A 115,343-nucleotide genomic window follows, 5' to 3' on the forward strand; every position below is an offset into this window, starting at 1 on the left:
CATCAACCTGCTTGGAGCTGAAGCTCTAAATGGTGCGATTATCGCCTACGAACCTATCTGGGCTATCGGTACAGGTAAAGCAGCAACAGCTGACGATGCACAACGTACCCACGCATTTATCCGTGCGCACATTGCAGAGAAAAACCAAGAAGTCGCCAACAATATTGTGATTCAATACGGTGGCTCTGTTAAGCCTGAAAATGCAGCCGCATACTTTGCTCAACCAGACATCGATGGTGCTCTCGTTGGCGGTGCCGCTCTTGATGCGAAAAGCTTTGCCGCTATCGCTAAAGCCGCTGCTGAAGCGAAAAAAGCGTAACAAATTACGCATTTCAGTTTACTAAAGTCAGCTCTAAGCTGGCTTTTTTGTTTTTATGACACTCTATAAAAACAAAAAACCGCAAACATTAGTCTGCGGTTTTCATTATTCGTATCTCTAGACGGGTTTAAAATAACTCGTCGGCAACCTCATAGAGATCATTACGAACAGGTCGGCGCATATTTTCAATGGCATCGATAATATCGTGATGAACTAACTCTTCTTTTTGGATACCCACACAGCGACCACCATGACCTTCCAATAGAAGATGGACGGCGTAGTTGCCCATACGAGAAGCCAATACTCGGTCAAATGCCGTTGGACGACCACCACGTTGAATGTGCCCCAGAACCGTTGCGCGTGTTTCGCGTCCCGTTGCCGATTCAATGTCTTTTGCCAATTCGTTAGCGTCAAACATCAACTCCGTCAGAGCTATAATGGCGTGCTTCTTACCTTTAGCAATACCTTCTTCAATGCTTGTAATTAACTCTTCTTTGCTCCATTGGCGTTCAGGCGTAATGATGTACTCACATCCCCCAGCAATCGCTGACATTAAGGTTAAATCACCACAATGACGCCCCATGATCTCTACAATTGAGATACGTTGGTGAGAAGAAGACGTGTCACGCAAACGGTCAATGGCATCAATAACGGTATTCAGCGCCGTTAAATAACCAATCGTATAGTCCGTGCCCGCAATGTCGTTATCAATGGTTCCAGGTAGACCGATACATGGGTAACCCATTTCTGTGAGTTTCTTCGCCCCCATATACGAACCATCACCGCCGACAACCACAAGAGCATCAATACCGTGCTGTTGAAGATTTTCAATGGCTTTAGCTCGTACCGCTTCCTCTTTAAACTCAGGAAAACGCGCTGAGCCTAAAAATGTGCCACCCTTATTGATAACATCTGAAACACTTGAACGGCCTAATTTTTCAATTCGGTTTTCATACAGTCCTTGATAGCCATCATAAATACCATAGACTTCAATACCTTTCGACAATGCCGTACGCACCACCCCACGTACTGCTGCATTCATACCCGGTGCGTCACCACCACTTGTTAGTACACCAATTTTTTTAACCATGTTGCCCCTCAACTATTGGGATAATTCTAATTTATTTTTGTATTGCCTTATCACTGGCAAGAACTCCAATCACCCTGCTAAAGCCCCCTTCTAGACTTGTACAAGCAAAGCGAATAGATATTCATTGAGTAGAGTATTGCAGTTTCCTACACAATTAAGATTGACTCAAATCAGAATCTGAAAACTTAACCACTCTACTTAAGATAACTAACTTTAACTTAATTTCACTCACAACTCAGCGTTTATCATCAGTTTGTGAGCGCAGTGAATCATTGCTATCAACAACTGAAAGCGGGTCTTGATGTATCAATACATCACTGCCCTCAAAACGTTGTTCAATTCGGTTTTCTACCTCTTCGGCGATATTGTGCGCTTCAATCAAGGGCAGTTGATCATCGAGCTCCAAATGTAATTGAATAAATCGAGTCGGCCCTGACATGCGCGTTCTTAAATCATGGATGCCATGTACTTTATCCACCGAACTTGCAATATCGATAATCTCTACCAACTCCGTCTCTGGTAACTGTCGATCCAGTAAAGATTGAACCGCCAACATAATCATTTGGTAGGCACTATACAAAATGAACACACCAATACCGATGGCAAACACCGAATCCGCTTGTCCAAAACCAAACATGCTCAGTACCAAGGCCAATAAGATCGCGCCATTCATATACAAGTCTGTTTGATAGTGTAGCGAGTCTGCAGCAATAGCTTGGCTTCCCGTTTGTCTAACCACACGTTTTTGAAAAACCACTAACGCAAAAGTCAGCACAATGGAGAATAAACTCACATAAATACCCACTTCGGGCTGATTTAACTCTTGCGGTCGAAAAAAGCGCTCTACACCATTCAGAATCAAAAATAATGCTGAACCGGAAATAAACATAGACTGCGCTAAGGCGGCTAAAGACTCAGCTTTACCATGGCCAAATGTATGCTCTTCATCGGCCGGTTGCAGTGAGTACTTCAATACCACTAAATTAATTGAAGACGCGGCTATATCTAAAAGAGAATCAACAACAGAAGCCAAAAGGCTCACCGAACCGGTTAACCACCAAGCGACAATTTTCACTATCAACAACAAGGTTGCAATCAATGTGGCAGACCATGCTGCTATGGTCACTAATTTTTTATACTCTGGTTTCATAATTTTCTAATAGCACTAGTTTAAGAAAATTATACTACATCGAATTGTAAATAGGTGCATTGCTAGACAGTAACCTAAACTCGCTATATTGGATTAAAAAAAGAGTTACAGAATTTAATCACAACGGCAACTTTGGTCTTTTTTCTTAAATAGCTAACAAACAAAAAAAGCGCAACTTCAACAAGTTGCGCTTTTTTCAATCTAGCTCACTCCGAACTATGACATTCTATAAAGGCGTTATTCATTGCCTTTTTTCGACATTTTCTTTTGCATTTTTTGCTCACACTTAGTTGCTTTCTCTGCTTGTTTGTCCACAAGCTTTTGCTTTTGATCATCGGTTAATACACTCATCATGCGATGCATAGTGCGCATTTTTTCGACTTTCATCGCTGTACGTTCCGCAACCATTGAAGAGGCGAGTTGTTGTGCTTTGGCTTCATCAAAATCAGCGGCTAAAACCAGTTGCTGCTCCTGATCTTTCATGGATTTCATTTGTTGACGCTTGCTATCACCCTCGGCTTTTTTTGATGCACGTACTTCATCACGAATTTTTTTCATTTCCGTTTTTTGTGCGTCCGTTAAATCTAAACCGCGAAAGGCTTTCTTACCGTCCATTCTCATTTCACAGGCATGGCCACCTTTATGACCTTTGTCGCCATCTTTTTTGCCATTAGCAAGCACTGAGGCACTACCTAGTGTCAGTGGAACCATCATTGCTACTGCTAACCATTTTTTATTCATTGCCATGATATTAACCTCAATTATTTAGACATAGGCTGCTGTTTTCAGCAGGTGTTTTTATAATAATAGTTCTCTTGTAAAGTGCGGTATGTTGAACGTAAAGATAAGTAAATCGCCCCCATCCTTTTCCTAATCCCCTTACAATCTAAGTATTGAAGATAGCAGTAAAGTGAGAATTTTTTATGCACCATATACTATTGGTCGATGATGACATCGAGTTAACGGCTCTATTAGAAGACATTCTTACTTACGAAGGTTTTGCTGTATCGCAAGCCCATAATGGGCAAGAGGGGTTAAATGCCGTCGATGAAAGTGTTGACCTGATTTTACTCGACATCATGATGCCGAAAATGAACGGCATGCAAATGCTAAAACAGCTGCGTGAAAACTGGCAAACTCCGGTGTTATTTCTGACCGCTAAAGGAGAGGAGGTTGATAGAGTGATCGGTCTAGAGCTTGGCGCTGATGATTTTCTGCCAAAACCGTTCAGTGATAGAGAGTTACTGGCTCGTATTCGCGCTATTTTGCGTCGCACATGCACTCCAGTTACTACAACCGCGGGTACTGTTTTTCAAGACATCACACTCAACCCAGGGGCTCAAGAAGCCTATTGTAACGACACTCTGCTCGATCTAACGGGCACAGAATTCAGCCTTTTAGAGTACTTTTTACGCCACCCCGGTGAAGTGCTCACCAAAGAGAGCATTAGCCTTGATGTACTCGGTAAACGCTTAGCCGCTTTTGATAGAGCGGTCGATATGCACGTTTCCAACTTACGTAAAAAGCTACCGGAACGAGCAGATGGAAAACCTCGCATCAAAACATTACGTGGTAAAGGCTATCTATTTATTGAGAGCACACAATGAGACTGCCTAAATCCAACAGCCTCTACGGTCGTATCTTCGCCATCTTTTGGCTCACTATTTTAGTCGTTTTGCTAGCGGTCATTGGTTTACAAAAACTCGATCCGAGAAAATCTCATGCGATAAAGCACGACTCTCTAAATAAAATCAATCGCCTGGTATCCTCCATAGAGCAAAAGGTCACCGATAGCCCTACCCCACACCTCGCGCTAAAAAACTTAGAAGAGCGACGCTTTGGCAGTAAAGATTTTCGACTCTATTTAGTCAGTGAGCAAGGTCGCCTTCTCAGTCGCGCAAGTGGCCCAAAACGTCAAGCTCTGCAATCGATGGCGGCGCAATATGTCAATGCTAAAGAACCCAACCAGCAATTGTTTGGACGTTATATGGTTGCAGGTCCCTTCCCCATTATTATTAATGGCGAAAACTACACTGTCTATGCAGGGTTCTCTACCAAACGTCCACCGCCGATCCTCTACCAGTTCTTAGATGCGCCCTTTAAATTACTGTTATTTATTATGCTAATAAGCACCCCCTTATTGTTGTTATGTGCTTGGCGATTAAGTTTACCCGCTCACAAACTTGAGCGAGCAGCAAAACGCGTGACTCGCGGCGAATTTATCGTTGATCCTAGCCTTGAGAAAGGGACGAGTGAGTTTAAGCAAACCGGTGCGAGCTTTAATCAAATGGTGCTCTCTATTAATCAAATGGTATCGGGACAACAAAAACTATTATCTGACATTTCCCATGAGCTTCGCTCTCCCTTAACACGTTTAACAATGGCCAATGCACTGGCTATCCGTAAGCAAGGCACGTCTAAAGAGCTACAACGTATAGAAACAGAAGCCGAAAGATTAGAGCAGATGATTAAAGATCTGTTGGATTTGTCACGTATACAAATAGACAGCCACCACAATCGAGCCCTACTGGACGCTCACTCATTATGGGGCGAGATATTACAAGATGCGCAATTTGAAGCGGAACATAACCATATAGATCTGCATTTCCAAGCGGTACCTAAGGTCAAATTAACCGGTAATAAAAAACTGCTAACCAGCGCCTTTGAAAATATCGTGCGTAACGCCATTCGTTATGGACATTCAAAGATCGATATACAGTTTTCTATCCACAATAATCAGCTCACCTTTATTGTCGAGGATGATGGTGATGGCGTTGCTGAAGATGAGTTAGAAAGTATTTTCCGCCCCTTCTACCGCGTTTCAGAAGCAAGAGACAGAGAAAGTGGCGGTACTGGGCTGGGCTTAGCCATCACTGAAAGTGCTATTTTACAGCACAACGGTACCATTAAAGCGCAAGCGGGAAGCTTGCTCGGCGGGTTAAAAATGACCGTATGTTTGCCAATACAAATTTAGTGGTATCCATTAAATAGTATCTCTAACGGGCAGTGCACCTAAGATAGGTTTGGGTATATACTGCCCCCATTCATTTTAATTACAGTACAGCTTATGTTTGACATTGCCTTATACGAACCCGAAATTGCGCCTAATACAGGCAACATCATTAGACTTTGCGCAAACTGCGGCGCAAACTTACATCTTATCGAGCCATTAGGGTTTGATTTAGAAGAGAAAAAAGTAAGACGTGCCGGGCTTGATTATCACGACTTAGCCCGTGTTAAGCGCCATAAAAACTACCAAGCTTTTATCGAGTATTTAAATGAGCGAGAAGGCGAATATCGCATTTTTGCTTGCACCACTAAAACGACGGGACACCACGTAGATGCCCAATACCAACACGGCGATGTGTTGTTGTTTGGCCCAGAGACTCGTGGATTACCCGCAGACTTAATCGATGCTCTGCCTATGTCACAAAGAGTACGCATTCCAATGGTTCCGGATAGTCGCTCACTCAACCTATCGAATGCCGTAGCCATTATTGCTTTCGAAGCATGGCGTCAGATGGGCTTCCCTGACGCGATCTAAATCACTCTATAATATGGATGATTAATTAAGACGGTCTTTATCTTGATCGTCTTTTTTCTCGTACTCACCTTCAAACACATCCCCGTCCTCTTTTTGCTGAAAAGGACCGTTCTGCCCAAAGTGCGTATGCCCCTGAAAACCCGAGTGCATGCCATTAACTTTGACTTTCTTCATTAACTGACGAGCAATAATCGCTCTCGGTTTAGGTAGTAAAACCACCATACCCAATGTATCGGTCATAAAGCCAGGAGTCAGCAATAGTACCCCTGCCACAGCTAGCATGACACCCTCAACAATTTGCTGAGCCGGCATTTCACCTTGTTGGAGACGAGACTGCACGGAAAGAAGCGTTGCAATCCCCTGACTGCGCACCAATGATGCGCCAATTAACGCAGTCGAAATAACGATTGCTATCGTAGTCCAAACCCCGAGGAATCCACCTACTTGAATAAATAGACCTATTTCAACTATGGGTACACATATGAATAACAACAATAAAATAGGAAACATGCATCCTCCTCACATTAAGGTGCTCAGTTTAAGCTCAAAAAGGGTATAAGCTCAATTGTTATATACCTTTAGCCGCCTTTCATCTCACACAAATACCAAGCAATGGTCATTGTGTGCAAAATTCTGTGTTTTTCCCTCGTAAAAGTGATCAATTTATAATTTTTATTTTCTTATTCCATGTATGGTGTTGCATATGAAATCTAGTCTGATTTTATCGCTAAATAATCTACGAATGGACTCATTAAACTGAATTGATAAATGAATAGTTACTTCTAAACTATTCATTGTTATATCAAATAAGATGAATAAAGGTCCATGCTATGACAACATCTGCTGCACTGTTAGCCACCCGTATAGAAGAAGATCTCCTTGGGCAACGCCATGTTCCTGCCGACGCCTATTATGGTATCCACACCCTGCGCGCTATTGAAAACTTTACCATTTCAAGTATGACGATTTCCGATGTGCCGGAATTTGTTCGCGGCATGGTTATGACGAAAAAAGCGGCGACCATCGCCAATAAAGAACTTGGTGTTATTCAACCCGATGTTGCTCAGCACATCATTGAGGCATGTGACGTCATACTGGAAACAGGACGTTGTATGGACCAATTCCCTTCCGATGTCTTTCAGGGGGGGGCAGGCACCTCAGTCAACATGAATACCAACGAAGTGATTGCCAACCTAGCCCTTGAACTCATGGGCAAAGAGAAAGGCCAATACGACATTGTTAACCCCAATGATGACGTTAACAAAAGTCAATCAACCAACTGTGCATACCCCACTGGCTTCCGCATCGCGGTATACAACAGCGTCAGTAAACTTATTGAAGCCATTGAGTATTTAAAATGTGCCTTTGCCGATAAAAGCACTGAATTTGACGGCATCCTCAAAATGGGACGTACCCAGTTACAAGATGCGGTACCTATGACCGTGGGCCAAGAGTTTCATGCGTGGTCGGTCACCCTGTCCGAGGAGATTCGCAACCTACAATACACCGCCAAACTGCTGCTTGAGGTTAATTTAGGGGCAACGGCGATTGGAACGGGATTAAACGCTGCCGAAGGCTATCAAGAGTTGGCTGTCAAAGCCTTAGCCGAAGTCACTGGGCTTGAGTGTGTGCCATCAGAAGATCTCATCGAAGCCACTTCAGACTGTGGTGCTTATGTCATGATGCACGGCGCACTTAAACGTCTTGCCGTTAAGCTTTCTAAAATTTGTAATGACCTGCGCCTATTATCCTCAGGGCCACGCGCAGGCCTTAATGAACTCAACTTACCGGAGCTTCAAGCCGGTTCATCTATCATGCCCGCTAAAGTAAACCCTGTGGTTCCCGAGGTGGTTAACCAAGTGTGCTTTAAGGTGTTGGGAAATGACAACACCATCTCATTTGCAGCAGAAGGGGGGCAACTTCAGTTAAACGTAATGGAACCCGTCATTGCGCAAAGCATGTTTGAATCCCTAACCATTTTAACCAATGCCTGTGTCAATCTGCGTGATAAATGCATTGCCGGCATTACCGTAAACAAAGAGGTTTGTGAAAGTCACGTTTTCAACTCCATCGGTATCGTCACCTATTTAAACCCATATATAGGACATCACGAAGGCGATATCGTCGGTAAAATTTGTGCTCAAACAGGCAAAAATGTCCGTGAAGTGGTTTTAGAGCGTGGACTGCTTACAGAGGCGGAACTGGAAGATATCTTCTCAGCTGAAAACTTAATGAAGCCACAATATCGAGCTAAGCGCTTCGAACAAACTCACAGCAAATAGGTACCGTCTCTTTTCATTCGATAAGCTCAAATTTTATGCCTGAAATTTGAGCTTAATGTTACTAACACAATTTAATTAAACGAAAGGAAACAACAATGATAATGATACAACTACTGGTTGTTCTGGTGTTCATCTATATAGGTGCCAGAATTGGCGGTATAGGCATTGGTCTCGCGGGCGGACTAGGCGTTATTGCGCTCTCTTTGGGGCTTGGTGTCCCAACTAGCCAAGCGTTTATACCGGTCGACGTTATACTAATTATTATGTCGGTCATTACCGCTATTGCCGCAATGCAAGTGGCAGGTGGTATGGATTGGCTGGTACAACTGGCCGAAAACTTCTTACGCAAACACCCAGAAAGAATCACCTTCTACGCGCCGATCGTAACCTTTTTCATGACCCTTATGGCGGGTACTGGGCATACTGCATTCTCAACTCTACCGGTTATTGCCGAAGTAGCAAAAGGCCAAGGCATTCGCCCTTCAAGACCTCTTTCTATTGCCGTTGTGGCCTCACAAATTGCAATTACCGCTTCACCAATTTCTGCTGCCGTAGTCGCTTTTGCAGCCATGCTTGATCCTCTCGGTGTCGATTACCTCACTCTACTTGCTGTGTGCATTCCAACCACTTTTATCGCATGTATGATAGGGGCGTTTGTTGCCAACTTTATTGGCTGTTCACTTAAAGATGACCCTGTTTATCAGGAGCGTCTAGAGCAAGGACTCATCAAACTAAATAGCAGTACCCAACGTGAAATACTGCCAACAGCAAAACGTGCGACCTTTATTTTCTTAGGTGCCATTTTATTTGTGGTCCTATATGCGGCAGCCATCTCTGGTTCTGTTGGCTTGATTGAAAACCCGCACTTAGGTCGAAACGAAGCCATCATGACGGTGATGCTCGGTGCTGCTGCCATTATTGTTCTCACCACTAAGATTGATGCGTCTCTAATTCCATCAGCGGCGACGTTCCGTTCCGGTATGACCGCTTGTGTGTGTGTATTAGGTGTGGCTTGGCTTGGCTCTACCTTTGTGAACGCGCATGTTAATGACATTAAAGAAGTGGCGGGAGCACTGCTAGAAACCTACCCATGGATGCTGGCTATCGTGTTATTCCTAGCGTCTATGTTGCTTTACTCTCAAGGAGCGACCACTGTGGCACTGATGCCTGCAGCTCTTGCCATTGGCGTAGCTCCTCTTACTGCGGTAGCTTCATTTGCGGCGGTGAGCGCTTTGTTTGTATTGCCAACCTATCCAACACTTTTGGCGGCGGTAGAAATGGATGACACGGGTTCAACTCGAATCGGTAAATATGTGTTTAACCACCCTTTCATCATCCCTGGAGTGGTTACCATTGCCACATCAGTAACACTTGGCTTCTTAATTGGTAGTTTCTTTATTTAAGTCACCGCTTATTTAAGTTCACTACTTAACATAAAAAGGGGCGCACTATGCGCCTCTTTCTGTTTTAATCTAAATTAATACGATAGACGACGAAACTTAACACCCCTCTATCAGGTCTCTTTATTAACTGAATTCGATTTGTACGGACACTATGCGCTCAACCCTAATCTCATTATTGTTATTATGCTTTTCTCACGCCACTTTGGCCGCGTTTAGCAGTCAAACGACGCCTACGCCTCAACCGAACTTTGAGCAAGCAAGCTTTGGTCAACCGGCCTTTAAAACCGTAGAGCAAGCCTTCCCTTTTACGACTATCCAACAGGATAACCAAGTTCAATTAACGTGGCAGGTTTCTAAAGGCTACTACCTTTATCAGTCTCGATTTGATGTGCAAGCTCAAAATGCCACCTTAGGTAAGTTACAATTAAGAGATGGCACACCGTACAAAGATGAATTTTTTGGCTTAGTGAATATTTACACTGAGCCTGTGACGATAACGGTGCCCATTACAGAATCACACAATAACGCACAACTTACCGTGCAATACCAAGGCTGTGCTAAAGCAGGGTTTTGCTACCCCCCAGAAACTAAGGTCATTTCCTTAGCACCGAGCAGTGCCACAACCACCAGCACCGCACTTACCATACCCCCTACCGAAACATCCAAGAGCGCCTCCATTGACGCTCTACCTAAAAACGACAGTGATATGGCGGCGCTACTTAGTGACTCTATTTGGACGCCATTAATCTTTTTATTACTCGGTATCGGCCTAGCCTTTACACCCTGTGTATTGCCTATGTACCCCATTTTAACCAGCATAGTTTTAGGTAATGGCAAACAGTCTTCGGCTCGCGCCCTATCATTGTCTTTTATTTATGTGCAAGGTATGGCGTTAACATACACCCTACTAGGACTAGTGGTGGCCTCTGCTGGAATGCAATTTCAGGCGGCACTGCAGCATCCTGCGGTGCTCATCACCATTAGTGTCCTGTTTGTCTTACTGTCGCTATCCATGTTTGGCCTATATAACTTACAACTTCCTAGTAGCGTGCAAACTAAGCTCAGCGAAATAAGCAATCAGCAAAAAGGTGGGCGCTGGTTGGGGGCTTTTGTTATGGGCATTATATCTGGATTAGTGTGCTCTCCTTGTACTACTGCCCCTCTATCTGGAGCCTTGCTGTATGTGGCTCAAACCGGCGATATCTTAACGGGCGCCATCACTCTATATGCATTAGCTCTAGGGATGGGCATACCACTCATCATACTGGCTGTTTTTGGTAATCGCTTCTTACCCAAAGCTGGATTATGGATGGATAAAGTCAAAATCGTATTCGGTTTTGTATTACTGGCAGCTCCGCTATTTTTCTTGGAAAGAATCATCAATGAGCAATGGGTGTTAGCTCTGTGGTCTCTTTTAGGGATCTCGTTTTTTGCTTGGCTCTATCATGCAAAAAATCAATTACCTTTTGGCAGTTGGAAACAAAGCCTTATTGGCGTCATTGCGGTATTAGGTTTAATTGGTTCAGCACAACCTATATGGAATAAATTACTCGGCTTAGATAGCCATATTGCGCCAGTTACATCTGAAATTTCCTTTACCCGAGTCAGCACAGTTGCTGAATTGCAACAGCAACTAGATAAAGCCAAGCTCGCAGGAAAACCTGTGATGCTCGACTTTTATGCTGACTGGTGTGTGGCCTGCAAGGAGTTTGAGAAATACACCTTCCATGAGGCGCAAGTAGAGAAAAAACTGACTCAGTTTGTACTACTGCAAGCGGATGTCACTAAAAATCAAATGCAGGACATCAAACTCCTTGAACACATGCATGTGCTAGGGTTACCTACCATCGAGTTTTGGGATGCTAACGGGGAACACCAGCCCGCATCTCGACTCACCGGTTTTGTCAAAGCGGAGCCTTTCTTAAATCACCTGCAGCGCATTAACCCATAAAACACCCACATGCCCATTCCTCATTGAATGGGCATTTTTCAATCTGCTCAATAAATATCGATATAGCCCAGAGTTTTCACTCCTCAATGTTGTTCATTGCATGAAAAGTATTAATAATCTATTAAATAAACTCTAACAACATGGATACAAGTGACATGGACGCCACCTATACTATTGTTATCGCTGATGATCACCCGTTATTTAGGAATGCTCTATTTCAATCAGTGCATATGGCCATTAGTGGGGCGAACTTACTTGAAGCCGATTCACTTAACACCTTGCTTGAACTGCTACGCAAACAACAAGACGTTGACCTTATTCTGCTGGATCTGAAAATGCCAGGTGCGAATGGCATGTCAGGGCTAATGCAGTTACGCAGTGAGTTTCCAGATATTGCCGTTGTTGTCATATCCGCAAGTGAAGATCCTTCGGTAGTCAGCCAAGTAAAAAGCCATGGCGCTTTTGGTTTTATTCCTAAATCCAGTGATATGCGCAGCCTAATTAATGCCCTAAATCAAGTTCTCAATGGCGATCAATTCTTTCCCGAACATTTAGTGAAACACGCCCAACAATACAGTGATATCACAGATAAGCTCGCCTCTCTAACCCCACAACAATATAAAGTATTGGCTATGTTGGCTGATGGTTTGCTCAACAAACAAATTGCCTATGAACTGGATGTCTCTGTGGCTACCATAAAAGCGCATATGACCGCTATTTTCCGCAAACTTGGCGTCACCAATCGCACGCAAGCGGTTATCTTACTGCAGCAATCCGAAGTGGGATCTTAACCGCTGCTTAGGGCAATAATGAGCAAATAATCTCTTTTGCCAATCCAATCCTTATTAGACCTTTGGCTAATACCATACAAACCCAAGCTCACACTTTCTCCCACACATATCGTAACCTTCTGATTTAAAAACATTTACAACAAACGTTCATCACGACCAAAGTTGAAAAGCGTTATTGGAAGCACACTGCTATCGTATGTTTGAAACATTTCATTAACATACTAAGCGTAAGGAGACGGTAATGGCATTTGAAAATGAAGAACGAGCCAAAGCCTACTGGAGCAAAAATGTGCGACTGATGATCAGCCTATTGGTGATCTGGTTTGTCGCATCATTCGGTTGCGGTATTTTATTTGTAGACGAACTTAATCAATTCCAAATTGGTGGATATAAACTCGGCTTCTGGTTTGCACAACAAGGCTCTATCTACTGTTTCTTAGGCATTATTTTCTACTATTCGTGGAAGATGCGTCAGATTGACCGCGAATTTAACGTAGAAGAATAAGGAGCAACAAAGATGGATCTTAAGACGATTACCTACCTTGTTGTAGGGGCCACATTTGTCCTCTATATCGGGATTGCGATATGGGCAAGAGCCGGTACAACTAAGGAATTTTATGTTGCAGGTGGAGGGGTTCACCCCATTGCAAATGGCATGGCAACCGCAGCAGACTGGATGTCGGCGGCTTCGTTTATCTCTATGGCTGGCTTAATTGCCTTCATGGGATACGGTGGCTCTGTTTTCCTTATGGGTTGGACTGGCGGTTATGTACTGCTCGCCCTACTGCTTGCTCCATACTTGCGTAAATTTGGCAAGTTCACCGTTCCTGAGTTTGTTGGCGAACGCTTCTACTCTAAAGCTGCCCGAGTGGTGGCGGTAGCCTGTCTTATCATCGCCTCTGTGACCTATGTTATTGGTCAAATGAAAGGCGTGGGTGTAGCCTTTGGTCGCTTCCTTGAAGTGGACTATGCCACAGGACTTGGCGTAGGTATGTGTATTGTCTTCATCTATGCCGTTATGGGTGGCATGAAAGGCATTACCTACACTCAAATAGCTCAATACTGCGTACTCATTCTTGCTTACACTATTCCAGCAGTATTTATCTCTTTGCAGCTTACTGGCCACGCTCTGCCACAAATTGGTCTCGGCAGTACCATGACAGGAACCGATGTTTATCTACTCGACCGGCTTGACCAAGTGGTGACCGAACTCGGCTTCACCGAATACACAACACATGTACGGGGAGATACCCTCAATATGTTTGTGTATACCATGTCCTTGATGATAGGTACTGCAGGTCTACCCCATGTCATTATTCGTTTCTTTACTGTGCCTAAGGTGCGTGATGCGCGAACGTCTGCCGGTTGGGCGCTAGTGTTCATTGCCATTCTTTACACAACAGCACCTGCTGTAGCGGCAATGGCTCGCTTAAATCTAATGGAAACCGTTAACCTACCGTCCGGTCAAAACCTTGTTTACGACGAGCGCCCAGCTTGGTTTAAGAACTGGGAAAAAACGGGCTTGCTAGGGTTTGAAGATAAAAATGCGGATGGAGAAATTCAATACACCTCAAGTGCTGAAACCAATGAGCTCAGAGTAGATAGAGATATCATGGTATTAGCCAACCCTGAAATTGCAAAATTGCCTAACTGGGTCATTGCTCTAGTAGCTGCAGGTGGATTGGCGGCCGCGTTATCCACCGCAGCAGGCCTACTGCTTGCGATATCCTCGGCCATATCGCACGATCTGATAAAAGGGGTGATAAACCCCAACATATCCGAGAAAAACGAACTGCTCTCCAGTCGGATAGCTATGGCCGTCGCCATTGGGGTTGCGGGGTATCTGGGGCTCAACCCACCAGGCTTTGCCGCCGGTACAGTGGCTCTGGCATTTGGGCTCGCCGCCTCCTCCATCTTCCCTGCCTTGATGATGGGTATATTTAGCAAAGGCATCAATAAAGAAGGGGCGATTGCAGGTATGATCGCAGGTATCAGTATTACTCTGTTCTATGTATTCCAACACAAAGGCATCCTATTTGTTGCCGATTGGAAGTTCCTACAGAGTTGGGGGAGTAACTGGTTCCTAGGTATTGAACCAAACGCCTTTGGTGCCATTGGAGCTGTGTTCAATTTTGTTGTGGCATTTGCGGTATCAAAAGTAACGGCTGAAACGCCACAAGAGGTAAAAGACCTTGTTGAGCACGTTCGTGTTCCTGCTGGTGCAGGCTCAGCTCAAGACCATTAAGATTAGTTTAATCTAGTCCACAAAAGCCCCTGCGGGGGCTTTTTTAATCGCCTCACTCAAGTATGGTAACAAGGTGGTGTTTAGGAAAATGACACCTTTAATCAATCACCTCCACTATTTACATTGTCGCTAGGATGCAAAAATGTTCAAAAACAAACACTTTATCGTTGCTCTATTAGTTGCACCTATTTTGGCTGTCATTACCTATTTTGGGGTTGATATGGCGGTAAGTGAAAAACCGCACGCCGCGAAACAAGGTAAAAGCTATAAACTGATCAGTAAATCAAATTGTCGCTATACCAGTGGCTTATGTGATTTTGAAAATGGCGAGTTTAAAGTACAGTTCCGCTCAGAAAAGCTCACCTCTGATAGCTTGCAGTTAACCCTGAAATCAAAATTCCCACTGCAAGGGATTAAAGTGGCCTTAGCTGATGAAGCCGATGCCAACCCAATAGCCATGACCTCCACCAATCAAGATATGCGAAACTGGGCAGTGTCATTACCTGTTACGGATATTAAAAACAAAAAACTTCGCATCGCAGTTCAAGCTAATGACACTCTGTATTATGGTGAAACAGAGACCACTTTTGTCACCTATGAGACGCTATTCACCGAAGAAAACTAATCCGATAATGTATTCAGTAGGGTTCGAAGGCGCAACGGTTTCACCGGCTTGGGTAAAAATTCGAACCCTGCATCGCTCACTTGCTCAATGATATCTGGCGTTCGATCGGCACTAATAATAACGCCACTAAACTCTCCCCCTATCACTTGACGAAAACGTTGCAATACTTGCAACCCCGTTTTGCCATCGTCTAATCGATAATCTGACAAAATAATGTCCGGTTGCCAACCACCTTCCAGTCTCAGCAAGCTCTGCTCTAAATCGGTAGCGAGCTTTACATTGCACCCCCACCGTTGCAGTAAGTTCTCCATTCCTTGCAAAATAGAGACGTCATCATCAACACATAACACGCATAAATGACTCAAAGGGGCTGGGGCTAATTCACTGGTAATGGCAGGGGTTATATTTAGTGGGGTTTTATCCGCAAGAGGAACAGTAACAGAAAAGACACTGCCCATACCCGGCCAAGAACGTAAAGAGATATGATGTCCCAGCAACTGAGCAATACCCTTTGATATCGCCAGGCCCAAGCCTAACCCTTTATCTGAACGTATTTGATTGGTGCGAGTAAACTCTTCAAAGATAAGTTGCTGTTTATCTTCTTCAACGCCAATGCCATTATCCCAAACTTGTATGGATAACATGCCCCCCTCACGGCGAACCCCGAGCAAGACTTTACCTTGCGGGCTGTATCGAAAGGCGTTGGTGAGAAAGTTTTGAATAACTCTGCGCAATAACTTGCCATCAGAGCGTACAAAGAGCGATGTGGATACCGTTCTAAAATTAATGCCTTGCTGCTCAGCAATAACGGCAAATTCGGCATCCAAATTTGACAACATGTCACTCAAAGCAAAGACCTGAACTTGTGTTTCTAGCTTCCCTGATTCTAGGCGTGAGATATCGAGCAAATCACTAATGAGCTCTTCGGCCGCTTCCATAGCACTTTCAATATGACCTGCCACGCGCTGCGTTTCTTTATCTGTCGCCATTTCCGATAAGGAAGAGGTAAATAAACGGGCGGCATTTAAAGGTTGCATCAAATCATGGCTGACCGCCGCCAAGAAACGCGATTTGGATTGAGACTCTTGCTCTGAGCGCTGCGTGGCAATAGTTAACTGACGGTTCAACTGCTCAAGCTCGTGCGTGCGTTCTTGTACGCGCTCTTCTAGCGTTACATTCGCATCTTTTAATGCCTGTTCGGCTTGCCGATACACAGTAATGTCACTAAAACTCATAGCAAAACCACCACTGGGCATAGGGTTACCCTGCACCTCGATCACTCGCCCGTCAGCACGCTGACGAGAAGAAGTATGCGTGGTCCCGCGCCTTAAGTGCTCAAGGCGTCGCTGCACATGTATTTCAGGATCGCCCGGCCCGCAAAGCCCTTGCTCAGCATTATGCCGAATAATATCAGCAATGGGTCTCCCCACCTGAATAAGCCCTTGAGGAAACTTAAACAGCTCTAAATATCGTTGGTTCCATGCCACCAAACGCAACTGTTTATCCACTACCGCAATACCTTGCTCAATATGCTCTATAGCACCTTGCAATAGGCTGCGACTAAAGTCATATAATTCAGAGGCTTCATCAACAATCGTCGCCACCTCATCCAGCTGCATATTTTTGCCTTGCAACGCAGAAGTAAGCACTAACTTTGCCGAAGATGCGCCAAACACACCGGCTAACACTCTCTCTGTATGTCGAATCAAGGTTGATGGGGCGTACTGATTTGGCAACAACACTTCATCTTGCTGACTCCAAAATTGATTAAACGCACTGCGCACTCGATGCCTTCCAACAAACTTGGATGCAACCAACTCAAGCTCCGCCACCGTCACCCGGCTTTGGTAAAGACTGATATTATCCGACTCAGGAAGGGGGGAACCAATAAAAGCGGCGGACTGTAAGCGCTCACTAATATTTGGCCGAGTGACCATAGACACCAATACATAACAAACACTATTAGCGGTAATGCTAAGCAGCATTCCCCAGTCTGAACTTTTAATCTCTAAGTGTGCCAAAAATTCTGGTGGCGAGATGACCCACAACAACACATTGCTTCCCGCATCCCCTGCCAAAATGCCGGTTTGGCTCATTAAGGTCACTAACCATAAAATAAAGCCAACCACTAACCCCACATATACGCCATTGCGGTTACCATGACGCCAGTACATTCCGCCAAGCAAGGCTGGGGCAAATTGAGTCACAGCAGCAAAAGAGAGAAAGCCAATAGCAGATAAGCTGCCAATACTGTCGAGCACTTGATAGAAAAACCACGCCCCAACAATCAACAGAACAATGAGGACCCGACGAATGACTAACAAGCGCCCAGAAAAGTGGCGAAAGTTATGCTGTGATAACTTCATACGGCGCAAAAGCAAAGGCATAACTAAGTCATTTGACACCATGATAGCCAGAGCTATGGTTGACACTATCACCATGCCACTGGCCGCCGATACCCCACCGATAAAGGCCAGTAGGGCGACGCTTTCCGCCCCTAGAGCCAGAGGAATACTGATGACATAACTGTCAGCAGGTGTGTTTGGTAATAAACTGGATCCCACCCAGGCTATGGGTAACACAAATAGCCCCATCAAGGCTAAGTAGCTGGGAAATACACGGCGCGCGGCGTGCAAGTCATGAGCCCGTTCGTTTTCGACCACCATAGTATGAAACTGTCGAGGCAAGCAGAATATGGCCATCATAGTTAACACGGTATGAATCAATAGGGTGGGAATATTTGGCGGAGAATAGGTTTGCTGAGCAATGTCCCACAGCGCAATATCACCCTTTTTCCACACTAGTGTCACCACAAACAGGCCAACAAATAAGAACGCCACCAGCTTCACAATAGATTCAAAAGCGATGGCCATCATCATCCCGCGATGGTGCTCGGTATTATCAATATGACGGGTGCCAAATAAGACGGTAAAGGTCGCAAGAGCGACGACCATTAACCAAGATACTTGGTATTTTTGGCGACTAGACTCCCCTAATACTTCGGGAGCAACAAACTCTATTCCCGTCATTATGCCGCGCATCTGCAAGGCAATGTAAGGCAAGATCCCCACCACTGAAATGACAGTAACAAAAACCGCTAAACCTTGAGATTTGCCATAGCGTGCGGCAATAAAATCGGCAATAGAATTGATGTGCTCTCGTTTTGCCACTAAGATCATCCGCGCCAAAACACGCCAGAAAAAGACAAAAACGATAATCGGTGCCAGATAAACAGGCAGAAATGACCAAGGGTTATTAGCGGCTTGGCCTACCGTACCAAAAAAGGTCCAAGAGGTGCAGTACACGGCAATAGACAAACTGTAGATCCACGGTCGCCAACTCGCTAACCATTGCGGACGTTTATCGCCATACCATGCAATTAAAAACAGTAGAACCAAATAAAGTAGCGATGCGGGGACGACCACCCATCCTTGCATAAATAACCCTTAACCCATTTTAACAATGTCACAGTGACTGAAATTAGTATAAGACTAGTCAAAATTCGCTTTATAGCTCAATAAGTTAGATTATTTTTGTGGTTCAATCCCCACTTCTGGACTGTTCTCTGGTTGCGGGTCTAATTTAACCAACATCGCCACCACACCCATACAGGCCATTACCCAAAATACATTCACACCCCAACGCTCATAACCCCAGCCACTCACAGCGGTCATGACGGCCATGACAATACCGAGTGGAATCGCATTGTATAACGCTTGTAACGCCACCATTTTATTTTGTTCCGAACCTTGGATATAACGAATTGCCGCAATGTGCGCCAAAGCAAAAGTGACACCATGCAATAGCTGTATCATAACCAGAGCAGGTAACATTGTGGTTGAAGCCGTTAGCCCCCAACGCACCACGACACCAACCGACGACACCAAAAACAACGAACGTAAACTCCAATTACCGAACCAGCGACGACTAAAGGCAAAGATACACACTTCAGCTGCAACACCTAAACTCCACAAGTAACCAATAATATCTGCGGTGTACCCTGCTTCTTTCCAGTAAATAGTACTAAAGCCATAATAGGCGGCATGGCTACCTTGAATTAAGGCGATCAAACCCAAGAACTTAATCACGGATTTATCCCCCATTAATTGACTTAACTTGGGCCTAACCGAAATAGTGTCACCTTGTGTGACAGGCATTAAACTCGGGTTGCGCATGGATAACAAAACCGAGAAAGCAATCCCCACTAGCGCCGTATATACAATCCAGTCAAGGCCAAAGTGCGCCACCAAAAAGCCCACAACCGTTGAACCCATAATAAAAGCAATCGATCCCCACAGGCGTGTTCGACCATAGTCGAGCGCTTTTAAGCGAGCATAATGATTAGCCATAGCATCAGATAAAGGAATCGCAGGGCCACAACAGAGGTTAAACAACACCGTTGCCAGCGCCATCAACCAAAAACTGCCTCCGGTAAAAAGGTGAAAAGCGATGAAGACCAAAGAGGCAATGCTTAATATTCTCAGGGCAGGAAGTAAATGTTCCACTCGGTGAATACGAGGGGTGATCAGTAAATTCGCCACACACCGAGTCGCTAATGCTACGCCCAACAAATACCCAATATCTGTAGGAGAGATCCCCTGCCCTTTAAACCATAGAGCCCAAAAAGGAAGATAGACTCCATAGGCAAAAAAGAAGCCCAGAAAATACTGAGAAAGCCATGCGTATGGCGACGGTTTCAACATTGGGCAGCCCTAACATTAAGATAATTTGGCTAAGGATTATGAATTGAATTGCAAAGAATAAAAAGGGATAACTGCTATTTCTCCTTTTCCGTATTAGACCAAAGTCGTCTGGAGCTTATGCGAGGATTTGTCACACTAGTAATGTGTCAAAATATTAGCGAAAAGGAGCTATCTTCATGCCTGAAAAATTCAATACTCAGCACCCTCCTTTTGATCGTCTAACTCCGGCTGAGGTAAAAACATTAACCGCCTCCCTCGATATCGCGTACTTTCGCACTGGCGACACACTCTTAGAGAGTGGCCAAGTCAGTAGCCACCTATTTGTGTTAATCAAAGGTGCTGTAGAAGAAACTTCTCAAGGCGAAGTGTTTGCTCACTACGGACATGATGATCTGTTTGATGTTCGTTCATTATTTGACGGAAAAGTGCGCCACCAATACATCGCCCTAGAAGATGTATTGTGTTATCAACTTCCTAAAGAGGTGTTTCTTTCGTTATTTAATAACCCTGCTTTTGCCGACTACTTTGACCACCGTTTAGCCAAACGACAACAACTGATGAAGCAGGCGAAGAAACAACAAAATCTGGCCGAGTTTATCCTCACTAAAGTAGACGACTCCATTTATCATCCACCGCTTATTCTCACCCCCGACACCAGCATAAAAGAAGCCACCATACAACTTAACAATGACGATATTGATGCCGCTTTAGTGGCACTGTCAGCCACAGATTCACGCTTACAAGAGCATCCCGACTCGTCTCCATACGCCATCGTCACCAGAACCAATTTATTGCATTCACTGGTACTGCAAGAGATGAATGTGCAAACACCTGTCAGCCAAATTTCCACCTTCCCTGTCTTTGAGGTACAAGAGGGAGACTTTGTATTTAACGCTATGCTAACTATGACTCGCAACAAGATGAAAAGAGTGATGGTAGTGAACGATCAGCAAGCGGTTGGTATGCTGGATTTAACACAAATCCTCAGTGCCTTCTCTTCTCACTCTCATGTGCTTAGCCTTAGTATCGCTCGCGCAAAAAACATCGACGAGCTCGCTCAAGCCTCGCAACGTCAACAAGATTTTGTCAAAAGTTTATTAGTCAACGGCATCAAAACTCGCTTTATGATGCAACTTATCTCTGTACTCAATGAACAAATCATAGAAAAAGCATTTCAACTCATCATTCCCCCACAAGCACAAACACATTGCTGTTTGCTGGTTTTGGGCTCTGAAGGGCGAGCCGAACAGGTATTAAAAACCGATCAAGATAACGCGCTGATTATTGAAGAGGGGTTTGACTGGCCAGAATGTCACTCTTATATGCAGACGTTTAGCGAAACCTTACTGCAGCTAGGCTACCCTCTTTGTCCAGGTCAAGTCATGGTGAACAACCCAGCGTGGGTCGCCACTCAAAGTGACTGGCAAAAAAAGGTCGCACAATGGATAGCGGTCAGTAGCGCGGAATCGGTAATGCATTTAGCCATATTTTCCGACGCCCTCCCTGTGGCGGGCAATAAGCGTTTACTCGAACCTATTTCTAACACTCTACATAGTACACTCGCAGGTCGAATGTTGACGCTATCTGACTTTGTTAGACCAGCACTGCAATTCTCAGTGCCACTGACTCTATTTGGTAATGTGAAAGCACACAAAGAAGGGTTAGACATTAAACAAGGCGGTATTTTCTCCATCGTCCATGGCATTCGGGCTTTGGCTTTAGAACATAATATAGTGCAACGTAACACCTTCGATCGCATATCAGGTCTGCATCGCTTAGGTTGCCTAGAAGAAGATACCGCAGACAACTTAACAGAATCATTAAAGCTGTTCTTCAAATTGCGCTTGGCGCAACAGTTAACTCAACAAAACGCTTCCAATAATTTAGATATTAATCGGTTAGATAGAACCGAGCGCGACCTGCTAAGACACAGCTTACATGTCGTGAAGAAATTTAAGCAGTTCCTTAGTTATCACTACCAAATAAGGGACTGACTATGAATTGCTTATTGAAATATTACTGGCACCGGAAATTAAAAGGCTCCCCTTTCCAAGCGCTCTTTCGGCACAGTGACAGTACTGAATTTGTTTCCATTGATTGCGAAACAACCAGTCTACAACCGCAACGAGCCGAGTTAGTCACTATTGCGGCGACGAAAATCATTAATAATAGGGTGTTAACTAGCGACCCTTTTCATGTCAAATTGAAAGCGCCACAATCTTTAGATGCCCATTCCATCAAAGTACACCAGATCCGTCACCAAGATTTAGGGGATGGTCTCGATGAAAAGCAAGCGTTACAGCAATTGCTGGATTTTATAGGCAATCGCACCATAGTGGGTTACCACATCCGCTACGATAAAAAAATTCTCGACCGCGCCTTCAAAAAACATTTTGGTTTTCCGCTCCCCAATACCATCATTGAAGTCAGTCATATTTATCAGCAAAAACTTGAGCAACATCTGCAAAATGCCTACTTCGACCTTAGTCTCGAAGCAATTTGTCGCCATTTAGACTTACCCATACGCGACCACCACAACGCACTGCAAGATGCGATTACTGCGGCTTTGGTTTTTGTCAGGCTCACCAAAGGCGACATACCCAATCTCAACATGCCACACATTAAGTAACCAATATGTGCGCTAATTCATATTTATTTTGCGGTGCCATTCCCCATCTCATCCTAAAGTCTAATTGTGAAAATGTATTAGGTAATAGAAAGTGATAAGCATTACTACAAAATATTAAATAGCACGTCAGTTAGCGAGCGACCGTCACATCGCACAGCGGCAAAGTTCACAAGGAGAGAAGCAATGAGTGAAGCCCACATTTATCCAGTTAAAAATAATATTACATCTGTCACCCATGCCGACAACGATACCTATTTGAATATGTATCAACAGTCTGTAGAAAACCCAGAGGGATTTTGGTCTGAGCATGGAAAAATCGTCGACTGGATTAAACCCTTCACTAAGGTCAAAGAAACCTCCTTTGATACCGGGCATGTCGACATAAAATGGTTTGAAGATGGCACATTGAACGTTTCAGCCAACTGTATCGATCGCCACCTAGCAGAACGCGGAGATGAGGTCGCCATTATTTGGGAAGGCGATGACCCCGCCGATGACAAAACGCTCACCTTTAACGAACTGTACAAAGAAGTCTGTTTATTTTCCAATGCCTTAAAAGCACAAGGAGTACAAAAAGGGGACGTGGTGTGTCTGTACATGCCAATGGTGCCAGAAGCGGCGATTGCCATGCTCGCTTGTACTCGAGTGGGTGCCGTGCACACTGTGGTATTTGGTGGTTTTTCTCCTGAAGCACTGGCTGGGCGAATTGAAGATTCTGATGCAAAAATAGTGATCACCGCCGATGAAGGTGTGCGTGGCGGTCGCAGTGTGCCGTTAAAGAAAAACGTAGATCAAGCATTACAAAACCCTAATGTCACTACCATCAACACTGTAATGGTATTCCAACGCACGGGAGCAAACATTGACTGGAATGCGGATGTGGATGTGTGGTGGCACGATGCCATTGCTAATGTGGACGCCCATTGCCCACCAGAAGAAATGAACGCAGAAGATCCGCTATTCATTTTGTATACATCGGGCTCAACCGGTAAGCCAAAAGGGGTATTGCATACTACGGGTGGCTACCTCGTTTATGCCACTATGACCTTTAAGTATATTTTCGACTATCAACCTAGTGACGTGTTCTGGTGTACTGCCGATGTAGGTTGGATAACCGGACACTCTTATCTTGTGTATGGCCCATTAGCCAATGGGGCGACGACGATTTTATTTGAAGGTGTACCTAACTACCCCAACACCAGTCGCATGAGCGAAGTGGTCGATAAACACCAAGTCACTCTGCTGTATACCGCTCCCACCGCTATTCGCGCACTAATGGCAAAAGGTAACGAAGCGATTGAAGGCACCAAACGAGACAGCCTGCGCATTATGGGGTCGGTCGGTGAGCCCATTAACCCAGAAGCATGGGAGTGGTATTACAACACCATAGGCAACGGGCAATCTCCTATTGTAGATACTTGGTGGCAAACAGAAACCGGTGGCATTCTTATTAGCCCATTACCTGGTGCCACCGCTCTAAAACCCGGTTCAGCTACGCGTCCCTTTTTTGGCGTGCAACCCGCTCTAGTGGATAACATGGGGAACATCATTGAAGGCGAGGCATCTGGAAACTTAGTGATTCTCGACTCTTGGCCGGGACAAATGCGCACAATTTATGGTGATCATGACCGTTTCGAGCAAACCTATTTTTCCACCTTTCAGGGTATGTACTTTACCAGTGACGGGGCACGACGTGATAACGATGGCTACTATTGGATTACCGGCCGAGTGGATGATGTACTCAATGTATCAGGGCATCGAATGGGCACGGCCGAGCTAGAGTCGGCATTGGTGGCTCATGAGAAAATTGCCGAAGCGGCTATTGTGGGCGTTCCTCACGATATTAAAGGTCAGGCCATTTATGCCTACATTACCCTCAACGCTGATGAATACCCGAGTGCCGAACTGCATAAAGAGGTCAAAGATTGGGTGCGCAAAGAAATAGGCCCAATCGCAGTACCTGATACCTTGCACTGGACGGACTCACTACCGAAAACTCGTTCAGGTAAGATAATGCGTCGAATATTGCGCAAAATCGCCACTGGAGACACCAATAATCTTGGCGATACCTCAACATTAGCCGACCCAAGTGTGGTTGAAAAACTCATATCCGAAAAAGGTGAACTGGTTTAACCACTCCCCTCAAAGTCATTAGCCGTCACATCGTGACGGCTTTTTCATTTAAAGACAGTTACAAATTAAACATAATAAAATGAAATGTTTAACCTATTATTACTGAATCAGCATTATTCACATTTATCTAACAGCTTTTCCATAGCAAACCTGTCGCGCCTCTCGGTGATTAGACCAGTAAAATGCTGTTAATTTCGTTGAATTAGCTATAATCATGCGCTACTTTGCTTTTTTACATAATTCTGACTGGATTTAATTCAGAATTCGTAAAATAATTAAAGACTATAATGAACAACTCACATTAACGGAAGATAGCGACAAGATGACAACAAAATCACGTGTTCTACTCCTAAATGGCCCTAATTTAAACTTACTCGGAAAACGAGAGCCTGAAGTTTACGGTCACGCTACATTAAATGACATAGTCAATAACCTGCATACACAAGCAGAGCAGGCAGGAATAGAACTCACTCATGTTCAGTCAAACCGAGAATATGAGCTTATTGATGCTATCCATAATGCGATGGGAGAGATTGATTTTATTATCATTAACCCCGCAGCATTCACCCACACCAGTGTGGCACTAAGAGATGCTTTGCTGGGGGTCAACATTCCGTTTATTGAAGTTCATCTATCAAACGTACATGCCCGAGAACCATTTCGTCATCACTCTTATCTATCAGATAAGGCGGTGGGAGTGATCTGCGGACTAGGTGCTCAAGGCTACAATTTCGCATTGTCTGCAGCAGAGAAGCAGCTACAGGCAAAATAAAATCTAAGCCGTCTCGACACTATCGAGAGGCCCAACACAAGACAAGAGAAGAATCATGGACATTCGCAAAATAAAGAAGCTAATTGAACTAGTAGAAGAGTCGGGAATTGCAGAGCTTGAAATTTCTGAAGGTGAAGAGTCTGTACGCATTAGTCGTCATGGTAATGCTCCAGTAGCACCAATCCAATACGCTGCTGCACCCGCTCCTATTGCAGCTCCTGCCCCTGTTGCAGCGCCAGTGGCTGCAGCTCCTGTTGCCGCAGAAGTTGCTGCGCCAGTTGAAGCAGGTCATAAAGTTCTTTCTCCAATGGTAGGTACTTTCTACCGTGCTCCTGGTCCAGACACTAAGTCTTTCGTAGAAGTTGGCCAAACCATCTCTGAAGGCGACACTATTTGTATCGTTGAAGCGATGAAAATGATGAACCAAATCGAAGCTGATAAATCAGGCGTTGTGACAGCAATTCTTGTTGATGATGGTGCTCCGGTAGAATTCGACCAAGCTCTGATCGTTATCGAATAATTGAGGTCCACACTATGCTAGACAAATTAGTCATCGCGAACCGAGGCGAAATTGCGCTTCGTATTCTTCGCGCATGTAAAGAGCTAGGTATTAAAACCGTAGCCGTTCACTCAACCGCTGACCGTGATCTAAAACACGTACTGCTTGCTGACGAGTCCATCTGTATCGGTCCTGCTCGCGGCATCGACAGCTACCTAAACATCCCTCGCATTATTTCTGCGGCGGAAGTATCAGGCGCTGTGGCCATACACCCAGGTTACGGCTTCTTATCTGAGAATGCTGACTTTGCTGAACAAGTAGAGAAATCTGGCTTCATCTTTGTGGGTCCAAAAGCGGAAACCATCCGCATTATGGGTGACAAAGTTGCCGCTATCAATGCAATGAAAAAAGCGGGTGTTCCTTGTGTACCTGGTTCTGACGGCCCTCTTGATGACAATGCAACAGTAAACAAAGCTCACGCTAAACGCATTGGCTACCCTGTTATCATCAAAGCCTCTGGTGGTGGCGGTGGTCGTGGTATGCGCGTTGTACGTGCAGAAGCGGATCTTATTGAAGCCATTGCTATGACTCGTGCAGAAGCAAAAGCGGCCTTCAACAACGATATCGTTTACATGGAAAAATACCTTGAAAACCCTCGTCACGTTGAAGTTCAAATCATTGCTGATGGCCAAGGCGGCGCAATTCACCTAGGTGAACGTGACTGTTCTATGCAACGTCGTCACCAAAAAGTTGTAGAAGAAGCTCCAGCACCAGGTATTACTGATGATATGCGTAAGTATATCGGTGAGCGTTGTACGCGCGCTTGTCTTGAAATCAATTACCGCGGCGCAGGTACTTTTGAGTTCCTATACGAAAACGGCGAGTTCTACTTCATTGAAATGAACACCCGTATTCAGGTAGAGCACCCAGTAACAGAAATGGTGACCGGTGTTGACCTAATCAAAGAGCAACTTCGTGTTGCTGCAGGTCAACCACTATCCTACACCCAAGATGATATTAAACTGCGTGGCCACGCTATCGAATGTCGTATCAACGCAGAAGATCCTGAACGCTTCCTACCATGCCCAGGTAAAATTGAGCGCTTCCACGCTCCAGGTGGCATGGGCGTTCGTTGGGAATCTCACATCTACTCAGGTTACACAGTACCACCTCATTACGATTCAATGATTGGTAAACTAATCACCTTTGGTGAGAACCGTGATGTTGCCATTGCACGCATGAAAAATGCATTAAGTGAAATGATTATCGAAGGCATTAAAACAAACGTGCCACTACAACTTGAAATCATGAATGACGAAAACTTCCAACACGGTGGTGCTAATATCCACTACCTAGAGAAGAAGCTTGGTCTTCAGTAGTCGCTAATTATCGCTATACGCTTTAAATAGGTAAATTTAAGGGTTACAGCCACGCAGATGGCTGTAACCCTTTTTCTTTTCATAGATGAAGTTGGTTAAAATTACTGCTAAAATCCACGCCAATTATCAAAACTCAGAGTGAACTCCATGCCTTGGATTCAAATCAAACTTAACGCCACTGACAAAAACGCTGAACAAATCGGCGATATGTTGATGGAACAAACGGGTGCCCTTTCCGTTACTTTCTTAGACGCTAAAGATACCCCTGTTTTCGAACCACTACCGGGTGAAACTCGCCTATGGGGTGAAACTGATATTCTTGCGTTATACGATGCCGAAGCCGATACGCAATGGATAATAAGCCAAATAGCGGCCAGCAACCTTCTAGAACAAGGCTTTGCCCACAAAGTTGAACAGCTTGAAGATAAAGATTGGGAACGTGAGTGGATGGATAACTTCCACCCAATGAAATTTGGTGAGCGCCTATGGGTTTGCCCAAGTTGGCGTGAAATTCCAGAGCCTGATGCGGTCAACGTCATGCTCGACCCTGGCCTCGCTTTTGGTACAGGCACACACCCAACAACATCACTGTGTTTAGAGTGGTTAGAAGGTCTGGATCTTAAAGATAAAACTGTTGTCGATTTTGGCTGTGGTTCAGGTATTTTGGCGATCGCCGCGATCAAATTGGGTGCGAAAAAAGTTATTGGGATCGACATTGATCCACAAGCGATCATCGCTTCCACCGCCAATGCCGAACGTAATGGCGTAAAAGATCAGTTAGCGTTATTCCTTCCTCAAGACCAACCTGAGGGCCTAATTGCCGATGTTGTAGTCGCTAATATTTTAGCTGGCCCATTGCGTGACCTTTCTCCTGTTATCAAATCTCTAGTAAAAGACAACGGCGTACTTGCCATGTCTGGGGTGCTAGATACACAAGCAGAAGATGTCGCCAACTATTATCGCGACCAGTTTGATATACAACCAATTGCAGAACTGCAAGAGTGGTGTCGTATCTCAGGAAAAAAGCACTCTAGTTGAGTCACATCAAAAATTGTGTAAAAAGTGCGCAAGTTAGCAAATATTTTTTGAAATGCTCAAATATTAGGCTTTTCACGCGCCCAAAAAATGCGTAAAATGCGCGCCCTTGCTGTTAATAATGTGACCATGATTTGAAAATCGGTAAATATCAACTTAAGAACAATTTAATTGTAGCACCTATGGCCGGTGTTACAGATAGACCGTTTCGAGAGTTGTGTCTACGCTATGGTGCGGGTATGGCAGTCAGTGAAATGATGTCATCTAACCCTAAAACATGGAATACAACAAAATCACTGCAACGAAGAGTACACGAAGCTGAATCGGGCATTCGCTCGGTACAGATTGCAGGATCAGATCCACAATTAATGGCAGAAGCAGCACAATTTAATGTTGAGGGCGGTGCGCAAATCATCGATATCAACATGGGTTGTCCCGCTAAAAAAGTGAACAAAAAACTAGCCGGTTCAGCACTACTTAAGCACCCAGAACTTGTGCAACAAATTCTGAAGGCGGTGGTAGATGCGGTAGATGTCCCCGTGACATTAAAAACTCGAACCGGTTGGGATACAGAGCATAAAAACTGTGTCGACATCGCTAAAATGGCCGAAGACTGCGGCATTCAAGCACTCGCCTTACATGGTAGGACGCGTACTTGTATGTACAAAGGAGAGGCAGAATATGAAAGCATCAGAGCGGTCAAGCAAGCTATTTCAATACCTGTTATCGCCAATGGTGATATAGATAGCCCAGAAAAAGCAAAGCATGTACTGGAATTTACCGGTGCAGACGCATTGATGATTGGTCGTCCCGCCCAGGGTCGTCCATGGATTTTTCAAGAAATCCAACACTATTTAGAACACGGCACCACGATGTCTCCACTTCCTATGCAGGAAGTAAAAGACATTATGCTTGGTCACGTTCATGAACTTCATCAATTTTATGGTGAGTTCTTAGGTCCGCGCATTGCAAGAAAGCATGTGGGTTGGTACTTAAAAGAGCATGAACAAGCGAGTGAGTTTCGCCGTATCTTTAATGCTATCGACGTTGCTCCAGAGCAATTAGACGCATTACAAGAGTATTTCAATTCCTATCAATGATAGGGATATGGTTGCATCATAATTACGAGAAGAGCTAGACTGAATATGTTCGAACAAAACCTGACTTCTGAAGCACTAACAGTTACAACAGTAACTGCCCAAGACCAAATCGCGCAAAAACCACTTCGCGACTCAGTAAAAGTTTCAGTAAAAAACTATCTTGCACAATTAAACGGTCAGGATGTAGACGACCTTTATGAGTTGGTACTAGCTGAAGTTGAACAACCACTACTAGACATGATCATGCAATACACTCGCGGCAACCAAACTCGCGCTGCGTCTATGATGGGTATCAACCGTGGTACACTTCGTAAGAAACTTAAAAAATATGGCATGAACTAATACATATTAGTTTAAGCATTTGAATTTAAAGGGTTTATCATTTTTTGATAAACCCTTTTTCTTTTTATAACGATCATAAATGATCATTCACTTTTCCACTTATATAGTTATTGGCTTTATGTAGGATAAAAGGTAGTTAGGCTACTCACGCGACGTTATACATGTAGCTTGCTGTTCCTTTCATATCAGAACCTCCTCTAAGCGCTGCCTTACTTAGAGTGGGTATAACTAACAAATATGATCAGACGACGTTTCATTTATATAGTTATCGGGTTATACAAGTCTAAAAGGCGACTTCCCTATCAAAATTAATATTGCCTCATTATTTAGTCACTCGCCAACAAATCACCGACCCCAATACCACCATAGACACCCCCTGCCAGAAGCTACTAGAGAGAGCGATGCCCAAAATAACCGATGAGAATAAGGTAGAAAAAATAGGGGTAAAATAAGACAAGGTCGCAAGCAGCAGCATATTTCCTTTCATGATGCCACTGTTCCACAAACCATAACCGCTGGCCATAATCAGAGCTGCGAGCACTAAATAGCAAATAGACTCACCATCAAATACAAGAGCGGGCTCATCACTAAATCCATAGTGAACCCATAATACCGATGCGGTCATCGCAAAAAACAAGGTAATGGCGTTTTTACCGTTAGACAAACGTTTAGTGATATTGCAATAAATTGCCCATAAAAATGCACCTATTAGCGCCATTGCATAAGTAGCCGGATTACTTTGCACATTGTGCGCTAGCTGAGTGATTGATAGCGCTTGATCCCCTGTTATAGCCCAAGCTACGCCAATAAACGCCAAAGCCACACTAGGATAGAGCCAAACGCTGGTTTTTTTGCCACTGCTAATCACCGCAATCAATACAGTTAAAGCTGGCCACAGGTAGTTAATAACGGCCATATCAAGGGCTTGGTGTCTATCGTGAGCCATCCCTATAGCTAACGACAAACAGACCTCATAAGCGGCAAACAAGCCCCCAGCAATCAGCACATAGCGCTTTGATAATGTGTTGAGTTTAGGGCTGCCCACCACTAGCATCAAAAACAGTGTAGCTAGAGTATAAATACTGGCAGCCCCACCTATTGGTCCCAAATGCTCGGCAACCTTGCGCGCCACGCCTATAACGCAGCTCCAAAGTAAAATGGCCATTACGCCGTATAGAGTGTACTTATGTGTTTGCAAAATTCGTCCTTATCTTCAACACTCTCCATGTTACTGAATAAGACGCCTTTGACTATCCCCCATTAAGTGCATATAAAAAAGGCCCGCGACTTGGCGGGCCCTTCATTTAAACTCTCTTTTAGTGCACTAAACCGCGTTGCAACAGCAAGCTGTGGATTTTTTGCCAATAGTAGCGGGCCATGAGTAAAGCCAAAACAATAGCTGATGTGATACTTAACCAGTGCGGGAGTACTTCGTGCTCACCTGCGCTCAATGGTTGTACTACAAAACCATAGGTCGAAACTAAATAATCTGTAGCTAAACCAAACACAATCGCTGTCCCTACCACTCCGGTTAAATAAGCAAATAACGAACGTTTACCTAACTCTTTACCCACTACTCCTAGAGTTGCAATATTAGTAGCAGGGCCTGCAAGCATAAATACCAATACCGCTCCTGGGCTAATACCAGACATTAATAAACCTGCGGCAATCGGCGTAGAGGCTGTGGCACAGATATACATAGGCACACTAATAGCGACCATGATGAGCATGCTCCAAATCGTCCCGCCCCAGTGAGCTAGAAAATCAGTTTCTACATACGTTTGCACTAAAGAGGCAAAAAATAAGCCAATGATTAGCCATGTGCTTATATCTTTGATCAAATCCGTTGTCGCAAAACTCACACCTGACTTTAGTTTGCCAAATGCAGATTTGCTATCGCCCCCTTTAGAAGAACAACATTTTGCTGTAGTTGACGTAGATTCTGCGGTTTTAGAAGAGCAGCACTTTGCTACAGTTGGCGTAGGTTCTACTGTTTTAGATGAACAGCATTTTGCTGCAGTTGGCGCAGGTTTAATGGCATTGACGGCAAAACCTGCACTGGGCTGATCCAAAGGTTGTGAATGGCGCTTTGACGATTTGACTTTAGAGGGCAGATCCTCTCGACCCACTAATAACCCAGCAACAATCGCACTGCAAATAGCGGCAATAGGTCTAATAATGGCCATAAAAGGCCCAAGTAACGCATAGGATACCGAAACAGAGTCTAAGCCAGTCTCGGGGGTTGCCACAAGAAATGAAGTTGTCGCACTTTTTGATGCTCCGCTGCGACGCAAACCTAGAGCGGCAGGAATCACCCCACAAGAACATAATGGTAAAGGCGCACCAATAAATGCCGCCTTTATTGTTGTCTTGGCTCCTTTGCCACCTAAGTGCTTAGCTAATAAATCGGTGGGAACCCACTCCTTTAAAAGACCTGCGACCACTAAGCCAAGGAGCATCCAAAAGCCCGACTCTATAAATAGCCCCACAAAGTTATGTAATAAATTCACTTTGTTTCCTCCTGTACATCACAATCAGCACTATCAAGAGCCTCTAAAATCGAACAATGCGTAGCGGGTTCATCACCACCACAACAAGAAGCACTTAACTTAGCCAATGAACTTTGGAAAACCTGTAACTCGCGCATTTTCTCTTCAATTTGAGCCAGTTTAAGATCAACAATGCCTTTCGCCTCATGGCAACGGTAATTGTCGCGATCAAGCTGAATGGATAACAAGTCTTCTATCTCGGTTAAAGTAAACCCCACCTTTTTGGCGCGGATAATAAATCCCAGTCTATCGGCATCATTATCATTATAAACTCGGTAACCACTAGCACTTCGAGAGCTTGCTTTTAACAGGCCATGCTTTTCATAAAAACGTAATGTATCTGGCTTGATGTAAAATCGTTTTGCCAGCTCTCCAATTTTATACATTCTCATACTCATTAAATTAGTTATTACATCATAAGTATAAACCTTAGATACAACTCCAAGGTCAAGTTTGTAAGCCAATTAAAAGTGAAATAGTGCTTACTTTAATTTTTGCTCATTCTGAACATCAATAAGCTCCAAATAAGGATTTTTTACAATAAAATGCAAATGCCAAACGATTGCGCGAGCTTTTTAGTAAATTATTCGCTAGAATACGCGCCATTCGAATTGATGTTTTTTTGCACGCTGAAGATTTTTGTCAAAGTTGTCTAATAGTCATAATACAGACTCAACTTTGACAAACATCTTTTCATCCAACTTGATTCCAAAATCAGCAGATGTTGTGAGGATGCACCAGACGATCAAGCTAATGATTCGGGGCTTCTCATTTATTCTGTCGATAACGGATAATCTTAAGTACTTGAGGAATATGGAAGCATGAGTATCGCTCGCCCAATTCGCCGCGCTCTTATCAGCGTATCTGATAAAACTGGCATCGTAGAGTTTGCTAAAGCACTTGCTGAACGCAACGTTGAACTTCTTTCTACAGGTGGCACAGCTCGCCTACTTGCAGAGCAAGGTCTAGCTGTCACTGAAGTGTCTGACTACACTGGCTTCCCAGAAATGATGGACGGCCGTGTTAAGACACTTCACCCTAAAGTACACGGTGGTGTACTGGGTCGTCGTGGTCAAGATGACGACATCATGGCAAAACATGACATCAAACCTATCGATATGGTTGTTGTTAACCTATATCCATTTGCTGAAACAGTCGCAAAAGAAGGTTGTACTCTTGCTGACGCAGTTGAGAACATCGACATCGGTGGTCCAACAATGGTTCGTTCTGCGGCTAAAAACCACAAAGACGTTGCTATCGTAGTGAATGCACACGACTACAACCGTGTTATCACTGAAATGGACAGCAACGAGAAATCTCTAACTCTAGACACTCGTTTCGACCTAGCCATTGCAGCATTTGAACACACTGCAGCTTATGACGGCATGATTGCTAACTACTTCGGTACTATGGTTCCTTCTTACGGCGACAACAAAGAAGGCGACCAAGAGTCTAAATTCCCTCGCACTTTCAACCAACAGTTCGAGAAAAAACAAGACATGCGCTACGGTGAAAACAGCCACCAAGCAGCGGCATTCTATGTGGAAGCAAACCCTGAAGAAGCGTCTGTTTCAACAGCACGTCAAATCCAAGGTAAAGCGCTTTCTTATAACAACATCGCTGATACGGATTCAGCCCTTGAGTGTGTTAAAGAATTTGCAGAACCCGCCTGTGTTATCGTTAAGCACGCCAATCCATGTGGTGTTGCACTAGGTAAAGATATCCTAGAAGCGTATAACCGTGCATTCCAAACCGATCCAACTTCAGCCTTTGGTGGCATCATCGCTTTCAACCGCGAGCTTGATGCAGCAACCGCTACAGCCATTACTGAACGTCAGTTTGTTGAAGTAATTATTGCCCCTTCTGTATCAAAAGAAGCTGCAGAAATCGTAGCCGCTAAGAAAAACCTTCGCCTGCTTGAGTGTGGCGAATGGACAAGCAAAACAACGGGCTTTGACGTGAAACGCGTTAACGGTGGTTTGCTAGTTCAAGACCGCGACCAAGGCATGGTATCTCAAGATGACCTTACCGTTGTTTCTGAGCGTCAACCAACAGCAGAAGAGCTAAAAGATGCATTGTTCTGCTGGAAAGTAGCGAAGTACGTTAAATCTAACGCTATCGTTTACTCTAAAGGCGACATGACTATCGGTGTAGGTGCAGGCCAAATGAGCCGCGTGTACTCTGCGAAAATTGCCGGTATTAAAGCTGCTGACGAAGGTCTACAAGTTGAAGGTTGTGTCATGGCGTCGGATGCGTTCTTCCCATTCCGCGATGGCATTGATGCGGCAGCAGATGCTGGCATTAAATGTGTTATCCAACCTGGCGGCTCTATGCGTGACCAAGAAGTTATCGATGCGGCTAACGAGCACGGCATGGCGATGATCTTCACTGGTATGCGTCACTTCCGTCACTAATATTTCTACATCTTTAGCACTACCGCGATAATCCAATTGTCACGGTAGTGCTTATTGTTTGAGATACCGCTTTAATTGCTTTCAAGAGTGTCTTTCGAACAACAAAAACAGCGATTTTTGAATTAAGGATAATATATGAACGTTCTTATTATTGGTGCTGGCGGTCGTGAGCACGCACTAGGCTGGAAAGCCGCGCAAAACCCAAATGTTGAAACAGTATTCATTGCACCTGGTAATGCAGGTACTGCTATCGAGCCAAAACTGCAAAACGTAAACATTGGCGTTGAAGATATCGAAGCATTGGTTGCTTTCGCTAAAGAAAAAAGCATCGAACTGACTATCGTAGGCCCTGAAGCGCCTCTAGTTATCGGTGTGGTTGATGCCTTCCGTGAAGCGGGCTTGCCTATCTTTGGTCCAACACAAGCAGCCGCGCAACTTGAAGGTTCTAAAGCTTTCACTAAAGATTTCCTAGCGCGTCATGATATTCCAACGGGTTACTACGCAAACTTCACTGAAATTGAGCCTGCACTGGCTTATGTTCGTGAACAAGGTGCACCGATTGTTGTTAAAGCTGACGGCCTAGCCGCGGGTAAAGGCGTTATCGTTGCCATGACCCTTGAAGAAGCCGAAGACGCAATTAAAGACATGCTAGCGGGCAATGCCTTTGGTGATGCAGGTAGCCGCGTGGTTATCGAAGAGTTCCTAGAAGGCGAAGAAGCCAGCTTCATCGTTATGGTAGACGGCTCTAGCGTACTGCCTATGGCAACTAGCCAAGATCACAAACGTGTTGGCGACAAAGATACTGGCCCTAACACTGGCGGCATGGGTGCATACTCTCCAGCTCCTGTTGTGACGCCAGAAATTCATAACCGTATTCTTGAGGAAGTTATCTACCCAACTGTACGTGGTATGGATGCAGAAGGCGCACCTTATACAGGTTTCCTATATGCAGGTCTTATGATTGCAGCAGACGGAACACCTAAAGTTATCGAATATAACTGCCGCTTTGGTGACCCAGAAACGCAACCTATTATGATGCGTATGGAGTCTGACCTTGTTGAACTTTGCCTAATGGCAATCGACGAGAAACTAGACCAAGCAGAATCTAAATGGGACCCACGCGCTTCTATCGGTGTGGTTCTTGCAGCCGGTGGTTACCCAGCAGACTACGCCAAAGGCGATGTAATTTCTTTGCCTACAAGCGAAGCGGAAGGTCAAAAAATCTTCCACGCAGGTACTGCAAACAACGACTCTGGCGATGTTGTGACTAACGGTGGCCGCGTACTTTGTGCAACGGCACTAGGTAACACAGTGTCTGAAGCTCAAGAGCAAGCATACGCCCTAGCAAAACAAGTGAGTTGGAACGGCATGTTCCACCGCAACGACATTGGCTACCGCGCCATTGCTCGTGAACTGCAAAAGTAAATTAACTATTTGCTCGCTGTATTAAAACAAAAAACCCAAATGTATTTAGTATGTTTGGGTTTTCTTATTCTAAGTCATTAATTTCAATAATCATCTACTATTTCCTTAATCTAAAAGAAATTAGACCTCATTAAATGCCCACTGCGAAATCTAGGTTTCTCCCGAATTCAACTCCGAAGTGCGACATTCTTAATATTCAAGTAGCCTCCATCATTTCTCTAAAAATGACAGCAGGTTGCTTGAACCCTAAACACTTTTTTGGACGATAATTAATTCGTTGTTGCGCCCTTTCAATATCATCATCACTGACCGTTCGTAGATCTGTTCCTTTCTTTACGTACTGTCTCAACAGGCCGTTAGCATTTTCATTCGCTCCTCGTTCACAAGAGCTGTAAGGGTGTGCGAAGTACACATCGGTTTCTAATGCCTGTGCTATTTCTTCATGACCTGCAAACTCACGACCATTATCTGCGGTAATAGTATGAACTAACGCTTTATAAGGCATCAGCATTGCTATGGTTGCGTTAGTCACGTCTTTTGCTGACTTAGAGGGCACTTTCTGTGTCAGATAAAAACGCGTTTGACGCTCTAAGAGAGTGACAATTGCCCCCGTTCCATGCTTGCCTAAGACCGTATCAATTTCCCAGTCACCAAAGCGTTCACGACTATCAACAATGTCAGGCCTTTCATCTATTGAAACTGCGTTTTTGATTGCAGGTGCTTTCTCTGTCTTGCCCCGTCGATACCGCTTATGGCCTTGGCGCAAGTGCTTAAATAGCTTTCCACCTTGTCGCTTATTACGAGCGACGAATCGGTAAATCCACTCATGGCTCACTTTAGCCCCTGCGCGGGTTAAGACATTAGATATTTGCTCTGGACTCCAATCGATAGACAACAGAACCTCAATAAAATCTATACGCGATTGAGGTACTTGATACTTACGGGCTTGCCGTCGTTTTTCTATTGATTGATGATGTGCTTTGTCTGGCCGATATTGTTCTTTCTTGCTACATCGTTTCAGCTCTCGATAAACGGTTGAGCGATGGCATTTAACTGTCTTAGCAATTTCAGATATTGAAATTCCCCGTTCCAAAAGGGCAGAAATTTGATATCTTCTTCCCTCGGTCAACTGCTGATAATTCATAGTAGTACTGCTTGTTTCTTTGGCGAGAAGAGCGTACCACTTTCGGCAGTTGGCTTCCTCTTCTATGCCTTTCCATGAATGTCGCAGTTATTATCTGAAATCGGGCCAATAAAGATACTCAATCAATCTCTTAATCGATTAAATCTAAACTGTATAAAATACCACCTAATAAAATATATTAAATTCTTAAAGGTATAACAGTGGTGATTTTTTCAAAAAAACTAACAGTCGGTGTACTACTAGTTTCATCAACAACTCTCTTTGGCTGTGGTGGTGGTGGCGATAAAGATCTAACGACAATAAAAGATGCAGATCTTACCCTCAGCCTTAATACTCATGAGCAAATTAATACTGTTGTATCGGAAGTCATAATGCCGTCATTTATTATACTAGATGATTATTCCACGGCTCTTAATGCCCACGATAGCGATAAGTACTCATCACATGGTGAATTTATTGCTGATTCAGGATCTCAAACATGGGATTGGGATGATCAAACAAGTACTATATCAATCAACTATAAAAATTCAACATATGATCATGCTGGCCTAACGATTAATGGCAACATTAATGATACCAGCAATGACAATTATATCCTCACTGCAAATATAAATATAAAATCAACTAATCATGATAAGAACTTAAACATTTCATTTAAAAGTATAAATCAACATGATTGGTCTATGACTACTAAATCATCATCTATGGGAATATACAAAGTTGACGCTAGTGATTTAGATTCAGATTTAGAACATCATCAAGGGCATTTGACAATTGTAGGTAAAGATAATAAAAAATGGCTAATTGACTTCTTTGATGGTGGATATTCAGTTAGTACACCCAATAGCGAAAGCTATAATTATTATAACGATGGCAGGACTGCTGAAAACCGACAGTCTTTGACATTAGAAAAAGGCACTATAAGTCAGTTTAGCAATGATAGTGACTCAGATATAATAGCTAGTTTAGTTAGCAATGGTCTAAAGAGTATCATTCATACTATGATCATCACTGAAAACAAAAGTGGATATCAAGCATGCGAAGACAGTGGCTCTTATCAAGAATATGATGATAATTTTAGCTTCAGCAATTGTAATAAAAATAATTTCGTTATTAATGGTAGTCTTAGTAAAAAGAATAATAAAACTAAAGCTGATTTAGATATTAATGACCTCGTTAAAAGTATTACAGGGCATTTATCAGCTAATTCAATGAAACTAACTTCAACCTCTGCTGAGACGTTTATTATTAGTAAAAATTATTATTATGATAAATTGACATTTGTTACTCAATATTCTAATTCCGACAGCAATAACCAATACGTTGTATTAAAATCGACACCCCCTCATGGCATCTCTTTTGATGCTGATGGTTTAGGTCAAGAATACCCGAATGATGGCTTTCTGGTTATATATAGTGGCAATTCAACTTGGTATGCAAATATCAAGGGTTCTTCTTTTGATCTTACATCTCCAAATGGAACAGTTACATCCCACTACCTAGATATTTTAAACTAATATTTAGTACTACTATAAATATAGCCCCAATAAATAAAAACTCATTGGGGCTGTACAAATATATAATAAAAAGAACATTTATCTACGATAAACACATCACTACCAACTAAATAGATAAAATCACAATAAACTAAACGATCGCTTACTCAACGGGCCTTTCAATACACTCAGCACCACAGTGCTGTAGAATCAGTAATTTATCGACCATCACGCTTTTGGCTTTGTACTCTCCAACAAAAGCGGCAAAGTTTTCCTCGTATCTTAAACGCTCATAATCACTGATAGTAATAGAGCATTTAAATTTAATGTCTTTAAACACTTTACCTTCGCAGGTCATGAAGACACCTTCTTTACTATAGCCTAAATTAATCTAGGCTAGGCTTTTCGTAATCTAGGTTCGTAGTCAAAAGAACATTGGCTACCGCGCCATTGCTCGTGAACTGCAAAAGTAATAGCCACTCTTTAGCGGATTATTGAACGCAAACAAAAAAGCCATTTCAATGAATGAAATGGCTTTTTTTATACTTATCATTTTCAATCTTAGCTATGCAAAACAGGTCGCTCAATGCAATCTTCGCTGCCGTTTTTCAGTATCAGTAACTGATTCACGACGACTTTCTTAGATTTATAGCCGCCAACAAAAACAGCAAAGTTATCCTCATCCACTAGGCGATCTATAATCACTGACGGCAGTTGATTTTTAAATTCCATGTCCGAGAAAGACTTTCCTTCACAGGTGGTAAACACCCCCTGTCTCCAGTGACCTTGGATTAACTCTAAACCTTGTTCTTGTTGAGACTTAGCTTTAACGACCAACTCACTGGCCTGCTGTTTGATCTCATTAATTTGCTCATCGCGCATAGGGATAACCTTGCCATTCTGGCGCAAGCGCTGATACACAGCTTCTCCTGCACGACTAAAGCGCAACGTCATCTGAAAAGGGACTAACTCGCCAGAACGAGACACTCTTTCCCCTTTACGAGTCACTTCCCTAATTTGTTGGTCGCTCCAAGTATAATAACTTTGATACCAACTCTTATCTTTGAATGTCACATTATCAGAACTTGATTCAGGGGAATCTACACGTTCAGTTAACCAGTAGATAGAGGTACTTTGGTTGTCAGTATCGCCACCAGAATACTCCGTAGGAGAGGCGGATTGACGTAGAGGAGCAGTAGCAGATGAACAACCTGCTAGGCTGAGTATAACTAAAGCAGAAGTAATGAGGTGTTTCATAAAAAATACGCCGAGCGATAACACTCGGCGTATTTTACATTAATTAACTGAATCTTTCAGTGCTTTACCAGCAGTAAATGCCGGAACATTAGCAGCTGCAATTTGAATCTCTTCACCAGTCTTAGGGTTGCGACCAGTGCGTGCGTTACGATGAGATACTTTAAATGTACCAAAACCAATTAGTTGTACTTGGTCGCCCTCTTTTAGAGCCTCAGTTACGCCTTCAAGAGTGGCTTCAAGAGCTGCTTTTGCTTGAGCTTTTGATAAATCGGCTTTTTCTGCAATTGCATCGATTAATTGGGTCTTGTTCATTGGGGTTTCCCTTCTAAAGTTTTTGAGAACAAAGCCACTCTAAATCAAAAACCCTCCATCTGGCAAAGGGTTGCAAGCGATCTTTCTGTTCAAACGAACATTTTTTAGCTCATTCTGTAGTTCAACTCACAAATTCACCACCACTGGTGGGCTCGACGCTTGTATTTTCAACCTCTAACACCTACTTACAAAGTATCAATTGCATATAATGGCTGTCATACTCAGCCTGATTTCTAAACGATCTACAAAGGTACTATGTTACTTCTTACTATCTATGTCTCCATCGCCATTGGAGTGTCATTTATTTGCTCTGTACTAGAAGCCGTTCTGCTAAGTATTTCGCCTAGCTATATTGCTCAGTTAAGACAACAAGGGCACCCCGCTGCTAGCAAGTTAAGTCAGTTAAAATCCGATATTGACCGACCGTTAGCGTCCATTCTGACCCTAAATACCATAGCCCATACCATAGGAGCGGCCAGTGCTGGTGCACAAGCCTCTATTGTCTTTGGCAGTGAGTGGTTAGGCGTATTTTCGGCGGTGCTAACATTGGGCATTTTAGTGCTCTCAGAAATTGTCCCTAAGACAATTGGCGCGACCTATTGGCGTCAACTGGCACCAACCTCAGCGAGAATACTGAACTGGATGGTATGGGGACTGCGACCCTTTGTTTGGTTCTCAGAACAAATCACTAAACGCCTCTCTCGCGGTAACGTAGAACCTAAGTTACGCGAAGAAATGTCAGCGATGGCGATTTTAGCGGAAGAGTCCGATGAATTTGGTGAAGACGAAACGCGCATTCTTAATAATTTGCTTAACTTACCTAACGTGCCTGTTACGAAAACAATGACACCTCGTCCTGTTGTGTTTCGGGTAAATGCCAAGCTGACCATTAATGAATTTTTAGCCACACACAATGACACGCCCTTCTCTCGACCTTTGGTGTATTCTGAGCAAAAAGACAATATCTGTGGGTTTGTGCATCGCTTAGAGTTATTCAAGCTACAACAACAAGGCCAAGGCACTGAGCTGCTTGGTAATGTAATGCGCCCTATTCATGTGTTTCTAAATAACAGTGTGTTACCTAAGGTATTTGCTCATATGCTGGCACAGAAACTGCACATTACTTTAGTTGTGGATGAATACGGCACAGTACAAGGTATTGTGACCCTTGAAGATATCTTTGAATTTTTATTAGGACAGGAAATTGTTGATGAAGCGGATAAAAACCGCGACATGCAGCAAGTGGCTCACGAGCGTTGGGACAATTGGACAAAACGCCATGGGGTGATCATTAGTACCGATGACGATCCTAACAAAGAGCAACAGAAAGATGCTCCGGCGCCTGAAGCGGATAAAAAATAATACAACGGGAGCCTAAAGCTCCCGTTTTCAATGGACCGCTTTATATCAAAGCTGCACCCCAATATTGCTGATGCCCTCTTCACGCAACTCAGCACGTAAATCTTTAATCAGCTCTACATCACGTTCAGTGCACTCACGTAATGGACGTGCAATGGCCCACTGTACATCCCACTCTTCACATACAGCTTCATTTTGTTTTTGATTTTCATTGGTGATTTCTTCACTGCCTTGAGCCACTTCAAGATCCGCTACCGTCATCACCGACTGTTGGCTGATATTTTGTACCGCATCACCCAGTAAATCACGATCTAGCAAAGCGTGTAATAATTCGGCTAGCCCCATGCACGCATCAATGGCAGGGTAAACACCGTAAAACTCAAAGTCTTCAGAACTAGGGACTAGCTCTTCAAGCTTTTCCAATTGGCGCTCAAAGTTAACTTTGGCATTTTTAATGGTCAGCAACTCCCAAATGCTATCGAGAATATCTCGGTAGATTCGTGCCTCGGCAAATTCCGTTGTTTGACAAAACATGGCATAGTTTGGGTACATTCGTTCACACAAACTGGCCATAAAAGTGATTTGTTGCCAAGGTTCTAATTTTTCAATACGAACCTGAAGAGGATTCTGTAACATAACGACTCACAATTGTGGAAAACAGCAAAAGTGTACACAATTCTTGAATGCTATTCATAGTTTTACTTAACTTTAAGGACCCATCCCGATGAAAACAGACATCCAGCACTTATATGTCGAGTCAAAAAACAAAGATGAGTACCTTAAACTACTCAAAAAAGAAAATTTGCCCCACCTTAAAGTTACCGAAGACAAAAGCATCGCTAACATCGTTCTTGCTAGCCCAACCATGATTGCAAGCCAGCTCGATGAGTTTGCCAATTTACAATGGCTACAATCCATCTATGCTGGAGTGGATAGTTTAATTGAACCTGCGCTGCGCAAGGATTACCTACTAACCAATGTCAAAGAGATATTTGGTCAACCGATAGCGGAATATGTACTAGGATACGCCATCAGTCATTTCCGTCATTTTGCCACCTATCAGCAACAACAAAGTGCCCAACAATGGCAACCCCACCCGTACAGTTGCTTAAATGAAAAAACCATCGTTATCCTTGGTACAGGCTCCATTGGTGCGCATCTCTCTATTGTGGCCAAAGCGTTTGGCTTAACCACTATCGGCGTCAACGCCTCTGGACGCATCCCAGAAAATAGTCAATTTGACGCCATATATACTACGCAAGCGATCAAACAGGCCCTAACGCGCGCGGATATCCTTGTCTCTGTATTACCTCGCACCGCTCAAACAAAAGGCCTATTAAACGCAGACACTTTCTCTAGTTGTAAAGATACGCTGTTATTTAACGTTGGCCGCGGGGATGCAATAGAGACTCAAGCGCTATTAAATGCCCTTCAGCAGAGAAAAGTAACGCACGCTTACTTAGATGTTTTTATTAATGAGCCAATTTCCCAGCAATGCCCGTACTGGCAACACCCAAATGTCACCGTCACACCTCATACCGCAGCACATTCTTTCCCTAATCAAGTTATAGGGCTCTTTAAAGATAACTACTTAAAGTGGCTTAATGAAAAACCATTAACGGCCATTGTAGACTTTAATAAGGGCTATTAATTTCCTATGAAATAAACTATCAAGATGACCAACAACCCGCCGTCATAACATCTAATTTTGAAACGCATTAAGCACTATGGTCTCAAGTTATGCCCGTTATGGTACTCATTATAAATCAGGGGGGATGGCAGATAGATGCTACTGGGAGTTTTGTAGGTCGTTTAGGTAACGAGTCTAGTTTGCCTAAATTATGGATACTGACGACGGCGCAAAATGGAATCTGGTATTAATGTTTGAACACAGGTCAAACAGTGAGTGGCGATTTTCTGGTGGGGTACACTTTAAAAAGTGTACGCTGGTGTAACCAATATATTTGAAAGCCAGCCTGAACTTTATCTCTGGGCAAAGTGCAGTTAATAACTTGAAACTAGGTGGCATCAAATTCGACCAAGGCTTTGTAGGTCAAATTACCGATCATGACGCTATGCTCAGAGAACCGAGCCTACTACGCAATAAAAAGCTCTACAGCAATAACAAAGTTACCATAGAGCTTTTTAATATAAATCTGGCTTACACGCCGTATTGTGCGCGATAGGCTTTTACAGATTCTAATTGCTCTGCGTTGCCACCTTTCTCTTCTAAGAAAGTAATCAGGTCTGTTAGGCTAACAATCGAGATGATTGAACAGTTAAAGTCGCGCTCTACTTCTTGAATAGCAGAAAGCTCACCCTTGCCTTTTTCTTGACGATCAATGGCCACTAATACGCCCGCAAGATCCGCGCCATTCGCTTGGATAATTTGCATAGATTCACGAATCGCAGTACCCGCTGTGATGACATCATCCACCAGCATAATACGGCCTTCCAATGCACTACCAACTAGGTTGCCACCTTCGCCGTGATCTTTGGCTTCTTTACGGTTAAAACAGTATGGCTTGTCAGTATCGTGATGATCCGCCAGCGCCACTGCTGTGGTCGTTGCAATTGGGATGCCTTTGTAAGCTGGGCCAAATAGCACATCATAATCAATAGCAGAATCTGCTAATGCTGCAGCATAAAAGCGACCTAGACGCGCCAAATCACGACCAGTATTAAACAGGCCAGCGTTAAAGAAGTATGGGCTAGTACGGCCTGACTTTAGAGTAAACTCACCAAACTTAAGAACTTGTTTCTCAAGTGCAAACTCAATAAATTCACGCTGGTATGCTTTCATTATTTTCTCTCTTATAAGATTCTAGATTATTAAACGTTGTATTTGTGCATCTCCAGTGGAGACAAAAAAATAGCCCCACAAGGAGCTACTTAAAAACTATTCAGCCAGTGCCGCTTTTTGCACTTCGATGATGTCTGCAATGCCCTTTTGCGCCAGAGCCAACAGTTTCATCAGCTCCTCATGTGAGAACGGTTCACCCTCGGCAGTACCTTGAACTTCAATCATTTTACCTTCTTCGGTCATCACGACGTTCATATCGGTATCAGCAGCTGAATCTTCAACATACTCAAGATCACACAGACCTTCACCGCCAACAATACCAACAGAAACAGCAGATACGTGCCCTTTCATTGGGTTTGCTTTTAGTTTGCCTTGTGCAACCAATTTTTGGAATGCATCAGCCATTGCCACACTTGCGCCAGAGATAGAAGCGGTACGTGTACCACCGTCAGCCTGAATCACATCACAATCAACGGTTATCATGATTTCGCCCATCGCTTCCAGATCAACCACAGCACGTAGGCTACGAGCGATCAGACGCTGAATTTCCATCGTACGGCCACCTTGCTTGCCACTTGCCGCTTCACGACGGTTACGAGTGTGCGTTGCTCGAGGAAGCATGCCGTATTCAGCGGTTACCCAACCTTTACCTTTGCCTTTCAACCAACGAGGTACATTCTCTTCTACAGAAGCGTTACACAATACCTTGGTATTGCCAAACTCGACTAATACAGAACCTTCTGCATAAGCGGTGTAGTTGCGAGTCATTTTAATTGGACGAACCTGATCTACTGCACGATCGTTTGGACGCATTGAAAGTCACCTAAATAATTGGCTATGGGATTGGCTCGAGATTATATAGGATCATGAATCAGGATGCGACCTTATGGGGTCGCTCGCTTTTGTGCTAAGATTGCCCGCAATATAGACGCACCAATGTAATGAATAAAGGTAATTTGATGATTTACAGCATGACCGCTTACGCGCGTAAAGAAGTAAAAGGCGACTGGGGCAGCGCAGTATGGGAAATTCGCTCTGTTAACCAGCGTTATTTAGAAACCTACTTCCGCCTACCAGAACAATTTCGTGGCCTAGAACCTATCCTTCGTGAACGTTTTCGTAAGCGCCTAGCACGCGGTAAGGTTGAGTGTCATCTACGCTTTGAAGCAAACCCAAGCGCTAAAGGCGAGCTAAGCATCAATACTGAACTTGCTAAACAAGTGATTAACGCGGCTAACCAAGTGATGGACATGACAGGCGAAACCACTCGCATCAACCCATTCCAAGTAATGCAATGGCAAGGTGTGATGGAAACGCCAGAGCAAGACATGGACAACGTAAACAAAGACCTTCTTGCAGGCTTTGAAGGTGCGATTGCTGACTTCCTTGAAGCTCGCGCCAGCGAAGGCGACAACATGAAAGCGCTAATCGACCAACGCCTAGAAGCCATCACTGCAGAAGTGGTGAAAGTGCGTGCTCGCATGCCAGAAATTCTACAATGGCAACGTGACCGCCTACTGAATAAATTTGAAGAGGCGTCTATCGAGCTAGATTCATCTCGCGTTGAACAAGAACTTATCGTTCTAGCTCAAAAATCAGACGTAGCAGAAGAACTAGACCGCCTAGACTCTCACGTAAAAGAAACCAACAGCATCCTGAAAAAAGGTGGCGCTTGTGGCCGTCGTCTAGATTTCATGATGCAAGAATTCAACCGTGAATCAAACACGCTAGCATCAAAATCTATCAGCACTGACATCACCGCTTCAGGCGTTGAACTAAAAGTTCTGATTGAGCAAATGCGCGAGCAAATCCAGAATATTGAATAGATTAATCTACAACATTAAATGATATCCAGCCCGTATTTTAATACGGGCTTTTTTAGGTCAGGATATTTAGGTTTGAAGCTAGGTCGCAGCTACCCTACCGACAGTTTTGCGGCTTGTTGCCACAGCGCGTTCACCAACATAATAACGTTCACGATCTAATCTATTTTCTATCAATTGAGTAATGAGTTGTTCATAAATGCCAATCTGTTGCATGCGTTACTTCTATCTCGATATTTTGATTTATTACACCTGGTTGCAATTAAAGAAGCGAACCAAATTTATTCAAAACACCTCTGCACAAACAAAAACCCCTTAGCTCATCACAAGCCAAGGGATTCTTAATTAAACGATATATTTAAGCTTCTTTTTCTGACAACACTTCTTTTGTAGATGAAGCATCTTCTTGTTGCGTTGAGGTTTCTGGAAGCAGGATGCTCATAATGATGGCGGTAATACCACCAGCTGCAACACCTGTTGATAGAAGGTTTTTAATTAGGTCCGGCATGAACTGAAGGATTTCTGGTTTTTGCGCAACGCCGAGTCCCATAGAGAAAGACAGTGCCATGATTAAAACAGCGCGGCGGTCTAGGTCAACGCGGGAGATGATTCTCACTCCGGCCGCGGCGATAGTACCGAACATAACGATAGTTGCACCGCCGAGTACTGGCTCTGGGATTAACTGCACAAAGCTTGCTACGCCTGGGAACAAGCCAAGCAAAATCAACATTGCAGAAATAAAGTATCCTACATAACGGCTAGCCACGCCGGTTAGCATAATAATGCCGTTGTTTTGGCTGAAGGTTGAGTTTGGAAAGCTGTTAAATACGGCGGCTAATGCGGAGTTAAAGCCATCAGCAAGTACGCCACCTTTAATGCGCTTCATATAGATAGGGCCTTTTACCGGCTCACCTGACACCTCAGAGGTAGCAGTAATATCACCAATAGCCTCTAGTGCAGTGATCAAAAAGATAAGCACTAACGGGATAAACAGTGACCAATCAAAGCTTAGACCAAACTGCATTGGGATTGGTAATGCGAAGATAGCGGTATTGCTTGGTTGAGAGGTGTCGATCATGCCCATTGCGTACGCAGCAACATAGCCAACAAACATGGCAATAGCAATTGAAGCCACTCGAATATAAGGGTTTTTAGAGCGGTTTAGTAACACGATAAACCCTAGCACAATACCCGCTAAGGTCAGTTTATCTAGGCTACCAAAGGTACCGTCACTCATAGCGGCATAGCCACCACCCATCGAAACCAAACCAACCTGAATTAGGGTTAAGCCAATCAGTGTCACTACTATCCCTGAAACCAATGGGGTAATAATGCGCTGTGCATGTTCCAATACCCGAGAAAGTAATATTTCAGCAAATGAAGCGACTAATATGGTGCCGAAAATAGCAGACATCATGGTTGCTATATCTGCACCGCCTGCCTTTAATGACATTCCCGCGCCAATAATAGGCCCCAAGAAATTAAAGCTAGTACCTTGTATAGAGAGAAGACCTGAACCAATAGGTCCAAAGGTACGAATTTGAATAAATGACGATATTCCCGAAGCAAATAATGACATGCTAATAATGGTATTGGTTTGCTCTGCTGGCACACCTAAAGATTGGCATATTAATAACGATGGGGTGATAACGGCCACGAACATAGCAAGAAGGTGCTGTATGGCGGCAAATAATGTTTGTGGAACTGGCGGGCGATCATTTAGTTGATAGACCAACTCTGATGGGCGTAGATCGTTCATGTTTTTCTCTCTAAATTTCCCTCCCCTGTGATTGCTGTTAATCAGGAGAGTATACGTTTAGGGCGGGATTATAAGAGCATAAACACAAAAAGCAATCGTTTGCGTTGTAAATAATGAAGCTAATTTCGTTGAAGGTTAATTAATGCTGTTTGTTCACTTTACTCTGTTCCTTAGTACCCTAGGGCGTGTTGAACTTTCGTGAGTGTTTTTTGAAGAAGCCTCAACGAATAGAAGCGTTACTTATGGTGATGACTCTGAGTCTTCTCATTAACGCAAGTTTAGAGCATAAAATCAGAGCGCAACTCTCACAAACTGAAGAGTTTTTCCCGAGTATGGTCAAAAACAAGACGACATCCAAGCCGACGGCACGTTGGGTATTTCTAAAATTTGAAGGTATAGACACTCTCGAATTTGATGGTCAGAGCTTCATAACAGGCATGCAAGAACATCAAAATAGGCTACTCAAGCTTCTTGGCAGGCTATATGATATTCCAAAATTGGCAGCGGAATCTTGGTTCTAATTCACGCTAAACATCAAATTGAAAAACATGCTTCATCAGTGGTTGCATTTCTACTTTATTTGGCGTCCGAAAATCATCAATATTCCTCATCGGCGCAACCGTAACAAAGCCCCAAAACTCCAGGAAACGTTTAATAAATCTCGATTCAATCATTATGACTAGTAACTGACTCGGAGATGAATACCCACCTTCAGGGCACCTCAACAGTAAATCAGGGAATGCGGTAATTACCTCTTCAATCAACTGTTCCGTATTGCCATGGCTTTGCAAACGCCACAGCATAAACAACCAGAAGGTTCTTAAATCAACATCGTGCTCCCATCCATCTAAGTAGCCCCAATTGTACCGAGAGGTTGCTGCTTCGAGCATAGGAATAAAGAACGCTTGAATACCGTGGGCTAGATACTGCTTTTGAGCCGCTTTTTTAACATGATAACGGCCACTACGGCGATAAATGATACCCGCTATCTCAGCTAGCACTCGGCTGTAATGCAATGCATTAAACTTATCTTCGTTACTACCTGCATATTCACTAATGCTGATAGGTCGTTCAAATTGAGAAACGGCAAACTCTGGCAATAACTCACTGGCCTGTTTAACGATTTTTGTCGGCAAGTTACCTTTGCTGGTGGCTTTAAATGAACCATCGTTTTGCATCGCTTCACCTAATACTAATTCTAAATAACGCATCACTGGGCTGGTTCTTAGGTTATCTGGCGTGTGTATTAGTACTCCTTCCAACTCACTGAAAGGCGCATATAACCAATTACTCATTTGTGTTGACGAAAGGCCACAGAAATCAGGATGAGGCCGATCATTAGCCGCCTTTATTTTTTGCTCTGCAACAATATTGAGCTCTTCTAAAGTCAAGTTAGGGTTCATTGCAGCAACTTGCTCAATATCATCCAACATTGATGCGTGTTGCTTAGAAACAGTGTTCATGCAGCAACGTTTGTACTTTTTACCGCTGCCACAAGGGCAAGGTTCATTTCGACCTGGTTTCATGCTTTACTTACTCGTCTTATTTATCTTAATGCTGCGTCACGTTAAAAAACGTCATCTCAAACCAACATCATCTCAAGCTAAAAGTGCCGAATTTTCTTGCTTACGATCTGCAAGTGTTTTTTCTATCGATGACACAGTGGTATTACTCACCCCGTATTGCTTAGCAAGTTGCCTAAACTGACTAATAGCATCTACTACCTCTTGAATGCATTGCTGTGCTTCCTTCCAATTAGCAAAGCCTGCACTAGCAGCCAACTTCTGCATCACTTTGAGTGGTGGTGCTTTGCCGTATCCGGCGAAGGCAGTCGCATGCTCGTTAAAAGGGTGAGGGCTAAAGGTTACATCATAAAATGGTGCGAGTTGCCAACTGCCATCATCGGCTTGTAAAAAGCCCCAGTTTTTACTGTGATCGTCTTGGTTCGCGGCAAACAAGTTAAACATTGCGCGACGAAATTGAAGTTGCCCAGCAGCGGGTGACTTACACAATTGACGACTGGCTTTAATCAAGTCGCTGTAATCTAAGCTAGGGCTTCGGAAGTCTGCATCCAATAAGCCGCAGGCACTGTGCATATGTAAACGCCCAGCCTTCTCCTGCGCGGGTAAATAATCGAAACGCTTTAATGCAAGCCATGCTTTAGCGCCGCTACTTGCAGGTGCTTCAATTAGCTGCCAAATCGGTGGCTGACATTTTGCCAATTCAGCCATTTCTAAATAGACCGCTTCACACAAACCTTCTTCGTGGCCCAACGCTAAGTTCTTCGAAGTAAACTTAACTAACCATGCTTCATCGCCAGATTGCGCATAAGTACGGCATTGCGTCGCGTCGCCAGCAGGCATATAAATTTGCGCTTTAGGTCGAGCACCGCCGGAGCTACCAACGGCTACCAAGGTTACTAACACTTGCTGAGTACTACCGTCTAACTCATCAGAGAGGGACAGGTCAAACAAGGTTTGGGCTTCAAGGCCAAGTGTTTTTAAATCAATATCTGAACGATTTTCTAATGAGAGATCTGATACAGGTGTAAAAGACAATGCCCCCATTCCTTGCAGGCCAACAAAAGCTAGCCTGTCCATTGCTGTTACTTGTGCTGGCAAAATACCTTGTTGGCGGAATACTCGATCTTGCAACAATAAACCCCAACCATCGGGAAGACTATCGCCAAAAACACCGTGAATGCCTTGGTGTGGTCCTTTCGGTGCTTGCTGTAACCGCACATCCCCTTGAAGAGTAAAAGGAGATAAATTGCCAAACGTGCTTAGATAACTTTGATCATACTGAAAGAAAACGCCTTGGTGGTTTTGCGCTAGTACACCCACCGATACAGTTTCACCCGTTGTGAGAGTGCGCTCCACATTCAATTTTTGAATGGACTTAAAACTCATCTTTAAGCACCTCTTCTATACTGGTCGGTAAAGCACTGCGGTCAGTCGTTGTTTGTGTCAGTTGATAAAGCCTGTCCAGTGAATCCAACGACTGCCACACAAGCAGCAGCTGACGAAATGAAATTTGCCCAGTGAGTTCAAACTTTTTTATGGTCGAAGCAGGTACACAACTGCGCAGGGCTAGTGCCTCTCGCGATAACTTCGCTTGTTTGCGTAAGCTCCGCAGGTGACTAGCAAAAGCTTGGCTTACATCGGTATCATCTAAAAGTGAAAAGTTCACACTCAGCCCCAATGGATACAATAACGTCCATTATAGCGTTATTTTGTTAATTATGGATACTATAACGCCTATATAGATAACTATCACGTAACTGGAGAAGGATAGTCAAAGCTGATGCTTTGCGTCAGGCATGGGGTTGAGTTAAGGTAACTAATAGCCTACTAGGCTCGTACCTAGGAAGTGAACTACTGGTGGTTAACCTGATTATCATCCAGATAGATGTATATTATTGAGAGATACAGTCTCATACAGCACCGTTTAAACTTTTTATCACACCCACAAACAAGCATCATCGCAAGCTAATTAAAGATAGTGAAAGTAAAAATAATCACTTCCTAACCAACCGCCAATTTTGCCGCCTGTTGCCACATAAATGATGGCATTGGAGAGAGCAATCGCCAGGTAATACTCATAGGTTTTGAGCCAGTATGCGATACATACTCAACCTCACCGTAATTGACAAACCCCATTGTCCTACCATATTCATCTTTAGTTTGTTCACGCACAAATAGGAACAGCCTTTTCCCCATTTTTTGGTGTTGAATATACTCCAGTCCTCGCCCTCTTTCTGGTCTTGCACTGTTTTGCGATTGCCAATGAAACAACTCTTCATTGATAGCGTAATCATGGTACATGGTCGTTGGTGAGAATTGTTTTTCGTTCTTATTTAACGTCACAAACAGCAGTTCAATGTTCTGCTCTTTGATGGCTAAAACGCCTTCTCTTGCGGTTGATTTACGAGCAAATGTCGAAGCATTAAATGCACATAGAATTTGCTCTCTTGCGTACCGAGCATGAAGCGCTAACGGAACATTGTGCAAGTTTGGCATGTTGCGTTGTTGATGCCTAGTCTGGTTTATTTTCCACTGCAAAGCATCGATGAGTTCGTCACATAATCCTGAATCCGTCAGTGCTAATAAGCTGTCTTGTAAGGAATGAAATCCGCATGCTGAACCAACACCTTTCCAAAAATCATAATGGCACATCAGTGCTCTACGTTGATCGGCATCTTCTAAGCGATAATTACCGGAACAAAGATCTAAAAGATAACTAAGGTACGCATGATCGTCGCAGGTAAGAATGCGACTATAGATTGCCTTCTCATTCATTTTTTCTGGGTAGGAAACATTACTTGATTCTTCTACGCCTAATGCATCAGATACTAAAGCTTGCCACGTTCCTTTCTTATAGATTTCATGGATATTTAAATCAGGATAAATGGTCAAAAAATTACTCAGCGTCAACGGTAAGTTTGAATGTTGTGGGAACTGTCGAATCTTAGCTCTGAGTCGCTGAAGATTTAACGTAGCTTGTCGTATCTGGGTTAACACTAATTCCTGTGTTCGTTTAGAAAGCTCAATTCGACAGCCTAATGGAGCATGAGGGAAGCCTTGCTTAATTTCATCAGCAATGGCTCTCTCTGTTTTACCAATTAGTGAGCGAAATTTATTTGAAAAGTCATATTCAGGACGAGAATTACCAACAAAATCAAGAACCGTACAACACTCTTTCTCTTCAGCTAAACGTAACCCTCGACCCAATTGTTGAAGAAAGATGGTTAAACTTTCCGTTGGGCGCAAAAACAGTAAAGTATCAACTTCGGGTATATCTATCCCTTCATTAAATATATCCACAACACATAGCACATTGATCTGACCAGCTCGAAGGGCTGCCTGCTTAGGTTGACGTTCGTGACTATTGTCACTGGTTAAAACATCAGCCTTAATGCCTTTTAATAAGAACTGCTGTGCCATGTATTGTGCGTGATCTTTACTCACACAAAATGCCAATGCTTTCATGTCATCAACATTAGTCACTATCTCATCAAGGCTTTGAACTATTTTATTTACCCTGACTTGATTATGAGTATAAAGATTCGTTAACTGAGCAATATCATAACGTCCACTACGCCAACTTATGTTTCGAAGGTCGGTATCATCATCAATACCAAAGTACTGAAATGGGGATAACAATCTGTTGTTTATAGCTTCAGGAAGGCGTATTTCAGCGGCTATCACGCCATCAAAATCCGCTAAGATATCACTACCATCATGACGCTCAGGTGTCGCGGTTAGACCTAATAATATAGAAGGTTGGAAATAAGAAATGAGCTTGCGGTAACTACTAGCAGATACATGGTGTACTTCATCTATAACGATATAGTCAAAGTACTCTGCCGATACTCGCATATTCTCAACTTGATTATTAAGCGTTTGAACCGATGCAAACAACTGCTCATAGTGATCGGGACTATAGCCGCTCACCCATAATTCACCAAAATCACTGTCTTTTAATACGCCTCTATAAGCCTCCCTTGCTTGCTTTAAAATTTCTTCTCTATGGGCGACAAATAAGAATTTTGCGCTTGGTCTTTGCTTTCTGAAATTGGCAAAGTCAAAAGCAGAAATGAGCGTTTTGCCTGTACCTGTGGCTGCTACGACTAAGTTACGTTTGCGCTGGTGCATTTCTCTTTCTACTTGCAGCTGCTCTAGAATATCTTTCTGATGAGCAAATGGCGTTATATCAAAGTAGTGCCTTGAACTTGTGCTATTACCGCCTAACTTAGCTTGCTTTAGAGCCTGACTGAGCTTTTTCCTACTTTCAACTTTTCCATCAAACACCTCAAACTCACTGGATGCCCAATACGTCTCGAAAGTACTTAAGGATTTTTGAATAATATGAGGGATTTCTTGAGAGGTGATTTTTAGGTTCCACTCTAAGCCACTAGTTAATGCTGAACGAGAGAGATTGGAAGAGCCGATATACCCCGTGTGGTAACCTGTATTTCGACAAAACAGATAACTTTTAGCGTGTAAACGTTCTCGTTGCGTATTGTAGCTTAACTTAACCTCTGTATTAGGCAGGCTAGCAAGATACTCAACCGCTTTAGCATCAGTAGCCCCCATATACGAAGTAGTGATGATTTTAAGCTGTCGGCCACTGCGAACAAACTGCTCCAGCTCTTTACGAAAAATGCGAATACCCGCCCACTTGATAAATGATACGAGCCAATAGATGCTATCGGAGGATAAAATCTCTCGCTTTATTTCAGACTCAAGAGAAATACCGGCATTGCTTCCACAAAACAACTCACTTTGAGTCAACCCCGTTAAAGGAAATATCTCTTCTACGTATTTTTGCAGATCAGCGGCTACCGGGTTTTCAAATTCATATAACGCCGTGAGGATACGACCTTGGCTATTGAGAAGGTTTTCTTCAATGACATCCTCATCTCTGATTTTGTCTTTTAACCAAATTAATAACTCATTAGATAACTCTATCTGCTGTTTAAGTTGGTCTTCACCTGATGGGACTAGAGATATTGCATACTCAAGGATGTTCGATAAAAACCGAGAGAGCCAGATAGAGGCTTCAGAGCTAGTGAGTAATCGCTCACCCACATAAAACTGATCTTTATTTAAGTGTTGATCTACCACTGAAGTAATCAGTTGCTCATAAATCCCTACTTGCTGCATATATTCCTCTTACTTCCCTAGTGATATGAAATGCTACCTAAACTCAAACATCACTCTGATTGCGGCCAACTGTTTTCATAAAGAAAGGTTTCAACCGTTTCTGGAGTCGCCCATTGTTGTTCAACTAGCATTGGTTTTTCATAAAATTTTTCTACGTGGCCAATACATAGAATTGCGATTGGGCGACTGTCTGACGGCATATTCAATAAATCCGCAAGGGCTAGTGGGTCAAACAGCGATACCCAGCCAAGGCCAATGCCTTCAGCACGAGCGGCTAACCACATATTTTGAATGGCGCAAGAAACGGAGGCTAAGTCCATATCTGGCATAGTGCGGCGGCCAAATATGTGTTTTTCACGTCCTTCAGGCAGTGCAACGACTATGAGCTCTGCACATTCTGAGATTCCTTCTACTTTCAGCTTTAAAAACTCTTTTTTACGCTCATCCAGCAGAGCGGCGGTTTTGTTTCTTTCTGATTCCACCAGCGATTTTAAGGATTGTTTTAACTGTGGCTGAGTAATACGGATGAATCGCCAAGGTTGCATTAAACCAACGCTAGGAGCTTGATTAGCAACGGTCAGTAAACGCGCCAACAAACCCTCTTCCAATTGACCATCAACAAAATGGCGCATATCACGGCGCTCTGCAATAGTTCGGTAAACGGCATCTTTTTCCACTTGGCTGTAACTGTGTTTGCTTTTCATTTATTGGATCTCTTGTGATTCACTTAGCCAACCTGTGACCGACTATATCGTAATATCAGTTGTTATATCATAGGTAATGCTAAGTGATTCTATCACTCATTCCAAAGCGCTTGTAAAACCTGCCCCCTAGTGACTAAATCTCTTACTAAAAGTAATCACATTTGGGATTAACCCAAACGGTTCTGGATTTAGACTGACAAACATCAAAGACCACCTATTATTGCTATCTAAATACACTTGCAGTCGAAGAAAAGTCACTCCTTTCTCATAATTAACCGCCACAAAGGCAATAGAAACTCTAGGAGTTACCTCCTCTATTGCTATCGTATCGTAAGAGGTTGGCTTTCCGTATCGTAATTCATAGCGTTTCAGAGCATCAATAACAGATGCAGGTGCATCGCTGAATGGAGACCAATACTTAGCTGTCTTTTCAGTTGAATGAGTGAAGTAATAACTCACTTTATCATTCACTAATTCTTTTACAGAATAAGAAGCAAGGGTGAAAGGCGAAAAACTTATGATTAATAATAATGTAATTACTCTTAATAACATATTGATCCTATATTTAACCTATCAAAGTAAACTTTTTATACCAAAGGGGGAAACCAAGCAAAAAGTAAAATAACTATACCAGTTTCAATAATCAGTCGATTATACAAATAATAACCACTAATATACTTGCTACTTCCCCACTCCAATATACACATTAATAAATTTTACACATGCAATACGATAAAATAAATTATCCCTTACGCTTATAACCAAAAAACAAGAAGTAAAAGCTTACGATAATAAACACAATATATTCAAAAAAAGATGCTATATATGACATTCCCCAAGCTTTATATTTACCTCGATCCAAGGTCTCACCAGTAACAATTAATTCATATAACTGAGAAGCAGCGATGAGCATTACTAAAACCAATAATATTCTAATTAAAATCAATTTATTAACCGATACATAAATTACAGTAAGTTTCATACCTTAAAATAACCTTTTGTTAATAATAGGAAAGTCATTCACAAGTCAATAAATAAAGATTATATATTACATTTTCAGGAACTTTATCAACTGTTGCTAAGTTAATCCTCCACTGAGCCTTTTTATATTTATACTTAATAAATACTAAAAATAGTACATGTTATTTTATTGTAATATACAAAGGACAGACTACAAAAATAGTAATACACTCTCTCTACATGAAAAGATCTTCAGGCGTTAAATGCTCTTTTAAAAGTACAAGTTATCTATTTACTTCTAAAGCCAAAGATCAAGAAGTAACAAGCAACAAAAACCGACGAAGAGTATTTTAATACAAACCCTATATAACCTAAGTCCCATGCTTCATACTTATCCCTATTGGGAGTAACCTCCATAACTATTGCATTATACAATTGATAACTAAAGAGTGTAATAAATAACAACAGGATAATCCTTACCAATATCAACTTATTATAACTCAAATAAACTACAGTGAACTTCATTTTTATAAACCATGCTTATCTAAAATTATTATATGAACAATTAGAGATCTTATTAATAAATAAGATGCTGTATTCTTCATCCATTTTTATTTATTAAACACAAAAGGTGTACTTTTAACAAATTCATTGCTTTCATGATATATCCATTATGAGATCTCACAAAATATGACTACTTTCTCTTAAAACCAAAAAATAAAAAATAACAATTCATCACAATGTACGTTATATATTGAATGAAAGATGCTGTATAAGACATCTCCCAAGCCTTATATTTATACCTGCCTAGCGTTTCACCCGTAATAATTAACTCATATAGCATATAACTAATAAGAAACATGATTAAAACTAACAATATTCTAATTAATATCAATTTGTTAGCCGACACATAAATAACAGTAAATCTCATACCATCAAATACCTTTATTAGTGATAGCAAAGCCAGTCTAAATTCAATAAAGCGCTATGTTCTTAATACCTACCAAAAGTATCCTCAGCCTTTTATATATTAATTTAATTCAGGGAGTGCCATTCCAAAAACGGTTCAATTGCTTGAGGTATCGGTGAAAAAATAAAGTTACAATTGACATCACAATGTAGTTACTCCCGTTACTTTAATTAATACCACACATTCAATATCTTATATTCACTTTCTGGATTTTATCACAAAAAAAAGAAGATACACCCCAATTAAATCGACCACTATATATCTAACTAAGTAACTATAAAAATTAATTTCAATACCCCACTTCACTATCTGAGGTTGCTCAAACTCATTAATAATAAGATCTACAACAACATACGAAGACCACATAATAAGAAATGACAAAAGTATCCTAAGTAGTATTACAACAATAGGACTTAAATAAACCCTCTCAATTTTCAACAATCAGGCTCCTTTTTCATAGTTAAAGATAATCCTTCACTAAATATATACTTAGCTAACTCAACACTACCATTAAATAAGCTCCTAATAGATTTTGACATAGATATAACCCCCTTAAAAATAGCTACTGGTCGCTCAATAATTCGAGTAGGTACAACAGCAGGGATCCCATTGATAAACATATCATTACGTTTAAACCAGTCATGATGTCCAAGAATATATTCACGAATATCAAACCAACCTTTAGCCCCACCAATTACGGGACACAGAGAACCAAACAGTACCTCAAATAGGCAATACGTAACCTTTGCACTTTGGCGTTTGTCGGTGACAGCGTGAAAGTGTTCTTTGAATTCGTCAATATGCATGGTGATTGGGTCTCTCGTTAAAAAGAGAGTATAAGATCACTGCTAAATGTGATCGTCAATTTGATCGCTTCAAGTGATTAAAAAACGTTCGCGATCTTACCCTGTGCCCCCTAGTGACCAAATCTCTTACTAAAAGTAATCACATTTGGGATTAACCCAAACGGTTCTGGGTTTAGACTGACAAACATCAAAGACCACCTATTATTGCTATCTAAATACACTTGCAGTCGAAGAAAAGTCACTCCTTTCTCATAATTAACCGCCACAAAGGCAATAGAAACTCTAGGAGTTACCTCCTCTATTGCTATCGTATCGTAAGAGGTTGGCTTTCCGTATCGTGATTCATAGCGTTTCAGAGCATCAATAACAGATGCAGGTGCATCGCTGAATGGAGACCAATACTTAGCTGTCTTTTCAGCTGAATGAGTGAAGTAATAACTAACTTTATCACTCACTACCTCTTTTACTGAATTAGAGGCAAATACAAATGGTGAAAATAATAAACAAAACAAAATAACACTTCTTGTTAATAACATAGTTTACTCCTAATAAATGTCTTTTCGAATTCTTTATTAAATGACGCTACTGCTCTATCAAAAAAGTCAACTTCGGTTAAGTCTGTACCGATTATAGTTTTCGAATAGGAGGTAGATACATTTGTTGGTCCAGATAAACCAGGACCCAATTTAATCCCAATACCAAACGTTAAGTCTCCAAATGCATCTATATCCACACTACCTCCAACGCTACCAATAACTGTTTTTACACCCACATTAATGCTCCCATCAATTGATTCCCCCGATAAATCGTTAGGTTCATTCGTACCAGTAACGAACTCAATAGAAAGACCTGTTGTTGCTTCTAGCGATGAGGCTACTTCAATATTAACTTTATGATAAGAAGTGACCTTTAAATCACCATCAACTATTCCTATAGCTAACCCAGTACTATTTGAAATCAATGTACCAGCTCCAAGCGTAGATTCTCCTGATAGAACTAATACCGCCAACCCAAACGGATCCACCCAGAAAAACGGATTACCACTCACATAACCATAGGACATTTGTTGGTTAGGATCACGTAGCAACATATCGGTATTAAGACTGGTTGCTTTTATTAGCTCATGTTGAATTTCAGTTGGGAGGTATGTGTTCCTTAAACTCCAGTAGTCTGGTTGGATGAAACGACTGCTGTGCGGGTTGTACCAACGGGCGTCTAGATTGATCTGCCCTGTACTGCTTTCGGTGTACCTGCCTGTGTATTGGTATGGCATTAGTTGACCTAATTGCTTGTTCGCATTGACACCCGCGTTGGCTTTCCAAAAAGTTTTATCATTGTGCTTACGATAGGTTTGGCCAAATGGGCTGTAGCCTAGTCGCATAGCAGAAGTACCTGTGCTGTCTAACACGTGAATAGTGCTACCTAAGCGGTCATGATGATTATAAAGATGACTGGTGTCTGCACCCTTAGTGCCACTGGCTTGCACTAGGCTTGATGTCGAATCATATAAGGATTGATGTAGTACTTTGCCATAGGGAAGCTCTGAATCAGGTAACAATGTCAGAGATCTAAATGGACTAAACCCTGAACCGTTATCTTGCCACTGGCCTTGCTCTTGGCGGCCATCGTAATGACTATATAAAGTGGTTTGATTGAGTTGTTCGGACTGATTAGAGTTACCGTTTTGTTTGATGGCAGTTTGGGCCGTGCGCACCGTCTTCACTCGGCGGGATCTCGCATCATATTCATACTGAACGCTTGAACCATCGGGGTTTATCACTTCAGTCATTCGGTTTAACGGATCGTGCTGATAGCTCTGCACTTCATTGCCATTGCTAACACTTGCCAGATTGCCGTTGGCATCGTACTGATAAACAAAGTTATGAGCGTCGCTTGATTCATCATTGTCACAGCTACTATCGTCACAAGAAAAACCTGGCAGTCTATGTCCTTGCATCTCTACTAGCTGGTTAGCTTGATTATAACTGTATGTATACGCGGTTGTTTTAGTCTGTTTTTGCGTAAGGTTTCCTACATCATCCCAGCTAAATTCAATGTCGTCTTGGTTGGGATAATCAGCGCTGACGATTCGATTAACTTGGTCGTATTCAAAATAAGCCCATTGATCGCTATCACCCTGTTCCGTCTTCCTGTTTTGTGCGGTGACATTACCCGCACTATCGTATTGATAATTAAGTACCTCGATGGTATTCCAAGTGTCTCGCCAGCGATTCCCTTTATATTCCTGTTGTTCGATAACAATGCTAACAATTCGGCCGACTGCATCATAGTCTAAGCTTCGACGGCTGCGGTTGGGGTAATCGATCTGTCGAAGTTGACCGATTGCATCGTAGCTAAGCTCAAAAGCAAGATTGCCGTCAGCTGTATTGCGTTCAAGCCTTACTATTTTCCCCTCGGCATCGCGATGATAATAAACACCTTCATCGCCTGTAACTTGGCTATAGGTTCTTTCACCAAGCGCATTGTATTCATAGTTAAAACTTTGCCCTAGCTTACTGTTATCCACCTGAATTAATCGACCTGCGGGATCATAGTGATAATTTTCCGCTAATTCAGGGCCGTCAATATTGGCAAGACGTCCTAGCCCATCGTAGTTCAATACCTCGCTATGCCACTGCCCTTGATGGGCGTATTGACGCTCAGTGACATGACCTCGTTGATCATATTGAAAATGAATATCAGTATTTTGTTCAGGTTGGTAAGCATGAGTTATCTGCCCTGCTAAATCATAGTCATAATGCCATTGCTCACCTAATTCGTTGGTAAAGGTGGTGAGCCTTGCCATATCGTCATAGGTAAATGACTGCTGAGTACCTACTGCCGAGGTGATGCTTGTTAACTTGTTTGCGGCATTGAACGCATATCGAGTGACGCTATTATTTGCCTGTTTGATCTCAGCGATATTGCCGAATCCATCATATTGATAACGGGTTGTCTGATTGAGTGGGTTGGAATAATCCGTCACCTGATTGCGGAAATTGTATTCCCAACGCTCACTGGCATTCAGCGCGTTTGTTTGATGGGATGTCCGCCCTAGTGCATCGTATTCAAAGTGAGTTGTGTGACCTAAAGGATTGGTTTGAGAGAGCAATTGATCAAAAGCATCATATTGTTGCTGAGTTTCTTCACCTAAACGGTTGGAGATAACCGTTGGTCTACCGGCATTATCTAAGCGAATATGAGTCACATTACCAGTCGCATCTTTAGCGCCAATCAAACGACCTAATGAATCTAATAACCTATGCTGGGTATGGCCGAGTGGGTTACTGCTCGAAGTGAGTCGCCCCATTTCATCATAGGCATATTGAGTCGGTGCGTGATGCCCGTTTTCTGGATCAATAACCTGAACAATTTGGTTATCGGCATTATAAATATAATGCCAACGATAACCGTCACCGTCGGTATAACTTACTGCATTATCATTGCTGTCATACTCCCAAGACTGTTGATGCCCAAGGGGATTGACTTCGGATACTTTCCTGCCAGCCGTATCATAATAAAACTGATAAGAAGCGCCGTCAGGCATCGTCATGGAGCTTAATAACCCTAAGTCGTTATAACGGTAAGTATTCACGCTACCAAGGCGATAATACGGCCGTTGTTCAGTTAACAACCGGCCTTCACCGTCGTAGGTAAAGTAACTCTCTCTAGATTGCTGTCCTTGGGTTGTGACTATTTCAGCTGTCATCAATCCTGCAAGATTGTAATGTCTCAATACCTGACTGTTATCTGGGTGGATAATGGATGCCAGCAAGCCCTGCTGATTGTATGCAAACTGCCAGCTTTGCTCTGCCGCATCTTTGTATTCAATTAAGCGTCCAAGCAAATCATAGACTTTGTTACTTTGACGATGGTTGCCAAGCAACACAATACTTTTGTCTGTATCGGATTGAGTTTGTGTGACCACCAGCCGAGTCGCTTGCTGATCGTATTGCCACTGAGTTTGCAAGCCTGATTTATTGATGTGTAAGGTTTTACGCCCTAACCCATCATATTGAAATTGCTCAACACCTCCCTCTGAGTCTGTAATTGAAACAACCTGACCGAACACGTTGTATTCAAACAGATATTCGCCACCACTGGCGTCGCTATAAAGAGTTGGGAGACCTTGCCAATTATAATCATGGCGAATGCGATCTTGAGTGCTGTTAGGCATTGATACAGACATAGCAAGCCCCAACGCATTTGGCGTAAAATGTGTCGCGTTTCCATTGCCATCGTTACTTTGAATAATGTGCCCAAGCTCGTTATATCCATATTGCTCTACATACGCCGCCCGCTCATGATCATAAGTGGCATATGGTCTTCCCGCATCATCATAATAATGCTCCACCATGCTGCCAATTGAGTTAGTTGTGGATTGCAGTTGGCTGTCAGGGTAATACTGAAAGTGGGTGGTACTTCCTAAACTATCGGTTTCCGCAATGCGATTACCTGACGCATCATAGGTATACGATTTACTGACCTCTGTACCCTCTATAGAAGAGTGAATTAACCTATTCCGTGAATCATATTGGTATTGCCACACTGCGCCATGTGGAAGTATCACCGACACTAAGTTATTTTCTGAATCATAACTGTACTGAGTAAGGTATTCGATCTCTCCCGTTAAGGACGGCATGAGCACTTTCTTGGTGGCAACTTTATTTCTTGGCGTGTAAGTCAGGTAGGTTTTAACACCGGAGAAGTCTTGTTGGTAAATGAGTAAACCATTGGCATCGTACTGGAGGATCAACTCACGACCTAGCGGGTCAATGATACGTGTTGGTGAATCTAAATCTCGACCGTCGTCACTGTGGTATTCATAATGTGTCACGCGCCACTGCAGCTTAGGAAGAACCCGAGAGCCTTCTGCAACTTTTAATATTCGACCTATTTTGTCAAATTCTGTTTCTCGAATGTACCTTTGCTCTACGGGCGTGTGAGGATCAAATTGTTCAATACGAATGGGGTACCCTAAATCGTCATACTGATATTCAGTGTAATTACCCACTTCATCGATGCGTCGAATCAGCACATTATCAAGCCAATGCTCTTCCACCACCGAGCCATCTGCTAATTCGATACTCTCTATTCGGCCTGCACTGTCATAAACAAACTGCGTTTCATTGCCGACATTATTAATCGTTGAACGTATTCTGCCTGCTTCATCCCTTTCTATATCTGTGCTGCGCCCCACTGGATCGGTTGTCGATATCATTCGACCGTACAAGTCATAACGGTAAAGTGTGGTGTGTCCTAATTCATCATATTCCGCTATCAAGTTACCTTTATCATCGTAAACCTTGTTAATTTCCGTCCCGTCAGATTCATACACCTTAGATACCATCTGATTGTGTGCGTTGTACTGATAACGGGTGCGAGTTTGATTTCGGTTTATCACTGTGGTGGCTCGATTTGAGAAATCATACTCATAGCTAAACGGATTACCGGAGGGATCTATCTGGGTATCAACCACCGTTTTGTTGTCTTGCTGGCGATAAAGATAAAATGCGCTATTACCTTCACCATCAGATTTCACAGTTAAGGCTAAGGGGTTGTCTTGATAAGTATATTGGTAATGATGTTTGGCGCCATTGAATTGGACAACATCGCTAAGTTTTCCTGATTGATACGTATAGCTATGCGTTCGTGCTTCTTGATCGGTAATTTTCGTTAAACGGTTGTCGGTATAAGTAAAAGAAACCGTTCGCCCCAACTCATCGACCATACGTATTGGCTGTTGCTGGCTATCTCGATAAATAGTTACGCTACGTCCATCATTTTGACTGACTTTAACTAAGAAGCCTTGATAGTTATATTGATAGGTTACCCCCTTGGGAGTAGAGACAACAAAGAACCCATTTTCATCAATTTGTAAATGGGTATTGTGTCCCATAATTGGTGTGATACTTGATGTAGACGGCTCAACACTGAACAGCTTTCTACTGCCATTGGGAGCGATCCATTTTAACTTATGTAGCCCAATCTCATACTCTTCTGGATAAGCCGTATCCACGACATAGCGGTTGCGTTCTCGGTAATAATCAGATTGTTGATGCTGGCTTGTTAACTCATTAATCTTTGTTTGAATCTGATCTCTACTCGCAACATAAATTGCGCGCTGCGCCTGCAGTTCAGAGGTGGCCTCTAACAATTGCTGCTGTATTTGTTCTTCATTGTAGGCTAGGCGGTCTTTGAAAGAGTTGCGTAATTCATCAATACCTTGGTCAATACCATCAATAATGGTTTGATATTGATTCGCTGATGCTTGGTTTAATTCAATTAAGGGCTGCATATCAACATCCACCCCCCAAATCATTCGGCTATCTAAAGAGGAGTGCCAACCCGCACCTAACGACCATGCAGAGCCTTGGCTGATACGATGTTGCCTAACTAAAGAAAATACAGGATGGGTATAGTCAATTTCACGCGTTATTTTGCACCCAGAGTACAATTCAACAGGACAATCACTTTCATCCCCTTCGGCGCTTGCTTCACTGGCTTGTTGCTGCTGTTGTTCATTATCACTTTGTGTATCAGAAGTTTGGGTATCGGCGGCAATCGCCTCTCTATCTGCCTCCAATCCTGCAACCTCTGCTGCGTCGATAGTGTTGCCGGTAATATCAGAGATTTCCGATGTAATGGCTTCTTTATCTACATCAACAGGATCAGGGCCAGAGTCGTCATCAAGATCGCCTCCGTTATTGTTGCTACCGTCGTCGTCATCATTGTCTGGAATATTAGGTTCATTAGGACCGTCACACGACAACGCTCCCTGACATTCAGTTAAGATTGATATTTCAACAGCATAGGCATACTTACCTGAATACTCTAATAGGAAAAAAGCAATCAATAATCCAAACAGTTTTCTCATACCCTTCCCAACACAATTCATGATTTGCTAGTCAGTGTAAGAAGCGTAGAAAAATTACGGGGTTGATATTGTTGGAGCTGGATTCCAATTTTTTGCAGTTGGGGGCAGGTCTTAATATTCTGTAAATTCAGGTAAAGCTAATGCCATTAAATAAGATTGGTTGCTATTGTTATATCAACAAAATTAACTTAACCGATTGATTTAGAGGTATTAATGTCCTTTCCTTCCAAACAAATAATGCTTTTAGCCACATGCTGTTTTGCAAGTGTGCCTTATTATGCGCAAGCATCGACCATGAACACCACCATTATTGGTTCGGGTTCTCCTGACTATAATCCAGAGCGAGTCAGTGCTGGGGTGCTCATTACTCAAGGTGACACTAAAATTTTGGTTGATATGGGGGATGGCGTTAATCGCAATCTCAACAAACTTGGCATTAATACTCGTAAGCTAGATGCACTGTTTTTTACTCATCATCATTTAGACCACAATGCAGATTTTTCGATACTGCTTAACCGAGTATTGCTCGGACGAGGAGCGACTCTGATCGCAGGTCCAAAGCAGACCAAAGATTATGTCGATAGCAACCTAAGCTTATATGCAGAAGATCTTAATTATCGTCTTGGCAAAACCAATCGCACATTAAAACAACGAGAAAAACACCTTACGGTCAATGAATTAAAAGGCGGTGATTCTTTTACTTTTAATGGAATTAAAATATCGACCCTTTCTGTTCCGCACACCATCGAGACTCTTGCCTTTCGCTTTGATTATAAAGACCAGTCAGTCGTTATTAGTGGTGACCTAAGTTCAGGCCCTGGGTTTGCAGAATTTGCCAAAGATGCAAACTGCTTAATTATGGATTCTGGCGGTATGATCATGAACAACGGTAAGAATAAAAAAGCAAAAAAAAGCACATCGGGTAAATCAAAAAATCATGCTCATTTAAATATCAGAGAGTCGAGCCAAATCGCGGCACAAGCCAATGTCGATAAACTTGTATATACCCACTTTAAGCGTGGTGAGATAAATGAAAAAGCAAGCCTAGAGATCATCAATAAAAAATACCAAGGTGAAGTCATTTTCAGTTCAGACCTTATGCCTTTAGATTGCGCCAATGTAGCGCAAAAGAAATAACACATAACAATGAAATTTTAAGCAATAAGGATTCATATGTCTTACCTACTCCGAAACATCTCTCTTATCATAACCTGTTGTTATGCAATACTATCTTTTGCCAACGCCAGCACATTCAACTATCCCGTGGTGTCGATAGAGCAAGGGCAATATCAGGATAACAATGACAACACCATCACCGATAAAACCACAGGCTTAATGTGGCAAAAAGACTATAAAGTGATGAGCTTTGATGAAGCGATAAAATACGCCAAATCCGCAACAATCGGCGAACATAACGACTGGCGCGTACCAAATATCAAAGAGTTGTACTCGTTAATTTTATTTACCGGCGTTGATGCCAGCAATCGCAATATGTATAAGGTTCCGGATGGTTCAAAACCTTTCATCGATACTAACGTATTTGACTTTGCATACGGTACTAATGGCAAGCGCGTGATTGATTCACAATATCTGTCGACCTCTATTTATTCAGGCAAAGTGATGGGTAAAGACAAAGCCGTATTTGGGGTTAACTTTGCCGATGGGCGCATAAAAGGATACCCATTAGTGCAACCTCGCACTAAAGAAGACAACCAATTTACTGTGCGCTTAGTGCGAGGCAATACTGACTACAGCAAAAACCATTTTACAGATAATAACAATGGCACAATTAGCGATTCAGCCACTCAGCTAATGTGGTCGAAACAGGACAGTCAAATGGGGTTGGATTGGTCCGACGCTAAACAATGGGTCGCTAAACTCAATAAAGACAAATATTTAGGCTATAACGACTGGCGTCTACCAAATATTAAAGAGCTACAAACCATCGTGGATTATGATCGCTCGCCGAAAGCGACTGACTCAGCCGCCATCGACCCAGTATTTACCACCTCCATCATCAAAGATGAGCAAGGAAATGACAATTACCCTGCTTTTTGGAGCAGCACCACTCATCAAAAAACGGGGCGTAGAGCTCAATCACAAGCCGCATATTTTTGCTTTGGTGAGTGTCTTGGGTACATGAAACGACCAAAATCAAGCCAGAGAAAATTGCTCGATGTTCATGGCGCTGGCGCTCAACGAGCTGAACCAAAACAAGGTGATGCTAAAGATTATCCAAATGGTTTTGGTCCGCAAGGCGACGTCATCCGCATCAAAAACTACGCTCGAGCTGTCCGTAACATCTAATCGCTGTTGCGGGGTCAGGCCGTAAAAGTAATATTGTGATCTGATGTTTTTCCGTGCTATTCTTCGCAACCATTTTTCTAGGGTTGCGAAGTACACCCTAGCGCTATCATTATTGATGCATAATAATCATACTGTTGACACTATTTCGGAGCTCTACGAATGGGACAAGGCACCTTATATATCGTTTCTGCACCTAGCGGAGCGGGCAAATCTAGCCTGATATCGGCCATGCTGGAAAAAAATCCGGTATACGCAATGAAGGTTTCTGTTTCTCATACCACACGTAGTATGCGTCCGGGAGAAGAAAACGGTGTTCATTATCATTTTGTTGAACGAAATGAATTTGAAACTTTGATTGAAAAAGGGGTTTTCCTTGAGCATGCAGAAGTGTTTGGTAATTACTACGGCACGTCACGCATCTGGATTGAAGAAAACCTTGAAAGAGGTATTGATGTATTTTTGGATATTGATTGGCAAGGTGCTCGTCAAATCCGTGAGCAAATGCCACACGCTAAAAGTGTCTTTATTATACCACCATCAAATGGTGAGTTAGAGCGTCGCTTGAATGTGCGTGGGCAAGATAGCTCAGAAGTGATTGCCAAGCGAATGAGTGAGGCAAAATCAGAAATGTCACACTATGATGAATATGATTACATCATAGTTAATGATGATTTCGACGCTGCTTTGATGGATTTTAGAGCGATTCTGCGTGCAGAACGCCTAAAACAAAACAAACAAACAGCAAAATACAGTGGAATGCTGTCAGCTTTACTAGCAGAGTAATCTAGAAAGCTGTATAATTTCCCGTCATTTAAAATGTAATTTAGTAATTGGAGTCCTCATGGCACGCGTAACTGTACAAGATGCTGTTGAAAAAGTTGGTAACCGTTTCGACCTTGTTCTAATTTCTGCTCGTCGTGCACGTCAAATGCAAACTGGCGGCAAAGATGCACTAGTGCCAGAAGAGAACGATAAGCACACAGTAATCGCTCTTCGCGAAATCGAAGAAGGTTTGATTACTAAGGAAATCTTGGATGCTAAAGCACGCCAAGAACAACAAGAGCAGGACGCAGCAGAACTAGCAGCAGTAAGCAGCATCGCTCACACTCGCTAATCTGCCCAACACCTCGTAACCTTTTAGGCCCGTAATTTGTATCTATTTGATAGCCTTAAAGATGTTGCCAAAGAATATTTATCAGAGCCTCAGATAGAGGCTCTACGTCATTCTTATTTGGTAGCAAAAAATGCCCATGAAGGGCAGACTCGCTCTAGTGGCGAACCTTATATCATCCATCCAGTGGCCGTTTCGAGGATTCTCGCTGAAATGCGCCTCGATCTTGAAACCCTCCAAGCTGCACTTCTTCATGATGTCATTGAAGACACCGAAGTTTCCAAAGAACAATTGGAAGAACTTTTTGGTACTGCTGTAGCCGAATTAGTGGATGGCGTTTCAAAACTCGACAAGCTCAAATTCCGCGACCGTAAAGAAGCCCAAGCGGAAAACTTCCGCAAGATGGTTCTGGCTATGGTTCAGGATATTCGCGTTATCTTGATTAAGCTTGCTGACCGTACGCACAATATGCGTACTCTTGGTGCTCTTCGTCCAGACAAACGTCGCCGCATTGCGCGAGAAACACTTGAGATTTACTCTCCACTGGCACATAGATTAGGTATCCACAACATCAAAACTGAGCTTGAAGAGCTTGGCTTTGAGGCCCTCTATCCAAACCGTTATCGTGTACTTAAAGAAGTAGTGAAAACTGCCCGCGGTAACCGTAAAGAGATGATTCAGCGTATCCACTCTGAAATTGAAGGGCGTTTAAATGAATGCGATATCGATTTTCGAGTTTTAGGTCGAGAAAAGAATTTATATTCCATCTACAACAAAATGAAGACCAAGGAGCAGCGTTTCCATACTATTATGGACATCTACGCGTTCCGAGTAATTGTAGATGATATTGATACTTGCTACCGCGTACTGGGGCAAGCACACAGCTTGTATAAACCACGCCCGGGTAAAGTAAAAGACTATATTGCCGTACCAAAAGCCAATGGCTACCAATCCCTACACACCTCTATGGTGGGACCTCATGGCGTACCTGTAGAAGTACAGATACGTACTGAAGACATGGACCAGATGGCGGACAAAGGTGTCGCGGCACATTGGTCGTATAAGAATAACGGTCAACGTTCTGGCACTACCGCTCAGGTTAAGGCGCAACGTTGGATGCAAAGCTTATTGGAGTTGCAGCAAAGTGCTGGTAACTCGTTTGAGTTTATCGAAAACGTTAAGTCCGATCTGTTCCCTGACGAAATCTATGTCTTTACGCCAAAAGGTCGTATTGTCGAGTTACCAGTAGGGGCTACCGCCGTCGATTTTGCTTATGCCGTACACACCGATGTGGGTAATACTTGTGTTGGTACTCGGGTAGATAGAAATCCATACCCACTAAGCAAGTCATTAAAAAATGGTCAAACCATTGAGATCATCAGTGCTCCTGGCGCTCGACCTAATGCAGCTTGGTTAAACTATGTGGTCACTTCTCGCGCTCGTACTAAGATCCGTCAAGTACTCAAAACCATGCGCAAAGAAGACTCTGTGGCATTAGGTCGCAGACTACTCAATCACGCCTTAGGTCGTCACTCTATTGATAGCATCTACCCAGAAAATATCGCACAAGTTCTTAGCGACTTAAAACTGGATAGCGTTGATGACATGTTGGCATCTATTGGTTTGGGCGAATTAATGAGCATTATTATTGCTCGTCGACTGCTCGGTGATGTGGATTCGCTAACAGAAACCAGTTCAATAGAACCTCGCTCAGAGAAGAAACTCTCAATCAAAGGCGCTGACGGTATTCTTTTGACTTACGCTAACTGTTGCCACCCTATTCCAGGTGACCATATTTTAGCGCACGTCTCTCCCGGTAGAGGGTTGGTTATTCATAGAGAAGACTGTCCTAATATTCGTGGTTATCAAAAAGAACCTGATAAATATATGGCCGTTGAGTGGGCAGATAGTCATGAGCAGGAATTCATTTCTGCACTGCAAATCGATCTGCAAAACAGTCAAGGTACTTTGGCGCAATTGACCAATGTCATCTCACGCACCGGCTCTAATATCCACGGTATTTCAACCGAGGAGAAAGACGGTCGTTTGTATACGGTTACAGTCTCTTTAACCACTAAAGACAGAGTGCACCTTGCGAGCATAATGAAGAAAATTCGCGTTATGCCACAAGCACTTAGAGTCCGTCGCCGCCGAAGATAACCATGAGCCCAGAACGCTATCAAAAAATAGTTTCCGTGTTAAAGGCTCGCCAAGTGGATTTAACGCTTTGTTTAGAGCAAGTGCATAAACCTAATAACGTATCTGCAGTCATTCGAACTGCAGATGCGGCCGGTTTACACAAAATCCATGCGGTATGGCCAAATGAAAACATGCGCACTCTAGGGCACACTTCCGCTGGCGCTCGAAACTGGGTAGAAGTCGATACCCATGACACCACTCAAGCAGCCTATCAACACTTAAAAGATCAAGGGATGCAAATCCTAGTCACTAATTTGTCTGACACGGCCGTTGATTTTCGAGAGGTGGATTATACCAAGCCTACGGCAATCGTATTAGGTGGTGAGAAATTTGGTACCAGTAAATTTGCCGTAGAAATGGCCGACCAAGATATTATTATTCCTATGGTAGGCATGGTGCAATCTCTTAACGTGTCCGTGGCAAGTGCATTAATTTTGTTTGAGGCCCAGCGCCAACGACACAACAAAAACATGTACAACCACCCAGCCACACCATTGTCCGATAGTGCTATCCATAAAATCCTATTTGAACGAGGCCACCCTGTGCTGGCTAAAGTCGCGAAACGTAAGAAACTGCCTTATCCTGCCCTTGATGACTCTGGGCAAATTATGGCGGATCAAGATTGGTGGGCACAAATGCAACGCAAATAATGGCTGTGATTATCTGCAACCATCATTATGTGTCACTGCTACATCCATCCACGCTCAGCAAATGACACCACCTCTCCATCACCAACAACAAAATGATCTAATATCCGAATATCCACCAGCGCTAGAGCATCCACTAACCTACGTGTAATTCGCTTATCTGCCTGACTCGGCTCAGCCACTCCCGAAGGGTGATTGTGTGCTAAAATCAGCGCGCATGCATTGTGCTGTAAAGAGCGCTTAACCACCTCTCTTGGATAAACATTGGCTGCATCTATTGTGCCTTCAAATAAAGATTCATGGTTTATGACTCTGTGCTGGTTATCCAGAAATAACACATAGAAAACTTCACGCTGTTTATCTCTCAACAAGCTCAACAAAAATAGCTTGGTTTGCTGTGGACTGGTCAGTGCATCGCCTTTTTCTAAGGTTTCGGCCAAATAACGTTGTGTCATTTCTAGGAAAGCCTGCAATTGCACATACTTCGCTTGTCCTAACCCTTTATGTGCGCAAAATGCCTCCTGTGTGGCGGTCAATATATGCCGTAGTGACCCAAAGGATTTAAGTAAATGATCCGCCAACTCCAAAACATTCATTCCTTGGCAACCTGTGCGCAAAAAAATGGCGAGTAACTCAGCATCGGTTAAGGATTCAGGCCCTTGATTGAGCAACTTTTCTCGAGGAAGAGACTCTTTAGGGAGTTCTTTTAATGTCATCTCATTTCCTTACCGATCTATTTAAGAGTGTAGTATTGATGCAAAATACCCATCACGGGTGAGACGTTAAGTAAAATTAGCACCGAACTCGCAACCAATCAGTCCACTTGTCAAACTCTAAATCCAGCCCAATATATGGTATGGTTACCTTATTAATTTGATTGAGAAAACAAGCATGCAACCTCTTGAAGGGAAAAAAATCGTTCTCGGTATCAGCGGTGGTATCGCAGCGTATAAATGTGCAGAATTAACCCGTCGCCTCAGCGAACGAGGCGCACAAGTTAAAATTATCATGACCAAAGCGGCCCAGGAGTTTATTACTCCATTAACCATGCAAGCCGTCTCTGGGCATCCTGTTTCCGACAGTTTATTTGATCCTGCCGCCGAAGCGTCGATGGGACATATAGAAATAGCCAAATGGGCCGATTTAGTCTTGCTGGCGCCCGCTACAGCGGATCTTATCGCACGTATGTCAGCAGGTATGGGCAATGATCTACTCAGTACGTTTGTCTTAGCAACCGATGCTCCTGTGGCTGTGTCTCCAGCAATGAATCAGCAGATGTATAGCAATATCGCAACCCAAGAAAACCTTGCCACCTTACAGCGTCGTGGCATGTTTATTTGGGGTCCTGCCTCTGGTGAACAAGCGTGTGGGGATATTGGCGCAGGAAGAATGCTTGAGCCGATGCAGTTAGTGGAACTCTGTATTGCACATTTTCAACCTAAACTGCTACAAGGAAAAAAAATAACCATTACCGCAGGCCCTACGCAAGAAGCCATTGATCCAGTGAGATTCATATCCAATCATAGCTCAGGAAAAATGGGCTTCGCTCTAGCAGAACAAGCCGCTAGATTAGGCGCAGAAGTCACCCTGATTAGCGGCCCGGTTAGCTTAACGACACCAAGTAACGTGAAGCGCATCAACGTATTAAGCGCCGAACAAATGCACGAGGCAGCCTTACAGGTTGCACCATCGCAGGATATATTCATTGGTTGCGCAGCTGTGGCGGATTATCGCCCTGCACTTATTGCACAACAAAAAATGAAAAAAACAGCGGATTGTGATGAGCTTGTGATACGCATGGTGAAAAACCCAGATATTATCGCCAGCGTCGCCGGTCTCACACAACACAGGCCTTTTACTGTAGGCTTTGCCGCTGAAACTCAAAACGTAGAAAAGTACGCCATGGATAAACTGGCCAGAAAGAATCTAGATCTGATCTGTGCAAACGATGTTTCTCAAACTGGTATCGGCTTCAATTCTAACGATAATACTCTTAATCTTTACTGGCGTAATGGCAACAAAGCTTTTCCGCTAGCGAGCAAACAAGCTCTAGCAAAAAATATACTAGAACACATTATAGAACTAACCCAATAAGCATTTCCTAATGAAAAAAATTGATTTAAAGATATTAGACCCACGTATTGGCAAGCAATTCCCTCTTCCTCAATATGCCACTGAAGGATCTGCGGGCTTAGATTTACGCGCTTGCCTAGATGAAGCCTTAATTGTGACCCCAGGTACCACTCATTTAGTACCAACAGGGTTGGCCATACACATAGGTGACTCCAGTTTAGCGGCCACCATTTTACCCCGCTCAGGCCTTGGTCATAAACACGGCATAGTACTGGGTAACCTTGTTGGTTTAATTGACTCGGATTATCAAGGGCAGCTTATGGTGTCAGTGTGGAACCGAGGACAGGATACTTTTACTATCGAACCCGGCGACCGTATTGCACAACTGGTGTTTGTTCCTGTCGTTCAAGCCGAATTCAACCTTGTAGAGGACTTTGATAGCTCTTCTCGCGGTGAAGGTGGTTTTGGTCACTCAGGCAGAAATTAGTTTAAGCACCCTATTACTGCAGTCAAAGAATAAGATAAAAAGGACGTAATAAATGACAGGCAAACGTAGTTCAAATCGTCGTGACGAGATTTTACAAGCTCTTGCTTTGATGCTGGAGTCCAGCGATGGTACATCCCGAATTACTACGGCTAAATTAGCACAGCAAGTAGGCGTTTCAGAGGCCGCTCTTTATCGCCACTTCCCTAGTAAAGCGCGCATGTTTGAAGGGCTGATTGATTTTATTGAACAATCGGTTCTGGTTCGTATCAATCAAATTATGGATCAAGAAAAAGACACCATGGTTCGACTGCACGAAGTTTTACGCTTTATCTTACTCTTTGCTGAACATAATAAAGGTCTTTCTCGCATCCTCTCTGGACATGCACTAATGTTTGAGAATGAGCGACTTAGAGATCGAATTAATCAACTCTTTAGCAAAATAGAAAGCCAACTTAAGCAGATCTTAAGAGAGAGAATGCTTCGAGAAGGTAAAGGCTTTGCTACTGACGAAAAAATACTGGCTGCCATTGTATTAAGCTATGTGGAAGGACGACTCAATCGCTTTGTACGCAGTGACTTTAAAATAAAACCCTCTGCTGGGTTTGATGATTATTGGAGCATTCTCAACCAGCAACTTGCTTAACTTGTAGGAAGGAATATGAATAAATACGCCCCACCTCAGTTTTCCATCAAACTTCTTCATCCTAAATACTGGGGAGTTTGGTTTAGTTTTGGTGTTCTTGCATTGTTTGTAAACCTATTGCCTTACCCACTACTGCTTAAGAGTGGTCAAGCTCTTGGTATGCTAGGCACAAAACTAGCAAAAAGCCGAGTTAAAGTGGCTAAACGCAACTTAGAATTGGCCTTTCCTGATAAAGGCCAAGATGAAATCGCTCAACTTACTGAAGAAAACCTAAAAAATACCGGGTTAGCCTTTATTGAAATGGGTATGACTTGGTTTTGGCCTACATGGCGACTAAAGCGTCGTATCCGCACGACTAATTTTCAACAAGCTATCGACTTTGAAAAAGAAGGGCGTGGAGTACTTCTATGTCACCCACATACCCTAAACTTAGAGATCAGTGCCCGTGCATTCGCCGTGCTTGGCTATCCGGGCAGTGGTGTGTATCGACCAAACAACAATCCAGTGTACGATTTAATTCAATACTGGGGGCGCACTCATAATGGTAATACCTTAGTCGACCGCAAAAACGTGAAAGAGATGATTCGCGTTTTAAAACGTGGGCAACGTCTTTTCTACTTAGGTGACCATGATTATGGACGTAACAAATCGGTTTTTGTGCCCTTCTTTGCCGTAAAAGATGCGTGTACGACAACGGGAGCCAATATGTTGTTCTCCCTAACAAACTGCGCCATGATCCCCGTAACCGGTTTTAGAGATGAAAAAGGCTTATATGATTTGAATCTTGCTGATTCTATTCATGAGCATTTCCCAAAAGACGATTTAGCCGCAGGTGCCACTATGATGAATGAAGCCTACGAAAAGGTCATCATGCGCCAAATTGACCAGTGGATGTGGGTACATAAACGCTATAAAACAATGGCAGATGAAACCCTCCCTCGAGGGTTACGATATAAATCACAACAATAACACCCACAATCACTTAGCTCTACAGTAACATCCTGTAAAAGGTGTTAAACTCCATTATCTCTATTTGAACTTTAGATATGCTTTTTTAAAACTAAAGCATATCTAATACCGAACTTATTCAGTAGCCGATCAGACATCGGGGTTTAACACTTGATAACCACATTGACGTTTTTGATTGTAAAATAACGACTTATCAAAAATATCTCCCTTGTTCCCAAGTGCTTTTCCAACCCTATTTCTGAGCGTGTCCTTACTGTAAACGGTATAAAGTCGCCTACTCGCCAATACAGCCAGTCTGCACCTTACCTATTTAGGATTTTATGAGTAAATACGATAACCCCACCTTTAGCGCAAAGTTATTGCATCCCATTTATTGGGGGGTCTGGTTTGGCTTTGGCTTGCTTGCCTTGATTGTGAATATTTTGCCTCTGGCCATCCTGCTGCCTTTCGGTCGTAGCTTAGGCAAGATGGCGATGCCTTTTGCGAGAAGCCGTGTAAAAGTAGCAAAGCGAAACCTTGAGCTCGCCTTTCCGAACATGGCGCAAGATGAAATTGAGCGCATTGTTATTGAAAACTTTAAGAATACGGGTTTTGCACTATTTGAAACGGGCATTACTTGGTTTTGGCCTACATGGCGACTAAAGCGACACATCAAAGTCCATAATGCTAAGCACATTATAGAGTGTGCAAAGCAGAAAAAAGGGGTGTTAGTATGCCACCCTCACGCACTAAATTTAGAAGTCAGTGCCCGCGCTTTTGCTATTCTTGGCTACCCCGGACATGGTGTCTATCGACCACATTCCAATCCTGCCTATAACCTCATTCAATACTGGGGGCGCACACATAATGGCAATAAAGTGATTGATCGTAAAAATCTAAAAGAGATGATCCGAACCCTTAAAAGTGGCGAACGTCTTTTCTATTTAGGTGATCACGATTATGGACGCAACAAAGCGGTATTTGTGCCCTTTTTCGCTGTGAAAGAAGCGTGTACAGTCACCGGAGCCAACATTTTAGCCAAAGTAACGGATTGTGCGATCATCCCTATGACAGGCTTTCGTGATACAGACAACAAGTGGGAGCTTTATTTTGATGATCCCATTCATGAGCAGTTCCCTAAAGACGATTTAGAAGCGGGAGCCACTTACATGAACAAGGCGTTAGAAAAAGCTATTTTACGAAAAGTGGATCAATGGATGTGGCTACATAAACGCTTTAAAACAGCAAAAGATGAAAGCCTGCCAAAGGGCTACCTCTATAAGTAATTTTGATGCAAATTAAAAGGGTCGGAATAAGCAATGCTCATTCCGACCCTTTTTACATCTTGCTAGTTACTTATGGTATGGCTTAGAAAGCTCATGAACCGCATCCACAAACACCCCTGCATTCTCTGGGGGTACGTCTAAATGAATACCATGGCCTAAGTTAAACACATGCCCAGTACCTTCACTGCCAAACCCTTCCAGAATGGTGCCGACCTCTTGACGAATACGCTCAGGTTGAGCATAGAGCATCGATGGGTCCATATTACCTTGTAGAGCGACTTTATCGCCAATACGCTTCTTCGCATCAGCAATGTTTATCGTCCAATCAAGCCCTACGGCATCACACCCTGTCGCGGCAATCGATTCCAACCACATGCCACCATTTTTGGTAAACAGGGTGACGGGGACACGACGCCCTTCATTTTTACGAATTAGGCCATCAACGATTTTATGCATGTATTGCAATGAGAACTCATTGTAATCGCGCGGGGTAAGTACTCCACCCCAAGTATCAAAGACCATCACAGACTGCGCTCCTGCCTTGATTTGGGCGTTCAAATACTCAATTACGCTATCTGCTAACTTATCCAGTAGCAGGTGCAATGTCGCCGGCTCTGCATACATCATTTTTTTTATTTTGGTGAAGGCTTTAGAGCTGCCACCTTCAACCATGTAGGTAGCTAGTGTCCAAGGGCTTCCTGAGAAGCCTATCAAAGGGACCTCCCCTTGCAAGTCCTTACGAATCTGACGCACCGCATTCATAACGTATTGCAGTTCACCTTCAGGATCAGGCAGACCTATCTTAGCGACATCAGCTTTACAGGTAATCGGACGCTCAAATTTAGGCCCTTCACCCGTTTCAAAGTACAAACCCAACCCCATTGCATCAGGAATAGTGAGAATGTCAGAAAACAGAATAGCTGCATCTAAAGGAAAGCGACGCAACGGCTGTAAGGTGACTTCTGAAGCTAGCTCTGCATTTTTACATAGGGACATAAAGTCACCAGCAACTGACCGGGTTGCTCGGTATTCCGGCAGGTAACGCCCCGCTTGGCGCATCATCCATACTGGTGTGTAATCCACCGGTTGCTTTAACAAAGCGCGCAAGTAACAATCATTTTTTAATTCAGTCATTTTTTAGATCTTAGTCCCTTACTATAGATGCGTTATATTAACACTTTTCACTTATTGGCAATATTTAAGGATTGCGCGTTTGATCATATTATGCGCACTTAAAACCACGATTTAATGTATTACGCCTAGTGCACAGAACCTCTATAGCGATTTGATCAGATCAACTGTTGAGTTAATTAACGCTTTAGCGATAGTGCCATCTGGAGCCACTTCAGGTAACTCATCGTAATCAAACCATTTGGCATCGCTCAATTCTTTATAATCGGGCTTCACGTCTCCTGCTTGATAATCGGCGAGAAAACCCATCATCATACTGCTCGGAAACGCCCATGGCTGACTACTGAAATAACGAATATTTTGTACATCAATACCCGTTTCTTCTTTTACTTCGCGCGCGACGCACTGCTCTAAGGTCTCTCCTACCTCAAGAAAACCGGCAATGACTGTATACATATTGCCTTTGTGTCTTGGGTGCTGCGCCAATAAAATTTGTTTATCTTTACGCACGGCAACAATGACACAAGGAAAGATACGAGGATAGTGTAACGTGCGACATTGCTGGCACTGCATTGCCAACTGATTATGGTTAAACCGATTTCGACCACCGCATTGGCCACAAAAGCGCATGGTTTGCGTCATATGACCATATTGCACCGCTTTGCTTACGAGTAAAAATAACGCTTCTGGCAAATGCAGTAATTCACGTAGTGATACCATCGGCAATGCAGATTCTACGTCATTGTCATTCAACCAGTATACCGGATGGTCTTTGTAACAGCCGATATCTATCGCCTTAACTACCGCGTCACCAAGCTCATTACCATCACCCAAAGGCAACTGACCATCGCGTAGCCACACATCGCTGCCGTTAACCACCAGCCAATATGCCGCACTTTGATGTTTACTTTTTTTTAACATCTCTTTATCTCTTTGCTTGCAGTTCTATCATTTTACTGGCAATCTAAATCTATACCAGTGGCAAGGAATAATTGATTTTACGCTATTGGGATAAAGCACTATCTCTCTATTAATATGGAACTCTCTCGTTATGTTCGAGAGCTTTACCCGACCGGTAAAGAGATCATGAGGACATGGTCATGCTAAACAAATTCAGACAAGTACAAGAAGAATGGGGTGGCTCTAGTGAAGTCATTGACCATTGGCTAGAAACCCGCCAAGCATTGTTGGTTGGGTATGTAAAACTGGCCGCTTTACAGCCATCATCAACATCGTCGAATGTTGCCATGTTACCTTCTAAAGAAGAACTTCAACACTTCTCTCAACAACTTGTTGATTATATCTCTGAAGGGCACTTTAAAATCTATGACATGGTGATGGACAAATGGAGCGCTACAGGGTTTCAATCCACTGATGAAATCAGCCAAACATACGCGAAAATTGTTCTCACTACCGAGCCTCTGCTCAGTTTTACTGATAAATATGCAGAAATTGGAGTGAATGACGATCTTGAAGATTATGAGAGCGACATGTCTAAAGTTGGCGAAGTGCTCGAACTTAGGTTTGAAGTGGAAGATAGGTTAATTCAGCTTATTGCTGATAGTTTAGCCATGCCTCCCGGTGCCTAACTCGCCGCACTAATTAATGTTATTCCTAGGAAGCTCAATGATGCCTCCTAGGTTTACTTGTCTCTAATACCATAAAGATAACCTATCCGTCATACCATCACAGTAATTAAGTGGTCAGAAATAGCGCAGGAAAACACTGAGAACAAGCGCTATTTTTGATAAGTAGTTGTTCTACATTTAAAAAGTTGCTACGCCATTATCAAGTGTTTTAACAAGCTAGAATGGTCTGTTAATTATTAATTACTTAAATTGCACCCATTAAAAAAGGCACCCTGAGGTGCCTTTTTGCTATCAGCTAGAAAGCTCGATTACTCGTCAGAGAAACCTGCGTTCAGTAGTGCAGCCAAGTTATCCGTTGCTTGTTCAGCAGATGGACCTTGTTGCTCTTCACGGCTAGCTTGACGATTTTGGTGGTAAGCGAAACCCGTACCCGCTGGGATCAAACGACCCACGATTACGTTTTCTTTCAGACCACGAAGCTCATCACGCTTACCAGAAACTGCAGCTTCTGTAAGTACGCGAGTTGTCTCCTGGAACGATGCCGCAGAAATGAACGACTCAGTAGCTAGAGATGCTTTCGTGATACCTAGTAGTTCACGTTCAAAGCCTGCTGGCTCTTTACCTTCTGCTTCTAGTGCACGGTTAGCAATCTTAACTTGTGAGTATTCAACCTGCTCGCCAGGTAGGAAGTCAGAGTCACCCGCTTTAGTGATAGTACACTTACGTAGCATTTGACGAACGATAGTCTCAATGTGCTTATCGTTAATCTTAACGCCTTGTAGTCGGTAAACTTCTTGTACTTCGTTAGCGATGTACTGAGTCATAGCATGAATACCACGTAAACGTAGGATGTCATGTGGAGTCTCAGGACCGTCGGCGATTACATCACCACGTTCAACCTTCTCACCTTCGAATACGTTAAGCTGACGATGCTTAGGAATCATCTCTTCGTAGGTTTCTCCACCTTCGCGAGTGATTACTAGGCGACGTTTACCTTTCGTTTCTTTACCAAATGACACACTACCAGTGTGCTCAGCAAGAATCGCAGGCTCTTTCGGCTTACGTGCTTCAAATAGGTCGGCTACGCGTGGTAGACCACCAGTGATATCTTTGTTACCGCCAGATTTCTGAGGGATACGTGCTAGTGTGTCACCCACACCCACTTCCGCACCATCTTCAATGTTGACAATTGCTTTACCAGGTAGGAAGTATTGAGCTGGCATATCAGTGCCAGGGATCATTACATCATTACCTTTTTCATCAACAAGTTTGATGGCTGGACGCATGTCTTTACCTGCGGCAGGACGTGCAGCAGCATCAGTGACTTCGCTTGAAGATAGACCCGTTAGGTCATCCGTGTGGCGAGCAACCGTTACGCCATCAATCATGTCAACGTACTGGATGCGACCTGCCACTTCAGTGATGATTGGCAGTGTATGCGCTTCCCAGTTTGCAACAACATATCCAGACTGCAACGAAGTAGATTCGATATCGCTTTCTTTGATGTTAAGAACTGTACCGTAAGGCAGTTTGTGTTTCTCTTTCGTACGACCTAACGCATCAACGATGGTTAGTTCAGATGCACGAGAAGTCACAACTAGCTTGCCGTCTTTGTTCACAACGAATTTAACGTTGTGAAGGAACGGTGTACCTTCGTTCTTAGTTTGAACGCTGTTCTCAGCAGCCGCTGTCGATGCAGCACCACCGATGTGGAACGTACGCATGGTAAGCTGTGTACCCGGTTCACCGATAGACTGAGCAGCGATAACACCAACTGCTTCACCTTGGTTCACTAGGTGACCACGTGCTAGGTCACGACCGTAACACAATGCACAACAACCGAAGTCAGCATCACAGGTAACTACTGAGCGCACTTTCATGCGGTCTACAGAGTTTTCGTCCATGATTTGACACCACTTCTCATCAATCAGAGTATTACGTGGGATCAGAACTTCTTCAGTACCAGGCTTAAGAACGTCATCAGCGACAACACGACCTAGAGCTAACTCAGAAAGTGGCACTTTAACGTCACCACCTTCGATATGAGGCATCATTTCAACGCCTTCATGAGTACCACAGTCATGTTCGTGAACTACCACATCCTGTGCAACGTCTACTAGACGACGCGTTAGATAACCGGAGTTCGCTGTTTTCAGTGCTGTATCCGCAAGACCCTTACGAGCACCGTGCGTTGAGATAAAGTACTGAAGTACGTTTAGACCTTCTTTAAAGTTCGCTGTGATTGGCGTCTCGATGATTGAACCATCTGGACGAGCCATCAGACCACGCATACCAGCAAGCTGACGAATCTGCGCTGCAGAACCACGAGCACCGGAGTCAGCCATCATGTAGATGCTGTTAAACGATTCTTGTTGTTCTTCTTCACCATCACGGTTAACTACAGTTTCAGAAGATAGGTTATCCATCATTGCTTTCGCAACGCGGTCATTGGTCGATGCCCAAATATCGATAACTTTGTTGTAGCGCTCACCCGCTGTTACCAAACCAGATTGGTATTGCTCTTGGATTTCGCGTACTTCTTCTTCAGCTGATTCAATCTCATCGTATTTAGCTTGTGGTACAACCATATCGTCGATACCAACAGATACGCCAGATAGTGCAGCGTATGCAAAACCTGTGTACATGATTTGGTCAGCGAACACTACAGTGTCTTTTAAGCCAAGGTTACGGTAAGCCTCATCAAGAAGTTTAGAAATCTGTTTCTTACCAAGCTTTTGGTTTACTAGTTCAAACGGTAGGCCCGCTGGAACGATCTGCCATAACATTGCACGACCAACAGTCGTATCAAAAAGCTTAGTTTCAGTAGTCAGATTACCGTCATCATCTTTGATGGTTTCAGTAAGACGAACTTTTACACGCGCGTGCAGTTCAGCGCTCTTAGTGCGGTATGCCTTTTCAGCCTCTTCTGGGCCGGCAAGGTACATGCCTTCACCTTTCACGTTTACTTTTTCACGAGTCATGTAGTAAAGACCCAATACAACGTCCTGAGAAGGTACGATGATAGGATCACCTGACGCTGGCGACAGAATGTTATTCGTCGACATCATCAGTGTACGTGCTTCAAGTTGAGCTTCCAGAGTTAGAGGTACGTGTACCGCCATCTGGTCACCATCGAAGTCGGCGTTATACGCAGCACACACAAGTGGGTGCAACTGCATTGCTTTACCTTCGATCAATACTGGTTCGAACGCTTGGATACCTAGACGGTGAAGTGTCGGTGCACGGTTCAATAGTACTGGGTGTTCGCGAATAACTTCGTCTAGGATATCCCAAACGACAGCTTCTTCACGCTCTACCATTTTCTTAGCCGCTTTGATCGTTGTCGCTAGACCACGAAGCTCAAGCTTGCTGTAGATGAATGGTTTAAATAGCTCAAGTGCCATCTTCTTAGGAAGACCACACTGATGTAGACGAAGGTATGGACCTACTGTAATTACAGAACGGCCAGAGTAGTCTACACGCTTACCAAGTAAGTTCTGACGGAAACGACCTTGTTTACCCTTGATCATATCAGCAAGAGATTTCAGAGGACGTTTGTTAGAACCTGTGATAGCACGACCGCGACGACCGTTATCAAGAAGCGCATCAACAGACTCTTGCAGCATACGTTTTTCATTTCGTACGATGATGTCCGGAGCTGATAGCTCTAGTAGACGCTTCAAACGGTTGTTACGGTTGATAACACGGCGGTATAGGTCGTTCAGATCAGAAGTCGCAAAACGACCGCCATCTAGTGGAACTAGAGGACGTAGATCTGGTGGCAGTACTGGAAGTACTGTCAAGATCATCCACTCAGGGTTGTTACCCGAAGATACGAATGATTCAACTAGCTTCAAACGCTTAGTTACTTTTTTGCGCTTAGTTTCAGAGTTAGTTGTTCCTAGCTCTTCACGCATTAGTTCAGCTTCTTGCACAAGATCCATGGTAGAAAGCAGATCTTTGATTGCTTCTGCACCCATCTTAGCTGTGAACTCGTCACCCCACTCTTCTAGTTTGTCCAGATACTCTTCTTCAGTAAGCATCTGTCCTTTTTCTAGATCAGTCATACCCGGTTCTGTTACTACGTACATTTCGAAGTAAAGAACACGTTCGATATCACGTAATGGGATATCCATTAGTAGACCGATGCGAGACGGTAGTGATTTTAGGAACCAAATATGTGCTACAGGCGACGCTAGCTCGATGTGGCCCATACGGTCACGACGAACTTTAGTTTGTGTAACTTCAACGCCACACTTCTCACAGATAACACCGCGGTGCTTCAGACGCTTGTATTTGCCACATAGACATTCGTAATCTTTGACTGGGCCAAAAATACGCGCACAGAACAAACCATCACGTTCAGGCTTGAACGTACGATAGTTGATCGTCTCTGGCTTTTTCACTTCACCAAAAGACCATGAACGAATCATGTCCGGTGAAGAAAGACCGATTTTGATAGCATCAAATTCTTCAGTCTTGTGTTGTGCTTTAAGAAAGTTTAGTAAATCTTTCACTGTCAGCTCCTGCAAGGAGTTAAAAGGCGCTCGAGGAGCGCCCTCTTACCAAGTAATCACTTTTTAAAAAGGATTACTCTTCGTCTTCTAGCTCGATGTTAATACCTAGCGAGCGAATTTCTTTCAACAATACGTTGAAGGATTCCGGCATGCCTGGTTCCATCGAGTGGTTGCCATCTACGATGTTCTTATACATCTTAGTACGGCCATTCACGTCATCCGACTTAACGGTTAACATTTCTTGTAGAGTGTAAGCAGCACCGTATGCTTCTAGTGCCCATACTTCCATCTCACCGAAACGCTGACCACCGAACTGAGCTTTACCACCAAGTGGTTGCTGAGTTACTAGGCTGTAAGAACCGGTTGAACGTGCGTGCATCTTGTCATCAACCAAGTGGTTCAGTTTCAGCATGTACATGTAACCTACTGTTACAGGACGCTCAAACGAATCACCAGTACGGCCGTCAAACAATTTAAGCTGACCTGATTCAGGTAAATCACCTAGTTTCAGTAGTTTCTTGATGTTCTTCTCAGAAGCACCGTCAAATACTGGAGTCGCGATTGGTAGACCGCCACGTAGGTTCTTAACTAGCGTACGAACTTGATCGTCCGATAGTTCAGCAATGTCAACGTCTTGACGAGTATCACCAAGATCATAAACCTTCTGTAAGAACTCACGGAACTTAGCCAGTTCCTGTTGCTCTTTAACCATTTGGTTGATCTTGTCACCGATACCTTTAGCCGCTAGACCCAAGTGAACTTCAAGGATCTGGCCGATGTTCATACGTGATGGTACACCCAGTGGGTTCAGAACGATATCGACAGGTTGACCTTTCTCATCGTAAGGCATGTCTTCAACAGGGTTGATCTTAGAGATTACACCCTTGTTACCATGACGACCCGCCATTTTATCACCAGGCTGGATACGACGACGAACCGCTAAGTAAACCTTAACGATTTTTAGTACGCCAGGGGCTAGGTCATCACCTTGAGTGATCTTACGACGCTTAGTTTCAAACTTCTTATCAAAGTCAGCTTTTAGTTCGTCGTATTGCTCTGCAAGTTGCTCAAGTTGAGATTGCAGTGCGTCATCTTCAAGAGTTTGCTCTAACCACTGTTTACGGTTAATTGTATCCAGTTTCGCTTCTGAGTAACCACCAGAAATCAATACAGCACGAACACGGTTTAGAAGGCCACCCTCAAGAATCTGGAATTCTTCAGTAAGGTCTTTCTTCGCTTCTTTAAGCTGCATTTGCTCAATTTCTAGAGCACGTTTGTCTTTTTCAACGCCATCGCGAGTAAAGACTTGAACGTCAATGATAGTACCTGAAACAGAGTTTGGTACACGTAGTGACGTATCTTTAACATCAGATGCTTTTTCACCAAAGATTGCTCGTAGCAGTTTCTCTTCAGGAGTCAGTTGTGTTTCACCTTTAGGGGTTACTTTACCAACTAGGATGTCACCACCCTTAACTTCAGCACCAATGTAAACGATACCTGACTCATCCAATTTAGATAGAGCGGCTTCACCTACGTTTGGAATATCAGCAGTGATTTCTTCAGAACCAAGCTTAGTATCACGCGCCACACAAGATAGTTCTTGAATGTGGATAGTAGTAAAGCGATCTTCTTGTACTACACGCTCAGAAACTAGGATTGAATCCTCAAAGTTATAACCATTCCAAGGCATGAATGCGATACGCATGTTTTGGCCAAGAGCCAATTCGCCAAGGTCAGTTGAAGGACCATCTGCTAGCACGTCTCCGCGTGATACTGGTTCACCAGGTAGCACGGTAGGACGTTGGTTAATACAAGTGTTCTGGTTAGAACGCGTGTATTTAGTTAGGTTATAGATATCGATACCGGCTTCGCCTGGTACCAATTCGTCTTCATTAACCTTAATTACGATGCGAGAAGCGTCTACAGACTGAACCATACCGCCACGTTTCGCTACCGCAGTAACACCAGAGTCAACCGCAATGTTGCGCTCAACACCAGTACCTACTAGAGGCTTATCAGCCTTAAGTGTAGGAACTGCCTGACGTTGCATGTTCGCACCCATCAATGCACGGTTTGCATCATCGTGCTCTAGGAATGGGATCAAAGATGCAGCGATAGATACTACCTGGTTCGTTGCAACATCCATATAGCTCACGTTTTCACGTGGGTGTAGACCAGATTCACCTTTCAAACGAGCGGTGATCAGTTCTTCACTAAATGTGTTGCTTTCAGTCAATATGGTGTTCGCCTGAGCGATAACGTATTGACCTTCTTCGATTGCAGATAAGTAATCAACTTCTTCTGTTACTACACCGTCAACAACACGACGATAAGGCGTTTCTAGGAAACCAAAATCGTTACAGCGTGCATAAGCAGACAGTGAGTTAATTAGACCGATGTTTGGACCTTCAGGAGTTTCGATCGGACATAGACGACCGTAGTGCGTAACGTGAACGTCACGAACCTCAAAGCCAGCACGCTCACGAGTTAGACCACCAGGACCTAACGCTGAGATACGACGTTTGTGAGTAACTTCTGAAAGCGGGTTGTTCTGATCCATAAACTGAGACAACTGAGAAGAGCCAAAGAACTCTTTCACTGCCGCAGAAATTGGCTTAGCGTTGATCAAATCTTGAGGCATGATGGCGTCAAGATCACCAAGGCTCAAACGCTCTTTAACAGCACGTTCAACACGAACTAGACCTACACGGAATTGGTTTTCAGCCATTTCGCCTACAGAGCGAATACGACGGTTACCAAGGTGATCGATATCATCCACTTCACCTTTACCATTACGGATAGAGATAAGCTTCTTCATCACTTCGATGATATCAGTTTCGTCTAGGATGCCTTGCTCGCCTGCGTCTTCACGCAAGATTGAGCTGTTAAACTTCATACGACCTACAGTAGATAGATCGTAGCGCTCTTCAGAGAAGAACAGGCTTTGGAATAAAGATTCAGCCGCATCTTTCGTTGGTGGCTCGCCAGGACGCATCATGCGGTAGATTTCTACCAATGCAGATAGACGGTCTGTAGTGCTGTCACCACGAAGCGTATCAGACATGAATGGACCATGATCTAGGTCATTCGTGAACAATACTTCTAGCTTAGAGTGACCTGCTTGCGCAAGGTTAGCTAGGCTTTCTAGGCTGAACTCTTGGTTAGCCGCAACAACGATTTCGCCAGTACTTTCATCGATATAGTCTTTAGACGCAACTTTACCAACGATGTAATCGACAGGTACTTCGATGAACTCAACGCCATCTTTTTCAAGATTGCGGATATGGCGAGCAGTCACACGACGGCCAGCTTCAACGTAAGTAGTACCATTTGCTTCAATATCAAAAGAAGCAGTCTCGCCACGTAGACGTTCTGGAACCAACTCCATCATTAGAGTTTGGTTTTGAACTTCAAAGCGTACTTTTTCGAAGAACAGATCTAGGATCTCTTCTGTCGTTTTACCCAATGCACGTAGGATAATAGACGCTGGAAGTTTACGACGACGGTCGATACGAACAAACAGGCTATCCTTAGGATCGAACTCAAAGTCTAACCATGAGCCACGGTAAGGAATAACGCGTGCGTTATATAAAACTTTACCAGAAGAGTGAGTCTTACCCTTATCGCTGTCGAAGAATACACCCGGGCTTCTGTGTAACTGGGATACGATAACCCTCTCGGTACCATTAATCACGAAGGTACCATTGTCCGTCATGAGTGGAATTTCACCCATGTAGACTTCTTGTTCTTTAATGTCTTTTACAGTACCAGCTGGTGCGTCTTTGTCGAATACAACTAGACGCAGCTTAACGCGCAGCGGTTTTGAATAAGTGATACCTCGGATTTGACATTCTTTAACATCAAATACAGGCTCACCAAGACGGTAGCTAACGTATTGCAGCTCAGAATTGCCGTTGTAGCTCTGAATTGGAAAAACAGAACGAAAAGCAGCTTCTAGACCGTGTTCTCCTTCAGGATCCTGTTCGATGAATTTATCGAAAGAATCAAGCTGGATCGATAGCAGGTATGGAACGTCCAAAACTTGTGGACGAGTACCAAAATCCTTACGGATGCGCTTTTTCTCGGTATAAGAGTAAACCATGGGGTTCCTCAGCTCGCTGATAAGTGACCCAACTGTCGATTGTTTGCACAAAACAAAAGACAGAGACTAACAACTGTTTTCAGTAATAACACTCCAAGGTGTTTGGAGTGTGGTTTTGCTTGGGTAAAAGGTGACTAAACAGTGAAAAAACACCTGTACCCTACAGCGCAAAAAGGCCGGTGGTTAATAAACCACCAGCCATTAGCCATTCGGCTAAGAAATTAAGTAATAATTACTTAACTTCAACAGAAGCACCAGCTTCTTCTAGAGTAGCTTTAAGAGCTTCTGCTTCTTCTTTAGAAACAGCTTCTTTAAGCGGTGCAGGTGCACCGTCAACTAGACCTTTAGCTTCTTTCAGGCCAAGACCTGTAGCGCCACGTACTGCTTTGATTACAGAAACTTTGTTTCCGCCAACTGCAGTTAGGATTACGTCGAATTCAGTTTGTTCTTCAGCAGCGTCACCGCCAGCTGCGCCACCAGCAACTACAGCAGCAGCTGCAGATACGCCGAATTTCTCTTCCATAGCTTCGATAAGCTCAACAACTTGCATTACAGACATTTCTGCAACTGCGTCTAGGATTTGCTCGTTAGTAATAGACATAACAATTCTCTTTTAAGTCAACAATAAGTTTATTTTGCAACCAGTAAAAAGCAAGGCTTAAGCCGCTGCTTCTTCTTTTTGATCGCGTAGTGCAGCGATAGTACGTACCAGCTTGCCTGCTGAAGCTTCTTTCATGCACATCATTAGGCGTGCGATAGCTTCGTCGTAAGTTGGTAGTGTCGCTAGTAGATCTGCGTCAGTAACCGCGCCTTCAAATGCAGCAGCTTTGATCTCGAAATCTTTGTTCTCTTTAGCGAAGTCTTTAAAAAGACGCGCTGCAGCACCTGGGTGCTCGTTAGAGAATGCAATTAGAGTAGGACCAGTGAAAGTGTCAGTAAGACACTCGTAGTCAGTACCTTGCATTGCACGGCGTGCTAGTGTGTTACGCACAACTCTCATGTAAACACCCGCTTCGCGAGCTTGTTTACGTAGAGAAGTCATTGCGCCAACTTGAACGCCACGAGAATCAGCTACAACTGCAGAAAGTGCACCACTGGCAGCTTCGTTGACTTCAGCAACAATTGCTTTTTTGTCTTGAAGGTTTAAAGCCATTTTGGATTTACTCCTGGTTGTCGTTACACCACTCACCATAATTGGTGAGAGCAAAAACGGTGCAGTCCCAGAAGAAAGGCAATCTTTTACAAGTTCGGCTTTCTATCAGTTCGGGCACCATCTACGTAGGTTTTACTATTAAGTTACATCGCAAAAATAGCTTGTAACGCCTACGGTCTTGGACGGAGACTCACTCTTACATCGAGATGTCTGAGTCAGCCCCAACCACAAATATTAGGCGCGAAATTATACACTAATTTCACGCCAAAGCAAGATTAGCTTGCTTGAGTGTTCAGGCTAGCCTGATCAACAGCAACACCAGCACCCATTGTAGTAGAGATGCTTACTTTATTCAGGAAAGTACCTTTCGCTGAAGATGGTTTCGCTTTCTTAAGAGCAACAAGTAGTGCTTCTAAGTTCTCTTGAATTTGTGAAACTTCAAAAGATGCTTTACCAATAGTAGTGTGGATGATGCCGTTTTTGTCGTTACGGTAACGAACCTGACCTGCTTTAGCGTTCTTAACCGCTTGAGCAACGTTAGGAGTTACAGTACCGACTTTAGGGTTTGGCATAAGGCCACGTGGACCTAGGATAGTACCTAGTTGACCAACAACGCGCATTGCATCTGGAGAAGCAACAACTACGTCAAAGTCCATCACACCCTTTTTAACTTGCTCAGCTAGGTCTTCCATACCAACGATGTCAGCACCAGCTTCTTTCGCAGCTTCTGCATTTGCACCTTGGGTGAATACAGCTACGCGAATTTCACGACCAGTACCGTGAGGTAGTACAGTTGCACCACGTACGTTTTGATCTGATTTACGAGCGTCAATGCCAAGGTTAACAGCAACGTCAACACTTTCATTGAAGTTAGCGGTTGCTAGTTCTTTAAGAAGAGCAACTGCTTCGTTGATTTCGTACTCTTTAGTAACGTCAACTTTTTCGCGAATAACGCGCATACGCTTAGTAAGTTTTGCCATTGTCTTAACCCTCTACCACTAGGCCCATTGAACGAGCAGTACCCGCGATAGAACGCTTCATCGCTTCGATGTCAGCGCCAGTCATATCTGCAGCTTTAGTTTCTGCGATCTCTTGAACTTGAGCGTCAGTTACAGTACCAACTTTCTCAGTGTTCGGACGACCAGAACCAGACTTAATGCCAGCTGCTTTAAGCAGTAGAACTGCTGCAGGTGGAGTCTTAGTTTCGAACGTGAAAGAACGGTCGTTGTATACAGAGATAACAACTGGGATTGGTAGACCTTTCTCAACATCACCTGTTTTTGCGTTAAACGCTTTACAGAATTCCATGATGTTCACACCGTGTTGACCTAGAGCAGGACCAACCGGTGGCGACGGGTTTGCCATACCTGCTGCAACTTGCAGTTTGATATAAGCTTCAACTTTCTTAGCCATGATATTTCCTAATTTTGGGTAGTAACGCTGCCTTACGGCCAGCTCCCCGTTGTTTTAAAAACGCTTCACTTCACAATAGAAGTAAAGAGGCGCGAATTATAGATACAATTCACGCCTCAAACAAGCCCTAAAGCCTATTTTTTAGTCAACTTTTTCAACTTGACCGAATTCGAGTTCTACTGGTGTTGCACGACCGAAGATCGATACGGACACTTTAAGACGACTCTTCTCGTAATCAACTTCTTCAACAGTACCGTTGAAGTCAGCAAAAGGACCGTCGTTAACACGAACAATCTCACCCGCTTCGTACATTGTACGAGGACGAGGTGCTTCACTTGCCTTCTCAAGACGATTTAAGATAGCGTCAGCTTCTTTGTCTGTGATTGGTGCAGGTTTATCTGAAGTGCCACCAATAAAGCCCATAACACGAGGAATACTACGCACTAAGTGCCATGACTCATCGTTCATAATCATTTGAACAAGCACATAGCCAGGGAAGAATTTACGCTCGCTCTTGCGACGCTGGCCAGCACGCATTTCAACAACTTCTTCAGTTGGAACTAATACTTCGCCAAAAAATTCTTCCATATCATGCATTCTGATATATTCGCGAAGAGAAGTAGCTACACGACCTTCAAAACCAGAAAAAGCCTGAACCACATACCAACGTTTCTTTGGTGCTTCACTCATGAACTAAACCCTCACACCCCAGTCGCTAGAGATACAAGACGAACCATTATTCCGTCTATACCCCAAAGCGCTAGAGCCATAACAATACTTACAGCCAATACGATCAACGTCGTTTGCATAGTTTCTTGGCGAGTAGGCCAAACAACCTTGCGGATCTCCATGCGAGATTCGCGTGCAAATACGATCGTAGCTTTACCTTTTGTAGTCGTAGCGGCCACACCTAGAGCAATTGCAATTAAGGCAACAACACTCGCAGCGCGAATCACTACAGACATTTCACCATAAAGATGATTACCTACAACAGCAGCGGCTAGCAGAACAAAAACGACAATCCACTTGAAGATGTCTGCTGCACTTGAGCTATCAGGAGTTTCTGCATTTGCTTTCATAAAACTAACCTGTGACAAGTCTTACTATAGACGACAATAACCCCGCTGTTGCAGGGCATATTCATTTGTGTTGAAAACAACACACTCTTTGTGAACTTTCTTTCTAATACAGGCTATAAAACCCACAATAGAAAGGAAAATTCTCAATATTCTTCGCTTATTCGTGATAAAAAGACGAATTTGCCTTCCCATCATAAACTGTAGCGCAGAAAAAGGGCATCAAATGATGCCCTTTTGTTTAGATTTCGTCAATTATTAATCGAAAATCTTAGCAACAACACCAGCACCAACAGTACGGCCACCTTCACGGATTGCGAAGCGTAGACCTTCGTCCATTGCGATTGGAGCGATTAGCTCAACAGTCATTTGAACGTTGTCACCTGGCATTACCATCTCAACACCTTCAGGTAGAGTGATGTCGCCTGTTACGTCAGTTGTACGGAAGTAGAACTGTGGACGGTAACCTTTGAAGAAAGGAGTGTGGCGGCCGCCTTCGTCTTTTGAAAGAACGTACACTTCTGACTCAAATTTAGTGTGTGGGTTGATTGAACCTTTAGCAGCAAGTACTTGGCCACGTTCAACGTCATCACGCTTAGTACCACGTAGAAGTGCACCAACGTTCTCACCTGCACGACCTTCGTCAAGCAGTTTGCGGAACATTTCAACACCAGTACAAGTAGTAAGAGTTGTTTCTTTGATACCAACGATTTCTACTTCGTCACCTACACGTAGGATACCGCGTTCGATACGACCAGTAACAACTGTACCACGACCTTGAATTGAGAATACATCTTCAATAGGAAGTAGGAACGGTTGGTCAACAGCACGCTCTGGAAGTGGAATGTAAGAATCTAGTGCTTCTGCAAGCTCAACAATCTTGTCTTCCCACTCTTTTTCGCCGTTTAGAGCGCCAAGTGCAGAACCTTGAATTACAGGTAGATCATCACCTGGGTAGTCGTATTCAGAAAGAAGTTCACGAACTTCCATTTCTACTAGTTCAAGTAGTTCTTCGTCATCAACCATGTCACATTTGTTCATGAATACGATGATGAATGGGATACCAACCTGACGACCAAGTAGGATGTGCTCACGAGTTTGAGGCATAGGGCCATCTGTCGCAGCAACAACTAGGATACCGCCGTCCATTTGAGCAGCACCAGTGATCATGTTTTTAACATAATCGGCGTGTCCAGGACAGTCTACGTGTGCGTAGTGACGTTCAGGAGTATCGTACTCTACGTGAGAAGTAGCGATTGTGATACCGCGCTCACGCTCTTCAGGAGCGTTATCGATAGATGCGAAATCTTTAGCTTCACCACCGTATACTTTTGACAAAGTAGTACAGATAGCAGCAGTTAGAGTTGTTTTACCGTGGTCAACGTGGCCGATAGTACCAACGTTTACGTGCGGTTTCGTACGTTCAAATTTTTCTTTAGACACGAGCGTGTTCCTCTAGGTACGGTTTATAAAGTGGCTTTGTAGACCACGCAACCAATAAATTGGATGTAAAGTATATATCAAAAGGAGATAATTGCTTGAGAGCTGGTGCTGATAGGCGGATTTGAACCGCCGACCTCACCCTTACCAAGGGTGCGCTCTACCAACTGAGCTATATCAGCACACGAATAGGTTGGAGCGGGCAGCGGGAATCGAACCCGCATCATCAGCTTGGAAGGCTGAGGTAATAGCCATTATACGATGCCCGCAACACGTAACTCTGTGAGCTATTTCCTTAAGAAAATGGTGGAGGGAGATGGATTCGAACCATCGAAGGCAGAGCCGTCAGATTTACAGTCTGATCCCTTTGGCCACTCGGGAACCCCTCCAAATTTTGCTTTCATAAAGAAAGTGGTGCCGACTACCGGAATCGAACTGGTGACCTACTGATTACAAGTCAGTTGCTCTACCTACTGAGCTAAGTCGGCACATAAGTGGGGCGCATTTTATTGGATGATTTCTCCGCTTGCAATAAGAAATTGCAAAAATGTAGCACTTTTTACGTTTACATTGAGCTAAGACTAATTTTTCAGCATGTTTACGTGAAATTAGCCTTCCTTTTCTCTCTCACAATTGAAATATTTGTCTCTTCATGTATGTTGATGCTGAGCATAAAAGGAAGGGCCCAAATGACTCCACATATGACATTCAATCGACAGCAATGGTCAAAGCTAAAAGCTTCTGTACCTATGGTGTTAAATGACTCTGACATTGAAGAACTTCAAGGTATCAACGAAGATCTTGATACTAAAGAAGTAGAGGAAATTTACCTTCCCCTTTCTCGGTTGATTAATTTACATGCTGGTTCACAACAGCAACGACAGCGAGTGCTTGATACTTTCCTACATAAAGAAGGAGAGCATAGTCCTTTTATTGTGGGTATCGCTGGCAGCGTTGCCGTAGGAAAGAGTACTACCGCACGAGTTATGCAAGCCTTATTGTCTCGTTGGGGGGATCATCCGAAAGTGGCTTTAATCACCACCGATGGGTTCCTTTATCCTAATGAAGTACTACAAAGTAAAGGGATTATGCACCGCAAAGGCTTTCCTGAGTCGTATAACATTCAGAAGCTGATTGATTTTGTTTCTGATGTTAAAGCAGGCAAAGAAAAAGTAACCGCACCCGTTTATTCTCACCTCACCTATAATATTACTGACGATGTGGAAATTGTAGATAGACCCGATATATTGATCTTAGAAGGATTGAATGTTTTACAGTCCGGTATGGATTATCCAGACCAGTCGCATCGTGTGTTTGTCTCTGACTTTTTAGATTTCTCCATTTATGTTGATGCTGATAGTTCTTTAATAGAGCAATGGTATATAAACCGCTTCTTAAAATTTCGTGACGGCGCATTCAAAAAACCAAACTCTTACTTTAGCCACTACACTAAGTTAACCCAAGAAGAAGCTATCGCTAAGGCGCGCTCTATATGGTGTGACATCAATGGTGAGAATTTACGTGCCAACATATTGCCAACCAAAGCAAGAGCAAACTTAATTTTAAAGAAAGCTAGGGATCACAAAGTCAATAAGATTCTTTTAAGACGCTGATCTAACAGATATTTCCCCTCCGATAAAAGCTTCAATCTCATTACCGGTGTCTAACAGCAAGGCACCTTGTTGATTAATGCCTTTACACACCCCTACGACTTCCTTGTGTCCCATAATCAGTTTGATGGGTTGATCGATGAAGTTATCGTATTGGTTCCATTGTGCTAAGAAGGGTTGTAATCCCTCCTGCTCATAGAGAGAGATTGCGCTTTGCAAAGCGTTTGTCATCACAACCACAATGTCATTTCTTTGATGCTTTTTATCAGAAATCTCTTTTAAACTTGTCCAAGGTTGGTTTATCCCTTGCACTTGTTCAGGCATTGATACGTTTAGACCAATACCAATCACTAAATTAGCGGCATCACCGGCTTGCCCAGAAAGCTCAACCAAAATTCCCGCTAGTTTTTTATTATTGTGATAAACATCATTGGGCCACTTCAATTTCAAACCTTGGACACCAAGTTGCTCCAAAGCATCAACCAAGGCTAAACCTATAACCAAACTAATGCCCATAGCCGCTGGTAGGCCTGCCTCTAAACGCCAATACATAGAGTAATAAATGTTAGTGCCAAACGGAGATACCCATTCACGCCCTCTGCGTCCACGTCCTTGAGTTTGGTATTCCGCTACACAGACGCTACCAGAGGGTAACTCCTTTTGATTCAACATGTGTTGATTGGTGGAATCAATAACAGGTATCACCTCAATAGGGGTGCAGAGTTGATCTCGGAGGAGTTGTTGATTCATTAAATCCAGCGGTTGTTCTAGTCTATATCCTTTGCCTTTAACGCTGTATATATCAATTCCTAACTCTTGGATAGATTTGATATGACGAGCAATTGCGGCTCTAGAGACACCAAAATGTTCACCTAACTGCTCTCCTGAATGAAAACCGCCACCACTAAGCAGTTGGATCAATTCTAGATTAAAACTAAAGTCTTTCATTAGGTTGACCTTGGTATATGGCGACTAAATTCGTTTCTTCTTTATTGCCTATGAAGCGAACTTCATGCTCTAACTCAATGTTGTATTTCTGCAAAACACACTGTCTGACATGCCAAGCCACCGCCAATACATCCTGCGCAGTGGCATGATTAAAGTTAACTATGACCAAGGCTTGCTCCGCATGAACTCTTGCCCCCCCTTGGCTGTATCCCTTTAGTCCAGCATTATCAATCAGCCAACCTGCGGCAACTTTCATCTGCTCTCCCGCGGGATAACCCACCATATTAGGATAGGACAGCTTAAGTTTTGCGAATTGTTGATTGGAGATAATAGGGTTTTTAAAAAAACTGCCTGCATTACCCAGCACAGTAGGATCAGGCAACTTTGAGCGACGAACTTTACAAACTGCATCGAAAACCTTTGGTGCAGAAACATCCCCCACTATCAACTTTTGTAATGCACCATACTCCGTTTTTGCTACCCAAACCTTATCCAACTTTAAGCCAACTTTGGTAATTATTGCCTTACCAGATAATTGGTGCTTGAAGATAGAGTCTCTATAGCCAAACTGGCATAACTCAAACGACAATCGTTGCAACGTTAATGTATCTAAATCCAAATACTCTACATAATCACACACATCTTTAAACTCTAAACCATACGCTCCAATATTTTGGATGGGGGCAGTTCCTGCACACCCTGGTATTAAAGCTAAGTTTTCCAATCCAGGCATGTCATTTTTAATCGTCCACTCAACTAATTGAGGCCAATCTTCTCCAGCAGAAACTTCCAACAAAAAGTAATTGTCTGTTTCTGTGACTGTTTTGCCTAGCAAACGATTTAACACCGCAACCCCAGCAAAGTGCTCAGTAAATAACATATTGCTACCCGTACCAATGGGCAGTTTTGGCACACCTTCCCAGTCGGGGTTAGTATATATGGCAATAAGATCTTCCAAGGAATGTGCTTCAACTAGATAATCACAGTAGCTTTCAATTGAAAACGTATGATAAGAAGAAAGATCAGCTTGAGAGGTAATGTGCATCATAATGGTATTTGTCCGCCCCCAAGTGGGGATTCAAAGAGTAATATTGACAACTTCCCCTTATAATACTGGAACAAGACAATTTCCGCAGTTAATTAATGAATACCTTAACTATCAAAGAACTGGAACCTATTCGGCTTCCTTTATTGAAGAAGCTCTATAAATCTCACTACCCTGCAACCAAGATAAAGGGCAATGAATACATATTAGTGGCGGAGGTAAACTCGCAGATCATGGGTGTCGTTCGTTTTAGACCTATAGAGAAATGGAGACTACTTACTGGAATGATGGTTATTCCTGAAGTTCGTCATCAGGGCATCGCCTCTCAACTTCTGAAATTCAGTCAGACTCACCTGTTAAATGACAATGTTTATTGTTTTTCATATCAACATCTGCGACCACTTTATGAAAACCACGGTTTTAAATTTGTTGAGGCGGAAACGCTCCCTTCAACGCTAAGTAAGCTTTATTCACGCTATATTAAGAGCGGAAAATCGCTTATTGCCATGCAATATCGGGATTAAACGCCCTAAGAGTGACGCTTTTATACAATTCATATAGGCACTGAAGCCCCAAGTTTGGTAAAATGGTGGGCTAGATCAGCCCTTTACAGGACTTTATACTCACAATGGTTTTAGCTAAAAATGTCATCGATGGACTGAAAGCCGTCCCCGTTGACCCAAAAGACTTTAAAACTCTTTATTCAGCAAAAGAGTTCAAAGCACAGCTACTAGAGCTTATCAAAACAGCCAAAAAGCGCATTTACATCGCCGCCTTGTATCTCGAGGACGATGAAGCTGGGCGTGAGGTTTTTGGTGAAATCTATAAAGCAAAACAAGCTAATCCAGACTTAGACGTCCAAATTTGTGTTGATTGGCATAGAGCTCAACGCGGCTTAATTGGTGCGGAATCGTCTGATGGTAATGCAGCAATGTATACGGGCATGGCTGAAACACACAGCCATACCGTTCCTGTATATGGCGTTCCTGTAAGAGGAAAAGAAGTTTTTGGTGTACTACACCTAAAAGGCTTTATTTTTGACGACACCATTCTTTATAGTGGCGCAAGTATTAACAATATCTATCTACATCAAAAAGAAAGATATCGTTTTGATCGATACCATCAGATCACCAACTCCGTCATTGCTAATGCGATGGCTGACTATATTAGTAGCGCGTTAATTAACAACCCAGCAGTGAACTCATTAACCGTTCACGACCGTCCTTCTACCAAGTCTTTAAAAAGTGCTATTCGCCAACTTAGAGCTACTTTAGCAGTAACCAATTACAAGTTTACTCCGGAGAAGATAGAGGAAGGTAACGTTGCAATCACCCCTATCGTTGGTGTTGGAAAGCGAAGAAACTTATTAAACATGGCGATTATCCAACTTCTCCAGGATGCCAAAGAAGAAATCCAGATTTGTACGCCTTATTTTAATTTTCCTAAAAGCGTCGCAAGAGAACTAAAAAAAGCATTAAAACGCGGCGTTAAAGTATCCGTGATCGTCGGCGATAAAACCGCTAATGACTTCTTTATTGATCCCGAAGAAGAGTTTAAAACTGTAGGCGGACTTCCGTATCTATATGAAATGAACCTGCGCCGCTTCTTAAAAGCCAACGAAGCAAATATTGCCAGTCGCAAACTGGATATCCTTTTATGGCAAGATGAAGGTAATAGCTATCATCTAAAAGGAATGTGGGTTGATAAGAAAAATATGTTAATCACAGGCAGCAACCTAAACCCAAGAGCATGGAAACTCGATTTAGAGAATGCCTTGTTAGTTAGGGATCCTGAAGCACTCCTTGAAAGTCAGTTCCAACAAGAATTTGATAATATTATGAAAGATACCCAACGTATCGGTAGCTACAAACATATTGAAAAAATAGAAGATTATCCTGAACCTGTGCAAAAATTACTACGTAAAATAACACGAGTAAAAGCAGATAGAGTACTCAAACAACTTCTATAGCAAATCCCAACACTAAGAACACAAAAGGCCCCTATGGAAACATAGGGGCCTTTTTGTCGGTTTTTTGGTAAACTCTCCCAACACGTGCGCTCTTATGTAAGGGGAATCCGTTGCTCTTTTCTCCTACTTAAGAACGTAAAAAAAGCCCATATCTATCGATATGAGCCTTAATCATGGCAGGGGTGGAGAGATTCGAACTCCCAACACGCGCGCTCTTATGTAGGGGAATCCGCTGCTCTTTTCTCCCATTTAAAAACGTAAAAAAGGCCCATATCTATCGATATGAGCCTTAATCATGGCAGGGGTGGAGAGATTCGAACTCCCAACACGCGGATTTGGAATCCGCTGCTCTGCCAATTGGAGCTACACCCCTAAAACTGTGTTGAAGTCTAAACATTATCAAACTTCAGATTCAGAAAAACCTCGCAAAGCGAGGTTCTCTAAAATAAGTGGCGGAGTGGACGGGACTCGAACCCGCGACCCCCGGCGTGACAGGCCGGTATTCTAACCAACTGAACTACCACTCCGCAGTGGTCAACTCACTAAGTGAGCGTCCATACTTACAGGCTATAAGCCAATAAGTTTTAAATTAAAGCCTGGCGATGTCCTACTCTCACATGGGGAAGCCCCACACTACCATCGGCGCTATTGTGTTTCACTTCTGAGTTCGGCATGGAATCAGGTGGGTCCACAATGCTATGGTCGCCAAGCAAATTTTGTAATACCCGCATAACGCAGATATTAATAATTCGGAAAACTGCTATTTAAAAGTCTATATACACATTCAATCTGTTCTTTCTTTGAGTCCATCAAAACCCCTTGGGTGTTGTATGGTTAAGCCTCACGGGCAATTAGTACAGGTTAGCTCAATGCCTCGCAGCACTTACACACCCTGCCTATCAACGTTCTAGTCTCGAACAACCCTTTAGGACACTTAAAGTGCCAGGGAAGACTCATCTCAGGGCTCGCTTCGCGCTTAGATGCTTTCAGCGCTTATCGATTCCGAACTTAGCTACCGGGCAATGCCATTGGCATGACAACCCGAACACCAGAGGTTCGTCCACTCCGGTCCTCTCGTACTAGGAGCAGCCCCCTTCAATCTTCCAACGCCCACGGCAGATAGGGACCGAACTGTCTCACGACGTTCTAAACCCAGCTCGCGTACCACTTTAAATGGCGAACAGCCATACCCTTGGGACCGACTTCAGCCCCAGGATGTGATGAGCCGACATCGAGGTGCCAAACACCGCCGTCGATATGAACTCTTGGGCGGTATCAGCCTGTTATCCCCGGAGTACCTTTTATCCGTTGAGCGATGGCCCTTCCATTCAGAACCACCGGATCACTATGACCTGCTTTCGCACCTGCTCGAATTGTCATTCTCGCAGTCAAGCGGGCTTATGCCATTGCACTAACCACACGATGTCCAACCGTGTTTAGCCCACCTTCGTGCTCCTCCGTTACTCTTTGGGAGGAGACCGCCCCAGTCAAACTACCCACCAGGCACTGTCCTCAACCCCGATTAGGGGTCTAAGTTAGAACATCAACACTACAAGGGTGGTATTTCAAGATTGCCTCCACCCCATCTAGCGACGAGGTTTCAAAGGCTCCCACCTATCCTACACATGTAGGGTCAATGTTCAGTGCCAAGCTGTAGTAAAGGTTCACGGGGTCTTTCCGTCTAGCCGCGGGTACACTGCATCTTCACAGCGATTTCAATTTCACTGAGTCTCGGGTGGAGACAGCGTGGCCATCATTACGCCATTCGTGCAGGTCGGAACTTACCCGACAAGGAATTTCGCTACCTTAGGACCGTTATAGTTACGGCCGCCGTTTACCGGGGCTTCGATCAAGAGCTTCGACCTAAGTCTAACCCCATCAATTAACCTTCCGGCACCGGGCAGGCGTCACACCGTATACGTCATCTTACGATTTTGCACAGTGCTGTGTTTTTAATAAACAGTTGCAGCCACCTGGTATCTGCGACTCCTAGTAGCTCCATCCGCAAGGGACTTCACCGCCAAGAGCGTACCTTCTCCCGAAGTTACGGTACCATTTTGCCTAGTTCCTTCACCCGAGTTCTCTCAAGCGCCTTGGTATTCTCTACCCGACCACCTGTGTCGGTTTGGAGTACGATTCCTTATAATCTGAAGCTTAGAGGCTTTTCCTGGAAGTATGGCATCAATGACTTCATCGCACGTAGCGACTCGACATCGTATCTCAGCGTTAACAGTGGTCCGGATTTACCTAAACCACCCGCCTACTTACTTGAACCTGGACAACCATCGCCAGGCCCACCTAGCCTTCTCCGTCCCCCCATCGCAATTATAAGAAGTACGGGAATATTAACCCGTTTCCCATCGACTACGCCTTTCGGCCTCGCCTTAGGGGTCGACTTACCCTGCCCCGATTAACGTTGGACAGGAACCCTTGGTCTTCCGGCGAGGGAGTTTTTCACTCCCTTTATCGTTACTCATGTCAGCATTCGCACTTCTGATACGTCCAGCAGCCCTTACAGACCACCTTCAACCGCTTACAGAACGCTCCCCTACCCCGCATACAAAGTATGCAGCCGCAGCTTCGGTGTATAGCTTAGCCCCGTTACATCTTCCGCGCAGGCCGACTCGACCAGTGAGCTATTACGCTTTCTTTAAATGATGGCTGCTTCTAAGCCAACATCCTGGCTGTCTAAGCCTTCCCACATCGTTTCCCACTTAGCTATACTTTGGGACCTTAGCTGGCGGTCTGGGTTGTTTCCCTCTCCACGACGGACGTTAGCACCCGCCGTGTGTCTCCCGGATAGTACTCAATGGTATTCGGAGTTTGCAAAGGGTTGGTAAGTCGGGATGACCCCCTAGCCTTAACAGTGCTCTACCCCCATTGGTATTCGTCCGAGGCGCTACCTAAATAGCTTTCGGGGAGAACCAGCTATCTCCAGGTTTGATTGGCCTTTCACCCCTAGCCACAAGTCATCCGCTAATTTTTCAACATTAGTCGGTTCGGTCCTCCAGTTGATGTTACTCAACCTTCAACCTGCCCATGGCTAGATCACCTGGTTTCGGGTCTAATCCTAGCAACTCGACGCCCAGTTAAGACTCGGTTTCCCTACGGCTCCCCTATTCGGTTAACCTTGCTACTAAAATTAAGTCGCTGACCCATTATACAAAAGGTACGCAGTCACGCTTCGAGGCGCTCCTACTGCTTGTACGTACACGGTTTCAGGTTCTATTTCACTCCCCTCACAGGGGTTCTTTTCGCCTTTCCCTCACGGTACTGGTTCACTATCGGTCAGTCAGTAGTATTTAGCCTTGGAGGATGGTCCCCCCATGTTCAAACAGGATATCACGTGTCCCGCCTTACTCGATTTCACTTAAAACAATGTGTCGGCTACGGGGCTATCACCCTTTATTGCGAGACTTTCCAGACTCTTCACCTGCATCATTAAAAGCTTAAGGGCTAATCCAATTTCGCTCGCCGCTACTTTCGGAATCTCGGTTGATTTCTCTTCCTCCGGGTACTTAGATGTTTCAGTTCCCCGGGTTTGCCTCATTAACCTATGTATTCAGTTAATGATACCTGCTTATGCAGGTGGGTTTCCCCATTCAGAAATCCCAGACTCAAATGGTTATTACTACCTAATCTGGGCTTATCGCAAGTTATTACGTCTTTCATCGCCTCTGACTGCCAAGGCATCCACCGTGTACGCTTAGTCACTTAACCATACAACCCCAAAGGGTCTTGCTATCGCAATACGCTTGCTACGGCGTAGTATGACGTTTCCAAGGTGCGTTATCTCTTTATTATGAGCGAGATAACATTCGATTTTGCCGGACTCAAATTACACACCTACTTAAAGTAGATGTCCTTTTTTGTTCTACTTTTTTAAAAAAAGTGGAAATAAAAAGGCAAGAACACTTGAATGTGTGTTGGTACCTAACAATAAATTGTTAGGATTTGAGAACTTTTAAATTTGAATATTGTTAATCAAACAATATTCGTCAGCTTTCCAAATTGTTAAAGAGCGAGATTCAAACAAATGAACCATTTTTAAACACACTTTCCTCTCTATTTCCTAAAGAAGTGTACTTAAAGATGGTGGGCGATACTGGGCTCGAACCAGTGACCCCCTCCTTGTAAGGGAGGTGCTCTCCCAACTGAGCTAATCGCCCACATTGTTTTGCTGTTATTCACAGCTTCCTCTGTGGGGAGGAAATGGTGGGTCGTGCAGGATTCGAACCTGCGACCAATTGATTAAAAGTCAACTGCTCTACCAGCTGAGCTAACGACCCAATGGTATCCCGTAGGGGAGTCGAACCCCTGTTACCGCCGTGAAAGGGCGGTGTCCTAGGCCTCTAGACGAACGGGACACTAGATTTACTTTCACTTTAAAAGTGAAAACAAACTGTTGAAATGTCTTGGGAGACATTTCTAAATCTCTCTACTTTCTAAACCATATCAATCTGTGTGGACACTCATCGTGAGTAATCATCGTATAAGGAGGTGATCCAGCCCCAGGTTCCCCTAGGGCTACCTTGTTACGACTTCACCCCAGTCATGAACCACAAAGTGGTGAGCGTCCTCCCGAAGGTTAAACTACCCACTTCTTTTGCAGCCCACTCCCATGGTGTGACGGGCGGTGTGTACAAGGCCCGGGAACGTATTCACCGTGACATTCTGATTCACGATTACTAGCGATTCCGACTTCATGGAGTCGAGTTGCAGACTCCAATCCGGACTACGACGCACTTTTTGGGATTCGCTCACCATCGCTGGTTGGCCGCCCTCTGTATGCGCCATTGTAGCACGTGTGTAGCCCTACTCGTAAGGGCCATGATGACTTGACGTCGTCCCCACCTTCCTCCGGTTTATCACCGGCAGTCTCCCTGGAGTTCCCACCATTACGTGCTGGCAAACAAGGATAAGGGTTGCGCTCGTTGCGGGACTTAACCCAACATTTCACAACACGAGCTGACGACAGCCATGCAGCACCTGTCTCAGAGTTCCCGAAGGCACCAATTCATCTCTGAAAAGTTCTCTGGATGTCAAGAGTAGGTAAGGTTCTTCGCGTTGCATCGAATTAAACCACATGCTCCACCGCTTGTGCGGGCCCCCGTCAATTCATTTGAGTTTTAATCTTGCGACCGTACTCCCCAGGCGGTCTACTTAACGCGTTAGCTCCGAAAGCCACGGCTCAAGGCCACAACCTCCAAGTAGACATCGTTTACGGCGTGGACTACCAGGGTATCTAATCCTGTTTGCTCCCCACGCTTTCGCATCTGAGTGTCAGTATCTGTCCAGGGGGCCGCCTTCGCCACTGGTATTCCTTCAGATCTCTACGCATTTCACCGCTACACCTGAAATTCTACCCCCCTCTACAGTACTCTAGCCTGCCAGTTTCAAATGCGGTTCCGAGGTTGAGCCCCGGGCTTTCACATCTGACTTAACAAACCACCTGCATGCGCTTTACGCCCAGTAATTCCGATTAACGCTCGCACCCTCCGTATTACCGCGGCTGCTGGCACGGAGTTAGCCGGTGCTTCTTCTGTCGCTAACGTCAAACACATAAGCTATTAACTTATATGCCTTCCTCACGACTGAAAGTACTTTACAACCCGAAGGCCTTCTTCATACACGCGGCATGGCTGCATCAGGCTTGCGCCCATTGTGCAATATTCCCCACTGCTGCCTCCCGTAGGAGTCTGGACCGTGTCTCAGTTCCAGTGTGGCTGATCATCCTCTCAGACCAGCTAGGGATCGTCGCCTTGGTGAGCCATTACCTCACCAACTAGCTAATCCCACCTGGGCATATCCTGAAGCGAGAGGCCCGAAGGTCCCCCTCTTTGGTCCGTAGACGTCATGCGGTATTAGCTATCGTTTCCAATAGTTATCCCCCACATCAGGGCAATTTCCCAGGCATTACTCACCCGTCCGCCGCTCGACGCCCAACAAATCACCCGAAGGGTCAATGTTGTCGTTTCCGCTCGACTTGCATGTGTTAGGCCTGCCGCCAGCGTTCAATCTGAGCCATGATCAAACTCTTCAATTAAAGTTTTTGTGTTCCGAAGAACGGCTCAATGAATACTGACTTCAAAACTGTTCCTTACTCGAAAGTAAGAAGTAATTTTAAAGCTATTATCGTTCCAACAGAACGATAATGAATTGACTGTGCCAATGATTAAAAATCATTGTATTGGTCACTCAGTTCATTGATAAATCTTTTCGATTATCATCAACGAGTGCCCACACAGATTGATAGGTTTAAATTGTTAAAGAGCGTGCTTTTGATGCCTTAGCACCTAAGCAGGTCGCATATAATACGCGACCGACTGTTAAAGTCAACATAAAACTCTAAATAAATTAGAACTTTATGGTGACTCACCTCTTACGAGATAAGTCGAAATTAAAGCCTGGCGATGTCCTACTCTCACATGGGGAAGCCCCACACTACCATCGGCGCTATTGTGTTTCACTTCTGAGTTCGGCATGGAATCAGGTGGGTCCACAACGCTATGGTCGCCAAGCAAATTTTGTAATACCCGCATAACGCAGATATTAATAATTCGGAAAACTGTTTTTTACCTTCATCTTTTCTAAAAAGATGAAAACAAAAGTTAAAAGTCTATATACACATTCAATCTGTTCTTTCTTTGAGTCCATCAAAACCCCTTGGGTGTTGTATGGTTAAGCCTCACGGGCAATTAGTACAGGTTAGCTCAATGCCTCGCAGCACTTACACACCCTGCCTATCAACGTTCTAGTCTCGAACAACCCTTTAGGACACTTAAAGTGCCAGGGAAGACTCATCTCAGGGCTCGCTTCGCGCTTAGATGCTTTCAGCGCTTATCGATTCCGAACTTAGCTACCGGGCAATGCCATTGGCATGACAACCCGAACACCAGAGGTTCGTCCACTCCGGTCCTCTCGTACTAGGAGCAGCCCCCTTCAATCTTCCAACGCCCACGGCAGATAGGGACCGAACTGTCTCACGACGTTCTAAACCCAGCTCGCGTACCACTTTAAATGGCGAACAGCCATACCCTTGGGACCGACTTCAGCCCCAGGATGTGATGAGCCGACATCGAGGTGCCAAACACCGCCGTCGATATGAACTCTTGGGCGGTATCAGCCTGTTATCCCCGGAGTACCTTTTATCCGTTGAGCGATGGCCCTTCCATTCAGAACCACCGGATCACTATGACCTGCTTTCGCACCTGCTCGAATTGTCATTCTCGCAGTCAAGCGGGCTTATGCCATTGCACTAACCACACGATGTCCAACCGTGTTTAGCCCACCTTCGTGCTCCTCCGTTACTCTTTGGGAGGAGACCGCCCCAGTCAAACTACCCACCAGGCACTGTCCTCAACCCCGATTAGGGGTCTAAGTTAGAACATCAACACTACAAGGGTGGTATTTCAAGATTGCCTCCACCCCATCTAGCGACGAGGTTTCAAAGGCTCCCACCTATCCTACACATGTAGGGTCAATGTTCAGTGCCAAGCTGTAGTAAAGGTTCACGGGGTCTTTCCGTCTAGCCGCGGGTACACTGCATCTTCACAGCGATTTCAATTTCACTGAGTCTCGGGTGGAGACAGCGTGGCCATCATTACGCCATTCGTGCAGGTCGGAACTTACCCGACAAGGAATTTCGCTACCTTAGGACCGTTATAGTTACGGCCGCCGTTTACCGGGGCTTCGATCAAGAGCTTCGACCTAAGTCTAACCCCATCAATTAACCTTCCGGCACCGGGCAGGCGTCACACCGTATACGTCATCTTACGATTTTGCACAGTGCTGTGTTTTTAATAAACAGTTGCAGCCACCTGGTATCTGCGACTCCTAGTAGCTCCATCCGCAAGGGACTTCACCGCCAAGAGCGTACCTTCTCCCGAAGTTACGGTACCATTTTGCCTAGTTCCTTCACCCGAGTTCTCTCAAGCGCCTTGGTATTCTCTACCCGACCACCTGTGTCGGTTTGGAGTACGATTCCTTATAATCTGAAGCTTAGAGGCTTTTCCTGGAAGTATGGCATCAATGACTTCATCGCACGTAGCGACTCGACATCGTATCTCAGCGTTAACAGTGGTCCGGATTTACCTAAACCACCCGCCTACTTACTTGAACCTGGACAACCATCGCCAGGCCCACCTAGCCTTCTCCGTCCCCCCATCGCAATTATAAGAAGTACGGGAATATTAACCCGTTTCCCATCGACTACGCCTTTCGGCCTCGCCTTAGGGGTCGACTTACCCTGCCCCGATTAACGTTGGACAGGAACCCTTGGTCTTCCGGCGAGGGAGTTTTTCACTCCCTTTATCGTTACTCATGTCAGCATTCGCACTTCTGATACGTCCAGCAGCCCTTACAGACCACCTTCAACCGCTTACAGAACGCTCCCCTACCCCGCATACAAAGTATGCAGCCGCAGCTTCGGTGTATAGCTTAGCCCCGTTACATCTTCCGCGCAGGCCGACTCGACCAGTGAGCTATTACGCTTTCTTTAAATGATGGCTGCTTCTAAGCCAACATCCTGGCTGTCTAAGCCTTCCCACATCGTTTCCCACTTAGCTATACTTTGGGACCTTAGCTGGCGGTCTGGGTTGTTTCCCTCTCCACGACGGACGTTAGCACCCGCCGTGTGTCTCCCGGATAGTACTCAATGGTATTCGGAGTTTGCAAAGGGTTGGTAAGTCGGGATGACCCCCTAGCCTTAACAGTGCTCTACCCCCATTGGTATTCGTCCGAGGCGCTACCTAAATAGCTTTCGGGGAGAACCAGCTATCTCCAGGTTTGATTGGCCTTTCACCCCTAGCCACAAGTCATCCGCTAATTTTTCAACATTAGTCGGTTCGGTCCTCCAGTTGATGTTACTCAACCTTCAACCTGCCCATGGCTAGATCACCTGGTTTCGGGTCTAATCCTAGCAACTCGACGCCCAGTTAAGACTCGGTTTCCCTACGGCTCCCCTATTCGGTTAACCTTGCTACTAAAATTAAGTCGCTGACCCATTATACAAAAGGTACGCAGTCACGCTTCGAGGCGCTCCTACTGCTTGTACGTACACGGTTTCAGGTTCTATTTCACTCCCCTCACAGGGGTTCTTTTCGCCTTTCCCTCACGGTACTGGTTCACTATCGGTCAGTCAGTAGTATTTAGCCTTGGAGGATGGTCCCCCCATGTTCAAACAGGATATCACGTGTCCCGCCTTACTCGATTTCACTTTAAACAACATGTCGACTACGGGGCTATCACCCTTTATTGCGGCACTTTCCAGAGCCTTCGTCTGTGTCATTAAAAGCTTAAGGGCTAATCCAATTTCGCTCGCCGCTACTTTCGGAATCTCGGTTGATTTCTCTTCCTCCGGGTACTTAGATGTTTCAGTTCCCCGGGTTTGCCTCATTAACCTATGTATTCAGTTAATGATACCTGCTTATGCAGGTGGGTTTCCCCATTCAGAAATCCCAGACTCAAATGGTTATTACTACCTAATCTGGGCTTATCGCAAGTTATTACGTCTTTCATCGCCTCTGACTGCCAAGGCATCCACCGTGTACGCTTAGTCACTTAACCATACAACCCCAAAGGGTCTTGCTAACGCAATACGCTTGCTACGGCGTAGTATGACGTTTCCAAGGTGCGTTATCTCTTTATTATGAGCGAGATAACATTCGATTTTGCCGGACTCAAATTTGAATAACATCAGGCAATGATGTTATTCCCAAGAACACTCGAATGTGTGTTGGTACCTAAATCTTAAAGACTTAGGATTTGAGAACTTTTAAATTTGAATATTGTTAATCAAACAATATTCGTCAGCTTTCCAAATTGTTAAAGAGCATGAATTTCTTTCGAAACCATTTTTAAAGATTCTACTTTCTATTTAAAAGAAATAAGAACACTTAAAGATGGTGGAGCTATGCGGGATCGAACCGCAGACCTCCTGCGTGCAAGGCAGGCGCTCTCCCAGCTGAGCTATAGCCCCATCTGTAGATGAGATAAATCAGTTATATGTAATCTTTTTGAGAGCAAGGCAACTAGTAAGGCCGCATACCTTAGTATGCAACGCGCTAGTTAACGCAGCTATCAGAAAGATTGGTGGGTCTGAGTGGACTTGAACCACCGACCTCCCGCTTATCAGGCGAGCGCTCTAACCAGCTGAGCTACAGACCCATTTCTGCTACGCATTTTTCCTTATTTCCGCGTCAGGACTGCGCTCTTCAGTCAGTCACATACTCATGTATGCTCCTTCCTTCATCGCTTGCCTTCCTTGAACTAAGAAAAACTGCTTTGCATAAATAACTCAATATTATTGATTTATCTTTCTCTTTCTCTTTTCTAAACCATATCAATCTGTGTGGACACTCATCGTGAGCAATCATCGTATAAGGAGGTGATCCAGCCCCAGGTTCCCCTAGGGCTACCTTGTTACGACTTCACCCCAGTCATGAACCACAAAGTGGTGAGCGTCCTCCCCGAAAGGTTAAACTACCCACTTCTTTTGCAGCCCACTCCCATGGTGTGACGGGCGGTGTGTACAAGGCCCGGGAACGTATTCACCGTGACATTCTGATTCACGATTACTAGCGATTCCGACTTCATGGAGTCGAGTTGCAGACTCCAATCCGGACTACGACGCACTTTTTGGGATTCGCTCACCATCGCTGGTTGGCCGCCCTCTGTATGCGCCATTGTAGCACGTGTGTAGCCCTACTCGTAAGGGCCATGATGACTTGACGTCGTCCCCACCTTCCTCCGGTTTATCACCGGCAGTCTCCCTGGAGTTCCCACCATTACGTGCTGGCAAACAAGGATAAGGGTTGCGCTCGTTGCGGGACTTAACCCAACATTTCACAACACGAGCTGACGACAGCCATGCAGCACCTGTCTCAGAGTTCCCGAAGGCACCAATTCATCTCTGAAAAGTTCTCTGGATGTCAAGAGTAGGTAAGGTTCTTCGCGTTGCATCGAATTAAACCACATGCTCCACCGCTTGTGCGGGCCCCCGTCAATTCATTTGAGTTTTAATCTTGCGACCGTACTCCCCAGGCGGTCTACTTAACGCGTTAGCTCCGAAAGCCACGGCTCAAGGCCACAACCTCCAAGTAGACATCGTTTACGGCGTGGACTACCAGGGTATCTAATCCTGTTTGCTCCCCACGCTTTCGCATCTGAGTGTCAGTATCTGTCCAGGGGGCCGCCTTCGCCACTGGTATTCCTTCAGATCTCTACGCATTTCACCGCTACACCTGAAATTCTACCCCCCTCTACAGTACTCTAGCCTGCCAGTTTCAAATGCGGTTCCGAGGTTGAGCCCCGGGCTTTCACATCTGACTTAACAAACCACCTGCATGCGCTTTACGCCCAGTAATTCCGATTAACGCTCGCACCCTCCGTATTACCGCGGCTGCTGGCACGGAGTTAGCCGGTGCTTCTTCTGTCGCTAACGTCAAACACATAAGCTATTAACTTATATGCCTTCCTCACGACTGAAAGTACTTTACAACCCGAAGGCCTTCTTCATACACGCGGCATGGCTGCATCAGGCTTGCGCCCATTGTGCAATATTCCCCACTGCTGCCTCCCGTAGGAGTCTGGACCGTGTCTCAGTTCCAGTGTGGCTGATCATCCTCTCAGACCAGCTAGGGATCGTCGCCTTGGTGAGCCATTACCTCACCAACTAGCTAATCCCACCTGGGCATATCCTGAAGCGAGAGGCCTAAAAGGTCCCCCTCTTTGGTTCCCATTTCGAAAAACAGGGACATTATGCGGTATTAGCTATCGTTTCCAATAGTTATCCCCCACATCAGGGCAATTTCCCAGGCATTACTCACCCGTCCGCCGCTCGACGCCCAACAAATCACCCGAAGGGTCAATGTTGTCGTTTCCGCTCGACTTGCATGTGTTAGGCCTGCCGCCAGCGTTCAATCTGAGCCATGATCAAACTCTTCAATTAAAGTTTTTTTGCATCTAAGATGCGGCTCAATGAATACTGACTTCAAAACTCTTTCTTTAATAAATAAAGAAGTAATTCTAAAGCTATTATCGTTCCAACAGAACGATAATGAATTGACTGTGCTCTTATTGGTTTTCACTTTTAAAAAAGTAAAACAAAACAGCTCAAGGCTGATTTCCAATTTGATATTGGTCACTCAGTTCATTGATAAATCTTTTCGATTATCATCAACGAGTGCCCACACAGATTGATAGGTTTAAATTGTTAAAGAGCGTGCTTTTGATGCCTTAGCACCTAAGCAGGTCGCATATAATACGCGACCGACTGTTAAAGTCAACATAAAACTCTAAATAAATTAGAACTTTATGGTGACTCACCTCTTACGAGATAAGTCGAAATTAAAGCCTGGCGATGTCCTACTCTCACATGGGGAAGCCCCACACTACCATCGGCGCTATTGTGTTTCACTTCTGAGTTCGGCATGGAATCAGGTGGGTCCACAACGCTATGGTCGCCAAGCAAATTTTGTAATACCCGCATAACGCAGATATTAATAATTCGGAAAACTGTTTTTTACCTTCATCTTTTCTAAAAAGATGAAAACAAAAGTTAAAAGTCTATATACACATTCAATCTGTTCTTTCTTTGAGTCCATCAAAACCCCTTGGGTGTTGTATGGTTAAGCCTCACGGGCAATTAGTACAGGTTAGCTCAATGCCTCGCAGCACTTACACACCCTGCCTATCAACGTTCTAGTCTCGAACAACCCTTTAGGACACTTAAAGTGCCAGGGAAGACTCATCTCAGGGCTCGCTTCGCGCTTAGATGCTTTCAGCGCTTATCGATTCCGAACTTAGCTACCGGGCAATGCCATTGGCATGACAACCCGAACACCAGAGGTTCGTCCACTCCGGTCCTCTCGTACTAGGAGCAGCCCCCTTCAATCTTCCAACGCCCACGGCAGATAGGGACCGAACTGTCTCACGACGTTCTAAACCCAGCTCGCGTACCACTTTAAATGGCGAACAGCCATACCCTTGGGACCGACTTCAGCCCCAGGATGTGATGAGCCGACATCGAGGTGCCAAACACCGCCGTCGATATGAACTCTTGGGCGGTATCAGCCTGTTATCCCCGGAGTACCTTTTATCCGTTGAGCGATGGCCCTTCCATTCAGAACCACCGGATCACTATGACCTGCTTTCGCACCTGCTCGAATTGTCATTCTCGCAGTCAAGCGGGCTTATGCCATTGCACTAACCACACGATGTCCAACCGTGTTTAGCCCACCTTCGTGCTCCTCCGTTACTCTTTGGGAGGAGACCGCCCCAGTCAAACTACCCACCAGGCACTGTCCTCAACCCCGATTAGGGGTCTAAGTTAGAACATCAACACTACAAGGGTGGTATTTCAAGATTGCCTCCACCCCATCTAGCGACGAGGTTTCAAAGGCTCCCACCTATCCTACACATGTAGGGTCAATGTTCAGTGCCAAGCTGTAGTAAAGGTTCACGGGGTCTTTCCGTCTAGCCGCGGGTACACTGCATCTTCACAGCGATTTCAATTTCACTGAGTCTCGGGTGGAGACAGCGTGGCCATCATTACGCCATTCGTGCAGGTCGGAACTTACCCGACAAGGAATTTCGCTACCTTAGGACCGTTATAGTTACGGCCGCCGTTTACCGGGGCTTCGATCAAGAGCTTCGACCTAAGTCTAACCCCATCAATTAACCTTCCGGCACCGGGCAGGCGTCACACCGTATACGTCATCTTACGATTTTGCACAGTGCTGTGTTTTTAATAAACAGTTGCAGCCACCTGGTATCTGCGACTCCTAGTAGCTCCATCCGCAAGGGACTTCACCGCCAAGAGCGTACCTTCTCCCGAAGTTACGGTACCATTTTGCCTAGTTCCTTCACCCGAGTTCTCTCAAGCGCCTTGGTATTCTCTACCCGACCACCTGTGTCGGTTTGGAGTACGATTCCTTATAATCTGAAGCTTAGAGGCTTTTCCTGGAAGTATGGCATCAATGACTTCATCGCACGTAGCGACTCGACATCGTATCTCAGCGTTAACAGTGGTCCGGATTTACCTAAACCACCCGCCTACTTACTTGAACCTGGACAACCATCGCCAGGCCCACCTAGCCTTCTCCGTCCCCCCATCGCAATTATAAGAAGTACGGGAATATTAACCCGTTTCCCATCGACTACGCCTTTCGGCCTCGCCTTAGGGGTCGACTTACCCTGCCCCGATTAACGTTGGACAGGAACCCTTGGTCTTCCGGCGAGGGAGTTTTTCACTCCCTTTATCGTTACTCATGTCAGCATTCGCACTTCTGATACGTCCAGCAGCCCTTACAGACCACCTTCAACCGCTTACAGAACGCTCCCCTACCCCGCATACAAAGTATGCAGCCGCAGCTTCGGTGTATAGCTTAGCCCCGTTACATCTTCCGCGCAGGCCGACTCGACCAGTGAGCTATTACGCTTTCTTTAAATGATGGCTGCTTCTAAGCCAACATCCTGGCTGTCTAAGCCTTCCCACATCGTTTCCCACTTAGCTATACTTTGGGACCTTAGCTGGCGGTCTGGGTTGTTTCCCTCTCCACGACGGACGTTAGCACCCGCCGTGTGTCTCCCGGATAGTACTCAATGGTATTCGGAGTTTGCAAAGGGTTGGTAAGTCGGGATGACCCCCTAGCCTTAACAGTGCTCTACCCCCATTGGTATTCGTCCGAGGCGCTACCTAAATAGCTTTCGGGGAGAACCAGCTATCTCCAGGTTTGATTGGCCTTTCACCCCTAGCCACAAGTCATCCGCTAATTTTTCAACATTAGTCGGTTCGGTCCTCCAGTTGATGTTACTCAACCTTCAACCTGCCCATGGCTAGATCACCTGGTTTCGGGTCTAATCCTAGCAACTCGACGCCCAGTTAAGACTCGGTTTCCCTACGGCTCCCCTATTCGGTTAACCTTGCTACTAAAATTAAGTCGCTGACCCATTATACAAAAGGTACGCAGTCACGCTTCGAGGCGCTCCTACTGCTTGTACGTACACGGTTTCAGGTTCTATTTCACTCCCCTCACAGGGGTTCTTTTCGCCTTTCCCTCACGGTACTGGTTCACTATCGGTCAGTCAGTAGTATTTAGCCTTGGAGGATGGTCCCCCCATGTTCAAACAGGATATCACGTGTCCCGCCTTACTCGATTTCACTTTAAACAACATGTCGACTACGGGGCTATCACCCTTTATTGCGGCACTTTCCAGAGCCTTCGTCTGTGTCATTAAAAGCTTAAGGGCTAATCCAATTTCGCTCGCCGCTACTTTCGGAATCTCGGTTGATTTCTCTTCCTCCGGGTACTTAGATGTTTCAGTTCCCCGGGTTTGCCTCATTAACCTATGTATTCAGTTAATGATACCTGCTTATGCAGGTGGGTTTCCCCATTCAGAAATCCCAGACTCAAATGGTTATTACTACCTAATCTGGGCTTATCGCAAGTTATTACGTCTTTCATCGCCTCTGACTGCCAAGGCATCCACCGTGTACGCTTAGTCACTTAACCATACAACCCCAAAGGGTCTTGCTAACGCAATACGCTTGCTACAGCGTAGTATGACGTTTCCAAGGTGCGTTATCTCTTTATTATGAGCGAGATAACATTCGATTTTGCCGGACTCAAATTTGAATAACATCAGGCAATGATGTTATTCCCAAGAACACTTGAATGTGTGTTGGTACCTAATCACTCTTTACTTAAAAAGAATCACTAGGATTTGAGAACTTTTAAATTTGATAAATAATGAAATCACATTATTTATCGTCAGCTTTCCAAATTGTTAAAGAGCATAATTACTATTAAGTAACCATTTTTAAAGATTCTTCAAAAGAACACTTAAAGATGGTGGAGCTATGCGGGATCGAACCGCAGACCTCCTGCGTGCAAGGCAGGCGCTCTCCCAGCTGAGCTATAGCCCCATCTTAGTATTTTTTCTTAGACAAGGCAGATTGTGAGGCCGTGTACATCAGTACACAACGAATAATCTAACGCAGTATAAGGAAAAATTGGTGGGTCTGAGTGGACTTGAACCACCGACCTCCCGCTTATCAGGCGAGCGCTCTAACCAGCTGAGCTACAGACCCAATTTTTCACAAAATAACCGAAGGTTATTTCGTAAAATACTCTCTTACTTTCTAAACCATATCAATCTGTGTGGACACTCATCGTGAGTAATCATCGTATAAGGAGGTGATCCAGCCCCAGGTTCCCCTAGGGCTACCTTGTTACGACTTCACCCCAGTCATGAACCACAAAGTGGTGAGCGTCCTCCCCGAAAGGTTAAACTACCCACTTCTTTTGCAGCCCACTCCCATGGTGTGACGG

81 protein-coding genes, 13 tRNA genes, 9 rRNA genes and 2 pseudogenes (2 of these 105 running past the window's edge) are annotated in these 115,343 nt (G+C 44.0%); 42 read left to right on the forward strand and 63 right to left on the reverse strand.

The features are described from left to right. Positions 1-319 carry the end of a triose-phosphate isomerase gene (gene tpiA / locus OCU56_RS11840; RefSeq protein ID WP_261873396.1) on the forward strand. The gene continues 455 nt to the left of window position 1, outside the view, so 319 of the gene's 774 nt are visible here — the last part of the coding sequence; the start codon falls outside the window, past its left edge; the stop codon is at positions 317-319. A gap of 127 nt (positions 320-446) precedes the next feature. On the opposite strand, the gene pfkA is transcribed toward tpiA, so the two are convergent. From pfkA to OCU56_RS11855, 3 genes are all read right to left on the reverse strand, one after another. Next, positions 447-1,409 (reverse strand): 6-phosphofructokinase, encoded by a 963-nt coding sequence (gene pfkA, locus OCU56_RS11845; protein ID WP_261873397.1) that lies wholly within the window; start codon positions 1,407-1,409, stop codon positions 447-449. A 235-nt stretch (positions 1,410-1,644) separates the two neighbouring features. Next, positions 1,645-2,559, reverse strand: coding sequence for a CDF family cation-efflux transporter FieF (gene fieF / locus OCU56_RS11850; RefSeq protein WP_261873398.1), 915 nt, complete (start codon positions 2,557-2,559; stop codon positions 1,645-1,647). A 237-nt stretch (positions 2,560-2,796) separates the two neighbouring features. Beyond that, positions 2,797-3,306, reverse strand: a complete 510-nt coding sequence (locus OCU56_RS11855; RefSeq protein ID WP_261873399.1) for a Spy/CpxP family protein refolding chaperone — start codon at positions 3,304-3,306, stop codon at positions 2,797-2,799. A gap of 176 nt (positions 3,307-3,482) precedes the next feature. On the opposite strand from OCU56_RS11855, the gene OCU56_RS11860 reads away from it, so the two are divergent. From OCU56_RS11860 to trmL, 3 genes are all read left to right on the forward strand, one after another. Further along, positions 3,483-4,166: a response regulator gene (locus OCU56_RS11860; RefSeq protein WP_261873400.1), complete on the forward strand. Its 684-nt coding sequence runs from the start codon at positions 3,483-3,485 to the stop codon at positions 4,164-4,166. Then, the gene (gene cpxA / locus OCU56_RS11865) at positions 4,163-5,533 is read left to right on the forward strand and encodes an envelope stress sensor histidine kinase CpxA (protein ID WP_261873401.1); all 1,371 of its coding nucleotides are present in this window, start codon (positions 4,163-4,165) and stop codon (positions 5,531-5,533) included. The genes OCU56_RS11860 and cpxA overlap by 4 nt, the downstream gene beginning before the upstream one ends. A gap of 93 nt (positions 5,534-5,626) precedes the next feature. Further along, on the forward strand, positions 5,627-6,103 hold the full coding sequence (gene trmL / locus OCU56_RS11870) for a tRNA (uridine(34)/cytosine(34)/5-carboxymethylaminomethyluridine(34)-2'-O)-methyltransferase TrmL (RefSeq protein WP_261873402.1): 477 nt from the start codon (positions 5,627-5,629) through the stop codon (positions 6,101-6,103). Between the two features lie 21 nt (positions 6,104-6,124). On the opposite strand, the gene OCU56_RS11875 is transcribed toward trmL, so the two are convergent. After that, positions 6,125-6,613 carry an FxsA family protein gene (locus OCU56_RS11875; RefSeq protein WP_261873403.1) on the reverse strand — a complete coding sequence of 163 codons (489 nt, stop codon included), beginning with the start codon at positions 6,611-6,613 and terminating at the stop codon, positions 6,125-6,127. Positions 6,614-6,933: 320 nt separating this feature from the next. On the opposite strand from OCU56_RS11875, the gene aspA reads away from it, so the two are divergent. From aspA to OCU56_RS11910, 7 genes are all read left to right on the forward strand, one after another. Further along, complete coding sequence (gene aspA / locus OCU56_RS11880) at positions 6,934-8,385, forward strand: aspartate ammonia-lyase (RefSeq protein ID WP_261873404.1); 1,452 nt, start codon at positions 6,934-6,936, stop codon at positions 8,383-8,385. A gap of 95 nt (positions 8,386-8,480) precedes the next feature. Next, positions 8,481-9,788 carry an anaerobic C4-dicarboxylate transporter gene (locus OCU56_RS11885; RefSeq protein WP_261873405.1) on the forward strand — a complete coding sequence of 436 codons (1,308 nt, stop codon included), beginning with the start codon at positions 8,481-8,483 and terminating at the stop codon, positions 9,786-9,788. A 151-nt stretch (positions 9,789-9,939) separates the two neighbouring features. Beyond that, positions 9,940-11,739, forward strand: a complete 1,800-nt coding sequence (locus OCU56_RS11890; RefSeq protein ID WP_261873406.1) for a protein-disulfide reductase DsbD — start codon at positions 9,940-9,942, stop codon at positions 11,737-11,739. Between the two features lie 155 nt (positions 11,740-11,894). Then, complete coding sequence (locus OCU56_RS11895; RefSeq protein ID WP_261873407.1) at positions 11,895-12,530, forward strand: response regulator transcription factor; 636 nt, start codon at positions 11,895-11,897, stop codon at positions 12,528-12,530. A 241-nt stretch (positions 12,531-12,771) separates the two neighbouring features. Further along, entirely contained in the window at positions 12,772-13,035 is a 264-nt protein-coding gene (locus tag OCU56_RS11900) for a DUF4212 domain-containing protein (protein ID WP_261873408.1), read from the forward strand. 12 nt (positions 13,036-13,047) lie between these two features. Then, on the forward strand, positions 13,048-14,775 hold the full coding sequence (locus OCU56_RS11905) for a sodium:solute symporter family protein (protein WP_261873409.1): 1,728 nt from the start codon (positions 13,048-13,050) through the stop codon (positions 14,773-14,775). 142 nt (positions 14,776-14,917) lie between these two features. Beyond that, positions 14,918-15,400 (forward strand): hypothetical protein, encoded by a 483-nt coding sequence (locus tag OCU56_RS11910; protein WP_261873410.1) that lies wholly within the window; start codon positions 14,918-14,920, stop codon positions 15,398-15,400. Here the strand turns inward: OCU56_RS11910 and OCU56_RS11915 are convergent. Together OCU56_RS11915 and OCU56_RS11920 are read right to left on the reverse strand one after the other, a co-directional pair. Next, a complete protein-coding gene (locus OCU56_RS11915; RefSeq protein WP_261873411.1) occupies positions 15,397-18,837 on the reverse strand; it encodes a PAS domain-containing hybrid sensor histidine kinase/response regulator in 3,441 nt (1,146 codons plus the stop codon). The two genes, OCU56_RS11910 and OCU56_RS11915, sit on opposite strands and share 4 nt — an antisense overlap. A gap of 90 nt (positions 18,838-18,927) precedes the next feature. Continuing rightward, a complete protein-coding gene (locus OCU56_RS11920) occupies positions 18,928-20,103 on the reverse strand; it encodes a 3-phenylpropionate MFS transporter (protein ID WP_261873412.1) in 1,176 nt (391 codons plus the stop codon). A gap of 176 nt (positions 20,104-20,279) precedes the next feature. Here OCU56_RS11920 and OCU56_RS11925 point away from each other — a divergent pair, with 176 nt between their 5' ends. The 9 genes from OCU56_RS11925 to fis all read left to right on the forward strand — a co-directional run bounded on the left by OCU56_RS11925 (position 20,280) and on the right by fis (position 29,992). Then, positions 20,280-22,097, forward strand: a complete 1,818-nt coding sequence (locus OCU56_RS11925; protein ID WP_261873413.1) for a DUF294 nucleotidyltransferase-like domain-containing protein — start codon at positions 20,280-20,282, stop codon at positions 22,095-22,097. Positions 22,098-22,099: 2 nt separating this feature from the next. Further along, complete coding sequence (locus tag OCU56_RS11930) at positions 22,100-22,732, forward strand: 3'-5' exonuclease (protein WP_261873414.1); 633 nt, start codon at positions 22,100-22,102, stop codon at positions 22,730-22,732. Between the two features lie 183 nt (positions 22,733-22,915). Further along, complete coding sequence (gene acs / locus OCU56_RS11935; protein WP_261873415.1) at positions 22,916-24,865, forward strand: acetate--CoA ligase; 1,950 nt, start codon at positions 22,916-22,918, stop codon at positions 24,863-24,865. A gap of 322 nt (positions 24,866-25,187) precedes the next feature. Further along, positions 25,188-25,637, forward strand: a complete 450-nt coding sequence (aroQ, locus tag OCU56_RS11940) for a type II 3-dehydroquinate dehydratase (protein ID WP_261873416.1) — start codon at positions 25,188-25,190, stop codon at positions 25,635-25,637. 55 nt (positions 25,638-25,692) lie between these two features. Beyond that, the gene (gene accB / locus OCU56_RS11945; RefSeq protein ID WP_261873417.1) at positions 25,693-26,157 is read left to right on the forward strand and encodes an acetyl-CoA carboxylase biotin carboxyl carrier protein; all 465 of its coding nucleotides are present in this window, start codon (positions 25,693-25,695) and stop codon (positions 26,155-26,157) included. A gap of 14 nt (positions 26,158-26,171) precedes the next feature. After that, entirely contained in the window at positions 26,172-27,515 is a 1,344-nt protein-coding gene (accC, locus tag OCU56_RS11950) for an acetyl-CoA carboxylase biotin carboxylase subunit (RefSeq protein WP_261873418.1), read from the forward strand. A gap of 147 nt (positions 27,516-27,662) precedes the next feature. Continuing rightward, the gene (gene prmA / locus OCU56_RS11955; RefSeq protein ID WP_261873419.1) at positions 27,663-28,553 is read left to right on the forward strand and encodes a 50S ribosomal protein L11 methyltransferase; all 891 of its coding nucleotides are present in this window, start codon (positions 27,663-27,665) and stop codon (positions 28,551-28,553) included. A 131-nt stretch (positions 28,554-28,684) separates the two neighbouring features. Beyond that, a complete protein-coding gene (gene dusB, locus OCU56_RS11960) occupies positions 28,685-29,650 on the forward strand; it encodes a tRNA dihydrouridine synthase DusB (protein WP_261873420.1) in 966 nt (321 codons plus the stop codon). A gap of 45 nt (positions 29,651-29,695) precedes the next feature. Then, positions 29,696-29,992: a DNA-binding transcriptional regulator Fis gene (gene fis / locus OCU56_RS11965; protein ID WP_017027299.1), complete on the forward strand. Its 297-nt coding sequence runs from the start codon at positions 29,696-29,698 to the stop codon at positions 29,990-29,992. A 322-nt stretch (positions 29,993-30,314) separates the two neighbouring features. On the opposite strand, the gene yddG is transcribed toward fis, so the two are convergent. The 3 genes from yddG to zntR all read right to left on the reverse strand — a co-directional run bounded on the left by yddG (position 30,315) and on the right by zntR (position 32,927). Continuing rightward, the gene (yddG, locus tag OCU56_RS11970; protein WP_390904868.1) at positions 30,315-31,157 is read right to left on the reverse strand and encodes an aromatic amino acid DMT transporter YddG; all 843 of its coding nucleotides are present in this window, start codon (positions 31,155-31,157) and stop codon (positions 30,315-30,317) included. 151 nt (positions 31,158-31,308) lie between these two features. Further along, positions 31,309-32,502, reverse strand: a complete 1,194-nt coding sequence (locus OCU56_RS11975; RefSeq protein ID WP_261873422.1) for an SO_0444 family Cu/Zn efflux transporter — start codon at positions 32,500-32,502, stop codon at positions 31,309-31,311. Beyond that, on the reverse strand, positions 32,499-32,927 hold the full coding sequence (zntR, locus tag OCU56_RS11980) for a Zn(2+)-responsive transcriptional regulator (protein ID WP_315973178.1): 429 nt from the start codon (positions 32,925-32,927) through the stop codon (positions 32,499-32,501). Before zntR ends, OCU56_RS11975 begins: the two co-directional genes overlap by 4 nt. A gap of 435 nt (positions 32,928-33,362) precedes the next feature. Here zntR and purH point away from each other — a divergent pair, with 435 nt between their 5' ends. Together purH and purD are read left to right on the forward strand one after the other, a co-directional pair. Beyond that, positions 33,363-34,955, forward strand: a complete 1,593-nt coding sequence (gene purH, locus OCU56_RS11985) for a bifunctional phosphoribosylaminoimidazolecarboxamide formyltransferase/IMP cyclohydrolase (protein WP_261873423.1) — start codon at positions 33,363-33,365, stop codon at positions 34,953-34,955. Positions 34,956-35,090: 135 nt separating this feature from the next. Beyond that, positions 35,091-36,380 (forward strand): phosphoribosylamine--glycine ligase, encoded by a 1,290-nt coding sequence (gene purD / locus OCU56_RS11990; protein WP_261873424.1) that lies wholly within the window; start codon positions 35,091-35,093, stop codon positions 36,378-36,380. Between the two features lie 196 nt (positions 36,381-36,576). Here the strand turns inward: purD and OCU56_RS11995 are convergent, their stop codons facing one another. Beyond that, a complete protein-coding gene (locus OCU56_RS11995) occupies positions 36,577-37,524 on the reverse strand; it encodes an IS30 family transposase (protein WP_261873425.1) in 948 nt (315 codons plus the stop codon). Positions 37,525-37,724: 200 nt separating this feature from the next. On the opposite strand from OCU56_RS11995, the gene OCU56_RS12000 reads away from it, so the two are divergent. Next, the gene (locus OCU56_RS12000) at positions 37,725-39,041 is read left to right on the forward strand and encodes a hypothetical protein (RefSeq protein ID WP_261873426.1); all 1,317 of its coding nucleotides are present in this window, start codon (positions 37,725-37,727) and stop codon (positions 39,039-39,041) included. A 142-nt stretch (positions 39,042-39,183) separates the two neighbouring features. Here the strand turns inward: OCU56_RS12000 and OCU56_RS12005 are convergent, their stop codons facing one another. The 3 genes from OCU56_RS12005 to hupA all read right to left on the reverse strand — a co-directional run bounded on the left by OCU56_RS12005 (position 39,184) and on the right by hupA (position 40,589). Then, the gene (locus OCU56_RS12005; RefSeq protein ID WP_261873427.1) at positions 39,184-39,378 is read right to left on the reverse strand and encodes a hypothetical protein; all 195 of its coding nucleotides are present in this window, start codon (positions 39,376-39,378) and stop codon (positions 39,184-39,186) included. Between the two features lie 203 nt (positions 39,379-39,581). Next, on the reverse strand, positions 39,582-40,277 hold the full coding sequence (locus OCU56_RS12010) for a DUF1481 domain-containing protein (RefSeq protein ID WP_261873428.1): 696 nt from the start codon (positions 40,275-40,277) through the stop codon (positions 39,582-39,584). Positions 40,278-40,316: 39 nt separating this feature from the next. Continuing rightward, entirely contained in the window at positions 40,317-40,589 is a 273-nt protein-coding gene (hupA, locus tag OCU56_RS12015; protein ID WP_141346537.1) for a nucleoid-associated protein HU-alpha, read from the reverse strand. Between the two features lie 255 nt (positions 40,590-40,844). Between hupA and OCU56_RS12020 the strand changes: the two genes are divergently transcribed. Continuing rightward, positions 40,845-41,951: a CNNM domain-containing protein gene (locus OCU56_RS12020; protein WP_261873429.1), complete on the forward strand. Its 1,107-nt coding sequence runs from the start codon at positions 40,845-40,847 to the stop codon at positions 41,949-41,951. A 45-nt stretch (positions 41,952-41,996) separates the two neighbouring features. Here OCU56_RS12020 and OCU56_RS12025 read toward each other — a convergent pair whose 3' ends face one another. Beyond that, positions 41,997-42,584, reverse strand: a complete 588-nt coding sequence (locus OCU56_RS12025) for a YjaG family protein (protein ID WP_261873430.1) — start codon at positions 42,582-42,584, stop codon at positions 41,997-41,999. Positions 42,585-42,672: 88 nt separating this feature from the next. Between OCU56_RS12025 and OCU56_RS12030 the strand changes: the two genes are divergently transcribed. Continuing rightward, positions 42,673-43,599, forward strand: coding sequence for a D-2-hydroxyacid dehydrogenase (locus tag OCU56_RS12030; protein ID WP_261873431.1), 927 nt, complete (start codon positions 42,673-42,675; stop codon positions 43,597-43,599). 510 nt (positions 43,600-44,109) lie between these two features. On the opposite strand, the gene pyrE is transcribed toward OCU56_RS12030, so the two are convergent. Both pyrE and rph read right to left on the reverse strand, forming a co-directional pair. After that, positions 44,110-44,751, reverse strand: coding sequence for an orotate phosphoribosyltransferase (gene pyrE, locus OCU56_RS12035; RefSeq protein ID WP_261873432.1), 642 nt, complete (start codon positions 44,749-44,751; stop codon positions 44,110-44,112). A 96-nt stretch (positions 44,752-44,847) separates the two neighbouring features. Then, positions 44,848-45,564 (reverse strand): ribonuclease PH, encoded by a 717-nt coding sequence (rph, locus tag OCU56_RS12040; RefSeq protein ID WP_261873433.1) that lies wholly within the window; start codon positions 45,562-45,564, stop codon positions 44,848-44,850. Positions 45,565-45,710: 146 nt separating this feature from the next. Here rph and OCU56_RS12045 point away from each other — a divergent pair, with 146 nt between their 5' ends. Beyond that, complete coding sequence (locus tag OCU56_RS12045; RefSeq protein ID WP_261873434.1) at positions 45,711-46,577, forward strand: YicC/YloC family endoribonuclease; 867 nt, start codon at positions 45,711-45,713, stop codon at positions 46,575-46,577. Between the two features lie 355 nt (positions 46,578-46,932). Here the strand turns inward: OCU56_RS12045 and OCU56_RS12050 are convergent, their stop codons facing one another. Next, positions 46,933-48,333 (reverse strand): uracil-xanthine permease family protein, encoded by a 1,401-nt coding sequence (locus tag OCU56_RS12050; RefSeq protein WP_261873435.1) that lies wholly within the window; start codon positions 48,331-48,333, stop codon positions 46,933-46,935. 206 nt (positions 48,334-48,539) lie between these two features. Here OCU56_RS12050 and OCU56_RS12055 point away from each other — a divergent pair. Beyond that, positions 48,540-48,854: pseudogene (locus tag OCU56_RS12055) on the forward strand (IS1634 family transposase); the annotation flags it as partial. 6 nt (positions 48,855-48,860) lie between these two features. Here the strand turns inward: OCU56_RS12055 and OCU56_RS12060 are convergent. From OCU56_RS12060 to OCU56_RS12105, 10 genes and pseudogenes are all read right to left on the reverse strand, one after another. Then, positions 48,861-49,859: an SEC-C domain-containing protein gene (locus OCU56_RS12060; protein WP_261873436.1), complete on the reverse strand. Its 999-nt coding sequence runs from the start codon at positions 49,857-49,859 to the stop codon at positions 48,861-48,863. 72 nt (positions 49,860-49,931) lie between these two features. Further along, on the reverse strand, positions 49,932-51,242 hold the full coding sequence (locus tag OCU56_RS12065) for a type II toxin-antitoxin system HipA family toxin (protein ID WP_261873437.1): 1,311 nt from the start codon (positions 51,240-51,242) through the stop codon (positions 49,932-49,934). Further along, on the reverse strand, positions 51,232-51,522 hold the full coding sequence (locus OCU56_RS12070) for a helix-turn-helix domain-containing protein (RefSeq protein ID WP_261873438.1): 291 nt from the start codon (positions 51,520-51,522) through the stop codon (positions 51,232-51,234). The genes OCU56_RS12065 and OCU56_RS12070 overlap by 11 nt, the downstream gene beginning before the upstream one ends. Positions 51,523-51,857: 335 nt before the next feature. Further along, positions 51,858-54,998, reverse strand: coding sequence for a DUF3427 domain-containing protein (locus OCU56_RS12075; RefSeq protein WP_261873439.1), 3,141 nt, complete (start codon positions 54,996-54,998; stop codon positions 51,858-51,860). Positions 54,999-55,048: 50 nt separating this feature from the next. Beyond that, positions 55,049-55,702: a 5,6-dimethylbenzimidazole synthase gene (bluB, locus tag OCU56_RS12080; RefSeq protein WP_261873440.1), complete on the reverse strand. Its 654-nt coding sequence runs from the start codon at positions 55,700-55,702 to the stop codon at positions 55,049-55,051. A 126-nt stretch (positions 55,703-55,828) separates the two neighbouring features. Next, positions 55,829-56,254 (reverse strand): hypothetical protein, encoded by a 426-nt coding sequence (locus tag OCU56_RS12085; protein ID WP_261873441.1) that lies wholly within the window; start codon positions 56,252-56,254, stop codon positions 55,829-55,831. Positions 56,255-56,444: 190 nt separating this feature from the next. Continuing rightward, positions 56,445-56,684 (reverse strand): hypothetical protein, encoded by a 240-nt coding sequence (locus OCU56_RS12090; RefSeq protein ID WP_261873442.1) that lies wholly within the window; start codon positions 56,682-56,684, stop codon positions 56,445-56,447. A gap of 1,448 nt (positions 56,685-58,132) precedes the next feature. Then, positions 58,133-58,438, reverse strand: a pseudogene (locus tag OCU56_RS12095) (transposase family protein); the annotation flags it as partial. 110 nt (positions 58,439-58,548) lie between these two features. Beyond that, a complete protein-coding gene (locus OCU56_RS12100; RefSeq protein ID WP_261873443.1) occupies positions 58,549-58,974 on the reverse strand; it encodes a hypothetical protein in 426 nt (141 codons plus the stop codon). Then, the gene (locus OCU56_RS12105; RefSeq protein ID WP_261873444.1) at positions 58,965-65,315 is read right to left on the reverse strand and encodes an RHS repeat-associated core domain-containing protein; all 6,351 of its coding nucleotides are present in this window, start codon (positions 65,313-65,315) and stop codon (positions 58,965-58,967) included. Before OCU56_RS12105 ends, OCU56_RS12100 begins: the two co-directional genes overlap by 10 nt. 294 nt (positions 65,316-65,609) lie before the next feature. On the opposite strand from OCU56_RS12105, the gene OCU56_RS12110 reads away from it, so the two are divergent. The 6 genes from OCU56_RS12110 (at position 65,610) to trmH (ending at position 71,582) form a co-directional block, all read left to right on the forward strand. Further along, positions 65,610-66,452 (forward strand): MBL fold metallo-hydrolase, encoded by an 843-nt coding sequence (locus OCU56_RS12110; RefSeq protein ID WP_261873445.1) that lies wholly within the window; start codon positions 65,610-65,612, stop codon positions 66,450-66,452. 36 nt (positions 66,453-66,488) lie between these two features. Further along, positions 66,489-67,622, forward strand: coding sequence for an Lcl C-terminal domain-containing protein (locus tag OCU56_RS12115; protein WP_261873446.1), 1,134 nt, complete (start codon positions 66,489-66,491; stop codon positions 67,620-67,622). Positions 67,623-67,781: 159 nt separating this feature from the next. Beyond that, positions 67,782-68,405, forward strand: a complete 624-nt coding sequence (gmk, locus tag OCU56_RS12120) for a guanylate kinase (RefSeq protein ID WP_261873447.1) — start codon at positions 67,782-67,784, stop codon at positions 68,403-68,405. Between the two features lie 58 nt (positions 68,406-68,463). Beyond that, positions 68,464-68,736, forward strand: a complete 273-nt coding sequence (gene rpoZ, locus OCU56_RS12125; protein WP_261873448.1) for a DNA-directed RNA polymerase subunit omega — start codon at positions 68,464-68,466, stop codon at positions 68,734-68,736. A 36-nt stretch (positions 68,737-68,772) separates the two neighbouring features. Continuing rightward, positions 68,773-70,893 carry a bifunctional GTP diphosphokinase/guanosine-3',5'-bis pyrophosphate 3'-pyrophosphohydrolase gene (spoT, locus tag OCU56_RS12130; RefSeq protein WP_261873449.1) on the forward strand — a complete coding sequence of 707 codons (2,121 nt, stop codon included), beginning with the start codon at positions 68,773-68,775 and terminating at the stop codon, positions 70,891-70,893. A gap of 2 nt (positions 70,894-70,895) precedes the next feature. Continuing rightward, positions 70,896-71,582, forward strand: coding sequence for a tRNA (guanosine(18)-2'-O)-methyltransferase TrmH (trmH, locus tag OCU56_RS12135; RefSeq protein WP_261873450.1), 687 nt, complete (start codon positions 70,896-70,898; stop codon positions 71,580-71,582). Between the two features lie 38 nt (positions 71,583-71,620). On the opposite strand, the gene radC is transcribed toward trmH, so the two are convergent. After that, on the reverse strand, positions 71,621-72,295 hold the full coding sequence (gene radC, locus OCU56_RS12140; protein WP_261873451.1) for a RadC family protein: 675 nt from the start codon (positions 72,293-72,295) through the stop codon (positions 71,621-71,623). A gap of 175 nt (positions 72,296-72,470) precedes the next feature. On the opposite strand from radC, the gene coaBC reads away from it, so the two are divergent. The 5 genes from coaBC to lpxL (OCU56_RS12165) all read left to right on the forward strand — a co-directional run bounded on the left by coaBC (position 72,471) and on the right by lpxL (OCU56_RS12165) (position 77,016). Continuing rightward, positions 72,471-73,673 carry a bifunctional phosphopantothenoylcysteine decarboxylase/phosphopantothenate--cysteine ligase CoaBC gene (gene coaBC / locus OCU56_RS12145; RefSeq protein ID WP_261873452.1) on the forward strand — a complete coding sequence of 401 codons (1,203 nt, stop codon included), beginning with the start codon at positions 72,471-72,473 and terminating at the stop codon, positions 73,671-73,673. A 10-nt stretch (positions 73,674-73,683) separates the two neighbouring features. Beyond that, positions 73,684-74,139 carry a dUTP diphosphatase gene (gene dut, locus OCU56_RS12150; RefSeq protein WP_261873453.1) on the forward strand — a complete coding sequence of 152 codons (456 nt, stop codon included), beginning with the start codon at positions 73,684-73,686 and terminating at the stop codon, positions 74,137-74,139. A gap of 52 nt (positions 74,140-74,191) precedes the next feature. Next, positions 74,192-74,782 carry a nucleoid occlusion factor SlmA gene (gene slmA / locus OCU56_RS12155; protein WP_261873454.1) on the forward strand — a complete coding sequence of 197 codons (591 nt, stop codon included), beginning with the start codon at positions 74,192-74,194 and terminating at the stop codon, positions 74,780-74,782. 15 nt (positions 74,783-74,797) lie between these two features. Continuing rightward, entirely contained in the window at positions 74,798-75,751 is a 954-nt protein-coding gene (lpxL, locus tag OCU56_RS12160; protein WP_261873455.1) for an LpxL/LpxP family Kdo(2)-lipid IV(A) lauroyl/palmitoleoyl acyltransferase, read from the forward strand. Positions 75,752-76,071: 320 nt separating this feature from the next. After that, positions 76,072-77,016 carry an LpxL/LpxP family Kdo(2)-lipid IV(A) lauroyl/palmitoleoyl acyltransferase gene (gene lpxL, locus OCU56_RS12165; RefSeq protein ID WP_261873456.1) on the forward strand — a complete coding sequence of 315 codons (945 nt, stop codon included), beginning with the start codon at positions 76,072-76,074 and terminating at the stop codon, positions 77,014-77,016. 66 nt (positions 77,017-77,082) lie between these two features. Here the strand turns inward: lpxL (OCU56_RS12165) and hemE are convergent, their stop codons facing one another. Beyond that, positions 77,083-78,150, reverse strand: coding sequence for a uroporphyrinogen decarboxylase (hemE, locus tag OCU56_RS12170; RefSeq protein WP_261873457.1), 1,068 nt, complete (start codon positions 78,148-78,150; stop codon positions 77,083-77,085). 141 nt (positions 78,151-78,291) lie between these two features. Further along, the gene (nudC, locus tag OCU56_RS12175) at positions 78,292-79,068 is read right to left on the reverse strand and encodes an NAD(+) diphosphatase (RefSeq protein WP_261873458.1); all 777 of its coding nucleotides are present in this window, start codon (positions 79,066-79,068) and stop codon (positions 78,292-78,294) included. Between the two features lie 173 nt (positions 79,069-79,241). Here nudC and rsd point away from each other — a divergent pair, with 173 nt between their 5' ends. Continuing rightward, on the forward strand, positions 79,242-79,736 hold the full coding sequence (rsd, locus tag OCU56_RS12180; RefSeq protein WP_261873459.1) for a sigma D regulator: 495 nt from the start codon (positions 79,242-79,244) through the stop codon (positions 79,734-79,736). 308 nt (positions 79,737-80,044) lie between these two features. On the opposite strand, the gene rpoC is transcribed toward rsd, so the two are convergent. The 13 genes from rpoC to OCU56_RS12245 all read right to left on the reverse strand — a co-directional run bounded on the left by rpoC (position 80,045) and on the right by OCU56_RS12245 (position 93,925). Next, positions 80,045-84,253, reverse strand: coding sequence for a DNA-directed RNA polymerase subunit beta' (rpoC, locus tag OCU56_RS12185; protein WP_261873460.1), 4,209 nt, complete (start codon positions 84,251-84,253; stop codon positions 80,045-80,047). 73 nt (positions 84,254-84,326) lie between these two features. Beyond that, a complete protein-coding gene (rpoB, locus tag OCU56_RS12190; protein WP_261873461.1) occupies positions 84,327-88,355 on the reverse strand; it encodes a DNA-directed RNA polymerase subunit beta in 4,029 nt (1,342 codons plus the stop codon). Positions 88,356-88,587: 232 nt separating this feature from the next. Next, complete coding sequence (gene rplL, locus OCU56_RS12195) at positions 88,588-88,956, reverse strand: 50S ribosomal protein L7/L12 (protein ID WP_021714677.1); 369 nt, start codon at positions 88,954-88,956, stop codon at positions 88,588-88,590. A gap of 57 nt (positions 88,957-89,013) precedes the next feature. After that, positions 89,014-89,508 carry a 50S ribosomal protein L10 gene (gene rplJ / locus OCU56_RS12200; RefSeq protein ID WP_261873462.1) on the reverse strand — a complete coding sequence of 165 codons (495 nt, stop codon included), beginning with the start codon at positions 89,506-89,508 and terminating at the stop codon, positions 89,014-89,016. Positions 89,509-89,783: 275 nt separating this feature from the next. Then, complete coding sequence (rplA, locus tag OCU56_RS12205; RefSeq protein WP_261873463.1) at positions 89,784-90,488, reverse strand: 50S ribosomal protein L1; 705 nt, start codon at positions 90,486-90,488, stop codon at positions 89,784-89,786. Positions 90,489-90,492: 4 nt separating this feature from the next. After that, positions 90,493-90,921: a 50S ribosomal protein L11 gene (gene rplK / locus OCU56_RS12210; RefSeq protein WP_261873464.1), complete on the reverse strand. Its 429-nt coding sequence runs from the start codon at positions 90,919-90,921 to the stop codon at positions 90,493-90,495. A 141-nt stretch (positions 90,922-91,062) separates the two neighbouring features. Beyond that, positions 91,063-91,611 carry a transcription termination/antitermination protein NusG gene (gene nusG, locus OCU56_RS12215; RefSeq protein WP_261873465.1) on the reverse strand — a complete coding sequence of 183 codons (549 nt, stop codon included), beginning with the start codon at positions 91,609-91,611 and terminating at the stop codon, positions 91,063-91,065. Positions 91,612-91,622: 11 nt separating this feature from the next. Then, on the reverse strand, positions 91,623-92,000 hold the full coding sequence (gene secE / locus OCU56_RS12220; RefSeq protein ID WP_261873466.1) for a preprotein translocase subunit SecE: 378 nt from the start codon (positions 91,998-92,000) through the stop codon (positions 91,623-91,625). A gap of 255 nt (positions 92,001-92,255) precedes the next feature. Next, complete coding sequence (gene tuf / locus OCU56_RS12225; protein WP_261873467.1) at positions 92,256-93,440, reverse strand: elongation factor Tu; 1,185 nt, start codon at positions 93,438-93,440, stop codon at positions 92,256-92,258. A 103-nt stretch (positions 93,441-93,543) separates the two neighbouring features. After that, positions 93,544-93,619: transfer RNA gene (locus tag OCU56_RS12230), tRNA-Thr, on the reverse strand. A 12-nt stretch (positions 93,620-93,631) separates the two neighbouring features. Beyond that, positions 93,632-93,706: transfer RNA gene (locus tag OCU56_RS12235), tRNA-Gly, on the reverse strand. 35 nt (positions 93,707-93,741) lie between these two features. Further along, positions 93,742-93,826: transfer RNA gene (locus OCU56_RS12240), tRNA-Tyr, on the reverse strand. A gap of 23 nt (positions 93,827-93,849) precedes the next feature. Beyond that, positions 93,850-93,925 (reverse strand) — tRNA-Thr (locus tag OCU56_RS12245). 201 nt (positions 93,926-94,126) lie between these two features. Here OCU56_RS12245 and coaA point away from each other — a divergent pair. Beyond that, complete coding sequence (coaA, locus tag OCU56_RS12250) at positions 94,127-95,050, forward strand: type I pantothenate kinase (protein ID WP_261873468.1); 924 nt, start codon at positions 94,127-94,129, stop codon at positions 95,048-95,050. Here the strand turns inward: coaA and birA are convergent. Both birA and murB read right to left on the reverse strand, forming a co-directional pair. After that, complete coding sequence (gene birA / locus OCU56_RS12255) at positions 95,039-95,995, reverse strand: bifunctional biotin--[acetyl-CoA-carboxylase] ligase/biotin operon repressor BirA (protein WP_261873469.1); 957 nt, start codon at positions 95,993-95,995, stop codon at positions 95,039-95,041. The two genes, coaA and birA, sit on opposite strands and share 12 nt — an antisense overlap. Beyond that, a complete protein-coding gene (gene murB, locus OCU56_RS12260) occupies positions 95,982-97,043 on the reverse strand; it encodes a UDP-N-acetylmuramate dehydrogenase (protein WP_261873470.1) in 1,062 nt (353 codons plus the stop codon). The genes birA and murB overlap by 14 nt, the downstream gene beginning before the upstream one ends. Before the next feature lie 95 nt (positions 97,044-97,138). On the opposite strand from murB, the gene OCU56_RS12265 reads away from it, so the two are divergent. Together OCU56_RS12265 and pssA are read left to right on the forward strand one after the other, a co-directional pair. Then, positions 97,139-97,564: a GNAT family N-acetyltransferase gene (locus OCU56_RS12265; RefSeq protein WP_261873471.1), complete on the forward strand. Its 426-nt coding sequence runs from the start codon at positions 97,139-97,141 to the stop codon at positions 97,562-97,564. A gap of 104 nt (positions 97,565-97,668) precedes the next feature. Further along, the gene (pssA, locus tag OCU56_RS12270) at positions 97,669-99,009 is read left to right on the forward strand and encodes a CDP-diacylglycerol--serine O-phosphatidyltransferase (protein WP_261873472.1); all 1,341 of its coding nucleotides are present in this window, start codon (positions 97,669-97,671) and stop codon (positions 99,007-99,009) included. 296 nt (positions 99,010-99,305) lie between these two features. Here pssA and OCU56_RS12275 read toward each other — a convergent pair. From OCU56_RS12275 to OCU56_RS12360, 18 genes are all read right to left on the reverse strand, one after another. After that, positions 99,306-99,382 (reverse strand) — tRNA-Trp (locus OCU56_RS12275). Between the two features lie 77 nt (positions 99,383-99,459). Beyond that, positions 99,460-99,536, reverse strand: a tRNA-Asp gene (locus OCU56_RS12280). A 67-nt stretch (positions 99,537-99,603) separates the two neighbouring features. After that, positions 99,604-99,719, reverse strand: a 5S ribosomal RNA gene (rrf, locus tag OCU56_RS12285). A 120-nt stretch (positions 99,720-99,839) separates the two neighbouring features. Next, positions 99,840-102,729: ribosomal RNA gene (locus OCU56_RS12290) — 23S ribosomal RNA — on the reverse strand. 373 nt (positions 102,730-103,102) lie between these two features. Further along, positions 103,103-103,178: transfer RNA gene (locus OCU56_RS12295), tRNA-Val, on the reverse strand. Positions 103,179-103,222: 44 nt separating this feature from the next. Further along, positions 103,223-103,298: transfer RNA gene (locus tag OCU56_RS12300), tRNA-Lys, on the reverse strand. Positions 103,299-103,300: 2 nt separating this feature from the next. Next, positions 103,301-103,376 (reverse strand) — tRNA-Glu (locus tag OCU56_RS12305). A gap of 126 nt (positions 103,377-103,502) precedes the next feature. Then, positions 103,503-105,055, reverse strand: a 16S ribosomal RNA gene (locus tag OCU56_RS12310). Positions 105,056-105,414: 359 nt separating this feature from the next. After that, positions 105,415-105,530 (reverse strand): 5S ribosomal RNA (gene rrf / locus OCU56_RS12315). 156 nt (positions 105,531-105,686) lie between these two features. Next, positions 105,687-108,576: ribosomal RNA gene (locus OCU56_RS12320) — 23S ribosomal RNA — on the reverse strand. Positions 108,577-108,912: 336 nt separating this feature from the next. Then, positions 108,913-108,988, reverse strand: a tRNA-Ala gene (locus OCU56_RS12325). Between the two features lie 111 nt (positions 108,989-109,099). Then, positions 109,100-109,176 (reverse strand) — tRNA-Ile (locus tag OCU56_RS12330). A 213-nt stretch (positions 109,177-109,389) separates the two neighbouring features. Further along, positions 109,390-110,959 (reverse strand): 16S ribosomal RNA (locus OCU56_RS12335). A 403-nt stretch (positions 110,960-111,362) separates the two neighbouring features. After that, positions 111,363-111,478, reverse strand: a 5S ribosomal RNA gene (gene rrf / locus OCU56_RS12340). Positions 111,479-111,634: 156 nt separating this feature from the next. Beyond that, positions 111,635-114,524 (reverse strand): 23S ribosomal RNA (locus OCU56_RS12345). Between the two features lie 337 nt (positions 114,525-114,861). Beyond that, positions 114,862-114,937: transfer RNA gene (locus OCU56_RS12350), tRNA-Ala, on the reverse strand. Between the two features lie 88 nt (positions 114,938-115,025). Continuing rightward, a tRNA-Ile gene (locus OCU56_RS12355) sits at positions 115,026-115,102 on the reverse strand. Positions 115,103-115,201: 99 nt separating this feature from the next. Then, positions 115,202-115,343 (reverse strand): 16S ribosomal RNA (locus OCU56_RS12360) (it continues 1,413 nt past the right edge of the window). Together the 16S, 23S and 5S rRNA genes with 9 tRNA genes alongside form the textbook arrangement of a ribosomal RNA operon.

Source organism: Vibrio rarus (genome assembly GCF_024347075.1).
GTDB classification, from domain to species: domain Bacteria; phylum Pseudomonadota; class Gammaproteobacteria; order Enterobacterales; family Vibrionaceae; genus Vibrio; species Vibrio rarus.

What these genes read in the sequence shown, in the direction of transcription:
- OCU56_RS11915 (WP_261873411.1), bottom strand. Translation starts at nt 18,837, where the DNA reads ATGCAAGGATGGGTGGTCGTCCCCGCATCGCTACTTTATTTGGTTCTA.
- lpxL (WP_261873456.1), top strand. Translation starts at nt 76,072, where the DNA reads ATGAGTAAATACGATAACCCCACCTTTAGCGCAAAGTTATTGCATCCC.
- OCU56_RS11900 (WP_261873408.1), top strand. Translation starts at nt 12,772, where the DNA reads ATGGCATTTGAAAATGAAGAACGAGCCAAAGCCTACTGGAGCAAAAAT.
- OCU56_RS11890 (WP_261873406.1), top strand. Translation starts at nt 9,940, where the DNA reads ATGCGCTCAACCCTAATCTCATTATTGTTATTATGCTTTTCTCACGCC.
- trmH (WP_261873450.1), top strand. Translation starts at nt 70,896, where the DNA reads ATGAGCCCAGAACGCTATCAAAAAATAGTTTCCGTGTTAAAGGCTCGC.
- aspA (WP_261873404.1), top strand. Translation starts at nt 6,934, where the DNA reads ATGACAACATCTGCTGCACTGTTAGCCACCCGTATAGAAGAAGATCTC.
- secE (WP_261873466.1), bottom strand. Translation starts at nt 92,000, where the DNA reads ATGAAAGCAAATGCAGAAACTCCTGATAGCTCAAGTGCAGCAGACATC.
- OCU56_RS12105 (WP_261873444.1), bottom strand. Translation starts at nt 65,315, where the DNA reads ATGAGAAAACTGTTTGGATTATTGATTGCTTTTTTCCTATTAGAGTAT.
- rplK (WP_261873464.1), bottom strand. Translation starts at nt 90,921, where the DNA reads ATGGCTAAGAAAGTTGAAGCTTATATCAAACTGCAAGTTGCAGCAGGT.
- birA (WP_261873469.1), bottom strand. Translation starts at nt 95,995, where the DNA reads ATGAAAGACTTTAGTTTTAATCTAGAATTGATCCAACTGCTTAGTGGT.
- pfkA (WP_261873397.1), bottom strand. Translation starts at nt 1,409, where the DNA reads ATGGTTAAAAAAATTGGTGTACTAACAAGTGGTGGTGACGCACCGGGT.
- gmk (WP_261873447.1), top strand. Translation starts at nt 67,782, where the DNA reads ATGGGACAAGGCACCTTATATATCGTTTCTGCACCTAGCGGAGCGGGC.
- accC (WP_261873418.1), top strand. Translation starts at nt 26,172, where the DNA reads ATGCTAGACAAATTAGTCATCGCGAACCGAGGCGAAATTGCGCTTCGT.
- rplA (WP_261873463.1), bottom strand. Translation starts at nt 90,488, where the DNA reads ATGGCAAAACTTACTAAGCGTATGCGCGTTATTCGCGAAAAAGTTGAC.
- purH (WP_261873423.1), top strand. Translation starts at nt 33,363, where the DNA reads ATGAGTATCGCTCGCCCAATTCGCCGCGCTCTTATCAGCGTATCTGAT.
- coaA (WP_261873468.1), top strand. Translation starts at nt 94,127, where the DNA reads ATGACTCCACATATGACATTCAATCGACAGCAATGGTCAAAGCTAAAA.
- slmA (WP_261873454.1), top strand. Translation starts at nt 74,192, where the DNA reads ATGACAGGCAAACGTAGTTCAAATCGTCGTGACGAGATTTTACAAGCT.
- aroQ (WP_261873416.1), top strand. Translation starts at nt 25,188, where the DNA reads ATGACAACAAAATCACGTGTTCTACTCCTAAATGGCCCTAATTTAAAC.
- rsd (WP_261873459.1), top strand. Translation starts at nt 79,242, where the DNA reads ATGGTCATGCTAAACAAATTCAGACAAGTACAAGAAGAATGGGGTGGC.
- rplL (WP_021714677.1), bottom strand. Translation starts at nt 88,956, where the DNA reads ATGTCTATTACTAACGAGCAAATCCTAGACGCAGTTGCAGAAATGTCT.
- bluB (WP_261873440.1), bottom strand. Translation starts at nt 55,702, where the DNA reads ATGAAAAGCAAACACAGTTACAGCCAAGTGGAAAAAGATGCCGTTTAC.
- OCU56_RS12045 (WP_261873434.1), top strand. Translation starts at nt 45,711, where the DNA reads ATGATTTACAGCATGACCGCTTACGCGCGTAAAGAAGTAAAAGGCGAC.
- OCU56_RS12020 (WP_261873429.1), top strand. Translation starts at nt 40,845, where the DNA reads ATGTTACTTCTTACTATCTATGTCTCCATCGCCATTGGAGTGTCATTT.
- fis (WP_017027299.1), top strand. Translation starts at nt 29,696, where the DNA reads ATGTTCGAACAAAACCTGACTTCTGAAGCACTAACAGTTACAACAGTA.
- OCU56_RS12090 (WP_261873442.1), bottom strand. Translation starts at nt 56,684, where the DNA reads ATGAAACTTACTGTAATTTATGTATCGGTTAATAAATTGATTTTAATT.
- cpxA (WP_261873401.1), top strand. Translation starts at nt 4,163, where the DNA reads ATGAGACTGCCTAAATCCAACAGCCTCTACGGTCGTATCTTCGCCATC.
- rpoZ (WP_261873448.1), top strand. Translation starts at nt 68,464, where the DNA reads ATGGCACGCGTAACTGTACAAGATGCTGTTGAAAAAGTTGGTAACCGT.
- OCU56_RS12115 (WP_261873446.1), top strand. Translation starts at nt 66,489, where the DNA reads ATGTCTTACCTACTCCGAAACATCTCTCTTATCATAACCTGTTGTTAT.
- OCU56_RS12065 (WP_261873437.1), bottom strand. Translation starts at nt 51,242, where the DNA reads ATGAGTTTTAAGTCCATTCAAAAATTGAATGTGGAGCGCACTCTCACA.
- yddG (WP_390904868.1), bottom strand. Translation starts at nt 31,157, where the DNA reads ATGGCCATTTTACTTTGGAGCTGCGTTATAGGCGTGGCGCGCAAGGTT.
- OCU56_RS12265 (WP_261873471.1), top strand. Translation starts at nt 97,139, where the DNA reads ATGAATACCTTAACTATCAAAGAACTGGAACCTATTCGGCTTCCTTTA.
- lpxL (WP_261873455.1), top strand. Translation starts at nt 74,798, where the DNA reads ATGAATAAATACGCCCCACCTCAGTTTTCCATCAAACTTCTTCATCCT.
- rpoB (WP_261873461.1), bottom strand. Translation starts at nt 88,355, where the DNA reads ATGGTTTACTCTTATACCGAGAAAAAGCGCATCCGTAAGGATTTTGGT.
- OCU56_RS11855 (WP_261873399.1), bottom strand. Translation starts at nt 3,306, where the DNA reads ATGGCAATGAATAAAAAATGGTTAGCAGTAGCAATGATGGTTCCACTG.
- dut (WP_261873453.1), top strand. Translation starts at nt 73,684, where the DNA reads ATGAAAAAAATTGATTTAAAGATATTAGACCCACGTATTGGCAAGCAA.
- zntR (WP_315973178.1), bottom strand. Translation starts at nt 32,927, where the DNA reads ATGTATAAAATTGGAGAGCTGGCAAAACGATTTTACATCAAGCCAGAT.
- nudC (WP_261873458.1), bottom strand. Translation starts at nt 79,068, where the DNA reads ATGTTAAAAAAAAGTAAACATCAAAGTGCGGCATATTGGCTGGTGGTT.
- radC (WP_261873451.1), bottom strand. Translation starts at nt 72,295, where the DNA reads ATGACATTAAAAGAACTCCCTAAAGAGTCTCTTCCTCGAGAAAAGTTG.
- OCU56_RS12085 (WP_261873441.1), bottom strand. Translation starts at nt 56,254, where the DNA reads ATGTTATTAAGAGTAATTACATTATTATTAATCATAAGTTTTTCGCCT.
- fieF (WP_261873398.1), bottom strand. Translation starts at nt 2,559, where the DNA reads ATGAAACCAGAGTATAAAAAATTAGTGACCATAGCAGCATGGTCTGCC.
- OCU56_RS11885 (WP_261873405.1), top strand. Translation starts at nt 8,481, where the DNA reads ATGATAATGATACAACTACTGGTTGTTCTGGTGTTCATCTATATAGGT.
- rplJ (WP_261873462.1), bottom strand. Translation starts at nt 89,508, where the DNA reads ATGGCTTTAAACCTTCAAGACAAAAAAGCAATTGTTGCTGAAGTCAAC.
- OCU56_RS11930 (WP_261873414.1), top strand. Translation starts at nt 22,100, where the DNA reads ATGAATTGCTTATTGAAATATTACTGGCACCGGAAATTAAAAGGCTCC.
- nusG (WP_261873465.1), bottom strand. Translation starts at nt 91,611, where the DNA reads ATGAGTGAAGCACCAAAGAAACGTTGGTATGTGGTTCAGGCTTTTTCT.
- prmA (WP_261873419.1), top strand. Translation starts at nt 27,663, where the DNA reads ATGCCTTGGATTCAAATCAAACTTAACGCCACTGACAAAAACGCTGAA.
- pssA (WP_261873472.1), top strand. Translation starts at nt 97,669, where the DNA reads ATGGTTTTAGCTAAAAATGTCATCGATGGACTGAAAGCCGTCCCCGTT.
- purD (WP_261873424.1), top strand. Translation starts at nt 35,091, where the DNA reads ATGAACGTTCTTATTATTGGTGCTGGCGGTCGTGAGCACGCACTAGGC.
- OCU56_RS12030 (WP_261873431.1), top strand. Translation starts at nt 42,673, where the DNA reads ATGAAAACAGACATCCAGCACTTATATGTCGAGTCAAAAAACAAAGAT.
- OCU56_RS11905 (WP_261873409.1), top strand. Translation starts at nt 13,048, where the DNA reads ATGGATCTTAAGACGATTACCTACCTTGTTGTAGGGGCCACATTTGTC.
- trmL (WP_261873402.1), top strand. Translation starts at nt 5,627, where the DNA reads ATGTTTGACATTGCCTTATACGAACCCGAAATTGCGCCTAATACAGGC.
- OCU56_RS11925 (WP_261873413.1), top strand. Translation starts at nt 20,280, where the DNA reads ATGCCTGAAAAATTCAATACTCAGCACCCTCCTTTTGATCGTCTAACT.
- acs (WP_261873415.1), top strand. Translation starts at nt 22,916, where the DNA reads ATGAGTGAAGCCCACATTTATCCAGTTAAAAATAATATTACATCTGTC.
- OCU56_RS12010 (WP_261873428.1), bottom strand. Translation starts at nt 40,277, where the DNA reads ATGAAACACCTCATTACTTCTGCTTTAGTTATACTCAGCCTAGCAGGT.
- OCU56_RS12075 (WP_261873439.1), bottom strand. Translation starts at nt 54,998, where the DNA reads ATGCAGCAAGTAGGGATTTATGAGCAACTGATTACTTCAGTGGTAGAT.
- hemE (WP_261873457.1), bottom strand. Translation starts at nt 78,150, where the DNA reads ATGACTGAATTAAAAAATGATTGTTACTTGCGCGCTTTGTTAAAGCAA.
- OCU56_RS12110 (WP_261873445.1), top strand. Translation starts at nt 65,610, where the DNA reads ATGAACACCACCATTATTGGTTCGGGTTCTCCTGACTATAATCCAGAG.
- pyrE (WP_261873432.1), bottom strand. Translation starts at nt 44,751, where the DNA reads ATGAAAGCATACCAGCGTGAATTTATTGAGTTTGCACTTGAGAAACAA.
- OCU56_RS12060 (WP_261873436.1), bottom strand. Translation starts at nt 49,859, where the DNA reads ATGAAACCAGGTCGAAATGAACCTTGCCCTTGTGGCAGCGGTAAAAAG.
- accB (WP_261873417.1), top strand. Translation starts at nt 25,693, where the DNA reads ATGGACATTCGCAAAATAAAGAAGCTAATTGAACTAGTAGAAGAGTCG.
- OCU56_RS11895 (WP_261873407.1), top strand. Translation starts at nt 11,895, where the DNA reads ATGGACGCCACCTATACTATTGTTATCGCTGATGATCACCCGTTATTT.
- OCU56_RS11995 (WP_261873425.1), bottom strand. Translation starts at nt 37,524, where the DNA reads ATGAATTATCAGCAGTTGACCGAGGGAAGAAGATATCAAATTTCTGCC.
- OCU56_RS11910 (WP_261873410.1), top strand. Translation starts at nt 14,918, where the DNA reads ATGTTCAAAAACAAACACTTTATCGTTGCTCTATTAGTTGCACCTATT.
- OCU56_RS11920 (WP_261873412.1), bottom strand. Translation starts at nt 20,103, where the DNA reads ATGTTGAAACCGTCGCCATACGCATGGCTTTCTCAGTATTTTCTGGGC.
- rph (WP_261873433.1), bottom strand. Translation starts at nt 45,564, where the DNA reads ATGCGTCCAAACGATCGTGCAGTAGATCAGGTTCGTCCAATTAAAATG.
- coaBC (WP_261873452.1), top strand. Translation starts at nt 72,471, where the DNA reads ATGCAACCTCTTGAAGGGAAAAAAATCGTTCTCGGTATCAGCGGTGGT.
- OCU56_RS11860 (WP_261873400.1), top strand. Translation starts at nt 3,483, where the DNA reads ATGCACCATATACTATTGGTCGATGATGACATCGAGTTAACGGCTCTA.
- OCU56_RS12050 (WP_261873435.1), bottom strand. Translation starts at nt 48,333, where the DNA reads ATGAACGATCTACGCCCATCAGAGTTGGTCTATCAACTAAATGATCGC.
- hupA (WP_141346537.1), bottom strand. Translation starts at nt 40,589, where the DNA reads ATGAACAAGACCCAATTAATCGATGCAATTGCAGAAAAAGCCGATTTA.
- OCU56_RS11875 (WP_261873403.1), bottom strand. Translation starts at nt 6,613, where the DNA reads ATGTTTCCTATTTTATTGTTGTTATTCATATGTGTACCCATAGTTGAA.
- OCU56_RS12100 (WP_261873443.1), bottom strand. Translation starts at nt 58,974, where the DNA reads ATGTTATTAACAAGAAGTGTTATTTTGTTTTGTTTATTATTTTCACCA.
- OCU56_RS12025 (WP_261873430.1), bottom strand. Translation starts at nt 42,584, where the DNA reads ATGTTACAGAATCCTCTTCAGGTTCGTATTGAAAAATTAGAACCTTGG.
- murB (WP_261873470.1), bottom strand. Translation starts at nt 97,043, where the DNA reads ATGATGCACATTACCTCTCAAGCTGATCTTTCTTCTTATCATACGTTT.
- OCU56_RS12005 (WP_261873427.1), bottom strand. Translation starts at nt 39,378, where the DNA reads ATGACCTGCGAAGGTAAAGTGTTTAAAGACATTAAATTTAAATGCTCT.